Here is a 114,012-nt window from a genome sequence, read left to right on the forward strand (position 1 = left end):
GAGGGATTTGGGCAATAGCAAAACGGCGTCGCTGCGGGGGCCCGCCGAGGTTACGTAGGGACACGGCTTGCGCGCGTTTAAATTGTGTCCATACATATGCCATTGGGCGGCTAAATTCCGAAATGGCAACGACCGGCACTCAAGAACCGGGGTCAATTCTAAAAAGCCGACGAGGAACCAGGCACCAGGGAGGACCAAGTGGCGAAGGCAACAAGCAAACCAGCAGCAGCGGCAAAGGCGACCACCAAACCGGCAGCGGCGAAGACAGCCGCAAAACCAGCAACGGCAAAGCCGGCTGCGGCGAAGACGACAACAAAGCCCGCCGTAAAGACAACCGCCAAGCCTGCTGCGGCGAAAGCAGCGGCCAAGCCAGCGAAGTCCACAGCCCCCGCAGCCAAGGCGGCGGCGAAGACCGCTCCGGCCAAAGCAGCCAGGGCCACGCCAGCCGTGCCGCCGAAGAAAGTGGCAGCGCCGAAACCGGCGGCCTCCAAACCCGCCAAGCCGGCTCCGGCGAAGAAGGCAGCCGGGGCCAAGAGCGCGGCTGTGGAAAAGCCCAAGGCGGCCTCGCCCGTAAAAGCCAAAACCGCAGCGCCTGCAAAGACGGCGGCTCCCGCCAAGGCGACCAAACCCGCCAAGGCGACAAAGGCCGCGGCGCCCGCCAAGCCAGCGAAGCCTGCGGAAGCAGCAAAGCCGGCCGCGAGCGCAAAGCCCGCGGCCGCGGCTTCAACGGCGAAGAAGCAGGGCAAGCCGTGGCTCGCCAGCTATCCCGCGAACATGCCGACCGAGATCGCCGGACTGCCGGCGGACTCCATCGGCGACCTCCTGGTCACCGCCTGCAAGCAGTTTGCCGGACGCCCGGCATTCACCTGCATGGACAAGACGATGACCTATGCCGAGCTCGAAAGGCACTCGGCTGCGTTCGCCGCCTATCTGCAGTCCAAGGGCCTGGCGAAGGGCGCGCGCGTCGCCATCATGATGCCCAACGTCCTGCAATATCCGGTGGTGATGATGGCCGTGCTCAGGGCCGGCTATACGGTCGTCAACATCAACCCGCTCTACACGCCGCGCGAACTGGAGCACCAGCTCAAGGATTCCGGCGCGGAGGCGATCGTCATCCTGGAAAACTTCGCGGTGACGCTGCAGGCGGTGCTGGCGAAGACGCCGGTCAAGCATGTGGTTGTCGCCTCGATGGGCGACATGCTTGGGCTGAAGGGATTGATCGTCAACCTGGTCGTGCGGCGCGTGAAGAAGATGGTGCCGGCCTGGTCGCTGCCTGGCCACGTCAAATTTCCCGCCGCCATGAAGGAAGGTGCTGCCAGGAGCTTCAAGCCGGTGAAGGTGTCGCCAAGCGATATCGCCTTCCTGCAATATACCGGCGGCACGACGGGCGTTTCGAAGGGCGCGACGCTGCTGCACAGCAATGTGCTTGCCAACGTGGCGCAGAACGCGCTGTGGGTGGAAACCGCCTACATCAAGCGGCCGAAGCCGGCGGAACTGGTCTATGTCTGCCCGCTGCCGCTCTACCACATCTACGCGCTCACGGTGAACGCGCTGATGGGCATGTATCTCGGCTCTCACAACATCCTGATCCCCAACCCGCGCGACATCCCGGCCTTCGTGAAGGAGTTGCAGAAGTACCCGGTGAACGTGTTCCCCGGCCTCAACACGCTGTTCAACGCGCTGCTCAACAATGAGGATTTCCGCAAGCTCGACTTCAAGCCGCTGCTGCTCACCTTCGCCGGCGGCATGGCCGCGCAGCGGCCGGTGGCCGACCGCTGGAAGCAGGTGACCGGCTGCGTCATGTCGGAAGGGTTCGGCCTGTCGGAGACATCGCCGGTGGCCACCACCAACCGCTTCGACGCCGACGATTTCTCCGGCACGATCGGGTTGCCGATCCCGTCGACCGAGATCTCCATCCGCGACGACGACGGCAACGAAGTTGGGCTCGGCGAGGTCGGCGAGATCTGCATCAAGGGACCGCAGGTGATGGCCGGCTACTGGAACCGGCCGGACGAGACCGCCAAAGTGATGACCAAGGACGGCTTCTTCCGCTCCGGCGACATGGGCGTGATGGACGCGAAGGGCTTCACCAAGATCGTCGACCGCAAGAAGGACATGATCCTGGTCTCCGGCTTCAACGTCTATCCCAACGAACTGGAGGAAGTGGTGGCGCAGCACCCGGGCGTGCTGGAAGTGGCTGCCATCGGCGTGCCGGACGAGCATTCCGGCGAAGTGCCGAAACTCTTCGTCGTGAAGAAGGACCCCGAACTCACCGCCGAGACCCTGTTGACCTACTGCAAGCAGAACCTGACCGGCTATAAGCGGCCGAAATTCATCGAGTTCCGCACCGAACTGCCGAAGACCAATGTCGGCAAGATCCTGCGCAGGGAGTTGCGGGGGTAGCGCGATCGGAGGGTCACGCACCGGTCAAAATACTGACGGTTTGTGCTGCCCCTCACCTGCTACCGGCATCCTCTCCCCGTGAAAGACGGGGAGAGGAGACGCTCTTGCTACCGCTTTCACCAATCGCCAACGCTGCAGAACGAGCGCCGCCATTGCGGCCAGCCTCCTTCGCCCCGTTTACGGGGAGAGGGGGGACGGAGGCGTTGCTCTCATTTGAATTGACGTGTCAGACCTTGCCGGCATGTCGTTTCAGTTCAGCTCGGAACCACAGAGCCCTTCACGCCGTTATCACCTCGTAGTCGCCATTCACTCATGAGGGGAATCACAATGGCCGGAAGCATGCTGATCAGCGTCCTGATCACCTTTCTCGTAATCGTTCTGGTCCTATGGCTCGTCAATCGACTGCCGCTGGACGGACGGACCAAGCAGATCGCGCAGATCGTCGTGATCATCATCGGCATCATCTCGCTGTTGAAATATCTGGCGGTGTTCTAGCCGAACGCACGTAGCAGTCGTTCAGCTTCATCCCGAAAGGATCCGACTCATGGCCGATACACCGAGCGAACCCAAAAGCAGACTGCCCACCCAAAGCGACGTGGGGGACGGCCTTGAAAAACAGGTCGCCCAGTTGAAGCGTGAGATCGCCAAGATCAACAAATCGCTGGCGGCACGTGCCGGGGAAGCCGCCGACCAGGTCAACGGCTGGTACGACACCGCGTCGGACCGTACATCGAAAGCTGCGCAATCACTGCGCAGCCAGGCGCACTCGGTTTCCGAGGTGGTCAAGGACAACCCCGGCACCGTTTCGTCGGCCATGCTGCTTGGCGGACTTATCGGCTTCGCACTCGGCGTTGTCTTCGCGCAGTGGGAAGCCTCCGGCAGCCGCTACAAGCACTGGTACGATATCCGTTAACGGCTCTGGCCGGCGGTTTGCTCGGACGCGTTAGCGTTGCGGCCAGCCTCCTTCTCCCATTACGGGGAGAGGTCCGGCCCTTCGACAAGCTCGGGAGGGATGAGGGCGGATTTTCCTTGAATTGAAACGTGTCAGACCTGGTCGGTCAGGTAGGCCGGCAGGTCGGCGATGGAGTTGAGAACGACGTCGGCAAGCGGCATCAGGCTTTCGCGGGTGCCGGTGCCCGAGAGCACGCCGATGGCCAGCGCGCCGCCGGCCTTCGCCATTTCAAGATCGTGACGGTTGTCGCCAACCATGGCGATTTCGGACGGCTTCAGGCCGGTGAGGTCGGAGAAGGCGTAGATGGAATCCGGCGCCGGCTTGGGATTGGCGACGGCATCGTAGCCATAGGCAGCGTCGAACATCTGCGCGATGCCCAGCGCCAGCAGCGTCTTCTCGGCGCCGCCGGTGGAATCGTTGGTGGCAAGGCCGATGCGGAAACCCCGACTGTGCAGGCTGGCGACGGCTTCCTTGCTGCCCGGAAGCGCGACCGACTGGGCGGCGCCCTCCTCCGCCGTAAACGTGTCGAAGAAATTGACCTTGGCCTGGCGCTCGGCTGGCGACAGATCGGGATACCACAGCGCCACGATGTCGGCATTGGTGCCTGCGGCAAACACCGAATCCGCCCTGAAGCAGTGTTTTTCGTAGTCGTAGCCGGCGGCTTCCATCAGCGTGTTGGCGTTGGCGCGGTCGCCGCCCGCCGCCTGCAGCGCCATCAGATCGCCGATGGCGAACCAGGTCGCCTGAAAATCGACCAGCGTGCCGTCCTTGTCGAACAAAATGCCCTTGATGACCGGCACGCGCCTACTCCCCTGCCCTGGAGCGGAATGCATTCAAGTTGAACCGGGCATTCCGCTCTGCCTGTTTGTTTACCCGCATTTGTGCGACGCCAGGCGATTCCACCTGGCTGCAAAATGCTTTAGAGCCCAATCCATTCCGGTTGAATCGGTATGGGGCTCTATCTCTTTGTTGGAGCATGATCTTTTCCAAAAACCGGTTCCCACTTTTCGGGATCATGCTCTAAGCCCGTGGATGTGGTGCACCAGACCGGCGGTGGAGGCGTCGCTTTCGGCGGCATCGCCTGTGCCCTCAACGACAGGCAGGAGATTGGTCGCCAGTTCCTTGCCGAGTTCCACGCCCCATTGGTCGAAGGCGTTGATGCCGAACAGCTGCGCCTCGACGAAGACGCGGTGTTCGTAAAGCGCGATCAGGCGACCGAGCGTCTTGGGGTCGAGCTTGTTGTAGAGGATGGTGACCGACGGGCGGTTGCCGGGGAAGACGCGGTGCGGGGCAATCGCGTTGACGTCGGCCTCGCTCATGCCCTTGGTCAGCATCTGGCGGCGCGCTTCCTCCAGCGTGCGGCCCTTCATCAGGGCGGCCGACTGGGCCAGGCAGTTGGCTAGCAACAGGTCGTGGTGGTGCTTCAGCTCCGGTTCATGGCCTTGCGCCGCCGCCAGGAATTCGACCGGTATGACATCGGTGCCCTGGTGCAGCAGCTGGAAGAACGCATGCTGGCCGTTGGTGCCGGGTTCGCCCCAGACCAGCGGGCCGGTCGGCGTCGTCACCGGCATGCCGTCGATGGTGACGCGCTTGCCGTTCGATTCCATGTCGAGCTGCTGCAGATAGGCTGGCAGCCGCGACAGGCGCTGGTCGTAAGGAATGACGGCGCGCGCCGGATATTTGCAGACGACGCGGTGCCAGTAACCGACCAGGCCCATCACCATCGGGATGTTTTCGAGCATCGGGGCGGAAGCGAAATGCGTGTCCATCTCATGCGCGCCGGCGAGGAAGGCGCGGAAATTCTGAGGACCGACGGCGATCATCACCGGCAGGCCGATCGCCGACCACAGGGAATAGCGCCCGCCGACCCAATCCCAGAAGCCGAAGACGCGGTCAGGCGCGATGCCGAAGGCGGCGACCTTGTCGAGCGCCGTCGACACCGCCGCGAAATGCTTGCCCACCGCCGCCTTGCCGAGGGCCGCCTCGATCCACCGGGACGCGGTCTCAGCATTGGTCATCGTCTCGACGGTGGTGAAGGTTTTCGAGGCGATGATGAACAGCGTGGTCTCGGGGTCGAGGCCTTTCAGCGTGTCGTGAATGTGGGCGCCGTCGACATTGGACACGTAGTGGGCGCGCGGCCCGTCGTGATAGGGCGCCAGCGCCAGCGTCGCCATGGCAGGGCCGAGATCGGAACCGCCAATGCCGATGTTGACGATGTCGGTGATCTTCTTGCCCGTCGCGCCGGCGGCGGCGCCCGAGCGGACGGCATCGGCAAAAGCCGCCATCGCAGAGAGCACCGCATGCACCTCAGGCATCACATCGACGCCGTCGACGGAGACGCCCTTTGCCGCGGGATTGCGCAGCGCCGTGTGCAGAACGGCGCGGTGTTCGGTGGCGTTTATGGTGTCGCCGCGCAGCATGGCGTCGCGGCGGCCAACGACATTGGCCTTTTCGGCAAGGCCTGCGAGCAGCTTCATCGTCTCGCCGGTGACGGCGCATTTCGACCAGTCGAACAGGAGGTCGCCCAGCCTCAGCGAAAACGCGGCGAAGCGGTGGGGATCGGCGGCGAAGGCGGCGCGCATCTCCATCGGGGATGACTCACGGTGGTTGCGCAATGCGGAAAGCGCTGCGCTCAAGGGGTGTTCAGCCACGGTCAAAACTCCTTGCAGAATCCGAAATCGGCGCGACCATATCAGACCGGCCGCGCTTTGAAGCGCCATCAAACTTCTTCATTCGAAAATTTCGGCGGCACAGTGGCCCAAGGGCATGGTTCACTGGCATAAATCATACCGATTAGAAAAATTCATTGGTGCAAGGGTTTGGACCAGTAATACAAATTTGTGGGCCAGCGGGATTCCCCATCGCAGGCGAGGATGAGCATTATGCCACAGAGAAACGACACCGCGATCTGGTCGGGACTGTTCCGGATTTCCGCCGAGTCCGGACAAACGCTGCAGGCGCAGATCCGCCAGGCGATCGTCGCCGCCATCCTCGACCGCCAGATCGCCGCCTCGATGCCGCTGCCATCGTGCCGCATCCTGGCCGAGAAGCTAGGCGTGGCGCGCGGAACCGTGGTGCTGGCGTTCCAGCAGCTGGTCGACCAGGGCTTCCTGATCGCGCGTGAGCGGCGCGGGCATTTCGTCAACCCGGAAGTTCTGGCAACGCCCGCCAAGCCGGCGCAGAAGACGGCCGAACTGGGCGACCAGGTTGACTGGAAGGCGCGCCGGCGGATCGCCGCCACCGACATGCCGCGGCCGGTGAAGCAGGACAACTGGATCAAGTCGTCCTACCCGTTCGTCTACGGCCAGTTCGACCCGGGACTGTTTCCGACCGCCGAATGGCGCGAATGCAACCGCATGGCGCTGGCGGTGCTCGAAATCCGCAACTGGGCGGCCGACATGGTCGACCGCGACGACCCGCTTCTGATCGAGCAGATCCAGGCGCGGCTGTTGCCGCGGCGCGGCATCTTCGCCAATCCCGACGAGATCATCGTGACGCTGGGCGCGCAGAACGCGCTCTACATGTTGGCGACGCTTTTGATGAGCAAGGGTTCCAAGGTGGCGATGGAAGACCCCGGCTACCCCGACGCGCGCTCCATCTTCCGGCTCGCCGGCGCCGACATCCTTCCAACGCCGGTCGACAGCCAAGGCATTGAAACGGCTGCGATTCCGTCCGATGCTGGCTTCGTTTTCGTGACGCCCAGCCATCACTGCCCGACCATGGTGCCGCTGTCGGCGGAGCGCCGGCAGGACCTGCTTGCCCGCGCCAGCCGCAACAACCAGGTCATCATCGAGGACGGCTACGACAGCCAGCTCCTCGACGAGGCGCCGCAGCAGGCATTGAAGAGCCTCGACCGTTCCGGACGCGTCGTCTATGTCGGGTCGATGTCGAAGACGCTCGCTCCAGGCCTGCGGCTCGGCTACATCGTGGCCTCCGCCGACCTGATCGCCGAACTCAGGGCGCTGCGCCGCTTCATGCTGCGCCACCCGCCGGCCAACAACCAGCGCGCGGTCGCGCTGTTCCTGTCGCTCGGCCACCACGAAGCTCTGGTGCGCCGCATGTCGGCTGCCTTCGACGAACGCCGCAAGCGGCTGGTCCACGCGATCTCGGCCTTCCTGCCGGAATGGCGCTCGACTGATTCGGCCGGGGGAACCTCGCTCTGGCTGGAAGGCCCGCGCGGCACGGACTCGCGATCGCTGGCCGATGCGGCGGCGGCGCGCAGCGTCATCATCGAGCCGGGCGACCGCTTCTTCGACCACACGGAAAAGCCGTCGCGCTTCATGCGGCTCGGCATTTCCTCGATCGCGCTGCAGCATATCGAGCCCGGTATCCGCGAACTCGCGACGGCCGCGGGCCGCCGGCCCGCCGCAGCCTGACGCCCGACCAACCGCAACACTGCCAGAACGGCGCTCCATCGGGGCGCCGTTCTGGCATAATCGCTGGCCCATCTGACCGCACATCGTGGCACAAACCAGCAGGCTAACTCCGCTGCATATTTCCCGAAATGGGGAACAGGGAAATGTCAGCAACCGGTTCAAAACCGGTCAGGCATAACCCGCAAGAAAAATGTGGAGCTTGTGCATGTCGGTGGCACTGGAGCAGCCGGATTCAACCACGGATAGCCGTTCGCGCCGCTCCGGAGGCCGCGAAGCGCGGCGAGCCATGCGCGCCGCCCCACTGGCCGACGATATCCGCCCGGTACGAGCCGGCCTTGAAGGTGGCAGGTACAAGGCGTTGGACCAGAACGACCTCGAACGCATCCACGAGGCGGTTCTCACCCTTCTGGAGACAGTCGGTTTCGCCAACGCAATTCCAAGCTGCATCGAGGCGCTGACGCGCGTCGGCGCCAGCTATGGTGATGACGGGCGCATCCGCTTTCCGCGCGAACTGGTGCTGTCGACGATCAAGAACGCGGCGCGGCATTTCACCCTGCATGGCCAGGACCCCAAGCACGACATGAAGGTGCAGGGAAAGCGCGTGCACTACGGCACCGCGGGCGCCGCGGTCCATGTGGTGGACGTGGAGAAGCGCGAGTATCGCGAGTCGCTGCTGCAGGACATTTATGACGCCGCCCGGCTGGTCGAAGGGCTGGACAACATCCACTTCTTCCAGCGTCCCATGGTGCCGCGCGACATTCCCGATCCGCTCGATATGGATTTCAACACGCTTTATGCCTGCGTGATGGGGACGACCAAGCATGTCGGCACCTCGTTCACGGTGCGCGAGAACGTGGCGCCGGCGCTGGAACTGCTCTACGCGATCGCCGGCGGTGAGGAGAATTTCCGTGCGCGGCCGTTCGTCTCCAACTCCAACTGCTTCGTCGTGCCGCCGATGAAATTCGCCGAGGATGCCTGCGGCGTGCTCGAGGCCTGCGTCGCAGGCGGCATCCCGATCCTCCTGCTTTCGGCCGGCCAGGCGGGCGCGACCGCACCGGCCGCGATTGCCGGCGCAGTGGTGCAGGCGGTGGCCGAAGTGCTGGCCGGCCTGGTCTATGTCAACGCGCTGAAGCCCGGCCACCCGGCGATCTTCGGCACCTGGCCGTTCGTTTCGGATCTGAGGACGGGCGCCATGTCGGGCGGCTCGGCCGAACAGGCGCTGCTCACGTCGGCCTGCGCGCAGATGGCGCAATTCTACGACCTGCCGGGCGGTTCGGCCGCGGGCATGGCGGATTCCAAGCTGCCGGACATCCAGTCCGGCTACGAAAAGGGCATCACCACTGTGATGGCGGGGCTGTCGGGCCTCAATCTCATCTATGAATCGGCGGGCATGCACGCCTCGCTGCTGGGCTTCTGCCTGGAGAGCCTGATCATCGACAACGACATGCTGGGCCAATGCCTGCGCTGCGTGCGCGGCATCGAGGTGACCGACGAAGCGCTGTCGATCGACACCATCACCGAGGTCTGCATGAACGGCCCCGGCCACTATCTCGGCAACGAGCAGACGCTTCGGCTGATGCAGACGGAGTATTTTTACCCCGCCGTCGCAGACCGCTACAGCCCGAAGGAATGGGGCGAGAAGGGCAAGCCCGACCTTCTGCAAAAGGCGATCGAGGAAAAGAAAAAGGTGCTGGCGACGCGTTTTCCCCGCCATGTGCCGAGGCACCTCGACGACCAGTTGCGCCTGCGCTTCGGCAACCTGATCCAATTGCCAAGAAGCGGCATGGGCGGATGAGGTGGGGACGGCAGAATGCCGATCGTCAGAATCGCCGAACTCGAGATCGATCCCGACCAGCTTGAGCGCTACAAAACCTTGCTCGCGGAGGAGATCGAGGCGTCGGTGACGAAGGAGCCGGGAGTGCTGGCGCTTTATGCCGTCTCGCTTGCGGGCAGCCCCGCTCAGATCCGGATCGTCGAGATCTACACCGACCAGCAGGCTTACGAGGCGCATCTGCGCACGCCGCATTTCCTCGCATACAAGACGCAGACCGCCGCCATGGTGCGCTCGCTTCGCCTTGTCGAAACCGACCCGATCCTGCTGCGCGCCAAGGGTGGGTGAGTGGGCCGCAGGCCCTGCGTTCAGGGGTCGTCAGGCCGAATCGAGGAAAGAAAGGTGCTGGCGACGCGTTCCCCCGCGATGTGCCGAGGTACGTCGACGACTAGTTGCGCCTCGCTTCGGCAACCTGATCCAATTGCCACGGAGCGGCATGGGCGGGTAGACGGGGACTGACGGGCGGACCCTGCCTGACCTGCCCGCCGAGCGTGCTTGCCCCTGCCAGCGTTCAGATTTCTTCGAAACCGCCGCCGGCCGCAACGATGCCGCCGCTGACGTGCAGTGCTTCGATCGCGCCATGCTGCTCGATCGGGGAAACGCCGACCCCATTCGTCTTGATCCCACCGGAAATTTCGATCTCTCGCACCGATCCGCCCGGCTTGATGCTGAGCCCGATGGCCGAAAGCGCGATAACCTTGCCCTTGACCAGCGACGGACCGGTGCCTCCGAAAGTCTCGATGCCGCGGTGCACGACGAGCCTGCCCACCGGCTGGCTGATCTGGATGCCGACAGCGCCGTCGGCATGGGTGATGACACGATCGAAGTCGGCAAGGTTTACCGTGCCGGTGTAGACATTGAAGCCGCGAGCGCCCCGGCCGAAAGTTTCGATCGGCGCAGTCACCTTCAATTCTTGCAGGATGCCGAAATTGACGAAACCGATGCCGCTGGAGCCGAACGAAATGATCTTCGCCTCCGCCGTCCAGCGGTCGACAACACCCCAATTGTCGAGCACCATATCGTTGACGCCGTACGTCACCACCGGACCCCGGTTGCGGACGGCATCGACATGGGCGCCATAAACTGTGAAGACGCCGCCGGTGATCTGGTCGGGTGTACCGGGCGCTATCCCGCCATCACTGTAGACCGCATCGGTTTCCAGCCGCCGCACGGTTAGTCGGCCAGCCTTGTCTCCGCCGCCACCGACAAAAATGCCGCTGCCGCGCACCGGGGCGCCGTCGCGGCCCGCAGAAAGGCCGACAAGATCGGAACTGATGGTGACGCCGGTGTCCTGCTGCATGTTCCACAGAGTGAACGCGCCTTGCAGAACGTAGACGCCGTAACCGTGAGGCCGATCTTTCTCGCCCCGCGCGTCGGCCGCAACGATGTCGAGGCCATTCACGTCGACATGACCACTGCGCACCTTGTCGCGCGCGAGAATCTGCACGCGCCCGGTGGTCGTCACGCTATGTAATTCGAGCCGCCCGAGGCTCGCCACGGAAGTGTCATTAAAAATCGCGCGCTTTTCCGCCGAGGCGTCGAGGCGAATGTTGTGGACACGGTTATCGGAGGAAAGCCGAAGGCCGTCCTTGCCTTTGGCGAAGGTGATGGCGGCGCCGGCGCCGTCGCCTCTCAATGACTGCCCCGGCATAAGGTTGACGGACGGCGCGTTCATCAAATTGCCGTAAACGACAATGTGCTGGACGTTTTTGTCCCTGGTCGCCGCGATCAGCGTTTCGACTGTCGAGACTGCTTTTTCCTGCGCGTTCATATCATAAAGGCCTTTGCCGAAGAATCAGTCGCTTACATGAGGGTTCACAGTGCGTTCAGGTGGTCACGCCGGCCGCAACCAGGGGAGGCGATCGAGCTGATCGGCACGAACAGAATAAGCATCACCATCAGCGATTGCTCACCCCGCTTCATGAATAGCCCAAACGCCAGTATACACCAACTGGTTGAATATGTGAGTGCAACATATACCCGAGTTTGTGCTTGCCCGTGAAGCAGCAACGGCGTCCCCGGATGGTAAGGCGCGCCAGAGCATAGGTCCGAAAAGTGCGCGGTGATCAGCCGGCGTTGGCTGTCCGCAATTCAGCCTGCACCGAACCCGCCGCAACGTCGCCGACCAGGAAAACCGTCGTCGCCTCGCCGCGCCCGCGCAACCGGTGCTCGCCCGCCGGGATGGTTTCGAATGAGTCGTCGAGCCGCGACGCCGTCTCGCCGGAAATGGCGATCGCGGCCGTTGCCCCCGGTTCGAGCTGCTTGCCGAGGTCCTGCAGGCGCTGGCTGATATTCACGGTGTCGCCGACGATCGTGTAGTTGACGCGGTCGGATGCGCCGATGTTTCCGACAATGACGGCGCCGGTGTGGATGCCGATGCGGACGCGAAGCGGCGCCCGGCCGTTCTCGACCGCGTGCCGGTTGTCGGCGGCCAGTTCCTCGCGAATGGCGGCGGCGGCTCGCACTGCCGCGGCGGCATGCCCCCTCAAACGGTCGGGCGCGCCGAAGAAGGCCAGCATGCCGTCGCCCAGGAACTTGTCGACCGTGCCGCCATGCGCGTCGACCGCGCGACACAGGATCGCAAAGTGATGGTTGAGGAGCCTGGCCGCGGCCGCGGCGTCCATCTGCTCCGACAGCGTGGTGAAGCCGACGATGTCGGTGAACATGACGGTGACAATGGCTTCGCGCGGCTCCGCGATGCCGACCTCTCCGGTGCGCACCAGCTTGGCCACCAGCGAGCGGGGGATATAGGTCGAGAATGCGCGCAGGCCGATCAGCATGGCGTTGAAGGCGGAAGCCTGGTCGTCGAGTTCCAGCACCCGGCTGCGCGGCAGCGGCGTCACGCCGTCGAGGTCGAAATCGGCAACGCGGGTGGCCTGGCCGGCAATGGCCTGGATCGGGCGCGACAGCCGCTTGCCGAGCAGGATCGCGACGATGACCGCCAGCAACATCGCTCCGAGCCCGAGCAGGGCAGAGCCCATGACACGCTCGATCTCGTCGCCGATCTGGCTGCTTTCGAAGTACGCGCCGATCGTCCAGGGCTGGTCGCCATAGCCGGAGATCTTGCGGGTGATGGCGACATAGGTGTCTTCCCCGTCCCACGAGCTGGAAGCGTCTTGGCCGCCGAGCTTGATCTCGGCGACCTCGACGTCGCGGGCGCGTTTCGAGCCGAATTCCTCCTCGGCCTTGCGGTTGGCATAGCCGGCCAGAACGGGATCGCCGAACGTGGCGAGCGGCGTCAGTGGCAAGATGCCGTTCTTCAGCGCATCCGGGCCTGCCAGGCGCGGATCCGCCAGGATCTTTCCCTCGCCGTCCAGAATGAAGGCATGGGTGCCGAAGCGCGAAGACAGTTCCTGGGTGATTTCCGACAATTTCTCCAGTTTGACGGCGGCGATCACCCAGGCCTGCGTGACGCCAGCGCGCACGAGCGGCGCCGAAACATTGGCGAACAGGCCGTGCTCATTGGCGACAAATGCGCCCCACTGGCGTCCTTCGACCTGGCGCCTGTGTTCCAGGGCGGCGCGAACCTGCGATGATTTCTCGGGCTCGGCGGGAAGCCGCCGGATCGTTCCCGTGGGATCGTCGCGCGCGGCTCCCGAGCAGACAAAATCCGGCGTGCAGATCAGCATCGCGTTTGCTTCCGGCGCTGCCGAAAGAGCCCCGACAAGTGCTGCCGACGCGGCGGCGTCATCGATCTGGAACTCGCCCTGGTTATAGAGCTGCGCAAGGCCGTCGACCGCGCTCTCGGTGCGCCCCATCTCGGCGCGCAGCGAGTCTTCCATCGCGTCGACCAGAAGCGTCGACTGGGCGCCGAGCAGGTCGAACGTGTTGCGGAAATTCGCGCCGACAGACAATGCCAGCACGCCGCCGACAGACAGGAATACGAGCGTGCCGAAACTCAGCGCCAGGATAAGCGCAACCGGGATGCGGCGCCGCTTCCTCTCGGGGCGAACCAGGCGCACTGGCTTTGCAGGCATGCTCATTCAGCCAATGTCGTAATGCATCCGGAAATTGCAAGCCCCGCAGGAGTTTTGCGCGAGCGACGGCGTTATCAACTTCCATGCCGAAGGCACGGCAAATGGCTGTGCCGGGAACCGCGCCGCGACCTAAGTGACGGCCTCGGGAATCCCAGCTTGCGGACGCCGAAGATTAAGAACAGTATTCGGGCGCGGGAGGGGCTCTGCCAGGAGGCCCCAATGAGTACAAATCCAGACGAAAAGGGTGTTGCCGCTTCTCCAAAAGAACATATGAGCCCTCAGCAACTGACACGCCGCAGCCTGCTTGTCTCCGGAACGGCGCTCGCGGCGGCCTCGGCGTTTGCGACCGCCGGCACGGTACGCAAAGCCCAGGCGCAACAGGCGGCCGGGGGAGCCGGCAGCCAGCCGAACATCCTTGTCATCTTTGGCGATGATATCGGCGTTCCGCAGATAAGCGCCTACACAATGGGGCTGATGGGCTACCGCACGCCCAACATCGACAGGATCGCCAGCGAAGGCGCGATCTTCACCGATTCCTACGGCCAGCAGAGTTGCACCGCCGGCCGTGCCTCCTTCATCCTCGGGCAGGAACCCTTCCGCACCGGGCTTTTGACGATCGGCATGCCAGGCGACCCGCACGGCATCCAGGACTGGATGCCGACAATTGCCGATGTGATGAAAACCCAGGGCTATGCCACCGGCCAGTTCGGCAAGAACCATCTCGGCGACCATGACGAACACCTGCCGACCAATCACGGCTTCGACGAGTTCTTCGGTAACCTCTACCATCTGAACGCCGAAGAGGAACCCGAAGGCTACTTCTATCCGAAGGATCCCGAGTTCAAGAAGAAGTACGGTCCCCGCGGCGTGATCCACTCCTATGCCGACGGAAAGATCGAGGACACCGGGGCGCTCAACACCAAGCGCATGGAGACGGTCGACGAGGAATTCCTGGCGGCCGCCAAGGATTTCATCGACCGCCAGCACAAGGCGAACAAGCCGTTCTTTGTCTGGTTCAACGCGACGCGCATGCACATCTTCACCCACCTGAAGCCGGATTCGCTCGGCAAGACCGGCAAGGGCATCCATGCCGACGGCATGGTCGAGCATGATGGCCATGTTGGCCAGCTCCTGCAGCAGCTCGACGATCTCGGCATCGCGGAAAACACCATCGTTCTCTACACCACCGACAACGGCGCCGAGATTGCGCTGTGGCCGGATGGCGCCATGACGCCGTTCCACGGCGAGAAGGGCACGACCTGGGAAGGCGGCTTCCGCATTCCCATGATGGTGCGCTGGCCGGGCGTGGTGAAGCCGGGAACGCAGATCAACGAACCGGTGACGCTGATGGACTGGATGCCGACGTTTGCGACTGCGGCGGGCGTTGCGGACATCAAGGAAAAGATGAAACAGGGATTCCAGGCCGGCGCCAAGACCTTCAAGGTGCATCTCGACGGCTATGACCTGACAGCTCTGCTCAAGGGCGAGGCGAAGGACCCGCCGCGCGACACGGTCTACTATTTCGACCAGGGCGGAAATCTCAACGCCATTCGCTGGAACGACTGGAAGCTGAGCTTCGCGAACGCCAGCCACGGCAACATTGCGACTGCGACGCGCGAGGTGCCGAGCTGGGCGCTGATCTCCAATCTGCGCATGGACCCCTACGAGCGCGGCCTGGAGGAAGGTGGTGGCGCACTCGACTTCCTTGCCCGCAACATCTGGCTGCTCGTACCGATCCAGGGCAAGATCAAGGAGTTCTTCGCCGACTTCAACCAGTATCCGTTCCAGACGGGCAGCACGCTGAATGCAAGCGGCATCAACTATGGCTGGCTACAGCAGCAAGCTGCCCTCAAGCGACTGAACGACCTGGAAAGCCTGGCGCCACGATGAGGGCAGATATCTGAATTAGGCGGCGCTGAGGCCGTAACGGTCGACGACCTCCGGGTTGATCAGCCTGGCGTGCAGCGCCAGAAGCACGATCTGCGCGTCGAGGCTGTCGCCGGTGTCGAGCGCCCTGTCGAGGCGGCGCTCGGTGCTGGCGAGCAGCGTCGGCCCGTTGCCGCGCTCGAACGCCTCCGCGCCCGCGACACAGTATCCGAACAGCTCGGCCACCGGCGCATAGGCATGCGGCGGCGGTTCGTCGGGCCAATGGTCCTTCATCAGATTGACGATGGTGAGTTTCACCCCTTCCGGCACCAGGGCGGGATGGAGATCGACGGCGCGCAAGGCCTGGTCAAGCTGGCGCAGATCGCCGGAGCGCCCGAAGATACCGAGAAAACCGAGAGATGAACGCCGTCTGGCCATGATGTCTCCGCCGATACCTCTTCGATGTAGGAGACGCGCGACGGGAAGGCAAACGGGTGGATTATTTCAGCTGCGCCCCCTCACCTTACCCTCCCCCGCGAAGGACGGGGAGAGGGACGGAGGCGTTGGGCATAACGAACCGCTAGTGATTGTCGCGGGGAATGCCCTTGGTCTGGGCGACCCGCTGGTATTTCACCGCAGGCTTCAGCACCATGCCTTGCGCCAGCTGGTCGACCATGCCGCGCTGGATTTCCTGCCACGGCGTCTGGTTCTTCGGGAAATGATAGCCGCCATTGTTTTGCAGTTCGGCGCGGCGGCGGGTGATCTCGTCGTCGCTGACCAGGATGTCGGCAGTGCCCTTCTTCAGGTCGATGCGCACGCGGTCGCCGGATTTCAGCAGCGCCAAGCCGCCGCCGACGGCGGCTTCGGGCGAGGCATTGAGGATGGATGGCGAACCCGAGGTGCCAGACTGGCGGCCGTCGCCGACGCAAGGCAGCGAATGAATGCCTTTTTTGATGAGATAGGCGGGCGGCTGCATGTTGACCACCTCGGCGCCGCCGGGATAGCCGACCGCGCCGGCGCCGCGCATGAAGAGCACAGTGTTCTCGTCGATGCCGAGTGCTGGATCGTCGATGCGGGCGTGATAGTCCTCCGGCCCGTCGAACACCATCGCCTTGCCCTCGAAGGCTTCCGGGTCCTTCGGGTTGGACAGGTAGCGGTCGCGGAATTCCGGCGAGATGACGCTGGTCTTCATGATGGCCGAATCGAACAGGTTGCCCTTGAGGTTGATGAAGCCGGCATGTTCCTTGAGCGGGCTCGCCACCTTGCGGATGACTTCGGTGTTGAGGTTCTCGGCGTCGCGGCAATTGTCGCCCATCGTCTTGCCGTTGACGGTGAGTGCATCGGGGTGCGGCAGCAGCCCCGCCTGCATGAGTTCGGCGACCACCGCGGGCACGCCGCCGGCGTGATGGTAATCCTCGCCGAGATATTCGCCTGCCGGCTGCAGGTTGACCAGCAGCGGCACATGGTGGCCGACTTTCTGCCAGTCGTCATTGTCGAGCTGGATGTCGAGATGGCGGGCGATGGCGTTGAGGTGGATCGGCGCGTTGGTGGAGCCGCCGATCGCCGAGTTGACGACGATGGCGTTTTCGAAGGCCTCGCGGGTCATGATGTCGGAGGGTTTAAGGTCCTCGCGCACCATGTCGACGATGCGTTTGCCCGTCTCGTAGGCGACCTGGCCGCGCTCCCGGTATGGCGCGGGGATCGCCGCCGAACCCGGCAATTGCATGCCAAGCGCCTCGGCCAGCGAGTTCATCGTGGTGGCGGTGCCCATGGTGTTGCAGTAGCCAACCGACGGCGCCGAGGAGGCGACGATGTCCATGAACTCGTCGTAGCCGATCTCGCCGGCCGAAAGCCGCTCGCGCGACTTCCAGACGATGGTGCCCGAGCCGGTGCGCTCGCCCTTGTGCCAGCCGTTGAGCATCGGCCCGACCGACAGAGCGATCGCCGGGATGTTGACGGTGGCGGCGGCCATCAGCAACGCCGGCGTGGTCTTGTCGCAGCCGATGGTCAGCACGACGCCGTCCAAGGGATAGCCGTAAAGCACCTCGACCAGGCCGAGATAGGCAAGGTTGCGGTCGAGCGAGGCGGTCGGCCGCTTGCCGGTTTCCTGGATCGGATGGCAGGGGAACTCGAAGGGAACGCCGCCGGCCGCCTCGATGCCGGAGCGCACGCGCTTGGCGAGCTCGATGTGGTGGCGGTTGCAGGGAGACAGGTCGGAACCGGTCTGGGCGATGCCGATCAGCGGCTTGCCGGACTGCAATTCCTCGCGGGTGAGGCCGAAATTCAGGTAACGCTCGAGGTACAGCGCCGTCATGCCGGGATTGTCGGGATTGTCGAACCATTCCTGCGAACGAAATTTCTTCTTGTGTGAACCGGCGCCGGCCATCGGAGACTCCTATTTGTAGGACAAATCGATATGGCAACGCGCAGACACAGGCAAGAGCCGGAACCGGCAATTCTGCCGACAACAGCTGCTTATTGACCGAGGCGGCGCCGGACGGCCCCACAGGGCTGGCTTTCGGCTGGTCCGCCTGGAGGCAATTTCAGGCGCATGCGAGCGCCCTGCGCCGCCGCAACATTGCCACCTTGGGGCGACGCCTCTGGACGTTCACCGCGCGTGGCGCTATCGCCTAATCAATGACCGCGAAACACAGCCCACACACAGCGGAAACCAGCAGCCGCGGCGGGAGCATCCGCGAAACGCTGCGCCGGCTCTATCACGGGCGCACGCCAGGCGCGATCCGCTTCCAGCTTGCCGTCATCGTCATCGACATTGCCATCCTCGCCTTCTTCATTGCGACACCGTTGCTGCAGGAAACCGCATCCTTCCTGTGGCTCGATTATTCAGTCGCCGCACTGCTTGCCGCCGACATCGCCGCCAGGCTCTTCGCCTCGTCCGACATTGCCCGGCAACTCAAGCAGCCGACCGTCTGGGTCGATATCTTCATCCTGTTGACGCTGCTTTTCCCCGCGACGCTCGCCAACCTCGGCTTCCTGCGGATTCTGAGACTATGGTCGCTGTCGCGCACCGGCTTCCTGTGGCGGCCGCTCGGGCGCTACGGGCTCGGCGAATGGCGCGAGACGGTTCATGCCGTAATCAACCTCTTGACCTTCCTCTTCATCATCACCGGCTTCGTCTACACCTTCTTCTTCCGCTCGGCCGGCGGGCTCACCGCCTATATCGACGCGCTCTATTTCACCGTGGCGACGGTGACCACCACCGGCTTCGGCGACATCGTGCTGCCCGGCGTCTGGGGCAAGCTGACGGCGATCGTCACCATGATCATCGGCATTTCGCTGTTCGTGCGGCTGGCGCAATCGATCTTCCGGCCGGCCAAGGTTTTCTTCCCCTGCCCGCAATGCGCACTGCAACGCCACGATCCCGACGCGGTGCACTGCAAGGCCTGCGGGCATGTCCTCAAGATTCCCGACGAAGGCGTATGACGGCCTGATGCACTTTGGTGCGATGGACAAGGCAGGCCGGGTTCGCTACGCCTCACCGGACTGTATAGCCGGGAGGATGCTTACATGGCCCTGATCATCGAAGGCGAAGAGAAGATTTCAGCGCCGGTGCAGAAAGTCTGGGAAGCGCTGAACGACCCAGTGGTGCTGAAGGACTGCATCCCCGGCTGCCAGAACCTGGACATGAAATCGCCGACTGACATGGCGGCGACGGTGGTGCTGAAGATCGGCCCGATCAAGGCAACCTTTGCCGGCGAAGTGACGCTGAAGAACCTGAAGCCGCCGCATTCCTACACGATCGCGGGCGAAGGCAAGGGCGGCATCGCCGGCTTCGCCAAGGGTGGCGCCGACGTGACGCTGAGCGACGCGGGAGCCAACGAAACGCTGCTGAAATACGCCGCGAAGGCCGATGTCGGCGGCAAGATCGCGCAACTCGGCAGCCGGCTGATCACCTCGACCTCGAAAAAGCTCGCTGGCGAGTTTTTCTCGAGTTTCAACAAGAGAGTGAGCGGGTAGGGCAATAGGCAGTAGGCAGTAGGCAAACTAACGCCGATCTGCGCGGCAGTGGAAGTCTTCTATTCCCCTACTGCCTACTGCCTACTGCCTATTGCCTATTGCCTCTTCCCCTTGAACTCCGGCGCCCGCTTCTCCAGGAACGCCGCGACGCCTTCCTTGTAGTCGTCGGACCGGCCGGCCTCGCGCTGCAGTGCACGTTCGACCTGCAACTGCTCCTCCAGCGTGTTGGTTGAGGCGGCGTGGATCGCCTGTTTGGTCAACGCATAGGCATGCGTCGGCCCCCTGGCGAAAGCTTCGGCGAGCGCGATGGCTTCCGCCATCAGCCTTTCATCCTCCACCGCACGCCAGATCAGCCCCCAATTGGCGGCGTCTTCGGCCGATAGCGGATGCGCCGTCAGCGCCAGCGCCTTGGCGCGAGCTTCGCCGAGATGACGGGTGAGCCACCACGTGCCCCCGGAATCGGGGACAAGCCCGATCTTCGAGAAGGCCTGGATGAACTTCGCCGATTTTGCCGCAAGCACGATGTCGCAGGCCAGCGCGATGTTTGCGCCCGCGCCCGCGGCAACCCCGTTGACCGCGCAGACGACCGGCTTTGCCAGATTGCGCAGTTGCAGCACCAGCGGGTTGTAGAAGGTTTCGAGCGTGATGCCGAGATCGGGTGCGGCCCCCAGCATTGCCGGATCGCGGTCTGACAGGTCCTGCCCGGCGCAGAAGCCCCGCCCTGCCCCGGTCAGCACCACGGCGCGGCAAGCGTCATCCCCGGCGCACTCGTCCAGTGCGGCGCGCAACGCCAGATGCTGCGCCTCGTTGAAGGCGTTCAGCCGGTCGGGCCGGTTGAGGGTGACGACGGCGTAGCCATCGCGGCGCTCGTGGAGGACGGTGTCGGACATTAGGCCCCCTCTGGTGAATGGTGAATGGTGAATGGTGAATGGTCCACGTCGCCTGAGGACCACAGGAAATCAACACACTACCTTGCTATTCACTATTCACTATTCACTATTCACCATTCACTCAAAAACGATCGAAGGGACAGCGGCCGCCGCAGCGCCGCGCTCCTCGTTGAGGCGCTCCCACACCCTGGCGGCGATGTCGCGGTAGATCTTCGCTTCCGCGCCATCCGGCCTGGAGGCGACGACCGGGGCGCCGGCGTCCGAGGTTTCGCGGATGGCCATAACCAGCGGCACTTCGCCGAGGAAGGTGACGCCGAGGCGCTCGGCTTCCTTGCGGGCGCCGCCATGGCCGAAGATGTCGTAACGCTTGCCGGTGTCGGGGGCGAGGAAATAGCTCATATTCTCGACGATGCCGAGCAGCGGCACGTCGACTTTCTTGAACATGTTGAGGCCCTTGCGGGCATCGATCAGGGCAAGATCCTGTGGCGTCGAGACGATGACCGCTCCCGCCAACGGAACCTGTTGCGCCATGGTGAGCTGCGCATCGCCAGTGCCGGGCGGCATGTCGACGACCAGCACGTCGAGTGGGCCCCATTCGACCTCGCGCAGCATCTGGGTGAGCGCCGACATCACCATCGGCCCGCGCCAGATCATCGGCGTCTCCTCGTCGACAAGGAAGCCCATCGACATGACCTTCAGGCCGAAATTCTGCATGGGCTTCAAGATCTTGCCGTCGACCGTCTCGGGGCGGCCGTGGATATTCAAAAGCCGCGGCATCGACGGGCCGTAGATGTCGGCGTCGAGCACACCGACCTTCAGGCCGTTCGCGGCGAGGCCGAGCGCGATGTTGACGGCGGTGGTCGACTTGCCGACCCCGCCCTTGCCGGACGCCACCGCGATGATCGCCTCGATGCCGGGCACCCCGCGTTTGCCGGCTTGCGCGCCGGCGGGTGCATGCTGTGCTGGCCGGGGAGCCGCGGGAGCTGCCGGCCGGGGCGGCGCGGGGCGCGGCGGAGGCGGCGCTTCCATGCCGCCGCCCTTCTTCTCGGCGGTGAGCGCCACCATGGCGCCGGCAACGCCCGGCATGGCGGTGACCACGCGCTCGGCCGCGGCGCGCAACGCGTCGAGTTCCTTGGCCCGCTCGGCGGGCACGGTGATGGAGAAGAAAACCTTGGAGTCGGCGATGAAGATATCGGAAACCAGGCCGAGGCTGACGATGTCGCCCTCGAAATCCGGGCCTTTGATCGTCTTCAGCCGTTCAAGCACGGCTTCCTTGGTAACGGACATGTCTTCGCTTCGCACTCCCTGTTGCGCATCAGATAGTGCAGATCGCCGGGCGCGCCAAGCGCAAGCCACGACCAACGCTGTCGGCGCAGCGGCTTGTCTCAGCCGAAAATGCCGACTGCCGCGTAGGTGAGTGCTGCGATCAGCGCCGTGGCGGGCAGCGTTATGATCCAGGCCCAGACGATGTTGCCGGCAAGGCCCCAGCGCACGGCGGAAACGCGCCGCGCCGCCCCGACGCCGATGATGGCGCCGGTGATGGTGTGGGTCGTCGAGACAGGGATGCCGAGCCAGGTCGCCATGAACAGGGTTATGGCGCCGCCGGTTTCGGCGCAGAAACCCTGCATGGGATTGAGCTTGGTGATCTTGGAGCCCATCGTGTGGACGATGCGCCAGCCGCCGAACAGGGTGCCCAGCGCAAGGGCTGCCTGGCAGGTGATGACCACCCAGAACGGCACGTAGAAAGTGTCGCCGAGATAGCCTTGCGAAAAGAGCAGCACGGCGATGATGCCCATCGTCTTCTGCGCGTCGTTGCCGCCGTGGCCCAGCGAATAAAGCGACGCCGAGACGAACTGCAGCACCCGGAACGTGCTGTCGACGGCGAATGGCGAATAACGCACGAACGTCCACGACACCGCCAGCACCAGCGACAGCGCCAGGATGAAGCCGGTGAGCGGCGACAGCACGATGGCCGCGGAGGTTTTCAATAGCCCGGTGACGACGATGGCGCCGCCGCCCGCCTTGGCGACGCCGGCGCCCACCATACCGCCGATCAGCGCATGCGAGCTCGACGACGGAATGCCGTACAGCCAGGTGACGACATTCCAGACGATGGCCCCGACAAGAGCCGAAAAGATGACGCGCGGATCGACGATGCTGGCGTCGATGATGCCGGTGCCCAGCGTTTCGGCGACATGCAGGCCGAAGAACATGAAGGCGATGAAATTGAAGAACGCCGCCCAGAACACCGCATATTGCGGCCGCAGAACGCGCGTCGACACGATGGTGGCGATCGAATTGGCGGCGTCGTGCAGGCCGTTGAGGAAATCGAACAGCAGAGCGACGCCGATCAGGCCGATCAGGATCGGAAAGGCGAGAGAGGCGTCCATCAGACGTTTTCGATCACGATGCCGCTGATTTCGTTGGCGACGTCCTCGAAGCGGTCGCACACCTTTTCCAGTTCGCCATAAATCTCGCTGCCGATCATGTAGGCCATCGGATCGGACTTGCCGTGGCGATGGTAGAGATCCTTGAGGCCCGCTTCATGCAGTTCGTCGGCGCGGCCCTCGACGCGCATCACTTCCTCGGCCAGCGCCTGCAGTCGCGCCGCGTGGGTGCCTACCTTGTTGAGCAGCGGGATCGCCTCGGCGTTGAGCCGCGCCGCCTGTACGATCAGCGCGCCCATTTCCTGCATTTTCGGGTCGAAGCTCTTCTGCTCGAAAAGGGTCACCGTCTTGACGGTCTTGCGCATCATGTCGATGGCATCGTCCATCGACTGGATGAGGTCCTTGATGTCGCCGCGGTCGAACGGCGTGATGAAGCTCTTGTGGACGGCGGTCAGCACCTTGGCGGTGATGGCGTCGGCCTGGTTTTCCAGTTCTATGATCTCGCGGCAGTAGCGTTCGACGCCTTCGCCGCCGGCGAGCAGCTTCTGCAGGGCTTCGGCGCCTGCGACCACGGTGCGTGAATGCTCCGCGAAAAGATCGAAGAACTTGTCTTCGCGCGGCATCAAAGCCTGGAACCAGCCGAGCATACCGATCTCCCGAATCATCAAGAATACGTGCTGCGGGGCCGATACTATTCGAGCCGGAGATTTGCACACCCATAGCCGGCAAAAAACTGGGGAAGATTCGGCTAAGTGTCGGCGAATGCGGCCACCGACGCCCCTTTGCCACCCCGCTCGAGGTCAGCGGCGGCGGGAAACCGGCGCACGCTGGCGTATCGGCGGATTGCCGGATAGCTTCGTCGCATGATCGACAAACTCGAATTCTTCATTGCGCTAGCCAAGGAGCAGCATTTCGGGCGGGCGGCCGATACGCTGGGCATCACCCAGCCGACGCTTTCGGCGGCGATCAAGCAGCTGGAGGACCAACTCGGCGTCATGCTGGTGAAGCGCGGCTCGCGCTTCCAGGGACTGACGCCTGAAGGCGAGCAGGTGCTGATCTGGGCGCGCCGCATCGCCAGCGACACCCGCACCATGCGCGAGGAGATGCGCGCCGCGCGGCACGGCCTTTCCGGCCGCATCCGCATCGCGGCGATCCCGACGGCGCTCGCCATGGTGCCGCGGCTCACCACGCCGTTTCGCGAAAAACACCCGGGCGTCACCTTCTCGGTGCTGTCGCGCACCTCGATCGAGGTGCTGTCGCTGCTCGGCAATTTCGACATCGACGCCGGCATCACCTATCTCGACAACGAGCCGCTGGGGCGGGTGACCAGCGTGCCGCTCTATTCCGAGCGTTACCAGCTGATCATCGCGACAGGCAGCAATCTGTCGGAACGCAGCCGCGTGACATGGGCGGAGGTGAGCCAGCTGCCGCTCTGCCTGCTGACGCCCGACATGCAGAACCGCCGCATCATCGACCAGCACCTGGCCGAAGCCGGCACTGTGGCGCGCCCGACGCTGGAATCGAACTCGATGATCGTGCTTTTCTCGCACATCCGCACCGGCAAATGGGCGTCGATCATGCCGCTCAACCTTGCCGAGACCTTCGGCTTCGCGGAGCCGATCCGCGCCATCCCCATCGTCGAGCCGGACGCCAGCCACCTGGTCGGGCTGGTGGCGGCCAAGCGCGAGCCGCACACGCCACTGGTTGCGGCGCTGCTGGACGAAGCGATGGCGCTGGCGGACGATTTCAAGGCCGGACGCTAGTTTAATCCTCTCCCTACTGGCGGCTTGATAGAAGATTTCTATCAAGCAACGAAACAGCTTTATTGATTCCGGACGTTTCGTTCGATTTCATAAAGGCTTAGCGGATAACCGCTTGTTAGGGAGGGCGCTGCGTGACCATGCAGCCTGCAGGTACCGAGGTCGCATCGCGAACGATGTCGATCATTGACGATCTCAAGGGTCTCGAAGGCCCACTGCTGCCTATTCTGCACGAAATCCAGGAAGAGTTCGGCTTCGTGCCGAAGGAAGCGCTGCCGGTGATCGCCGAGGCGCTGAACATTTCCAACGCCGAGGTGCACGGCGTCGTCACCTTCTATCACGACTATCGCAACCATCCCGCCGGGCGGCATGTGCTGAAGGTCTGCCGCGCCGAAGCCTGCCAGTCGATGGGCGGCGATGCGATCGCCGCGCAGATCCAGCAACGGCTGGGCATCGGTTTTCACGAAACGGCCAAGGATAATTCGGTGACGCTGGAACCGGTCTATTGCCTCGGCCTCTGCGCCTGCTCGCCATCGGCCATGCTGGACGGCGAAGTGATCGGCCGGCTGGACGCTGACAAGATAGACGAGATCGTCGAGGAGATCCGGCGATGACGGTGACCATCTACATCCCGCGCGATTCCGGCGCGCTGGCGCTCGGCGCCGAAAAGGTGGCCAAGGCGGTCGCCCACGAAGTATCCGAGCGTGGCCTCGATGCGCGGATCGTGCGCAACGGCTCGCGCGGCCTCTACTGGCTGGAGCCGATGGTCGAAGTGGAGACGGCTGCGGGCCGAGTCGCCTACGGACCGATGAAAGCCAGGGACGTGCCTGCCCTCTTCGACGCCGGGCTCGGGATTACCGCACACAGCACGCATCCGCTGTTCCTCGGCGATCCCGAGAAGATACCGTTTCTCGAAAAACAGACCCGCCTCACCTTCGCGCGCTGCGGCATCACCGATCCGCTGTCGCTCGATGATTACCGGGCGCATGGCGGCCTGAAGGGCCTCGAAAACGCGGTCGCGATGGCGCCGGCCGATATCGTCAAACAGGTGACCGAATCGGGCCTGCGCGGGCGCGGCGGCGCCGGCTTCCCGACCGGCATCAAATGGAAGACGGTGCTCGACCAGACCGACGACCGCAAATACATCGTCTGCAACGCCGACGAAGGCGACAGCGCCACCTTCGCCGACCGCATGATCATGGAGGGCGACCCCTTCGTTTTGATCGAGGGCATGGCTATCGCCGGCGTCGCCACCGGCGCGACCAAGGGTTACATCTACATCCGCTCGGAATATCCGCACGCCGTCGCCACGATGAACGCCGCGATCGGCATCGCGCGGCAGGCCGGCGTGCTGGGCGTCAACGTGCTCGGCTCCCCCAACGCCTTCGACATGGAAGTGCGGGTTGGCGCCGGCGCCTATGTCTGTGGCGAGGAAACCTCCCTGCTGAACAGCCTGGAAGGCAAGCGCGGCGTGGTGCGGGCAAAGCCGCCGCTGCCGGCGATCCAGGGCCTGTTCGGCAAGCCCACCGTCATCAACAACGTCATCAGCCTCGCCTCGGTGCCAATCATCATGGACAAGGGCGCCGATCACTACAAGGATTTCGGCATGGGCCGCTCGCGCGGCACCATCCCCATCCAGATCGCTGGCAACGTGAAGCATGGCGGCCTGTTCGAGGCGGCGTTCGGCCTGTCGCTCGGCGAGATCATCGATGATATCGGCGGCGGCACAGCCACCGGCCGGCCGGTGAAGGCGGCGCAGGTGGGCGGGCCGCTTGGCGCCTACTTCCCGCGCGCGCTGTTCGACACGCCGTTCGACTACGAAGCCTTCGCCGCCAAGGACGGTCTGATCGGCCATGCCGGCATCACGGTGTTCGACGACAGCGCCGATATGCTGAAACAGGCGCGTTTCGCCATGGAATTCTGCGCCGTCGAAAGCTGCGGCAAGTGCACGCCCTGCCGCATCGGCTCGGTCCGGGGCGTCGAGACGCTGGACAAGGTGGCGCAAGGGGTCGAGCGCGACAAGAATCTCGCACTGGTCACCGATCTCTGCAACACGATGAAATTCGGTTCGCTGTGCGCGCTTGGCGGCTTCACACCCTATCCGGTGATGAGCGCGATCAATCATTTCCCGGAGGATTTCCGCCCGCATCCGGTGAAGGAGGCGGCGGAGTGATGACGTCTCTGACCGACTTTCCTTTTTCCGCCGCGTTCGCGCGCTATAATTGCACGCTAGGAGCCTGATCATGGGTCTCGTTCACGAAATCGACTTCGGCACCCCCGCTTCCACCTCCGAGAAACAGGTGACGCTCACCGTCGACGGCAAGACGATCACCGTTCCCGAGGGCACGTCGATCATGAGGGCCTCGATGGAGGCAGGCGTCGAGATTCCGAAGCTGTGCGCCACCGACATGGTGGACGCCTTCGGCTCGTGCCGGATATGCCTGGTCGAGATCGACGGTCGCGGCGGCACGCCGGCGTCCTGCACGACGCCGGTCGGCGAGGGCATGGTGGTGCACACGCAGTCGGAGCGGCTGAATGCGATCCGGCGCGGGGTGATGGAACTTTATGTTTCCGATCACCCGAGCGGCTGGAACGAGACGGCCGGCACGGGCGCCAGCGAGTTCGACAAGGTTGCAGCCGAGATCGGGCTCACCGAAGTCCGCTACGGCGTCGAGGGGCGCAACCACGTCGCCCCCGGCAACGGCTCGCTGAACATCGACTATATCGCCCGGGACGCGTCGAACCCCTATTTCACCTACGATGCGGCCCAATGTATCGTCTGCTCGCGCTGCGTGCGGGCCTGCGAGGAGGTGCAGGGCACGTTCGCGCTGACCATCGAGGGCCGTGGCTTCGAGAGCCGCGTCTCGGCCGGCATGCACCAGTCCTTCCTCGAGAGCGAATGCGTTTCCTGCGGCGCCTGCGTACAGGCCTGCCCGACCGACGCGCTGCGGGAAAAATCAGTCCTTCAGAAGGGCATGCCGGAAAGTTCGACCGTCACCACCTGCGCCTATTGCGGCGTCGGCTGCTCGTTCAAGGCCGAGATGATCGGCGAAGAGGTCATCCGCATGGTGCCGTGGAAGGACGGCAAGGCCAACCGCGGCCATAGCTGCGTGAAAGGCCGCTTCGCCTATGGCTATGCGACGCACAAGGAGCGCATCCTCAACCCGATGATCCGCGAGAAGATTTCCGACCCGTGGCGCGAAGTGACCTGGGAAGAAGCGCTCGCGCATACGGCGAAGGAATTCCGCCGGCTGCAATATCAGTACGGACGCGGCGCCATCGGCGGTATCACCTCGTCGCGCTGCACCAACGAAGAGACCTATCTTGTGCAGAAGCTGGTGCGGCAGGGCTTCGCCAACAACAATGTCGACACCTGCGCGCGCGTCTGCCATTCGCCGACCGGCTACGGCCTCGGCCAGACCTACGGCACCTCGGCCGGCACGCAGGACTTCGACTCGGTCGAGCATACGGACGTCGCCATGATCATCGGCGCCAACCCGGCCTCGGCGCACCCGGTGTTCGCCTCGCGACTGAAGAAGCGGCTGCGCAAGGGCGCCAAGCTGATCGTCATCGACCCGCGCCGCACCGAGATGGTTAAGTCGGCGCATATCGAGGCGTCGCACCACCTGGCGCTGAAGCCCGGCACCAATGTCGCCATCGTCACGTCGCTGGCGCATGTCGTCGTCACGGAAGGCCTGTTCGACGAAAAGTTCATCCGCGAGCGCTGCGACTGGTCGGAATTCCAGGACTATGCCGAGTTCGTCTCTGACCCGCGCCACAGCCCCGAAGAGGTGGAAAAGCTGTCGGGCGTGCCGGCCGAGACGATCCGCGGTGCGGCGCGCCTCTATGCCACCGGCGGCAACGGCGCCATCTACTACGGCCTCGGCGTCACCGAACACAGCCAGGGCTCGACCACCGTCATCGCGATCGCCAACCTCGCCATGCTGACCGGCAATATCGGCCGCAAGGGCGTCGGCGTGAACCCGCTGCGCGGCCAGAACAACGTGCAGGGCGCCTGCGACATGGGTTCCTTCCCGCACGAACTGCCGGGCTACCGGCACATCTCGGGCGACACGGTGCGCGACATCTATGACAGCCTGTGGGGCGTGAAGCTGGACGACGAGCCCGGCCTGCGCATTCCCAACATGCTGGACGCCGCCGTCGACGGCACCTTCAAGGGCATCTACATCCAGGGCGAGGACATCCTGCAGTCCGACCCGGACACCAAGCATGTGTCGGCCGGCCTCGAGGCGATGGAATGCGTCGTCGTGCACGACCTCTTCCTCAACGAGACGGCCAATTACGCGCATGTGTTCCTGCCCGGCTCGACCTTCCTCGAGAAGGACGGCACCTTCACCAACGCCGAGCGCCGCATCAACCGGGTGCGCAAGGTGATGGCGCCGAAGAACGGCCTGGCCGACTGGGAAGTGACGCAGAAACTCGCGCAGGCGATGGGCCTGAAGTGGAACTACCAGCACCCGTCCGAGATTATGGACGAGGTGGCCAGGACGACGCCGAGCTTCGCCAACGTTTCCTACGATTTCCTGGACAAGATGGGCTCGGTGCAGTGGCCCTGCAACGACAAGGCGCCCGAAGGCACCCCGATCATGCATATCGGCGGCTTCGTGCGCGGCAAGGGCAAGTTCATCCGCACCGAATATGTGGCGACGGACGAAAAGACCGGCCCGCGCTTCCCGCTGCTTCTGACCACCGGCCGCATCCTCTCGCAGTATAATGTCGGTGCGCAGACCAGGCGTACCGAAAACGTGGTTTGGCATGACGAAGACCGGCTGGAAATCCACCCGCACGACGCCGAAAACCGTGGCTTGCGCGACGGCGACTGGGTGCGGCTCGTCAGCCGTGCCGGCGAGACGACCTTGCGCGCGCTGGTCACCGACCGGGTGTCGCCGGGCGTCGTCTACACGACCTTCCACCACCCCGATACGCAGGCCAACGTCATCACCACCGATTTCTCGGACTGGGCGACCAACTGCCCGGAATACAAGGTGACGGCGGTGCAGGTCGGCGCCTCCAACGGGCCGAGCGAATGGCAGGAAGACTACGAGGCGCTGGCGAAGCGCTCGCGGCGCATCGAAGGCAAAATGATCGCAGCCGAATAAAAAGAGATGTCGCGTTCCTTAGCGCCCCCCTCTGTCCTGCCGGACATCTCTCCCACAAGGGGGGAGATTGCGCCAACCGCTTGGCTCTCCCCAATCGTCAACGCTGCAGAAGAGGCGCTGATTATGAAGCTGCCAATCTCCCCCCTTGTGGGAGAGATGTCCGGCAGGACAAAGGGGGGCAACGTAGAGCTCCACTCTGTGCAGGTCGCGCGCGGGAGCCGCCACTTATTATGACCCGCCCCGCCATCACCTCCACCACCCGCATCGCGCGCCGCGCAAGCGGCACGTCGTCGGCCGCCCGCATGGTGCCGGAAGAAACGCCGGTGGCGTTTTCCTATGCCGGCACCACCCATGCGGTGATGATGGCGTCACCCGCCGATTTCGAGGATTTCGCGCTCGGCTTCTCGCTGACCGAAGGCATCATCGCGTCGCCGGACGAGATCGAGGCGATCGAGGTCGAGGACCTCGGCGCCGGTATCGACATCCAGATCCGGCTGAAGGACAAGGCCAACACACGCTTCGAGGCACGGCGCCGGCGGCTCGCCGGGCCGGTCGGCTGCGGCCTCTGCGGCATTGAATCCATCGAGGAGGCGATGCGCTCGGTCGACGATGTGCGTCAGTCACCGCTTACGCTTTCGCCGGCCGACATCGTTCAGTCGGTGAAACTCCTGTCGAAGCAGCAGCCGCTGCATGCCGAGACGGGCGCTGTGCATGCGGCGGGGTTCTACGTGCCCGGCAAGGGCGTTGTGGCCGCTCGAGAGGATGTCGGCCGCCACAACGCGCTGGACAAGTTGGCAGGCGCGCTCGCCCGCGCCGGCGTCGATGGAGCCACCGGCGCGGTCGTGGTGACGTCCAGGGTTTCGGTCGAGATGGTGCAAAAGACGGCGGCAATCGGCGCGTCGTTCATCATCGCGGTCTCGGCGCCAACAGCACTCGCCATCCGCACCGCCGACGAGAGCGGCATGACGCTGGTGGCGCTGGTGCGCGGCGAGGATTTCGACATTTTCACCGGTCCCGACCGGGTGACCAGCGGAGCAGACAGACATGTCGCATGACGAGATGCACAAATCGGGCACACGGGAAAAACTCGTGCGCATGGCCAACCAGATCGCCACCTTCTTTTCCTCGAAGCCGCATGAGGAAGGCGTGGCCGGCACCGCCGATCACATCAACAAGTTCTGGGACCCTCGCATGCGCCGGCAGTTCTTCGAGATCGTCGAGGCCGGCGGCGAAGGCCTTTCGCCGCTGGTGATGGAGGCGTCGGCGAAGATCAGGCGGCCGACGGAACACGTGACGGCAGCGCAGGCCGCCGAAGCGGCGACCGATGTAAGCGGCTAACTTTAAGCCCGTATCGTCTGCAACGACGATGGCCGGTAACGCGGCCAGGCGCGCCCGAAAACGGAAGCTGGGAACAGGTGGTCCGTGTCGTCGGGCACGATGCGGAATATTGCCTGCCATGCCCAAGCTTCGCCGGTTAGAGCATTTGCAGCCAAATGGAATCGTCCGCATAAATGCGGCAAAACAAACAGTTAGAGCGTGTTACCGGTTCTGAAAGAACCGGAACCGCTCCAGCCGGTCAGCCGGTCTTACCCGCCTTCTTCCAGCCGTTCCTGATATGTTTGTAGCCGTCGCGGTAGACGGCCTCGGGGCTCTCGGCGAAGTCGCGCCAGACCTTTGTGGCGGCGGCGAGGTCCCTGAGGCCGCGGCCAAAGGATTCAATGGTGAGCCAGCCGTCGTAACCGCTCTTCCTGATCGCGGAAAAGGTTTCCGGCCAGGGGATGTTGCCGCGCCCTGGCACGCCGCGGTCGTTTTCCGAGATGTGGATGTGGACGATGTTTTTCCTGTGCTTCGTATAAGCCCGGATCGGGTCGGCCTCCTCGATATTGGCGTGGAAGGTGTCGTACATGGCCTTGATGTTGGGATGGCCGATCTCATCAATATGGGCAGACAGGTCGGCCATGGTGTTGAGGAGATAGCATTCGAAGCGGTTCAGCGCCTCAAGGCCGATGGTGACGCCGTGCTTGCCGGCATGGTCGCCGATGGCGCGCTGCGAGGAGACCGAGCGTTTTTTCTCGGCACTGGTCGGACCAGTGCCGGAAAACTGGCCGAGCGTCGAATGCAGCGGGCCCGACAGGAATTTGGCGCCCAGCGCTTCCGAGCAGTCGATCGCCCATTTCATGTATTCGATGCCGGCATGCCGCGTCGCCGCGTCCGGCGAGATCAGGTTCATCTTGGGATCGCCCATCGCCGAAACCGCGGTGCGCTCCAGCCCGATCCTGTCCAGCATGGCGCCGAGCTTCTTGTAATCGTCGGGCGTGCCTTCGAAGACCGGGATTTCGACGCCGTCATAGCCGGTCGCCTTGATATCCCTGAGCAGCGCCTCGTGCTTTTTCGAGACGCTGGTGGTCCACAGGAACATGCAGAAGCCGATTTTCATTTTTCCGGAGCCCTCCCCTTTGTCGGCAGGACCCTAGCGCGGAAAATCTGGTAGGACCAGATGGGGTTCCAAACTTTTCCTTCTCCCCGTGCGGGGGAAGGTCGGATGAGGGGGCGTTCCAGTTGGCGATGGTTGCCCCCTCACCCGAATTGCCAACCTCGCCGCTGCACGGCTCGGGGCAATCCAAACCTCTCCCGCAAAGGCAGAGGCAAAGGCTACCCGTGCGCCACCATCACATGCCGCACGGCGGTGTAATCCTCCAGCGCGTAGACCGACATGTCCTTGCCATAGCCGGACTGCTTCAGCCCGCCATGCGGCATCTCGTTGGTCAGCATGAAGTGGGTGTTGATCCAGGTGCAGCCATATTGCAGCCGGGCGGCGGTCGCCATGGCGCGCGAAATATCCTTGGTCCAGACCGACGAAGCAAGGCCGTAATCGGAATCGTTGGCCCAGGCCACCGCCTCGTCGACATCCGAGAAACGGGTAACGGAGACGACCGGACCGAACACTTCCTTGCGCACGATCTCGTCTTCCTGCAACGCGCCGGCCACCACCGTCGGCTGGTAGAAGAAGCCGTTGCCGTCGCCCGGCTTGCCGCCGGTGGTGATTTCGATGTGCTTCAGTTCCGAGGCGCGCTCGACGAAGGAAGCGACGCGGTCGCGCTGGCGCTTCGAGATGAGCGGACCGATCTCGTTTTCGGTGTCGTCCGGCCGGTTGAACTTGATGGTCGAAACCGCGGACGAAAGGTCGGCGACGAGCTTGTCGTAGATTTTCTTGCCGGCATAGATACGACAGGCGGCGGTGCAATCCTGGCCGGCATTGTAATAGCCGAAGGCGCGCAAGCCGTTGACCACCGCATCGAGGTCGGCGTCGTCGAAGACGACGACCGGCGCCTTGCCGCCGAGTTCAAGATGCGTGCGCTTCACCGACCTTGCCGCCGCCTGCAGAACCTTCTTGCCGGTGGCGACGTCGCCGGTGATCGAGATCATGCTGACCTTGGGGTGGTTGATCAGCGGGCTGCCTACGCTTTCGCCGCGGCCGAGCACGACGTTGACAACGCCTTCGGGCAGCACGTCGGCAAGGATGCTGGCGAGCTTCAACGCCGTCAGGGGCGTCTGCTCGGACGGCTTGAATACCACCGTGTTGCCGCCGCCGATGGCCGGGGCCAGTTTCCACGCCATCATCATCAGCGGATAGTTCCAGGGCGCGATGGAGGCGACGACACCGACCGGGTCGCGGCGGATCATCGACGTGTGGCCAGGCAGATATTCCCCTGCGACGATGCCGGGCATGGAGCGCACCGCACCGGCGAAGAACCGGTAGCAATCGACGATGGCCGGGATCTCGTCGTTCAGCACCGCGTTGATCGGCTTGCCGCAATTCAGCGCCTCGAGCCTGGCAAACTCCTCAGCCTCGGCCTCGATGCGGTCAGCGATCTTCAGGAGATAGCCGGAACGCTGCGCCGGCGTGGTGCGCGACCAGGTGGCGAAGGCGCTTTCGGCGGCGGCGACCGCCGCTTCGATCTGTGCGGAGGAGGCTTCGGGAAGCGACAGGATCGTCTCGCCGGTCTTCGGGTTGAGGATCGCCTCCTCGGCTTCGCCGCCCTTTTCGAACTTCGAACCGATCAGCATCTTGGTGTCCATGTGGGCTCTCCCTTGGGTATCGGTGAATGGTGAATGGAAAAATGGTGAATGGAAGAACCTTCTGGGGTTCTCGATCAAAAGAGAGCCTCCGCTAACTCATTGATCCATTTACAATTTTACCATTCATTATTCACCCTCGTTCATTTCCCCGCCCCGGCGATCTGGTCGCCGTCGCGGGTGAGATAGTAGGCCGCAAGGATCGGCAGCAGCGTCACCAGCACCACCACCATGGCCACCACATTGGTGACTGGACGCTGGCGCGGCCGCACCAGTTCCTCCAGCATCCAGATCGGCAGCGTCTGCTGCTGGCCGGCGGTGAAGGTGGTGACGATGACCTCGTCGAACGACAATGCGAAGGCGAGCATGCCGCCGGCCAGAAGTGCTGTCCCGATGTTGGGCAGGATCACATGGCGGAAGGTCTGGAAACCGTCGGCGCCCAGGTCCATCGAGGCCTCGATCAGCGAGCCGGAGGTGCGGCGGAAGCGGGCGACGGCGTTGTTGTAGACGACGACCACGCAGAAGGTGGCGTGGCCGAGCACGATCGTCCAGAAGGAGAATGGGATTTCGGCCAGGTTGAAGGCGGCGCGCAGCGCAATGCCGGTGATGATGCCGGGCAAGGCGATAGGCAGGATGACCAGCAGCGAAATCGTCTCACGGCCGAAAAACCGCGTCTGGCTGACGGCTGCGGCGCACAAGGTGCCGAGCACCAGCGCGATCGCCGTCGAGATCGCCGCCACTTGCACGGAGAGGCTAAGCGCCTGCCAGACATCGGGACGGTTCCATGTCGCGGCAAACCACTGCGTGGTCAGTCCCGGCGGCGGCCACTGGTAGGACTTCTCCTCCGTTGTGAAGGCATAGACGAAGATGAGGAGCAACGGCAGGTGCAGGAAGAGCAGGCCGCAGGCGGCTGCGATCTTCAGGCCGAGCGGCGCGGATTGGGAGCGGTCAGAGCGCATGGAAGGCTCCTTGCGAGGGGAGTATCGACCCCCACTCCGCCTCGCTTTGCTCGGCACCTCTCCCCCGGTCGACGGGGGAGAGGAAGGTCGCCAACGTCTCCGCTTTTCCTCTCCCCCAGGCAGGGGGAGAGGTGTCGCGCATAGCGCGACGGAGTGGGGGTGCTTCCACCTCGTGCGCAACAGGTCGAAAGTCTCGGATCATCCCGAATTCACAGCGCATCGAAAGCTCCCATGCGCCGCGCCATCCAGAGGTAGAAACCCATCACCACGATGGGCACAACGGTGAAGGCGGCGGCGAGCGGAATGTTGCCGGCGGTTCCCTGGTGCGCGTAGACGGCCTGGCCGATGAACAGCCGCGACGTGCCGATGATCTGCGGGATGATGTAGTCGCCCAGCGTCAGCGAGAAGGTGAAGATCGAGCCGGCGACGACACCGGGCAGCGCCAGCGGCAGCAAGACGTTGCGGAAGGTCTGGCCGGGTGAGGCGCCGAGGTCGGACGAGGCTTCGACGAGGTTGCCCGGCACGCGCTCGAGTGCCGCCTGGATGGGCAGGATCATGAACGGCAGCCAGACATAGACGAAGACGATAAAGGTGCCGGTGAAGGAGACCGAGAGCGAGTTGCCGCCGACGACCGGCAGCGACAGCCAGGCATCGAGCAACCCGAGAAGATGCAGCTTGGCGAGCAGCCAGGTGAGGATGCCTTCCTTGGCGAGGATGAGCTTCCAGGCGTAGATCTTGACGAGGTAGCTAGACCACAAGGGCAGCATGACGCCGAGATAGAAGAGCACCTTCCATTTGCCCCTGGCGTAACGCGCCGCGAAATAGGCGATGGGGAAGGCGACGACGGCAGAGGCGACCGTGACGGCTGCCGCCATCGTCACGGTGCGCACGATGATGTCGACATTCGCGGCCTGCAGCAGTTCGCCATAGGTCTTCAGCGTGAAGCGGCAGTCGATGAGGCCGGAGTACTCGTCGATCGAGAAGAAGCTCTGCAGGAGAAGCGCAAACAGCGCACCGAGATAAACAACGCCGAGCCACAGCAGCGGCGGCGTCAGCATCAGGAACAGAAGCAGTTTGGGATTGCGCCACAAGGTGTCGGACAGGCTGCCGAACAAGCCGCCGCGCGGCGGCAGGATGGCGGGAACTGCGGGATGGGTCGCGGTGAGGGTCAACGGGGCGCCCTCGCTATGCGCGAAGCTTGCGCTCTACGCGGGGCGAAGCCCTTGCAAAAGCTAGGCGCCACCATCATCCTTCCCCGTCCATCAGATGCAGTTGGTCGCGGTTGAAGGTGAGGATGACCTCGTCGCCCTCGGCGGGCAGCATGGCGCCGGTGGGCACCGTGGCGTGGAGCCGCTGGCCGTCGGCGTCGAGCGCGACGCGGGTGGCGGCACCCACATAGTGCATGGCAAGCACCCGGGCGCGCACGCCGTCGCCGCTGGCTGCGCGGTGGATGCGGATGCGTTCGGGGCGCAGGCTGCCCCAGCGCCGCTGCCCGGCGTAGCGCTGTACGAAATCCGGCGGCAGGACGTTGGACGAGCCGACGAAATCGGCGACGAAGCGCGACTGCGGCTTTTCGTAGATCTCTTCCGGCGTGCCGACCTGCATGATCTTGCCGTCGTTGAAGACGGCGACGCGGTCGGCCATCGACAACGCCTCGCCCTGGTCGTGGGTGACGAAGACGAAGGTGATGCCGAGCCGGCGCTGCAGCGCTTTCAGTTCTTCCTGCATCTGTTCGCGCAGCTTCAGATCGAGTGCGCCCAGCGGCTCGTCGAGCAGCAGGACTTTCGGCTTGTTGACCAGCGCGCGGGCGAGCGCGACGCGCTGGCGCTGGCCGCCCGAAAGCTGGCCCGGGCGGCGCGCGCCGTATCCCGGCAGCGCGACAAGCTTCAGCGCGTCCTCGGCCGCCTGGCGCCGCTCGGCCTTGCCGACGCCCTTGACCATCAGGCCGTAAGCGACATTGTCGAGCACGTTGAGATGCGGAAACAGGGCATAGTCCTGGAACACGGTGTTGACGTTGCGCCGGTACGGCGGCACGCCGTCTGCCTTTTCGCCGAAAATGCGTATCTCGCCGGCGGTCGGCTGCTCGAACCCCGCGATGAGGCGCAGGCAGGTGGTCTTGCCCGAACCCGAAGGGCCGAGCATGGCGAAGAATTCGCCCGGCACGATGTCGAGATCAACCGCATCGACGGCGCGCACGCTGCCGAAATGGCGAGAGGTCTTTCTGAAGGAAACGGCGGAGGTCATCGGTACTTTCTAGCGTTCGCGGCCCGCGCGAGCCGCATTGTTCGGCACCCCTCATCCGTCCCGGCGCTTCGCGCCGGTCCACCTTCTGCCCCTGTGTGAGAGGCGAGCGGTCAAAGCGAGGTCGGATGAGGGGTGAGGACGGAGCGTGGCGGGCCGCGCTCCGCCCGTCGGGTCACCGTCCCCCGATGACGCCTATGTAATCCGACACCCAGCGGTAGTACGGCACGCATTTGTCGCCCTGCGTGGCGCACTTCGAGGTCGGTGTCGTCCAGAACTTCACCTTCTCGAAATCGTCCATGCCGTTGGTGGTGCAGCCTTCCTTGGTCTGCATGCCGCGGCCGTCGGTGCAGGCGGCCGGCACGGCGGGGTTGGCGCCGAACCACACCGACAGATCGCTCTGCAGGTTGGAGGCGAGGCTGTGCTCCATCCACATGTAGGCACAGTTCGGGTTGGCGCTGTCGACATGCATCATGGTGGTGTCCGCCCAGCCCGTCACCCCTTCTTCCGGGATAACCGAAGCGATCGGCTGCTTGTCGCGCTGCAGGAGATTGACCTGGAACGGCCACGAGCCGGAAGCGACGACGCCCTCATTCTTGAAATCGTCGATCTGGATCATCGCGTCGTGCCAGTAGCGGCCGACCAGAGTGCGCTGCGCGCGCAACAGGTCGAGCGCTGCCTTGTACTGGTCCTCGTTCAGCTCGTAGGGGTTCTTGATGCCGAGGTCTGGCTTGTGCGCCATCAGGTAGTTGGCGGCATCGGCGACGTGGATGGGTCCATCATAGGCCTGGACGCGCCCCTTGTTGGATTTGCCGTCCGGCAGGTTCGTCTCCTCGAAGACGACGCTCCAGCTCTTCGGCGCTTCCTTGAAGACGTTGGTGTTGTACATCAGGACGTTCGGCCCCCACATGTAGGGCACCCCATAATGGACGCCGTCGACCGTGTGCCAGGGCGCGTCCTTCAGGCGATCGTCGATCGTCGACCAGCTCTTGACGAGATCGATGTTGATCGGCTGCACCCGCTTACCGGCGATGAGGCGCAGCGACGCGTCACCGGACGCGGTGACGAGGTCGAAGCCGCCTTCGTTCATCAGCGCCACCATCTCGTCGGAGGTGTTGGCGGTCTTGACGTTGACCTTGCAGCCGCTGGCCTCTTCGAACTTGGTGATCCAGTCGAACTTCGGGTCCGTCTCGCCGCGTTCCAGATAGCCGGCCCAGGCGACGATGTTCACCTGCCCCTCGCCAGCGCCGATTTCTTTCACCTGGGCGATCGCCTGGCCGGAAAAGCTCAATGCAAGCGCCATGGCGGTAAAGGATTTCAGAAACGACTTCATTCCGACTCTCTCCCATTCAGAGGGGCCGCATTGATCAGCGACTTTGGTTCCCTTCCCGCAAGGTGATCCGAAAAAAGAGCATTCGCAAATTCATTTATCAGAAGGTCGGTATCGGTTTTTCCGATAGATATTTCGATCATTTGTATGCATACGATCGCGATCGTATGCGCAAGCGGTTCAGCGCTGCCTGACCGTTCGTTGAGACTGGGCGATGCCGATGAAATCGCGCGCCGCCTGCGGCAGGCCGGAACCGCGCCGCCACACCATGCCGACCTGCACCACCGGCAGGGAGCCGGAGACATCGCGCGATTCGATGCGGTCGCCTTCCAGCGACCAGGGGCGATAGACGAGGTCGGGCAGAAGCGCGATGCCGGCGCCGGTGGCGACAAGGCTGCGCACCGCCTCCACCGAGCGGGTGCGGAAGGCGACATGCGGCTTGGCGCCGATCGCCGAGAGCAGCTTGCCGGTATTCTCCTCGATCTCGTCGACGGTGAGCATGATCAGCGGCTGGCCGGCAAGGTCGCCGATGCCGATGATCTCGGCCGCCGCCAGCGGGTGGCCGAGCGGCAGCCACAGGCGGTAAGACGAGACTTCGAGGATTTCGGACTGCAGCGCCATGCGGTCGCGCAGGTTGGACGTGACCATGACGGCGACATCGAGCTTGCCGCCGACCAGAAGGTGCTCGAGGTAGTCGCCATTGTCCTCGATCGCGGAAATCTCCACGGCGGGATGGGCGCGGCGGTAACGGGCGAGAAGATCCGAGAGCACGTAACCCGCCACCATGGAGGTGACCCCGAGCTGCAGCCGGCCGGTCGTTGCCGGCTGTTCGCCGAAAAAGGTGCGCCGCGCATCCGAAACGTCGGCGAGGATTTTCGTCGCGTGGCGCAGGAACTGGTGGCCCTTGTGAGTAATCGAGAGACCGCGCGGATGGCGCTCGAACAATTCGACGCCGAGATCGGTTTCGAGTTCCTTGATCGCCTCGGTGACGGAGGATTGCGAGATCGACAGGTTCTGGGCGGCGCGCGACACCGTGCCCTGCTCGGCCACGGCGACGAAATATTGCAGCTGCCTGATGGTGAACGCCATGGGCTGGACTAAACACACTCGACCGGAGGTTGGGAAGGGCGGGCCGACCCGATCTTGACGCGTCGCCTATTCGTAACTAATTAAGTTACATGAAACGCAACAGCCGGCTCTCTTCCGCCCTCCACATACTCACCCACATGGCCGAGGCGGACGCCCGCTCGCTTACCTCGCAGCACCTCGCCTCCTTTATCCATACCAACCCGGTGGTCGTGCGCCGTACCATCGCGGGGCTGCGCGAGGCGGGCATCGTCTCCTCGACGCGCGGTCCTGGCGGAGGTTGGCAGCTGTCGCGGCCGCCGGAAGAAATCACGCTGGCCGAAGTGAGCGCCGCGCTCGGGGAATCGCTGCTGCCGTTCAGCACCGAGCCTGAGAGTCCGGGCTGCCTGGTCGAGGAAGCGGTGATCGCCATGCTCGAAGAATTCCGCAGCGAGGCCGAGAGGCTGCTTGCCGAAAAACTCGGACGCTACACGCTGGCCGACCTCGCCACCGATTACCGCAAACGTTTCGACAGGATTGGAGTTACCCGTCATGCAGTATGACATCGCCGTCGTCGGCGGCAGCTTTGCCGGGCTTTCCGCTGCCCTTCAGGCGGTACGGGCGCGCCGCAAGGTGCTGGTCATCGACGGAGCACAGCCGCGCAACCGTTTTTCCGATCATTCGCACGGCTTCCTCGGCCAGGATGGCAGAACGCCGCGCGCGATCCTCGACGATGCGCGCGAGCAATTCCTTGCCTATCCCACCGCAACCCTCACCGAAGCGCTGGCAAGCGAAGCCAGGGCGACGGATGGCGGTTTCAAGATAACCTTGGAAGGCCGCGACGCCGTCACCGCAAGCCGGGTGGTTCTTGCCACAGGCATCAGCGACACGCTGCCGGATATTCCCGGCCTCAAGGAGCAATGGGGCAAGACCGTGCTGCACTGCCCCTACTGCCACGGCTACGAAACCGGCGGCGGCAGGCTCGGCGTTCTGGCGCGCAACGCGCTGTCTGTGCACCAGGCGCTGCTGGTCGCCGACTGGGGCGATGTCACGCTGTTCGGCAACGGCATCTTCGTGCCTGATGACGAGCAGATGGCGGCGTTGCGAAAGCGCGGCATCGGCTTCGAGCCGGCCGCCGTGGCGGGTGTCGAAGGCGGTCCCGCCGGACTTGCCGTCACCCTGGCCGGCGGCGCCGCACACGCGCTGAAGGCGATGTTCACCGCACCGAAGACGGCGATGACCAGCCCGCTTGCCGAGCAACTCGGCTGCAGTTTCGAGGACGGCATGCTCGGCCCCGTGGTCAAGGTGGACGAGCGCCAGCAGACCAGCATCAAGGGCGTCTACGCCGCCGGCGACATGGCGCGGGCCATGCACAGTGTCGCGCTGGCGGTGGCGGCCGGCGCCATGGCCGGCATCGGCGCGCATCAATCGCTCGTCTTCGGCTAGACCGGTTGTTGCCCGAGGGCTAAGCCACACCCGTAACGGTGAGCCGCACGCCGGCATCGGCCAGCGCGTTGGCGATATCGCGCGGCGGAGCGCTGTCGGTCACCAGCTCGCCGAAACCCGAAAAGCCGCAGACCTGCACCAGCCCCTGCCGGCCGAATTTCGTGTGGTCGGTGATGACCAGGGAGCGGGCGCCGCGCGCCAGCACCATCCTGGCGAATTCCGCCTCCTCGAGGTTGTAGTCCATGATGCCGCCGATGAGATCGACGGCGCCGGCCGAGATGATGGCGTGGGCAACGCTGAACTTCGAGACGAAGTCGATCGCCGACACGCCAAACGCCGCCCCTGAATCGCTGCGCAGTTCGCCCCCCGCCATATAGACCCTGTTGCCGTTGACGGTGGCCAGCGTGCGGGCGATGTCGGAGGAATTGGTGATGACGGTGAGCCGGCGATGCCCCAGCAGTTCGCGCGCCAGGAAGCTGGTGGTGGCGCCAGCATCCATCATGACGGAATCGCCATCCTGGATGCTGGCTGCGACATGGCCGGCGATCGCCCGCTTGGCCTCGCTGTTCTCGCGCATGCGCTTTTCGAACGGCGCTTCGCCCGAATAGCTCGGCAGGCCGATGGCGCCGTGCATTTTCAGCACCGAGCCGTCGCCCGTGAGCGGCTTCACGTCGCGCCGGATGGTTTCCAGCGAAACGCCCAGCCTGTCGGCCAGGCTGGCGATGGTTATGGTGCCTTCTTCCTGCACCAGCCGCAGGATGTCGCTATGGCGCTTCGAATGGTTCATGACACTACTGTGTCAGCCTCTTGGCCTGGACTCAACATTTCCGGGCCGTCCGGTATCAAATTTTTCGAGTATCGAACAAAAAACCGTCACCAACCGGTCAAAAAGGCACAAGAAGCCACAAGTGGGCATTGACAGCATGTTGGCGCGAGGGTCTTCTTCGACTGCTTGGGGGGAATGCCGGCTAAGTGCATGACAAAGGCTGAGGACCGCATTCGGGCGCTGCCTTGCTGGAACGGCAGCATCGCGATCGAACCGCTGAAGGGCGGGCTATCGAACGAGAGCTGGGTCGTCAGCGATACCGCCGGCAAGCATGTCGTGCGCTTCGGCAGCGACTTCCCGTTTCACCACGTCTTCCGCGCGCGCGAGATCATGGTGGCGAAGGCCGCCCACGCCGCGGGTTTCGCGCCGGAAGTGCGCTACGCGCAACCCGGCGTGATGGTGACGCAGTTTCTCGGCGCCAAGACCTACGCCGCGGATGATGTGCGCCAGAACCGGTCGCGCATCGCCGAACTTGCGCGCAACTTCCACCAGACCATGCCGATGCATGTTTCGGGCGCCGGCTTCATGTTCTGGGTCTTCCATGTGATCCGCGACTATGCGCGCACGCTGGAGGACGGCGGCAGCCGCATGAAGGGCGAACTGCCGCGCTATCTCGCGCTCGCCGACGAGCTGGAGCGCGTGCAGATGCCGCTGCCGGTGATCTTTGGCCACAACGATCTCCTGCCGGCGAATTTTCTCGACGACGGCGACAGGCTCTGGCTGATCGATTTCGAATATGCCGGCTTCAACACGGCGATGTTCGACCTCGCCGGCATCGCCTCCAATGCCGGCATGACGGCTGCCGAATCCGGCGAATTGCTCACCGCCTACTTCGGTCGCGAGCCGGACCGGCAAACCCAACGCTCGCATCTCGCCATGCAATGCGCCTCGCTGTTGCGCGAGACGATGTGGAGCCTGGTTTCGGAACTGCACCTGACGGCGCCCGGAGCCGACTACGTCGCCTACACCAGGGAAAACCTGTCGCGGCTTGAAGCAGCACTCGACAGCTACCGAACGCAATACGGAACCGACCACCCATGACATTGCCCACGCATGCTGAGATCGTCGTCATAGGCGGTGGCATCATCGGCTGCTCGACGGCCTACCATCTGGCGCGCGACCACAAGGCAGATGTCGTGCTGCTTGAGCAGGGCAAGCTGACCTCCGGCTCGACCTGGCATGCGGCGGGGCTGGTCGGGCAGTTGCGCTCGTCGGCGTCGATCACGCGCGTGCTCAAATATTCGGTCGATCTCTACAAGGGGCTGGAGGCTGAGACCGGGCTTGCCACCGGCTGGAAGATGACGGGATGTCTCAGGCTTGCCACAACCCGCGATCGCTGGACCGAATTCAAGCGGCTGGCGACGACGGCGAAAAGCTTCGGCATGGAGATGCAGCTGATCTCGCCGGCCGAGGCGAAGGCGATGTGGCCGCTGATGGAGATTTCCGACCTTGTCGGCGCCTCGTGGCTGCCGACCGACGGCCAGGCAAGCCCTTCCGACATCACCCAGTCGCTGGCCAAGGGCGCGCGCATGCATGGTGCGAAGCTCTACGAGGACGTGCGCGTCACCGGCTTCGACATGAAGGACGGCCGCATCGTCGCGGTGAAGACCAGCCAGGGCTCGATCGCCTGCGAGAAGGTGGTGAACTGCGCCGGCCAATGGGCGCGGCAGGTGGGTGCGGCGGCAGGCATCAACGTGCCTTTGCAGCCGGTGAAGCACCAGTACATCATCACCGAAAAGATCGCCGGGCTGGCGGCCGACGCGCCGACCATCCGCGATCCCGACCGCCGCACCTATTTCAAGGAGGAGGTGGGCGGGCTGGTGATGGGCGGCTACGAACCCAACCCACAGCCATGGCGGACCGGACTTGCCGGCGGCGACGTGCCCGCCGACTGGGAGTTCCGGCTTTTCGACGACGATTTCGATCATTTCGAACAGCATATGAGCCAGGCGATCGCGCGCGTGCCGGCGCTGGAGACGGCCGGTGTCAAGCAGATGATCAACGGGCCGGAAAGCTTCACGCCGGACGGCAATTTCATCCTCGGCACTGCTCCCGAATGCCCCAACATGTTCGTCGGCGCCGGCTTCAATGCGTTCGGCATCGCGTCGGGCGGCGGCGCCGGCTGGGTGCTGGCGCAATGGGTGGTCGACGGCGAAGCGCCGCTCGACCTGTGGGTGGTCGACATCCGCCGCTTCTCCGGCCTGCACCGCGACCGGCAATGGGTCTGCGACCGAACGCTCGAAGCCTATGGCAAGCACTACGCGATCGGCTTTCCGCACGAGGAATATCAATCCGGCCGGCCAGCGCTGGTGTCGCCGCTCTACGAACGCCTGCAAAAACATCGTGCAGTGTTCGGGCAAAAACTCGGCTGGGAACGGCCGAACTGGTTCGCGCCCGAAGGCAGAGAGGCCGAGGACGTCTATTCGATGGGACGGCAGAACTGGTTTTCTCCCGTCGGCGACGAGCACCGTCATGTCCGCGAAAAGGTCGGCATCTTCGACCAGTCGTCCTTCGCCAAATATGAGCTGACCGGACCCGACGCGCTGCGGGCGCTGGACTTCATCTGCGCCAACGATGTCGACAAGCCCGCGGGGCGGATCACCTACACGCAGCTCCTCAATACGCGCGGCGGCATCGAGGCCGACCTGACGGTGGCGCGGCTGGCTCGGGATAAATTCTACATCGTCATCGGCACCGGCTTCCGCACCCACGATTCCTCCTGGATACGCGATCACATTCCGGCCGGGTTGGACGCCACACTTACCGACGTGACCGAGGATTTCGCCACGCTGTCGTTGATGGGGCCGAAAGCGCGGGATGTGCTGGCGGCGGTCGCCAATCCGGACGTTTCCAACGGCGGCTTCCCGTTCGGCCATGTTCGCGAGATCGAGATCGCCGGCCACCCGATCCGGGCATTGCGCGTCACCTATGTCGGCGAACTCGGCTGGGAATTGCACACGCCCACCGACGCCGCCGGCGCGGTGTTCGACGCACTGATGGCGGCGGGCGAACCGCACGGCATCCGCCCGGTCGGCTACCGCGCCATGGAATCGCTCAGGCTGGAGAAGGGTTACCGCGCCTGGGGTTCGGACATCACGCCCAACGACACGCCGTTCGAGGCGGGGCTCGGCTGGGCGGTGAAGCTGCGCAAGGACAAGGATTTCCTCGGTCGCCAGGCGTTGGAAAAGGTGCACAACGAACCGCTGAAAAAACGCCTCGTCGGCTTCACCACGAACGATCCGGATATCGTGCTTCTCGGCCGCGAGACGATTCTGCGCAATGGCGAGCCGGTCGGCTATCTCACCAGCGGCGGCTACGGCTATACCGTCGGCAAACCCATCGGCTACGGGTATGTGCGCCACACCGGCGGCGTCGACGACGATTTCCTGACGGCGGGCGACTACGAACTGGTGGTGGCGATGGAGAAGACGCCGGCGACAATCCATCTCGGGCCGCTCTACGACCCGAAGAGCGACCGGGTAAAGGCATAACAGCTTCGGTCGAGATTTCCTCGCGGCCAGATTCCGGAGCGACCAGTCGTTCGCTCAACGATCGCCTGCATCGCGGCGGTCGAACGATGCCTACCTGAGCTTTCGGGCAGCCGTTTGACTTTGTTTTCCTCCGCAGCGTGATAATCTCGGCGCAGGCAAGCGAAGGAGGGCTGACCCATGGCACGACGTTTTGTCGAAGGCGAAAAGATAGACATCGGCTTTGACGGCGAGCGCTGCATCCATTCGCGCAACTGCGTGCTCGGCAATCCGGATGTCTTCGTGCCCAACGCGCCCGGCGAATGGATCCATCCTGAAGCGGGTTCGGTCGAGGCTGTTGTGTTGATCGCGCATGCCTGCCCGTCCGGCGCCATCACTTACCACCGCAAGGACGGCGGCGCCGACGAAAAGCCGCCGGTGGTCAATACCGTCAGGCTGCGCGAGAACGGACCGCTCGCCTTCAGCGCCGAACTCGACATCAATGGTGAGGTGTCGTTCCGCGCCACGCTGTGCCGCTGCGGCGCCTCGGAGAACAAACCCTATTGCGACGGTAGCCACACCAAGGCCGGCTTCATCGCAAGCGGCGAGCCGGCTTCGAAAGACTCGGTTGCGCTGGCGGTGCGCAACGGACCGGTGAAGGCTGCGCCGCAGCCCAATGGCCCGCTTAAAGTGGAAGGCAACATCGAGGTTGTTTCGGGCACCGGACGCACGATCGAGCGCACAACCCGGACATTCCTGTGCCGCTGTGGACACTCCAACAACAAGCCGTTCTGCGACGGCAGCCACAAGGCAGTGGGCTTCGTCGGGTAGTTTCAGAAGCTCATTCTTCCGATTAGTTGATAGTGCTTGCGACATTCTCCGGCGGCACAGTGTCGACCACCTTCTGACGGTGGAAGATAAACAGGCCGGCAAGCACGATGATGCCCGAACCGATGAGGATGCGGGAGCTCGGCACGTCGTTGAAGAACACCAGGCCGAAGACGACAGCCCACAGAAGCAGCGTGTAGTGTAGAGGCGCCAGCGTCGAGGCCGGCGCCAGCTTGAGCGCCCGCGTGATCATCAGATGCGCGCCGCAGGAAACCACGCCCAGAAGCAGCATCGCTCCGAAATCGAGCGCGCCCGGGGTCTTCCAGTCGCCGATGGCCAGCGCCCCGCCGACGACCAATGCGCCGACCGTCTGCCAGGTCACCAACGTGGTGTCGCTGGTACCGCGCAGGAGCCGGCTGAGGATGATGACAAAGGCGAAGGAAATGCTGCCGATGAGCGCGAAGATCGAGGGCAGCGAAAACGCCGCCGAAGACGGGTTCAGCATGATCAGCACGCCGCAGAAACCGATCAGAACGGCGGCCCAGCGACGCCAGCCGACCTTTTCGCCGAGCAGCAAATGCGAGAGTGCTGCGACGTAGATCGGCCCCGCCATGTAAAAGCTCATCACGTCGGCAAGCGGCAGATAGACCACCGCCGCATAAAAAAGCGCGGTGTCGAGCGTGGCCGTGATGACGCGCAGCAGCTGAAGGCCGGGGCGTTCCATGCGCCAGAGCTTTTCCGGGCCCTGGCGGGCGATCATCGGGCCGAGGATGAGGAACGCTCCGATCGAGCGGATCAGCACCACCTGGCCGACCGAGAAGCTGGCGACCAGCCACTTGCCCATGGCGTCGTTGAGGGCGAACAGGAAATCGCCGCCCAGCATGAGCAGCACGCCGGCCAGGATGAAATTTTTCGACGTCCGCAATTCCGACAGTGTCATGGTGTTGCCCTCGAATGGCAGGTCCATATCAAGGGGCAGGCGAAATAACTATGCCTATTCGGGTGTGCACGTGTTTGAAGACGACTATCTGAACCATCCTCGCTTCGACAACGGTCACGGCATGGATTCCCGACACTCTCCGCTCGTTCCTCGCTCACGAGGTCGGGAATGACGGGCTTCATGGGGGACAACGAAAACATTCAGCGTAGAGCGCGGCATCGCAAGATTTGACGACGAGGCAAAAAACATCCGTCATTCCCGACCTCGTGAGCGAGGAACGAGCGGAGAGTGTCGGGAATCCATGCCGTGACCGGGCCAACAATCAGAGCTGGCAGGACGTGCCGACGCGACACATCAAACCAGATGCCAGGTAATGTCGCGCCAATCCGGATTGTGCTCTTCGATGAGTTTGATCTTCCATTGCCGCGGCCACTTCTTGATCGCCTTTTCACGGGCGATCGCATCGGTGATCAGCTCATATTCGTCGAACCATACGAGGCGCATCACGCCATATCGCGCTGCAAATTTCGAACCCGTGCCCGTTCGATGCTGGTGCAGCCGGCCGGCGAGGTCGGAAGTCACCCCGACATAGAGTGTGCCGTTCTTCTGCGACGCCAGAAGATACACGTATCCCCGCCGAGACATGGCAAATCCTACCCCGCCTCATGTCTCCGGTTCACCGATGCGGGCCGTCCGGCAAGCGACAATTTCGTCTCCCGGCGCTCCCGCTCGGCCACCACCTTGCCGCGCGCGACGACGCAGAGCCGCTCGGGCCTCAGCCGCACTGCCTCGATCGCGCTGCCGGCGTCGAGCACGACGAGGCTGGCGCGCTTGCCGACTTCAAGCCCGAGATGGTCGAGCCCCATGATCGCGGCGTTGACTGATGTGACCATGTCGAAACACCTCGCCATATCGGCGGGGCTCGACATCTGCGCCACATGCAGGCCCATGAAGGCGACGTCCAGCATGTCGGCGGTGCCCAGCGAATACCATGGGTCGAGCACGCAATCCTGGCCGAAGCCGACGCGGATGCCCATTGCCTGCATTTCCTTGACCCGGGTCATGCCGCGGCGCTTCGGGAACGTATCGTGGCGGCCCTGCAGCATGATGTTGATCAGCGGGTTGGGGATCGCGGAAACCTCGGCCTCGGCGATCAGCGGCAGCAGCTTGGAGACGTAATAATTGTCCATCGAGTGCATGGAGGTGAGGTGCGAGCCGGCCACCCTGCCCTGCAGGCCGAGCCGCTGGGTCTCGTAGGCCAGTTGCTCGATGTGGCGCGACAAGGGATCGTCGGTCTCGTCGCAATGCATGTCGACCATCAGTCCGCGCTTTTCGGCGATCTCGCAAAGCTCGGTCACCGAGCGCGTGCCATCGGCCATGGTGCGCTCGAAATGCGGAATGCCGCCGACGATATCGACGCCCATATCGAGCGCTCTGAGGGTGTTTTCGCGCGCGCTCGGCGAACGGTAGAGGCCGTCCTGGGGGAAGGCGACCAGTTGCAGGTCGATATACCCGGCGATTTCCTTCTTCACTTCAAGCAGCGCTTCCACCGCCAGCAGCCGGTCGTCGCAGACATCGACATGGGTGCGGATGGCGAGCAGCCCCATCGATACCGCCCAGTCGCAATATCTGAGCGCCCGTTCCTTCACCGCCTCGTGGGTGAGCAGCGGCTTCAACTCGCCCCACAGCGCAATGCCTTCCAGCAGCGTGCCCGAAGCGTTGATGCGCGGGATGCCGTAGGACAGCGTCGCGTCCATGTGGAAATGCGGGTCGACGAAGGGTGGCGAGACGAGATTGCCGGTGGCGTCGACAACCCTGGCCGGCCCGGCCGGCAGCGATGCCTCGATTGCCGCGATCTGCTCGCCCTTGATGCCGATATCGGCGACGCGTCCGTCGGGAAACCGGCCGCCCTTGACGATCAGGTCAAAACTCATCTCTCGCCTTTCTGGTAGGGTATCATCAGCGCCTTCGGATAGGTGGCGCGGCGCGCCACCAGGACCAGCGCCAGGATGGACAGGACATAAGGCATCATCAGGAACACCTGATAGGGCACGACGCCGCCGGAAAGCTGCTGCAGGCGTATCTGGTAGGCGTCGAAGGCGGCAAACAGGATGGCGCCGAGCAGCGCCTTGCCGGGCCGCCAGGAGCCGAACACGACCAGCGCGATGCAGATCCAGCCGCGGCCGTTGATCATCTCGAAGAAGAACGAGTTGAAGGCCGACATGGTGAGGAAGGCGCCGCCTACCGCCATCAGCGCGCTGCCGGCCATCACCGCGCCCATGCGGATGCCGGTGACGCTGATGCCTTGCGCCTCGACGGCGGACGGGTTCTCGCCGGCGGCGCGCATGGCAAGCCCCAGCGGCGTGCGATAGAGCACCCAGGCAACGACGGCGACGGTGGCGAAGGCGAGATAGGTGAGCGGTGTCTGCGCAAACAGCGCCTCGCCGACGACCGGGATTTGCGACAGGCCGGGGATTGGCAGCGGCTGGAACGGCTCGATCTTGGGCGGCGAAGTGACTTCTGGCAGCGCCAGGCGATAGGTGAAATAGGTGAGGCTGGTGGCGAGAAGCGTGATGCCGATGCCGACCACATGCTGCGACAGGCCGAGCGGCACCGTCAGCGTGGCGTGCAGCAGGCCGAACATCGCGCCGGCAAGGGCAGCGATCGCGACGCCCGTCCACAGGTCGCCGCCGGAATAGACGGTGAACCAGCCGGCGAAGGCACCCACCGTCATGATGCCTTCGATGCCGAGATTGAGCACGCCGGCGCGCTCGCAGATCAGCTCGCCCATGGTGGCGAAGATCAGCGGCGAGGCGATGCGGATCGCGGCGACCCAGAACGACGCGGTGAAGAGGATTTCGAGGGCTTGTTCCATTATTTGGCCCTCCATGTGGAATGGAGCGACACCATCACCTCCACCTCACTCTGTACCTTGAAAACAGGATCGCCGTGACCATCGACAACAGTGCGGTTGCGACCATGACATCGGCGATGTAGCTCGGCACGCCGGCCGCACGGCTCATGGCGTCGGCGCCGACAAAGATGCCGGCGACGAAGATCGCCGAGGCGACGACGCCGAGCGGGTTGAGCATGGCGAGCATCGCCACCACGATGCCGGAATAACCGAAGCCCGGCGACAGATCGAGGGTGAGGTTGCCTTTCAGGCCGGCGACTTCCGAGAAGCCGGCAAGCGCTGCCAGCCCGCCAGAGAGAAGCGCGGTCTTCATCAACACGCGGTTGACCGGGATGCCGGCGAAGCGTGCAGCCTCGGGATTGTGGCCGACGGCGCGCATCTCATAGCCCAGCACCGTTTTCTTCATCACCACCCACATTGCGAACGCCGCGACCAGCGCTAGCACGAAGCCGTAATGCAGACGCTTGCCCTGGATGATGCGCGGCAGTTGCGCCTCGGCGATGACTTTCGATGATTGCGGCCAGCCGAGCCCCATCGGGTCCTTCAGCGGGCCTTCGAGCAGCATCGACACGAACAAGAGCACGATGAAGTTGAGGAGCAGCGTGGTGACCACTTCGTCCACGCCGAACCGCGTCTTCAGAACCGCCGGCCCGGCGAGCAGCAGCGCGCCCGCCGCCATCGCGGCGACGATGATTATTGGGATGAGCAGGCCGGAAGGCAGCGGCAGCGCCCCTGTGCCAAGCACCACGGTCACCACCGCGCCGATATAGAGCTGCGCCTCGGCGCCGATGTTCCACAGCCTGGCGCGGAAGGCGACCGCAACGGCAAGGCCGGTGAAGATCAGCGGCGTGGCGCGCGTCAGCGTTTCCAGCAGCGCGAATTGCGAGCCGGCCGCACCTTTTGCGACGAGATAGAACACCGAGAAGGGCGACGCGCCTGCGGCTAGCACCAGCAGCGATGCGACGACCAGCGTAGCGGCGATTGCCGCCACGGGATAGGCCAGCGTTGCGGCAAGCGACGGCGCGGGTTTCGGCTCAAGCCGCATGATGTTGCCTTCCAGCGATTTGAGATGTTGGCGGGACAGCGCCCCCCTCTGTCCTGCCGGACATCTCCCCCACAAGGGGGGAGATCATGCGCTTCATCGAATTCGCCAATTCTTCTCCGCTTGAGATTGGTGAAGTCAAAGCGGCCGGCCGATCTCCCCCCTTGTGGGGGAGATGTCCGGCAGGACAGAGGGGGGCAACATAAAGCGCAGCCCCAGCAAAGGTGCACTCGTTGCTCACGCCGCTCTCTCCAAATGTCCCGCCATCAATTCGCCGATCTCCCCAATGGTTCGCTCTCCCCTCGCCGACGGCGCCGAGAGCCGGCCTTTGGAAATGACCAGAATGCGATCCGACAGCGCCATTATCTCGTCGAGATCCTCGGAGATCAGCAGCACCGCGGCACCTCGCGCCCGCGCTTCCAAGAGCTTGCCGTGCACATAGGCGACGGCGCCGACATCGAGCCCGCGCGCCGGCTGGTTGGCAAGCACGATCGCCGGGTCGGGGTCGAGCGCCCGGCCAAGGATCAGCTTCTGCATGTTGCCGCCCGACAGAAGCCGGATCCGGGCTTCCGGCGACGGGCATTTGACGTCGTAGTCGCGGATCAGCCCTTCGGCGAAATTTCGCGCCGCCTTCCAGTCGAGGAAGCCGTGGCGGCTGAAGCGCGCAGAGCGGTAGCGCTCGGAAATGACGTTCTCCGTCACGCTCATGTCGCCGATGGTGCCGACCGCGTGGCGATCCTCCGGGATGCGAGCGATACCGTGATCGAGGGCTGCCCGCGTCGACCAGTTGGCGACCGCCCTGCCCGCGATCAGCATCTCGCCCGAAACCGGCCTTTCAGCGCCGGCAATCAGCCCGGCGAGGGCGGCCTGGCCGTTGCCCGATACGCCGGCGAGGCCGACGATCTCGCCGGCAAAAAGCGTCAGCGAAACTTGGTCGAGAGCAGCCCCCGCGCCACGCGCGGACGTCGAGACATCGTTCATCACGAACAGCGCTTCGCCGCGCGTCACCGGGGCGACAGCCGGCTGCTTCACCTCCTGGCCGACCATCAAGGCAGCGAGCTCCTGGCGCGTGGTTCTGGCGGTCGCGCGCTCACCGGCGAGCCGGCCCGAACGCAGCACCAGCACCCGGTCGCTCACCGCCATCACCTCGCCGAGCTTGTGCGAGATGAAGATGATGGAAAGGCCGTTGGCGACCAGCATCTTGAGGGTGCGGAACAGCGCCTCCGTCTCGGCAGGCGTCAGCACCGCCGTCGGTTCGTCGAGGATCAGCACGCGGGCGTCGCGGTAAAGCGCCTTCAGGATTTCGACACGCTGCCGCTCGCCGACCGAGAGCGCCCCGACCCGCGCGTCAGGGTTCACGGCGAGGCCGAAATCGGCGGCGAGTTTTGCGATGCGGGTGCGCGCCGAGGCGCGGTCGAGCCGCGGCCGCCACAGGCTCTCGGTGCCGAGCGCGATGTTTTCCAGCACAGTCATGTTGTCGGCCAGCGTGAAGTGCTGGTGCACCATGCCGATGCCGGCGGCGAGTGCCGCCTTCGGGTCGCCGGGCGGCAACGTCTGGCCGAACGCCTCGATCGATCCTTCGTCGGCGACATAATGGCCGAACAGGATGTTCATCAGCGTCGTCTTGCCGGCACCGTTCTCACCGAGCAGCGCGACCACCTCGCCCTTGTTCAGCTCGAAGGAGATGGCGTCGTTGGCGGTCAGCGCCCCGAAACGCTTGGTGATGCCGGACAGGCGAAGGACGGGAGGTTCGGCTGTTGGGGAGGTGTAAGACATTCGTCCGCAATCCGGGCGGGGCGATGACGAGACACCTTCTCCCCTTGTGGGAGAAGGTGGCCGAGCGAAGCGAGGTCGGATGAGGGGTGTCCTACTGGAGTGCCCCTCACCCGGATTGCCACCCTCGCCGCTTTGCGGCGACGGGCAATCCGACCTCTCCCACAAGGGGAGAGGTAAGAAGAGCTAGCTCGATTTCGGCTCGGCGTCGTTGATCTCCACCATGAACGAACCGTCCTTGATGGCCTTTTCCTTCTCGGCGACCTTGGCCATGACCTCGGCCGGCACCTTGCCCTCGAAGGTGCCGAGCGGCGCCAGCGAGCAGCCGCCTGCCTTCATGAAGGAAAACACGCCGTAGTCGTCGGCCTTGAAGGAACCGGCTTTCACCGCGCCGATGGCGTTGTCGAGCGTCGGCTCGAAATGCCACAGCGCCGAGGCGACGACGGTTTCGGGGTAATCCTTCTGCGTGTCGATGACATTGCCGACCGCCAGCACCTTGCGCTCCTTGGCAGCGTCGGAAACGCCGAAACGCTCGGCATAGAGAAGGTCGGCGCCGCCGTCGATCTGGGCGAAGGCGGTCTCCTTGGCCTTGGGCGGATCGAACCACGAGCCGATGAAGGCGACCTGGAACTTCGTGTCCGGGGCGCTCTCCTTCACGCCGGCCATGAAGGCGTTCATCAGCCGGTTCACCTCGGGAATGGGATAGCCGCCGACCATGCCGATGTTCTTCGACTTGGTCATGGCGCCGGCGATGATGCCGGACAGGTAGGAAGCATCCTGGATGTAGTTGTCGAACACCGAGAAGTTCGCCACCGCGGCATCCGGCTTGAAGCTCGATCCCATCAGGAAGGCGACCTCGGGATAATCCTTGGCGACGGTGCGGGCGGCCTCCTCGACGCCGAACACTTCGCCGACGATCAGCTTGTGGCCGGCCTCGCAATACTCGCGCATGACGCGCTCGTAGTCGTTGTTGGAGGTGTTTTCCGAATAGACATACTCGATGTCGCCGCGCTCCTTGGCGGCATTTGCCGCCTTGTGGATGCGGCTCACCCACTGCTGCTCGACAGGAACGGTATAGATCGCCGCGACCTTGATCGGGTCGGCAGCAAGAAGCCGCGACGGGAAACCCGCCGCCGCAAGGGCAACGCCGGCGCCGGCGGTCTTGAGTACGGCGCGGCGCGATAATGCGGGCAGACTGGAAATGGCTGGAGATCTGGACATATGACGACCCTCTGGCTGGTTGATTAACCCGACGTTTTTTATCGTTTGGTCAACGCTAGAGTATTTTGCGGCCGGGTCAATCGATGGCCTCCAGCGCCTGGCGCTGCTGGTGCATCTCCAGGAAGACGCGGTAGTCGCGGTCGAAGCGTGGGCGCGCCGCGGCGTTAGGCGTGCGCACCTTGCCCTGCTGCTGCATGGCCACGCAGGCGGCGGGAAGGTTTGCATAGAGGCCGGCGGCGGTGGCGGCGACCATCGCGGTGCCAAGCAGCACCGCCTCGTCGAGGACGGGCTCGACCACGGTACAGCCGGTGGCGTCGGCGTAAAGCTCCATCAGCAGCGGGTTCTTGGTATGGCCGCCGGTGACATGCAGCGTGTCGATGACATAACCGTTGGCGTTGAGCGTCTCCAGAATGTGGCGCACGCCAAGCGCTATGCCGACCGCCGTGCGCCAGTAGAGCCGGCAGAGGCTGTCGAAGGAGGCATCGAGCGTGAGCCCGCTGATGACGCCGACGGCATGCGGGTCGGCGAGCGGCGAGCGGTTGCCGTGGAAATCCGGCAGCACGTGCAGGCGCCCGGCGAGATCGAGGCCTTCGGCCTGGCGAAGCTCCATCACGCGGGCCGCGATCCTGCGGTGCATGGCGGCATTCGGCTCACCGCCGGCGCCATGCCAGCGGATGATATGGTCGAGCAGCGCGCCGGTCGCCGATTGGCCGCCTTCGATCAGCCAGCAATCGGGAAGCGCCGGACCGTAATAGGGTCCCCAGCCGCCGGGGAAAGGCCGCAGCGTGTCTGACAGCGCCATGACGCAGCTCGATGTGCCGGCGATCAGCGCCAGATGGCGGTCGAGGCTGGCGAGATCGCCGGCGAAGCCGCCAAGCACGCCGAGTGCCCCGGCATAGGCGTCGATGAGGCCGGTGCCGACGCGGCAGGCGACCGTCAGCCCGAGTAGCTCGGCAGCCTCGGGTGTCAGGGCGCCGAGGTCCGAACCGACCGGGTCGGCCTTATACGGCAGGCTGCCGCGTTCCAGCATGTCGGCAATGCCGACCGCTTCGAAGAAATCCGGCTGCCAGCCCTTTTCATGCGCGAGGTAGGTCCACTTCGCCGTCAGCGTGCATTGCGAGCGCGAAAGCGAACCGGTCGCCTTCCAGGTCAGGAAGTCGGCGAGATCGAAAAAGTGGCCGGCCTTGTCCCAACTGTCCGGCAGATGCCGTTTCAGCCACATCAGCTTGGGCGTCTCCATTTCCGGCGACATGACGCCGCCGAGATAATCGAGCACCCGGTGGCGGGTGGCGGTGCATTCATCGGCTTCGGCGAGCGCCCGATGGTCGAGCCAGACGATAGTGTCGTGGCTGGGATCGCCCGCCATCGACACGCTGAGCTGGCCGCCCCGGCGGTCGCGCACCACCAGCGAACAGGTGGCGTCGAAACCGATGCCGGCGATGGCCTCGGGTGCTGCGCCGGCCTTGTCGCGCGCCGCCCGCACCGCAGCCGCCACCGCCGCCCAGATTTCCTCCGAATCGTGCTCGGAGTGCCCGGGCGTCGTCTGATGGATTTTTATCGGGTGCTCGGCGCGGCCGAGCATGCGGCCATGACGGTCGAGGATGCCCGCGCGCGCGCTGCCGGTCCCGACATCGACGGCGCAGACCAAATCCGGCGTCAAGAGGCCTTCGCCTCCGCCCGCGCCACCCGTGGAGCGAATTTGACATTTGATTTCTGCCGGAAGGAAAACTCGATATCAAATGTCAAATTCAAAGCTCCACTGGTTTCAAATCGTTAGCTGGTGGTCTTTCGATTCCGACCTTTGCTCGGGCCACTTGCCCCAACGGGATGCAAATGTCGGAATCGGACCACCAGGTCAGGCAATTGCCGCATGTCGCCGAAGATCAGGTCCGGCTCGAGCGCGTCGATGGCCGACCGAAGCGCGCCCTCGCCCGCATGCGAGCCGCCGGTGAAGGCAAAGACGCGCATGCCGGCGTCCTTGGCGGCGATGATGCCGGCCGGGCTGTCCTCGATGACCACGCAGCGGCCGGGCTCGGCCCCCATGCCATCAGCGGCATGCAGGAACAGGTCCGGAAACGGCTTGCCTCTCTCCACCATGGTCGCACTATAGATATGCGGCTCGAAGAGTTCCAGCAGGCCGGTGACCTCCAGCGAAAGCCTTATCCGCTCCGGCTGGCTGGACGAGGCGACGCAACGCGGCACGGTCGAACCCTTGAGCATTTCGGCAATCCCCGGCATCGGTTTCAGGTCGCGGCGGAAGCGCAGCTGCATCTCGGCGCGTGCCCGGCGCAGATGATCGTCGGTGACGATCATGCCGTAGTCGGCGCGCAGGATATCGATGACGGTCGCCATGCTCTTGCCGAGGAAGCGCTCATAGGCCGTCTCCTCGCTCATCGAGACGCCGGCTTGCCTGATGATGCCGACCAGGATCGCGATGGAGATCGGCTCGCTGTCGACCAGCACGCCGTCGCAATCGAAGATCAGCAGATCGGGGGTCACGGGTTTGCCTGGGGTGTGTTGAGGTTCAGGTCAGGCCGAGCCGAAAGTGGTGGATTTCGAGAACCGGAGCGCAGCGTACATTGGGGTACGTGTGCACCGGAAGCGGAGAAAGCCGCCATTTGCAGGCCGGCCTCACCTGAAGACCAACACATCCTAGACCGTCCGCAGCCAGCCGCCATCGACATAATAGGTCGAGCCGACCGCATAGCTGGCGCGGTCCGATGAGAGGAAGACGAAGAAGTTGGCAAGCTCCTCGACACTGGCGAACCGCTTGATCGGCGTGTTCTCCTCCGCGATGCCTCTGAGATAGGCTTCCCAGTCGCCGCCGCTGTCGGCGGTCAGCTGCTTGGCCGTCTTGATCCAGTCGCCGGTGAGCACCAGCCCGGGATTTATGGTGTTGACGCGGATGTTGTCCTTGATCACCTCGTTGGCGAGGTTCTTGGAAAACATCATCAGCGCCGCCTTGGTGACGTTGTAGATCGGCTCGTACCAGAGCGGCTGGACCGCGCAGATCGAGGCGTTGTGCAGGATCGAGCCGCCGCCGCGCTCGCGCATCATCGGCACGAAGCCGCGCGCCAGCCGCACCGCCGCCATGACATGCAGGTTCCAGAAGTCGTTCCACTTCTCGTCGGACGCTTCCATGATGGTTTCGTTGGAACCGGTGCCGGCATTATTGACCAGGATATCGGCGCCGCCGAAGTCTCTTCGCACGGCTTCAGCGAGCGCGGCGCATCCTTCGGCGGTGGTGACATCGCAGGCCGCAGCCACTGCCTTGATGCCGTATTCGCGCGACAGCCGTTCGGCCTCAGTGGCGAGGATATCGCCGCGGCGCCCGGCGAGCACGAGATGCGCGCCCTCCCTGGCAAAACCCTCGGCGACGCCGAGCCCGATGCCCGAGCCGCCGCCGGTGATCGCAGCCACCTTGCCGGTCAATCCAAGATCCATCGGCATCACCCATTCCGATTTCAGCGCCTGCCGCTCTAGGCCGTCGCCCCGATATAGCGCGACAGTGTGTTGCGCGTACCGCCCGACCACAGGGCGGCAAGCGCCTTGACGAAGGCTTCGGCAAAAACCCTGGACTTGCCGACGTCGCCATAGATGTCTTCCATCGCAAGCCACGCCGCGGCGTCACCCTTTGCCGCTTTCGCCGTTGCCTGCAGCCGGTCCCAGTTCGGGTCGTTTGGCTCGATGACCGCGCCGGAATCCGTCGTGCCGAAGCAGTAGCGGCACCACAGCGCCGACTCAAGCGCAAGCCCGTCGATGCCCTTTCCGGCGCTCAGCCTGTCGGCGATCGTCGGGATGATGAATTTCGGCTGCCGGTTCGAACCGTCCAGGCAGAGCCGGCGCACGGTATCGCCGATCTTGGGATTGGAGAAGCGCTGGTCGATTAGCTTGAAATAGTCGCCGAGATCGGTTCCGGGCACCGGGGGAACCGTCGGGATGATTTCCTCGCGCTCCAGCTTCTCCAGGAAGCCGCGCACCAGCGGTTCCTGCATGGCTTCGTGGACGAAATGAATGTCCATCAGGCCTGCGGGATAGGCGATGGTCGCGTGGCCGCCATTGAGGATGCGGATCTTCATCAGCTCGAACGGCGCGACATCCCTGACGAACTGCACGCCGACCTTCTCCAGCGGCGGCCGACCGTCGGTGAAGCGGTCCTCCAGCACCCATTGCTTGAACGGCTCGCAGAATACGGGCCAGTTGTCCTCGACGCCGAAATCCTTAGCCAGCATGGCGCGTTCGCGGTCGGTGGTGGCAGGCGTGATGCGGTCGACCATGCCGTTTGGGAACGCGACATGTTCCTCCACCCAGTCGGCGATGTCCTCGTCGATCAGTCGGGCAAGGCCGACGACGCCGTCAGACGTGACGTGGCCGTTATGGGGAATGTTGTCGCACGACATGACCGTGAACGGCCCGATGCCGTCGTCGCGGCGGCGCAGCAGGCCGGCAAGGATCAGTCCAAACACGGTCTTGGGATCGCCGATGTCCTGCGCATCGGCGACGATCGCCGGATGCGTCGGGTTGAACTTTCCCGACGCGGGGTCGATGAAATAGCCGCCTTCTGTGATGGTGAGCGACACGATGCGGATCGCCGGGTCGGCGAGCTGCTCGACGATCGCCTCGCCGTCGCCTGGCATCAGGAAATCGGTCATGACCGAAGTGACGCGGGCGGCCATGCGGCCTGAATCCTGCTCCACGACGGTGGTCAGCCAATCCTGCTCTTCCAGCCTCTCGCGCCCGACCTTCTCGCCGTCGAACACGCCGGCGCCGACGATCGCCCAGTCATGGCCAAGGCCGGCGTTGAACAAATCGTCGAGATAGACGGCCTGATGCGAGCGATGGAAATTGCCGACCCCGAAATGCACGATGCCGGGCTTGAGCGCGGCCCGGTCGTAGGAAGGGCGGCCGACCTTTTCCGGCAGCTTGTCGAGATTGGCGCGGGAGAGTTTCACGGTCATTTCTTGGCGCTTTCTGTTTTGACGCAGGCGCGGCATCTCCGCTCCCCTTCGCCCCGTTTACGGGGAGAAGGTGGCCCGAAGGGCCGGATGAGGGGCGGCCTTAGATGTCACCGCAGCCCCTCACCTGCCTGCCGGCATCCTCTCCCCGTGAACGGGGAGAGGAGCGCTGTCGTCCTCAACTCATCCACTGGCCGCCATCGACATTGTAGGTCTGGGCGACGATGTATTCGCTCTCGGCGCTGGCGAGGAAAACCGCCATGCCGGTCAGGTCCTCCGCCTTGCCCATGCGGCCAAAGGGAACGCTTTCGCCGACCAGCTTTTTCTTCTCGCCTTTCGGGCGGTTCTCGTATTTGGCGAACAGCGAATCCACATGCTCCCAGTGCTCGCCCTCGACGACGCCCGGCGCGATCGCATTGACGTTGATGCCATGCTTGATCAGGTCGAGCCCCGCCGACTGGGTGAGGCTGATGACCGCCGCCTTGGTGGCGCAATAGACGGCCACCAGCGCCTCGCCACGCCTTCCTGCCTGGCTAGCCATGTTGATGATCCTGCCGCCCTTGCCCCGCGCGATCATCGAGCGTGCCGCCGCCTGCATCATGAACAGCGTTCCGGCGACGTTGACAGCGAAAAGCTTGTCGTAGCTCGCCTTCGGTATCTCGACGATGGGCGCCATGTCGAACAGGGCGGCATTGTTGATCAGGATGTCGAGCCCGCCCTGCTTTTCTTCCACCGCCTTTACCGCCGCCTCGATGGAAGCGAGGTCGGTGACGTCGAGCTGTACGGCGTAGGCGGCGGGGCCGATCTCTGCGGCCGTCGTCTTCGCCGCGTCGAGATTGATGTCGGCAATCGCAACGGTCGCGCCCTCGCGCACGTAAGTTTCGGCGAAGGTGCGGCCGATGCCGCGCGCCGAACCGGTGATGAGAGCCGATTTGCCCTTAAGCCGCATCCTCACATCGCCCTTCCGTCGGCGCCGAAACGATGCAGTTTCTTCGGGTCCGGGGTAAGGTGGATGGTGTCGCCGTGAGCGACCGCCAGCTCGCCGTCGGCGCGCACCGTGAGCGGCCCGACACCGTCGGCCTGGACATGCAGGAAGGTGTCCGAGCCCAGATGTTCGGCAACCCCGACCTTGGCCTTCCATTCGCCGGCGGTGGTCGAAATGTTGAGATGCTCGGGGCGGATGCCGATGGTGGTGGCGCCATGCTTGGCCGCCGGCGCACCGTCGATCAGGTTCATGCGGGGCGAACCGATGAAGCCGGCGACGAACAGGCTGTTCGGCGTCTTGTAGAGTTCCATCGGAGAGCCGACCTGCTCAATGTTGCCGGCATTCAGCACCACGATCTTGTCGGCCATGGTCATCGCCTCGACCTGGTCGTGGGTGACGTAGATCATCGTGGTCTTGAGCTGCTGGTGCAGTTCGCTGATTTCCAGCCGCATGGTGCCGCGCAGTGCTGCGTCCAGGTTGGACAGCGGCTCGTCGAACAGGAATGCCGAGGGCTGGCGCACGATGGCGCGGCCGATGGCGACGCGCTGGCGCTGGCCGCCGGAGAGCTGGCCCGGCCGGCGTTCGAGGTAGTTGGTGAGGTTGAGAACCCGCGCCGCGTCGGCCACCTTCCTGTCGATCGCCGCCTTGTCCTCGCCGGCCATCTTCAGCGGGAAGGCGATGTTCTTGGCCACCGTCATGTGCGGATAGAGCGCGTAGGACTGGAACACCATGGCAAGCTTGCGCTTGCCGGGCGCCTCGCCGGTCACGTCGCGGCCATCGATGCTGATGGTGCCGCTGCTGGTGTCTTCCAGGCCGGCGATCAGCCTCAGCAGCGTGGACTTGCCGCAGCCCGACGGACCGACGAACACGACGAACTCGCCGTCCTCGATGGTAAGGTCGATGTTGGGAATGATGGTCGTCGCCCCGAAGGACTTCGACACATTCCTGAGCGTGATGTTTCCCATGGTTTCCTCCGGCATTCGATCTTTGCAGATGACTCGCTGTGTTCACCGGCTTTTGAAAAGCCCCCACTCCGTCTCGCCCTTCGGGCTCGCCACCTCTCCCCCACATCGTGGGGGGAGGAAGGGTGCTTGCGGCCGGCACTTCCTCTCCCCCAGCGTTCGGGGGAGAGGTGGTTTGCGTAGCAAACCGGAGTGGGGGTCGAACTAAGTCATCGGCATGCTACTCTGTTCATTTCACCGCACCGAACGTCAGCCCGCGCACCAGCTGCTTCTGGCTGAACCAGCCCATGATCAGGATCGGCGCGATGGCGAGCGTCGATGCCGCCGAGAGCTTCGCCCAGAACAGACCTTGCGGACTGGAGAAGGAGCTGATGAAGGCGGTCAGAGGTGCGGCCTCCGTCGTCGTCAGCCGGATCGTCCAGAACGCCTCGTTCCAGGCCAGGATGATGTTGAGCAGCATGGTCGAGGCGATGCCGGGCACCGCGATCGGCGTCAGCACGTGCCAGATCTCGCCCCACAGCGAGGCGCCATCCATGCGCGCCGCCTCGAGTATCTCGCCGGGGATCTCGCGGAAGTAGGTGTAGAGCATCCACACCACGATCGGCAGGTTGATCAGCATCAGCATGATCATCAGGCCGATGCGGCTGTCCAGGAGGCCGGAGTCGCGGAAGATCAGGTAGATCGGAAACAGCACCGCCACCGCCGGCATCATCTTGGTGGAGAGCATCCACATCAGGATGTCCTTGGTGCGCTTGGTCGGCGAGAACGCCATCGACCAGGCCGCCGGGATGGCGATGATCAGCGCCAGGATGGTCGAGCCGACCGACAGGATCACCGAGTTCAGGAAGAAGTGGAAGTAGCCGCTCTGCGCCTGCACCTCGGCATAGCTCTCGGTTGTGCCGGAGGGGATCAGGCTGAAGCCCTGGATCGCCTCCTGCTCCGATTTGAACGAGGTGATGATGGTGTAGAGGATCGGAAAGAAGATCAAAAGGGCGACGATCCAGGCCGCGGTCGTGGCGATCGTCTTGTGCCTTGTGGTCACTGCGCGTGCCATGGTTGCTTCCTCCTACTTGTCGAGATTCTTGCCGACGGCGCGCATGGCGAAGAAGGCAACGATGTTGGCGAGGATGACGGCGATGATGCCGCCGGCGGATGCCTGGCCGATTTTGAACTCAAGCAGCGCCTTCTGGTAGACGAGGAAGGGCAGGTTGGTGGAGGCGTAGCCGGGCCCGCCATTGGTAGTGACCAGGATTTCCGCATAGACCGACAGAAGGAAGATGGTCTGGATGAGCACGACCACGGTGATGGCGCGCGACAGGTGCGGCAGCGTCAGGTATATGAAGCGGCTGACGAAGCCGGCGCCATCCATCTCGGCGGCTTCCTTCTGCTCCCCATCCAGCGACTGCAGCGACGTCAGAAGGATCAGCGTCGCGAACGGCAGCCACTGCCAGGCGACGATCAGGATCACCGAAAACAGCGGGTACTGGGCGAACCAGTCCACCGGCTGGGCGCCGAAGAAGCGGGCGATATCGGCAAAGACGCCGTAGCCCGGATGCATGATCATGTTCTTCCACACCAGGGCTGCCACGGGCGGCATGACGAAGAAGGGCGAAATGACCAGGATGCGCACGATGCCCTGTCCCCACATCGGCTGGTCGAGCAGAAGCGCAAGCAGGATGCCGCCGATGATGGTGATCAGGAGCACGCAGACCACGATCAGCAGCGTGTTGATGATGGCGGCCGCGAAGGCCGGATTGTTGAAGAACAGCATGTAGTTGGAAAAGCCGATGAAGCCGTCGCGGATCGGATTCAGCGGGTTGTACTGCTGGAACGAGAACCACAGCGTGAAGGCGAGCGGCACGATCATCCAGACGAAGAGCAGGAGCACCGAGGGCGCCAGCATGAAGCGGGCGAGATTACCTGTCTGTTTGGTCGCCATGGTTTCCTCCTCCAACATTGCCTCGTTGCAATGCACCCCACCCGGCCCTCCGGGCCACCCTCCCCATCGAGGGGAGGGAGAACGTCCCGCATGTCACGGCCCTGGTGGTCTTCCGATCCCGCCGTTTGGCGAGGTGTATGCAGGGTTCGCACTCTCCCTCCCCTCGATGGGGAGGGTGGCCCGGAGGGCCGGATGGGGTGAATTGAATTGCCCCGCCCATCATTCCCGAAAGGGGCCGCCCGGTACTGGGAACCGGACGGCCAGGCACCGGGAGGATGCCTTACTGGATGTAGCCGCCCTCGGTCATCGTCGCGGTGGCCGCATCCTGGGCCTGCTTCAGCGCATCGTCGACCGACATCTGGCCGGCGAGCGCCGCCGAGAAAAGTTGCCCGACGGTGGTGCCGAGGCCCTGGAACTCGGGAATGGCGACGAACTGCACGCCGACATACGGCACCGGCTTGACGGTCGGCTTGGTCGGATCGGCGGCGTTGATCGAATCCAGCGTCATCTTGGCGAAGGGCGCGGCCTTCTGGTACTCGGCATTGTTGTAGAGCGAGGTGCGCGTTCCCGGCGGAACGTTGGCCCAGCCTTCCTTCGAGGCGACCAGGTCGAGATAGCCCTTCGAGGTTGCCCAGGAGACGAATTTCTGAGCTGCTTCGGCCTTCTGCGTGCCGGCCGGAACCGCGAGCGACCATGCCCACAGCCAGTTGCCGCGCTTGCCGAGGCCGGTGTCGGGCGCCAGCGCATAACCCACCTTGTCGGCGACCGTCGAGTTCTTCGGGTCGGAGACGAAGGAGGCGGCGACCGTGGCGTCGATCCACATGCCGCACTTGCCCTGCTGGAACAGAGCGAGGTTTTCGTTGAAGCCATTGGACGAGGCACCCTGCGGGCCTGCGTCATTCATCAGCTTCACATAGGTGTCGAGCGTCGTCTTCCATTCCGGCTGGTCGAATTGCGGCTTCCAGTTCTCGTCGAACCAGCGGGCGCCGAAGGAATTCGACATCGCCGTCAGGAACGCCATGTTCTCGCCCCAGCCGGCCTTGCCGCGCAGGCACACGCCGTTGATGCCGGCGGCGCGGTCGGTCATCTTGCGGGCCGCATCGCCGATGAACTCCCAGGTCGGCGCGTCGGGCATGGTCAGCCCCGCCTTCTCCATCAGGTCCTTGCGGTACATGACGAATGAGCTCTCGCCGTAGAACGGCGCTGCGTAAAGCTTGTTGTCGACCGAAAGGCCGCCGGCGATCGCCGGGATGATGTCGGCCGCGTCATAGTCGGCGCCGAGATTGTCGAGCGGCAGCAGCCAGCTCTGCTTGGCCCAGATCGGCACCTCGTAGGTGCCAATGGTCATGACGTCGTACTGGCCGCCCTTGGTGGCGATGTCGGTCGTGACGCGCTCGCGAAGCACGTTCTCCTCGAGCGTGACCCACTCGAGCTGGATATCCGGGTTCTTGGCGGTGAAGTCGTCCGTCAGCTTCTGCATGCGGACCATGTCGCCATTGTTGACGGTGGCGATGGTGATGGTTTCGGCATGTGCAGCGAACGCAAAGGCGCTGGCTGAACAGAGGCCCAGGATGAGCGTGCGCAGTTTCATCAAAATCCTCCCTAACCAAAGTGGGCATTTGTCTTTGGTATGAGCAATTACTCACCACCAGAGCGTTACGTCAAGCCAAAATCGTTGCTGCGCTGCACAAGGCAGCCCGCCCCCGCGCAGATTGGCGCTGGATGCCGGTTCAAATTATTGTGTGGGGACATTCTTTCCCGGCAAACGGACAGGCCCGGGGAATCCTGTGCCCATAAAGCAACCGGAGGCCAAAAACTTTTATTTCGGTCTTGAGATCGACAGAGTGAAAACACCATCTGCAACAACTCGAATCGCCGATACGGAAAGGCTCAGCATGGCGGTGACATTTTCGGACCAGGGCACAGAAGCGGCGCGGTCGCTCATTCCGAGCGGCCTCGAGCTCAGGCGCAGAAAACGGCTCGGCGCCATGCTGGCGCGGGCGGAGCGCGACGGCGCGCGGCTGCAATTCTGGGCGCGCTCGTCCGCCATGGCGGCAATCGCCCTGTTTTTCCTGGCTTTCGCCAAGTGGGATGCCGCACTCGCCTTTACAATCGGCATGCTGGCTGTCTTTTTCCTCCTCGGTCTCTTCTATTACCGGCTGGTGCAGCGTCGGCTCGCCCCGACCTGGCTTGGCACGGCCATCGGCACGCTCGACATCGTGCTTTTGACCTTCCTGATCGTCGGGACCAATCCGTTCTCCACCGCTGTCCTTCCTCCGGCGCTGCATCTGCGCGAAGGGGCGTTTGCCTATCTTCTGATCTTCGTCAGTCTCGGCGCGCTGACATTGTCGCCGCGACTGGTTTTATGGCTCGGGCTGGTCACCGCGATATCGTGGAGCGCGGCCGTCAGTTGGGTTGTCATGCAGCCGGGCATAATCGTCGCAAGCAAGCTTGCCGCCAATCTGTCGCTGGCCGACCGGATGCAGATGGAACAGAACCCGAATTTCGTCGACATCATCGCCCAGTCGGCCAATGTGGTGCTGATCCTGATCGTCACCGGCATCCTGGCCATGGTGGTTTCCCGCTCGCGCCGGCTGGCCGACGACTACATCGTCGCCGAGCGCGCGCGCATCAACCTGGCGCGGCATTTTTCGCCCAACATGGTGGACGAACTGGCGTCCGCCGACGAGCCGTTCGGGCCGGTGCGGCGCCAGGACATCGCCATCGTGTTCGCCGATATCGTCGGCTTCACCAAATATTCGGAAGACCACCCGGCCGAGGACGTCTTTGAACTTCTGCGGGAATTCCACCGGCGCATGGAACAGGTGGTGTTCGACCATGGCGGCACCGTCGACAACTACATCGGCGACTGCATCATGGCGACATTCGGCGTGCCGCAGGCGGCCGAAGACGACGCCGGACGGGCATTGCGCTGCGCGCAGGCCATGGCCGCCTCGGTGAAGCAGTGGAACGCCCGGCGGGTGGCGGCCGGCGAAGACCCGGTCAATGTCGGCGTCGGGGCCCAGTATGGCCCGGTCATCGTCGGCGCCGTCGGCAGCGAACGCAGCCTGTCCATCGCCGTGGTGGGCGACGCCTGCAATGTCGCCAGCCGGCTGCAGGCGCTGTGCCGCGACCTCGACGCCGACATCTGCCTGGGCGCCAACCTCATCGAAGCGGTGCGGCGCGAAGGCAGCGCCGACTTCCTCTCCGGCATCGTCGACCACGGCCCGGTCTCGCTGCGCGGCCGCGACGAACCGGTGCATGTGTTCACCGTGCCCAAAGCATGATCCCGGGCCGGTTGGATCTCGGAGCCTCCTACATGCCGACGGCCTCGCCCCTGCCCAGCGAAACGGCCACCTCAGCGAGCAGCCATTCACGGAAGGCGCGGATCTTGGGCACGTTGCGGCGCGTTTCGGGATAGACCAGCCAGAAGGCATGGCCATCGTCTCCGAAGAGGTCGAACGGCTGGATGAGCCGCCCGTCGGCAAGTTCGGCTGTAAAAAACGCAGGCGTCAGGATCGCCACGCCATGACCGGCCATGGCCGCGCTGCCGAGCGCGGCCTGCGAGCCCATGCTGCTGCCCGGCCGCCGCGCCAGTTCGTCCGCCGACAGGCCGGCCAGGCCAAACCATTGTTTCCACCAGACATCGTTCGGATCGAGGATCGGCAGGCGCAGAAAGTCGGCCGGGGTGTTCACGCCGCCGATGCTCTCGGCAAGCCTGGGACTCAGCATCGGCGAGAAATCGGCGCGGAACAGGAAATGCGTCGCCAGTCCTGGCCATTTGCCGCCGCCCGAGCGAATGCCGACATCGACGTCCTCGCGGGCGAAATCGACGAAATGGCTGGACGTGTCGAGCTTCACCGCCAGCGATGGATGCGCCATTTGAAACGAACCGAGATGGCGGGCCAGCCAATTGGACGCGAAAGTCTGCACCGTGCTGATGCATAACAGCCCGTCCGCCCCGCCGCGCGCCATCGCATAGGCCTCGGTGATGATGGCGAACGCATCGGTGATGGCCGGAGCCAGCCGCTGGCCGGTTTCGGTGAGCACCACCTGGCGCGGCTTGCGCAGGAAAAGCGGCGTGCCGATGCGCTCTTCCAGCACCTTGATCTGGTAGCTCACCGCCGCCTGCGTCATGCCCAGCTCATCGGCGGCCTTGGTGAAGCTGGCATGCCGCGCGGCTGCCTCGAAGACACGGATTGCCGCGAGAGGGGGAAGTTGCGAGCCCATTATACATCAATCCAGCTTATGCGTGGTGATCGACATTCGATTGGAAAACCTGCGCCGGCAGCCCCAGATTCAAGGTCTGCCGATAAACTGGCAATATATAGAGAAGGTAGACAATCATGGCTATGGCACAGGAAAGAACGGGCGCCAGTCATTGGGCCTGGAATCCGATGAACACCCTGCGGTCGTTCTGGGGCGAAAGCCGGCCATCGCGCCCGTATCTCGATGTCGCCGCGCTGCCCGAGCACCTGCAGCGCGACATGGGTTTTCTCGACGGCAACGATCCGTCCTGCAAGGGGCGGTGAGGAGCGACGCCCCCTCTCCCCGTTCTTACGAGAAGAGGGGTGAGGGGCGGCGCAGCATATCGAGCGCTAGGTGGGAAGACGCCCATTCTGAACCGTCCTCGGTACGATGACCATCACGGCATGGATTCCCGACACTCTCCGCTCGTTCCTCGCTCACGAGGTCGGGAATGACGGATGTGTTTTAGCCTCGTCGCCAAAATCTTGGGATGCCGCGCTCTACGCTGAAAGTTGTCGTCGCCCGACATGAAGTCCGTCATTCCCGACCTCGTGAGCGAGGAACGAGCGGAGAGTGTCGGGAATCCATGCCGTTACCGCTGAAGGCCACTCACGATGCAAGCCGCGACGCCACACTTCAAACCAGATGCCAGGTAATGTCGCGCCAATCCGGATTGTGCTCTTCGATGAGTTTGATCTTCCATTGCCGCGGCCACTTCTTGATCGCCTTTTCACGGGCGATCGCATCGGTGATCAGCTCATATTCGTCGAACCATACGAGGCGCATCACGCCATATCGCGCTGCAAATTTCGAACCCGTGCCCGTTCGATGCTGGTGTAGCCGGCCGGCGAGGTCGGAAGTCACCCCGACATAGAGTGTGCCGTTCTTCTGCGACGCCAGGAGATAAACATATCCACGCCGGGACATGGCAACCCTTCCCCCGCTCCAAAAACCTCACCCCGAAAGCAGCGCCGTCGCCGTCAGTTCGTCGGTGATCAGCCCGTTGACCAGCCGCCGCGAGACGGCGGCGAGGATGCCCGGCAGCTTGCGCTCGCCCATGGCGATCGCCACCACCAGCGAGCGCTCCCGCGACGGCAGCGGCGCGGATGAAACCCGGTCGTTGGTGATGCCGTCGATCAGGCGGCCGTCGCGGCCGAAAGCCCAGCCGACGATTTCGCCGACCGCGCCGGCCTTCTGCAAGGCCTTCAGTTCCGTTTCGGTGATGAACCCGTCCTCGTAGAGCGGCGCCTTCGGACCGAGGTCGCCGATGCCAACAAAGGTCACGTCGGCCTTGGCTGCGAGCGCCAGCGCCGGCTGGATCATCGGCTGCGCGAGAAGCATCTCGCGCTCCTCCTGCGAGGAGGCGATGACCGGCAGCGGCATCGGAAAGCTGCGCGCCTTGATCGTGTCGGCCATGGTGAAGATGACGTTGTAATAGGCGGCCGAGCCGTCCGGCGCGATGTTTCCGGTCAGCGACACCAGCTTGTGCTGCGGGCATTCCATCGGGGTCAGCTGTTCGATCGCCGCCTTCAGCGTGCGGCCCGTGCCGATGGCGAGAACGATGGGATCGGGCGACTTCAGCCGCCTTTCGATTTCGGCGGCGGCCGCTTCGGCAATGCCAAGCGTCGTCGAGGCCGAAGCCGGGTCGCTCGGCACAACCTCGCAGAGATCCAGCGCAAAACGCGCCTGGAGTTTCGCGGCAAGGTCGAGGCAGTTGGCTATCGGATGGTCGAGCCGAACCTTCACCAGCCCCTCGGAGACGGCCAGCGAAACCAGCCGCTGCGCGCTCTGCCGCGACACGCCGAGCTTGGCGGCGATCTGGTCCTGCGTGTTGCCGGCGACATAATACAGCCAGCCGGCGCGCGCCGCGTCGTCATGCCTGCCGCTATCCCCGCGCATACTCATCCGCCCACCCCGAGATATCGTACGGATTTTAAGTCTTGCGCTCTACGTTGCCCCCCTCTGTCCTGCCGGACATCTCCCCCACTAGGGGGGAGATTGGCAGCTTTGGCGTTGCCGCTCTTTCGGCAACGTTGAAGGTTGGCGACGGGAAAGTGGCCGGCCAATCTCCCCCCTTGTGGGGGAGATGTCCGGCAGGACAGAGGGGGGCAACGTAGGGCGCCTCCTGGCCGATTGCAGTCTTGCACGATCGCTCCCCGGCAACGCCGTTGCTCCAGCGCCCGGAAATTCGGACGCCGCCCATCTTGCCAAGAATCCAAGCGCCGGGCAATTGTCTTAGCTTCGGGCTTTCGCCCGAAGCTACTTCTCGGAAACACCGGCCTCGGCAAAACTCGCCATGCCGGCATGGCATTCGAGCGCGGAGCGGACCAGGTTGACCGCGAGACAGGCGCCGGAGCCTTCGCCGAGCCGCATGCCGAGATCGAGCAATGGCGCCAGGCCAAGCATGTCGAGCAGCCGGCGGTGCGGCGTCTCGGCCGAGACATGGGCGGCCAGCACATGCGCCAGGCCGGACGGGTTGAGCCGCGCCAGCGGGGCGACGGCGGCGGCGACCACAAACCCATCGAGCAGCACCGGGATGCCGTGATGGCGGGCGGCAAGCGTGGCGCCGAAAATGGCGGCGAGTTCGCGGCCGCCGAGCGCGGCGGCGATCTTCAGCGGATCGGCGAGGTCGGCATGGTGCCGGTCAAGCCCGGCATCCACGGCAGCGGCCTTGCGGGAAAGGCCCGCATCGTCGACGCCGGTACCACGGCCGACCCAATGTTCGCCCGCCTCGCCGAACAGGGCAGCCGCAATGGCGCTCGCCGTCGTGGTGTTGCCGATGCCCATCTCGCCGAAACAGATGAGGTCAGTGCCCTTTTTCACCGCGTTGTAGCCGGTCGAGACGGCGGCGAGGAACTCGGCCTCGCTCATGGCAGGCGCTTGCGTGAAATCGGCGGTCGGACGCTCGACCTCCAGCGCGATCACGTCGAGGCTGGCGCCGGCGGCGCGAGCAAGCTGGTTGATGGCGGCGCCGCCCGCCTGAAAGTTGGCGACCATCTGGACGGTGACCTCGGCCGGGAAGGCCGAGACGCCTTGCGCGGTGACGCCGTGGGAGCCGGCGAACACGATGACGGCGACACGGTCGAGCTTCGGGTTGGCGCGCCCCTGCCAGCGGGCGAGCCAGGCGACGATTTCTTCCAGCCGGCCGAGGCTGCCTTGCGGCTTGGTCAGGCTATCCTGTCGGCGCTGCGCCGCGGTCACCGCCGCGCCGTCACCTTCGGAAAGCGTCATGCAAGCGACGCGCAAGGCATCCATCGTGGCAAAGCGGGTCATTTCGAACTCCATGAAATCAAGCGGCCGGCCAATCTCCCCCCTTGAGGGGGAGATGCCCGGCAGGACAGAGGGGGGCAACGTAGGGCGCAACCAAAGACTTAGCCTAGATCAGGTGAGGATCGCGCAAGCGACCAGAAGGACGGTGATTTCGGACGCCTGTTCGACCGCGCCGAGCACGTCGCCGGTCTGGCCGCCGATCTGGCGCTCGCAGAGCCGGCGCATCAGGAAGAACACAAGGACGAGCGCGATGGCTGAAACCAGCGCGACGTTGAGGCCGAGCGTCAGCAGAACCACCGCAGCCGCGATCGCGCAGGCAAGCAGCGCGGTTGAATCGGGAACCGAACCCGCGCCTGCCGACAGCCCGTCGCTGCGGGCCGGGGCGACCGCGTTTAAAAACACCGGCATCATGGCGCGGCCGGCGGCATGGGAGGCAACGACGGCGCAAAACGCCAGCCATGGCGAGGCGAACGCGGCGATCGCGCTCCAGCGCAGCAGAATGGAAAACACCAGAGCCGTCGCGCCGAAGCTGCCGATGCGGCTGTCGCGCATGATCTCCAGCTTGCGCTCGCGTGTCTTGCCGCCCCCGAAACCATCGGCCATGTCCGACAGGCCGTCCTCGTGCAGCGCGCCGGTGACGAAGACGGTGGAAGCGACAGCCAGGGCCGCCGCGACGGTTTCGGGCAGGCCGAGGAAATCGGCGGCGAGGAGCACCAAACCGCCGATCAGTCCGACCGCCAGGCCCGCCACGGGTGCTGCCCATTGCGCCGCCGCGAAATCCCGTTCGCCGGCGACGGGGACCGGCAGCCGCGTGTAGAACGCCAGGCAAAGCGCGATGTCGGCAAAAATGTCCTGAGGGCGCGACGGAAACATGCCTCAGCCCCTCGCAATCGCGTGGAAGAAGGTGCCGGTGACATGGCCGCGCCGGCCGCCGAAGCTGCCCAACGCCCTGCCCTCGCCATCGGCGAGATCGGCAAGTTTTTCGTCCGTGCCGGCGTCGGTCAGGCGGGCATAGTGAAATTCGTGGCCGCGAATCTCTGTCCCCGCGCACCCGAGCGCGCAATCCGAAAGCAGGCGGGCGCGGCGGTAGCCGAGGTTCATCTTTCGCTCGGCGAAACTGGTGGAATGGCCGAGCAGGCCGAGCATGCGGTGCTTCTGGCCGGCAGCGTCCTCCAGCACCTCGCCCAGCGCCATGAAGCCGCCGCACTCGCCATGGACCGGCTGCGTTTGCGCAAACCGGTGCATGCCATCCCGGAAATTCCGCGCCTCGGCCAGCCGCGCCGCATGCAGTTCGGGATAGCCGCCGGGCAGCCAGCAGACATCGCAATCGTCCCCCGGGGCCTCGTCGGCCAGCGGCGAGAACGGCACGATCTCGGCGCCGGCGGCGCGCCAGTGCGCGGCGACATGCGGATAGAGGAAGGTGAAGGCGGCGTCGCTGGCGAGTGCGATGCGCTGGCCGGGCGGCGGCAGGGCGGCCGACGCATCGCTCGCTGCGGGTGCAAAGGGTGCGGCCAACGCCAGGATGCGGTCGAGGTCGAGCGAACGCTCGGCCATGTCGGCGAGGCGGTCGAGATGCGCCGTCAGGTCGGCGTGTTCGGTCGCCTGCACCAGGCCGAGATGGCGCTCCGGCAGGGTGAGGCTGGGGTCGCGCAGGATGGCGCCGACGACGGGAATGCCGAGCGCCTCGATGGCGTCGCCGGCCAGCCGCCTGTGGCGTTCGCTGCCCAGCCGGTTGAGGATGACGCCGGCGATCCTGACTGTGGGATCGTAGCTGGCAAAGCCCTTGGCGAGCGCGGCGGCGGTCTGCGACTGGCCGGAAACGTCGAGCACCAGGACCACCGGCAGGCCGTAGAGCCGGGCGAGGTCGGCGGCCGAGCCCGAGCGACCCTTTTCGCCGGGTATTCCGTCGAACAGGCCCATGGCGCTTTCCACCACCACGCAATCCGCGTCTGCGGCACTTTGCGCGGCGAGCGCGTTGAGCAGCGCCGGCGGCATCGCCCAGCTGTCCAGGTTGACGCCCGGCAGGCCGGTGGCGGCGGCATGAAAGCCGGGATCGATGTAATCCGGCCCCGATTTGGCGCCGCGCATCTTCAGCCCGCGGCGCGCCAGCGCCCGCAGCATGCCGATGGTGACGCTGGTCTTGCCGGAGCCGGAACGCGGCGCCCCGATGATCAGGCCGCGTGCCGTCATTTCAGCGCCCGGTCGGCGAGCGCGAGAAGCTCCGCCCGCATCGAGACTATTCTGCCGACCGCCGTCAGCACAGGCGATTCGAAGCCCAGCCGTTCGGCGTCGCCGGCAATCGCGCCAAGCGTTGCGGCGTGCACGCGCTGGCGCGGCGTCGTCGCCGCCATGACGATCGCCGCCGGCGTGTCGGCCGGCAGGCCGCCCGCCATCAACTCGCCGGTGATGTGGGCCAGGATTTTCAGGCCCATATAGATGACGATCGGCTGGCCGGTCGCCGCAAGCGCGCGCCAGTCCAGTTCGTCGCCGAGGTCGGCGGTCTGGCCGGTGGCCAGGATCACCGCCTTGTTGAGGCCGCGCATGGTGGGCGCAATACCGATGTTGCCAAGGGCGGCCAGCCCCGAGGTGATGCCCGGCAGATAGCGGAAGGGGATGCCTTCGCGCGCCAGCGCAATCGCCTCCTCGCCGCCGCGGCCGAACACATAGGGGTCGCCGCCCTTCAGCCGCAGCACCTTGCGCCCGGCCTTGGCAAGTTCGATCAGCCGCGCGGTGATCTCGGCCTGGGTGATCGAAAGCTTGCCGCCGCGTTTCCCCACGAAGAACAGCTCGGCGCCCTCGGCTATCGCCACCACGGCGGGGTCGACCAGCGCGTCGTACACCACCACGTCGGCCTGGGTCAGCGCCGAGACGACATCGAGCGTCAGGCAGCCGGGGTCGCCCGGACCGGCGCCCGCCAGCCAGACATGGCCGGGCTCAAGCCGCGCCATGCGGCTCTGCAAAAGGGACAGCGTGGTCTCAACGCTCATGCAATGACCTTTTCACGGTGACGCAGGGCACCGCTCTGAATATAGAAGACGCCATGAATTCCGAAGACCGCCAATTGCGCCGTGGCTGGACCACGGGAGCCTGCGCCGCCGCGGCGGCCAAGGCGGCGTGCGCAGCACTGCTTTGCGGCGACTTCCCGGACCCGGTCGAAATCACCTTGCCCGGCGGTACCCGGCCGGCCTTCGCACTGGCCACGCAGCGGCTCGGCGGCGGCGAGGCGATGGCGGGCATCGTCAAGGATGCCGGCGACGATCCCGACGTGACGCATGGCGCGCTGGTGATGGCGACGGTGCGGCCGGGTGCGCCCGGTTCGGGCATCACCTTCAAGGCGGGCGCCGGCGTCGGCACGGTGACCCGGCCCGGACTGCCCTTGCCGGTCGGCGAACCGGCGATCAACCCGGCGCCGCGCCGGATGATCGCCCAAGCGGTCAGTGAAGTGGCCGGCCAAGCCGCCGACTTCGAGGTCGAGATTTCCGTCGCCAATGGCGAGAAGCTGGCCCTGAAGACGCTGAACGGCCGGCTCGGCATCGTCGGCGGGCTGTCGATCCTCGGCACGACGGGCATCGTCATCCCCTACTCCTGCTCGGCCTGGATTCACGGGATCAACCAGGGAATAGACGTCGCCCGCGCCGCTGGGCTCGACCATGTCGCCGGCGCCACCGGCGCCACTTCCGAAGCGGCAGTGCAGAAATTCCACAACCTGTCCGAGATCGCGCTGATCGACATGGGCGATTTCATCGGCGGCATGCTGAAATACATCCGCAAGCACCCGGTCGCCAAGGTCACCGTCGCCGGCGGCGTCGCCAAGATGACCAAGCTCGCGCAAGGCATGCTCGACGTGCATTCCAAGCGCGGACTGGCCGACATGGAGGCGCTGGCGGCGATTGCCGCCGGGACCGGCGGCAGTGCTGCGCTGGTGGAGAGGATCAGGACGGCGAACACCGTTTCGGAGGCGTTCCAACACGCTGCCGCCGAGGGCCTGCCGCTCGGCGACACCATCGCCGCCCGGGCCTGGCCGGCAGCGGCCGCCGTGCTTGGCGACCCCGGCATCGCGCTCGAAATCCTGGTCTTCGACCGCGAGGGCCGGCTTATGGGGCGTCAGCCGTTCAGGGCGAGCAGCCTTGCCATACCGCGCGACTGAGCTTTTCAGCCTCTCCCCCTGCCATTGAAAACCCCCTCTCCGCCGAGCTTCGCTCGTCACCTCTCCCCCGCTTCGCAGGGGCGAGGAACCACCGCCGCGACGCCAGCGCTTCTCCAGCCTGGGTTCCTCGCCCCCATGAAATGGGGGAGAGGTGGCGAGCCCGAAGGGCGAGACGGAGAGGGGGGCACCCTCTTCATACGAAATCGTCCTGTCCGTTACGGGTACGATGCCTGTCCGCAGCCTCATCCCTCCCGCCCCCGGAACCGCCTCTGGTAATAGGCGTCGTAGAGCGAGCTTTCGCGGAAATCCTGCGCCCCCAGCGAGCTGCCGACAAGGATCAGCGCGGTGCGCTCGGCTGGGTCGGCGGCGAGTTTTCCGGCAATGTCGGCGAGCGTGCCGCGGATGATCTTCTCGTCCGGCCAGGAGGCGCGCACCACCACCGCCACCGGGCAATCGGCGCCGTAAAACGGCGTCAATTCCTCCACCACCTGGTCCAGCGCGTGAATGGCGAGGTGGATGGCGAGCGTCGCGCCGGTGGCGCCGAAAGCGGAGAGCCGTTCGCGTTCCGGCATTTTCGAGGCGCGGCCCGATACCCGCGTCAACACCAGGCTTTGCGCCACTTCGGGAATGGTCAATTCGCGGCCGAGTGCGGCGGCAGCAGCGGCGAAGGATGGCACGCCCGGCGTCATCGTGTAGGGAATGCCGAGCTTTTCCAGCCGCCTTATCTGCTCGGCCACCGCGCTCCACACCGACAGATCGCCCGAATGCAGCCGCGCCACATCGTGGCCGGCGCGGTGCGCAGCCGCATATTCCAGCTCGATCTCGTCGAGCGACAGAGGCGCGGTGTCGACCAGCCGTGCGTCCGCCGGGCAATGGGCAAGCAATTCCTTCGGCACGATCGAGCCGGCATAGAGGCACACCGGACAGCTGGCGAGCAGCCTTGCGCCGCGCACGGTGATGAGGTCAGCCGCTCCGGGGCCGGCGCCGATGAAATGCACCGTCACTTGCCATCTCCGCTAATTGCTATGGCGCAGGTAACCGGCCCGACCGCAAGGCGCGGGCCAAGCAGCACCGCACGCGGCCCTGCCGCGGCAAGGGCTGCCGCCTCCGACACCGAGCCGACGCCGGTCAATTCGAGTGATTTTTCCGATGAGCTGACCGCACGGCTGTCCGCCAATTTCAGCTCCGCGATGGAAATGATTCGCAACGGCACGCCGAGCGTTGCACTCGCTTCGGCAATGCCGCCTTCATCCAGCTTGATCTCTCCCGTCGCCAGCCCGTCCAGATGCGGGCGCGGTACCGAAAAATGGTCGAGCGCTTGCGCGATCGCGGCCAGCACATCTTCAGCGCCCACACCCTTGCGGCAGCCGATCCCGGCGATCACCATGGCTTCACCCACGACCATTGCGTGACCGGCATCGCCGGCCGCCAGCCATTCATCGAACCGACGCTGGCTGCGCGCGACACCGCGATGCGGATGAGATCGCCGCCGCGTTCGCGGTACGCAGCCAGAAGCAGCGCCTCCATTTCCAGCGTCACCGCATTGGCAACCAGCCGCCCGCCGGGCTTCAGCGCATCGACCGCCGCTGCAAGCACGCCATCGTCGCTGCCGCCGCCGCCGATGAAAATGGCGTCGGGGCTGTCGAGGCCGGCCAGCGCTTCCGGCGCCCTGCCCTCGACGATTTCCAGACCGGGTACCCCGAATGCCCCCGCATTGCGGCCGATGCGGGCGGCGCGCTCGGAGTTCGCCTCAATGGCTACCGCACGCAGCGAAACGTCGGCCAGCATCCATTCGATCGCTACCGAGCCGGAGCCGGCGCCGATATCCCACAGCAATTCGCCCCGGCGCGGCGACAACGCCGACAATGTCGTGGCGCGGATCTCGCGCTTGGTGATCTGGCCGTCATGCTCGAACAGATCGTCGGCAAGGCCGGGCGTCAGCGGCAGGATGCGCGCATCGGCATCGGCGACCACTTCGATGGCGACGAGGTTGAGCGGGTTGATGCCGGCAAGCGAAAAGGCAAACGCCGTCTGCGCAGTGATCTTTTCGTCGGCACCGCCCAATGCCTCCAGAATTGTAAGCTTTGACTTACGGAATCCGTTACCCGAGAGCAGCTTTGCCAGCGCTGCGGGGCCGTCCGCATCCGAAGTCAAAGCCAGGATGCGCTGTCCCGCATGAAGCTGCGGGCGGATCAGGTCGATCGCCTTACCATGCAGCGAAACCGTCGCCGTCGATTGCAGCGGCCAGCCGAGGCGCGCGGCGGCAAGGCTGAAGGCCGACGGCGCCGGCAGCACGTCCATCTCCCCCGCCTCGACATGGCGGGCAAGGGTTGCGCCGACGCCGTGCAGGAACGGATCGCCGGAGGCAAGCACGCAAACAGGGCGGCCGCGCAAGGCGATCACGGCCTCGATGCCTTTTTCGAACGGGCTCGGCCAGGCGCGGGCTTCGCCCGCGATCAATTCCCCGGCAAGCGACAGATGCCGCTTGCCGCCGAAAACGAATTCGGCAGCGGCTATCTTCCGCTTCGCCGCGTCGCCCAGGCCGGCAATGCCATCCTCGCCGATGCCGACGACGGAGAGCCATTTTTGCGGTGGTGGACTTGTCGACATCACGTGGCCCCAGATCCACGGGGTGAAGGTTGCGCCCTACGTTGCCCCCCTCTGTCCTGCCGGACATCTCCCCCACAAGGGGGGAGATCATGCGCTTCATCGAATTCGTCAATTCTGCTTCGCTTGAGATTGGTGAAAGCAAAGCGGCTGGCCAATCTCCCCCCTTGTGGGGGAGATGTCCGGCAGGACAGAGGGGGGCAACGTAGGGCGCTACCAACCAAGGACTTAAAATCGGCAACTGTAATATTAGGGGTGGGGGTGCGTTGCCCAAAATCGATTCGGGGACGCCAATGCCCCCCTCTCCCCCTTGTTGCCGTCAGAGGATAAGGGTGAGGCCCAAACCCGTCCAACCCATGCAGGAAGCAATGACCAAAATCCTGATCCTCGGCGGCACCACCGAAGCCCGGCTTCTTGCCGGCAGGCTGGCGGCGCGGGGCGATCTCGACATTACCCTGTCGCTGGCCGGTCGCACCGTCGAGCCGGCGGAACAGCCGGTGCCGGTGCGCAGCGGCGGCTTCGGCGGCGCACCCGGCCTGGAACAGTATCTTGAAGACAAGAAAATCGACCTGCTGATCGACGCAACGCATCCCTATGCCGCTCAGATATCGCGAAACGCCGACACGGCCGCGCGGCTTGCCGGCTTGCCGGCGTTCGCCTTGCGCCGCGCGCCATGGCAGCCTGTCGCCGGTGACCGCTGGCGCTTCGTCGCCGACCCGCAAGAGGCCGTCACCGCACTTGGCAGCGAACCGCGCCGTGTCTTCCTGGCGCTTGGCCGGCAGGAGATCGGCGCCTTCGCCGAGGCGCCGCAGCACGCCTACGTCATCCGCAGCGTCGACCCCATCGACCCGCCGCTCGATGTGCCCGACGCGGAATACATCCTGGCGCGCGGGCCGTTCGCCGAAGTCGAAGAACGCCGGCTGCTTGCCGACCGGCGCATCCAGGTGATCGTCGCCAAGAACAGCGGCGGCAGCGCCACCTACGGCAAGATCGCCGCGGCGCGCGAACTCGGCATCAATGTCATCCTGTTCCAGCGGCCCGACGTACCCGACATGCCGGCGGTCGAAACGGTCGGGGAAGCGGTGGAGATGGCCGATCATCTCCTTGACTCTGCCGTCAGGAAACGCGGCGTATAGACCAGCGGAGCGCGCTCGCCGCGCTCGATGACGCGCGTCTCGGGCGAACCGATGATGACGCAGGTCGCCATGTCGGCCCGTGACGCATCGGCATCGGCGAGGTCCATCACCGCCATGCGCTCGTCGGGCCGGCCGGCGGCGCGACCGAAGATCACCGGGGTGGCGGCGGGCAGTACGCCGCGCAGCAGTTCGAACGCCTTGCCGAGCTGCCACGGGCGGGCGCGGCTGATCGGATTGTAGAGCGCGATCACGAAGCCGGCGCGGGCGACCGCCTCAAGCCTTGCCTCGATGACCTCCCACGGCTTCAGATTGTCGGAGAGCGAAATCGCACAGAAATCGTGGCCGAGCGGCGCGCCGATGCGCGCGGCGACCGCCAGCATGGCAGTGACGCCCGGCACGACGACGAGGTCGAGGTCGCGCCATTCGGCCGGACCGGCCTCGATCGCCTCGCAGACCGCCGCCGCCATCGCGAAGACGCCGGGGTCGCCGCCGGACACCACGCAGACTTTTTTTCCTTCGGCGGCGCGCTTCAAGGCGGCCGATGCTCGGTCGAGCTCCTCGCGATTGTCGGACGCGATGCGCAACTGGTCGGGCCTCAGATCCAGCCGGTCGAGATAGGGCGTGTAGCCGAAGAACTCCTCGCCTTCCGAAACGACCCGCGTCGCTTCCGGTGTGACCTGCTCCGGGCTGCCCGGCCCGAGCCCTATGACGGCGATGCGTCCGGTCTTCTGTCGGCCAGCACTCAAGGCTTTTGCCTCCAGCCGGGAACCAGCACGATGGCGAAATAGGGGGCGTCATCGTCGCCCTTGTCGGCGAGACGCATCGAGGTAGTGTTGGTCATGGTGGCGCGCTCAACATAGATCGCGTCTGCAAGCTTGCCGGCCGCATCCAACGCGCTGCGTATCTTCGGCAGGTTGCGGCCGACCTTCATGATGACCGCGGCGTCGGTGTCGGCCAGCCGGCGGGCCAGCTCGAATTCGCTCATCGTGCCGGGCAGCACCGACAGCACGTCGTCACCCTGCACGATCGGAATGCCCGTCTGCGACCAGCAGCCCGACATGGCCGTTATGCCCGGAATGACCTCGGTGTCGTAACGCTGCGACAGCCGGACATGCAGGTGCATGTAGGAACCGTAGAAAAGCGGGTCTCCTTCCGACAGAACCGCAACGGTTCGGCCATTTTCGAGGTGGTTCGCGATGGTTTGGACAGATTCCTCGTAGAAGGAAGTGATCTGTTCGCGGTAGTCGTTGTTTTCCCTGTCGATTTCCGTTGTGACGGGATAGAGCAGCGGTAATTCTATCCACGTCGGCCGAACATGTGTCTCGACGATCGCGCGTGCGTTGCTCTTGTTGCCGCGCTTGGCGAAATGCGCCACGACATCGGCTTCGCCCAGCGCCCGCACCGCCTTCAGCGTCAACAGCTCGGGGTCGCCGGGACCGGTGCCGACGCCGATCAGCCGTCCTTTCGCAAGCGATTTCAAAGGCCTGGCCTCGCCAGGGCGTTGAGGGCGGCGGCCGTCATGGCGCTGCCGCCCATGCGTCCGCGCACGATGGCGAAGGGAACGCCGAGGCCGCTTTCGGCGAGCGCGTCCTTCGATTCGGCAGCACCCACGAAGCCGACCGGCATGCCGACGATCGCGGCGGGTTTCGGCGCGCCCGCCTTGAGCATGTCCAGGAGGTAGAACAGCGCGGTCGGCGCGTTGCCGATGGCGACGACCGAGCCAGCCAGCCTCTCGCCCCACAATTCGAGTGCGGCGGCGGAGCGCGTGTTGCCGATTTTGCCAGCGATTTCAGCCGTTTGCGGATCGCGCAGCGTGCAGATCACCGCGTTGCCGGCCGGCAATCTGGCGCGGGTGACGCCCTGCGCCACCATTTCGGCGTCGCAGAAGATCGGCGCGCCCGCCTGCAATGCGGCCCTGGCAGATGAAACGAAATCTGGTGAAAAAACAAAGTGTTGCGCCGCCTCGACCTGACCGCAGGCATGGATCATGCGGATCGCGACATCGGCCTCGTCTTCAGAAAAGCGCGACAGGTCGGCCTCGGCGCGGATGATGGCGAAAGACTTTTCGTAGATCGCCATGCCATCGCGTATGTAGTTGTAACCGCTCATGAATTTCCCTGGAAAGCTGCCGCGACACGTTGCGCGCCGAGCCGGGAAAAGCATGTCCTGGCGCTTTCCCCCGGCCGTCGCGTTTCGCGGTATAGGCCGGCAAGGCGCTGAAAACCATGCCTGATTTCGGCATTCGGGAGTCGCACTTCGGCCACGTCCTGCGCCTTGCCGCCGATCACCAGCCCGATGCCGTCGGGCAGGCCAACAAAAGTCAGGTCGGCGGCAGCCGGATGCGCGCAGCCCTTGCCGCAGCCGGAGACGTGGAGGCTGAGCGAATTGTCGAAAAGCCCGGTGCCAAGTGCAGCAAGCTGTTCGGCGACGATGCGCGCCGCGATCTGCCCCGACCCGCAGGCCGGGCTGCCCGGGCAAGCGGCGATGCAGAGCCTGGTGTCGCCGGGATCGCCGATGAACCCATGGCGCGGCGCGATATCGCTGAGGTCGGTGCAAACGCCAGTGTTCGGGGCTATCGCCAGCAGCGCCCGGCCGGGCGCAAGGCGGAACTCCTCAACGCCGGCGGTTTCGGCCTCGCGGCAGAAACCGGTAAGGCGCGACGCCTCGATCTGGCCGAAGGGCAGGCCGACGCCCAGGGCGGCGCGGCCATCGGCAAGCGCGAAGACGCCGACCGGCAAGGCGCTCTGCGCGCCGCCGCGCGGATGCAGGACGACGATGTTGTCCTCACCAGAGGCCCCCTGTTCCCCCGCCAGATCCGGCCAGGCGGCGTCGGACACCGCGCGGGCGAGCTCAGCGCGCAAAATGGCCGGAGCCAGGTGGCGGCCACGGGCACGAACCCCCATCTCGGCGATTGCGTTGAGTGCTGTAATCGCCGCATCGCAGGCGTGCGCTTCGTCGAGCAAGGCGATCGGAGCGGCGGTGGCTGCATTGCCGCCGACGGAAAACTGCCAGGCGACGTGCTGACCGCTCCGCACCGCCGCCAGCCGCACGTCGGCCTGGATGCCCGCCATATTGAGGCGGCCGCCGCCATCGACGACAACGGAAACTTTCGGGCCCAGACGTTTCGCCAGATCGGTCGCAGCGATCGCCCGGCCTATGGCATCGACCAGCGGGCGCGGATCGGCGGTCTCGTATGGATCGAGCCCGGCGAGCGGTCCGGTTTCCACAGGCACGCCCTCGCGCACGACGATGCCCAGGGCATCGATGTCGGCGGCGAGCGACGCGACCGTTGCAGCTTCCAGCCCCCTGATCTGCAGGCTGCCGCGTCCGGTGACTTCGAGAATGCTGTTGCCGTGGCGGAACGCGGCCTCGGCCAAACCCATCAGTGCGGCCGGCGTGAAAAAGCCGGAGGCGGGGCTGAGGCGAACCAGCAGCCCGTCGCCGGTCTGCATCGGAGCGGAAAGCGCCGGGCAGGCGCCGCGCGGGAGCGGCAGGCTCATGCCGCCTCCCTGCCCCGCGCCTCTTCTATCAGCGCGGCGAGATCGTCGTCGATGGAGTTGCGGCGCGAATGCCAGAGGCCGCGCCGGCGGGCCGACATGAAACGCTCGGCGATGGCGCGGGCGGCGGCCGGATTTTCGCGCAGGATGAAATCGCGCACGCGCGCGTCGCCGAGATAGGCGTCGTGCACCGCCTCGATCAGGGCCGCGGGAATGGCCTCGGTGGTCTCGGCAAAGCCGATCAGCCGGTCGACCGTTTCGGCGAATTCGGCAGCACCACGCGGCCCATGCCGCAACTGGCCTTCGATGAAGCGCGCGTTGGTGGCGCGGGCGCGCACCACGCGGCCGACAGCCTCGGTGACGGAACGCGCGCGCGGCCTTGCAGGGTCTGTGGTGTCGAGTGCGATCACGTCGGCGCTGCTGCCCAGGGCTGCGACAGCGGCGGTGAAGCCGCCGATGAAGGCGACGTCGGCCGAACCTTCGAGAATATCGCGGCCCGGATCGTCGCCGGTGTGGATCAGCAATTCGGCCTGTGCGATGCGTCCTGCAAAGGCGCCGGGGGCCGCCTCGCCCTCGCCTTCGGCGCCGCCATAGGCATGCGAGCCCGCGTCGAGATAGGCCCGGCCGAGTTCAGCGCGCGATTGCCAGTCGCCGGAGGCGAGCCTGTCTTCAACACCGGAGCCGTAAGTGCCCGGCGACGAGCCGAAGACGCGCGGCGGCACATGGCCGAGCACCCGCGCATCCGCGGCAAGCGGGTTCTCCGAGGCCTCCTCGTTGCGCTCTCCGACAGCCTTCGCCGCGGCGTGGATCAACGCGATCTGCGCCGGGAACATGTCGCGGAACAGGCCGGAAATGCGCCAGGTGACGTCGACACGAGGACGTCCCATCGCCGCCGCCGGCAGCACTTCGATTGCCGTGACACGGCCGGTCGCGGCATCCCATTGCGGGCGGCACCCCATCAGCACCAGGCCTTGCGCGATCTCCTCGCCGCCGGTGCGCAGAGAAGCGCTGCCCCAGAGGTCCATGACCAGCGAGCGCGGCCAGTCGCCATGATCCTGCAGGTAGCGGCGCAACACCTCGTCGGCGGCAGCGCGGCCAAGCTCGAAGGCGGTCGGCGTCGGCATGGTGCGCGGGTCGGCGGTGAACAGGTTGCGGCCGGTCGGCAGCACGTCGCTGCGGCCGCGCGCCGGGGCGCCCGACGGGCCGGCTGTTATGTGGCGGCCGTCGAGTGCTGCAATCAGCGCCTCGCGCTCGCGGGCTGCACTTTTGCGGCGCAGCGGATCGGGTTCGTTATCAAGCGCGCGGCCGTAGATGTGCAGGCCGTCCTTGACCGCGAAATCCTTGAGATCGCAGAGCCAGGCGTCGATGCGCTGCAAGGCGGCGTCCGGCGCTTCGTCGCGCGCCACGCCGGCCTGCGCCGCGAGCCCGGTTTCTTCGGCCTTCGCGACGATCAGCTTCGCCAGCCGGTCGCGGCGGCGGCGGTCGAGCCCATCGGCCTGTACATACTCGTCGACCAGACGCTCGAGCATCTGCTGGTTCTCATCGAGCCCGGCCTCGGCGAGCGGCGGCGGCAGATGGCCGAGCGTGACGGCGGCGATGCGCCGCTTGGCTTGCGCAGCCTCGCCCGGATTGCTGACAATGAAGGGATAGACCACCGGCAGCGAGCCGGTGACGATTTCGGGGAAACAGTCGCCGGAGAGCGCCACGGTCTTGCCCGGCAGCCATTCCAGCGTGCCGTGGGCGCCGACATGCACGATGGCGTGGCAACCCAGCGATTTTTGCAGCCATAGGCCAAAGGCCACCAGCGCATGGCGCGGCGGGATCGTCGGGTCGTGATAGTCGGCGCGGCGGTCGGCGGAACGCCCCCGGTCTGGCGCCAGCGCCACCGTAACGCTGCCGAAGCGGGCGGCGCGGAAGGGGAAATTTTGCGGGGCAGCCGACGTGCGACGTTTGCGCTCTACGTTGCCCCCCTCTGTCCTGCCGGACATCTCCCCCTCAAGGGGGGAGATCACGCCTTCATCGCAGACTTCGCCAATCGGCAATGAAAGGGAAGAGCCGACGCAGGAGCTGCCAATCTCCCCCCTTGAGGGGGAGATGTCCGGCAGGACAGAGGGGGGCAACGTAGCGTGCTTTCCCTCAACACCATCGCCACAAGGTGACCCCCACGCCGCCTCGACCGCTTGCATCGCCTTTGCCGGCAACGATTTTGCGAATGAGCGATAATCGTCCAGGCTGAGCCCCTCGTCGCTTCGCTCCAGCCTTTCCAGCAATGCGCGCGGGCTCTTCGGGATATCGCCGACCGCGTAACCCTCGGCGGCGAGATCATGCAGCATCGCGAGCACGCTTGCGGGTACGTCCAGCCCGACGGCGTAGCCGGTGCGGCCGGCTGCGGCGGGATAATCCGGGATCAGGACAAGAAGCTTGCGTTCGGCGCGCGGCGTCTGCTGCAGCCGGACGAGTTTTTCCACACGCAGAGCCAGCTGTTCGATGCGGTCGGGCTCGGGCCGGTTGAGGAAGCCTCGGAAGCCAAGCTGGTCATCGCCCTCGCCCTCCGCCTTGAAGGCGATGGCGCCGGCGTGGATGCGGCCGTCGAGTTCCGGCAGCACGACATGCATGGCAAGGTCGGCCGGCGCCAGGCCGCGCTGGTTGCTGGCCCATGCCTCGCGCCGCGTGGTGGCGACGATGGCCTGCAGGACCGGCACGCCGGCGCGGTCGAACAGGGTCTCCTCGCCCGGCTCGGCGCCGCTGGCAAAAGCCGTGGTGGTGACGATCAGCGCCGGCGACAAATCGGCAAGGGCCGCCTCGACAAGACAAAGCGATTCCTTGTCCTTGAGGCTGGCGACAAAGATGGGCGCGACGGCGATGCCCTTGCCGGCGAGTGCGGCACAAAGCGCGTCGATCGGAGCGACATCGGCGGCAAGCAGCATGGAGCGGTAGAACAGGATCGGCACGATCGGGGCGCCGGGCGCATTTGCCTGCCTAACCGCTGTCAGATCGACGATGCCTTTGCCCGGCAGGTAGAAGCCGGCCTTGGGCACCACAGCCGGTTCGGGCGCCGGCATCTCATGCCCGGCAAGCGTCGCCAGCCTGCCGACAAGGCCGCGCATATTGGCCGGGCCGCCCTCGCGGAAATAGGCGAGCAGGCCGTCAAGCTCGCCGCGCGGCAGCGTCGAGGCCTCGATCAGACGTTCGTCGACATCACGGCATTCGCCGGGCAGCAGCGCGAGCTTGATGCCGCGTTCACGCGCCAGCGCCGCGAGCCGGTCGCAGCCATAGCGCCACCATTCGTAGCCGCCGAGAATGCGGACCAGAATGACCCTGGCGTGCATCGCGACGCTGTCGACCCAGAGATCGACGGACATAGGATGTCGCAGCTCGCGCAGCGGCGCCAGTCGCATCGACGGCAGGTTTTGCCGGTCGGCCTGCCACGCCGCGGCGAGGCCGGCCAGATCGCTGTCGGTGAAGGACAACGCCACGACATCCGCCGGCGACTGCCGGAGATCGACCGGTTCGGCCAGATCGTCCAGCGAGGCGGATGTGGTGGCGAGGATGTGCACCCCGGGATGCTCCCTGTCAGCTTGCGAGGATGCGTTCGATCGCCGGGCGGTTCAAGCCCTTCAGGCCGATGACGACGAGGCGGCTGCGGCGGTCTTCGCCCGGCGCCCAGGCGCGGTCGAAATGATGATTGACGCGCGGACCCACCGCCTGGACGAGAAGCCGCATCGGCTTGCCCTCAACGTCGACGAAACCCTTCACCCGCAGCACGTTCTCCGCCTCGGCGGCTTCGGCCACCTTGCGGGCGAGATCGGCAGGCTGGGCGATCGACGGCAGCTCGATGACAAAGCTGTCGAAATCGTCGTGCTCGTGGTCGAAGGCGCCGTCGTGATGGGTCTTGCGGTTCTCGATGTCGTCCTCGACGGCGAGACCGAGGCCGAGCAGCACCGACGCGTCCACCTTGCCCTGGCTGGTCGGCACGATCTTTACCGCGCGCGACAAATGTTCCGAGACGATGGCGTTGGCGCGTTCCCGGCCGGCCGCATCCATGAGGTCGCTCTTCGACAAGATGATGAGGTCGGCGCAGGCGACCTGGTCCTCGAAGACTTCCTCGACCGGATCGTCGTGGTCGAGCGAATCGTCGGCCGAGCGCTGCGCCTGAAGCCCGTCCATGTCTGCGGCGACGCGACCGTCGGCCAAAGCGGGACCATCGACCACGGCAATCACCCCGTCGACGGTGACGCGGCTCTTCACCGAAGGCCACTGGAAGGCCTGGACCAGCGGTTTCGGCAGCGCCAGGCCGGAGGTCTCGATGAGGATGTGGTCGACCCTCGGTTCGCGGGCGAGGATCTGGTCGAGCGCCGGCACGAAATCGTCGGCGACGGTGCAGCAGATGCAACCATTGGCCAGTTCGACGATGTTTTCCTCCGGGCAAGCGTCGACGCCGCAGCCTTTGAGGATGTCACCGTCGATGCCGACATCGCCGAACTCGTTGACGATGATGGCTAGGCGCTTGCCACCGGCATTTTCGATGACGTTGCGAATCAGCGTGGTCTTTCCGGCTCCCAGAAAGCCAGTGACGACGGTGCAGGGAACGCGTTCGGGCAGTGCGGTCATTTCGTTTCTTTCGTCAGGTCAAGGGGAGGGATACGGGCGATCAGCCCGCGTTTCAGACTGTCGGGACGGCCGCGCCACGGGATTAGCCCGTCTGCCGAGCCGGCAAATAGATTGGCGCCGGCGACAAGGTCGGCGCCACTGTCGATGGCGAGGTCGCCGAACACATAGCTCCACGCGCCCGGCTTGACGATGGCCGCGCTCAGCCGCCGCTTGCAGTTGCCGAGGCAGGAAACCGTGGCGACCTTGACGCCCGAGCCCGCGGCCGCGCGCAGCGTATCGGCGGCAAGGTTTTCGCCGGCGCGTGGATAGGCATCGGAGCCGGTCTCGTCGCGGCAGCTTTCGCAGACGACGACCGTCACCGCCGAGGCGTTTGCCAACGAGGCCGGGTCCTCGTGTTCAGGGTTGGTGCTGACGTCCACGCATTGCACTCCGCGGCCAGTGGCCAGACTAGCGGGGTGCACGCGCATGCGCTGGCGAACGAACGCCCATCGCACATCTGATTCCGACGCCAGGGCACCCCGCCCGGTCTCGGCATTGCAAGTTCGGCGGCAGGTCTCCTGGCTCGCGCGTCATCGCCTTCTCCCGCCTTCCCGGACACATCTCCAGTGGCATTCGGTCGAGGCTCGTCGCTTACAGTTGCGGGGACAGCTGCGGACTGGAAACCAGGGTTTCGCACCGCATTCCCTCTTCGCCCTTCGCGTTGCCGTGAAGGGACCGTCGACGCCGGCGAAATTACGCGCTGGCGAAGGGCGATGTCAACGCGGCTTGAATTGGGTAGCCTTAATTGGGCGGCTTGAACTGGGCGGGCAGAATGGGTTTGCCGCCCGCGCAACTTCGTTTATAGTCGTGCCGTCGTCGGTTTTCGATAAGAACCGAAAGAGGGAATGCGGTAAGGACGGAACGTTCGATGCCGCGGCTGCCCCCGCAACTGTGTGCGGTTAGCTCCTCCCCAAGTGCCACTGGAAAGCAATTTCCGGGAAGGCGGGGAAGGAGTAGCGATCCGCAAGCCAGGAGACCTGCCGGCGACGCAACGTAAATGCCAGGGACCCTCGGGTGGAGGGTGAGAGGACAACACAGTGACCACAGCAACCCATACGACCGGCGCCGCCACATCTTCGGCTTCGCGCGCTTTCCAGCTCAGCCTTTCGGCTCTGCTCGGCCTTTTCGTCGTCGGCTTCGTCGGCTTCTCCCATCTGGAAGTGGCCCACAATGCAGCGCATGACTATCGCCATTCGATGGCGTTTCCCTGCCACTGACGAAAGCCAGACATCATGACCCTTTTTCGTAACGTCGTGTTCGTCGCGGCGATCGCCGGACTGTTGGCCGGCATCGTGATGACGGCAATGCAAGCCTATGCCACCGTGCCGTTGATCTTGCAGGCGGAGACATTCGAGAACGCAGAAGCCGCACCCGCGCATGACCATGCCGAGGCCGCTCCGACGACCGACACTGCCGCCGCGACAGCCCCGGAAGCCGCGGCGCCTGCCGCGCATGACCATGGCGAAGAAGCCTGGGCGCCAGCCGACGGCTTCGAACGTTATGCCTATACGGCCGCCGCCAATGTCGTCACTGCAATCGGTTTCGCGCTGATCCTGGTGGCGGTTTCGGAGGCCTTCGGCGGCATCCTCAGCTGGCGCCAGGGCCTGTTCTGGGGCTTTGCCGGCTTTGCCGTGTTCACGCTGGCTCCCGGCCTCGGCCTGCCGCCGGAACTGCCGGCAATGCCGGCCGCAGATCTCGCGGCGCGGCAGGTCTGGTGGATCGGCACGGTTGCCGCCACCGCGATCGGACTGGCGCTGATCGCCTTCCGCCGCTCGGCGCCGCTTGCCATTCTCGGCCTCGCGCTGATCGTCACGCCGCACATCATCGGCGCGCCGCAGCCCGAAAGCCATGAATCGCCGATCCCGGCAAACCTGCACCACCAGTTCGTGGTGGCCGCGACCGTGACCAGCCTGATCTTCTGGGTGGTGCTCGGCGGTCTGGTCGGACTGATCCGTGGCCGTTTCATGGGATCGGAAACCGAACTGCAGCGCAGCTTTGCCTGACAATGGACGGCTGACACTGCTCATCGGCGGCGCCCGCTCCGGCAAGAGCGCGCACGCCGAGCAGCTGGTGACCGCACTTCCCGCGCCGTGGACCTACATCGCCACGGCGCAATCCTTCGACGCCGAGATGGATGATCGCATCGCGCTGCACCGGGCACGCCGCGCCGCTGGCTGGGAAACCGTCGAGGAACCGCACGACCTCGCCGGCACTCTTGCCAAACTCCCCGAGGGTCGGCCCGTGCTGGTCGACTGCCTGACCTTGTGGCTGACCAATCGCATGCTGGCGGACGCCGATCTCGAAACCGAATGCGCGCTGCTGGAGAACGTGCTCGCAGCGCCGCGCGGGCCCTGGTTCGTCGTCAGCAACGAGGTGGGCCTGGGCATCGTGCCGGACAACGCGCTGGCCCGGCGCTTCCGCGACGCCGCCGGGCGTTTGAACCAGCGCATCGCCGCCAAAGCGGACCGGGTGCTGTTCATGGTCGCCGGCCTTCCCATGCAGGTGAAATGAGATGAGCATCGAGGACAAGGACAGTGAACGCCACCGCGCCAAGATGGCCAAGCGCAAGGCGGTTCAGGACAAGGAAGTCGCCGAAAAGACCATCGAGAAGGGCCTTCTGATCGTCAACACTGGCCCGGGCAAGGGCAAGACCACCGCCGCCTTCGGGCTGGCATTGCGTATGCTCGGCTACGGCAAGAAGGTCGGCGTCGTGCAGTTCATCAAGGGCGCCTGGCACACCGGCGAGAAGGACGCCTTCGCCACCTTCGGCGAACGCATCGTCTGGCACACGATGGGCGAAGGTTTCACCTGGGAAACGCAGGATCTGGCGCGCGACATCGCCGCCGCCGAACGCGCCTGGTCCAAGGCGCTGGAGCTGATGGCCGATCCGTCGATCAGCCTGGTCGTGCTCGACGAACTCAACATCGCGCTGCGCTACGATTATCTCGACCTCGGCAAGGTGGTAGACGCGCTGAAGGCGCGGCGCGGCGACCTGCATGTCGTCGTCACCGGCCGCAACGCCAAGCCGGCGCTGGTCGAAGCCGCCGACCTGGTTACCGAAATGACGGCGGTGAAACATCATTTCGCGGCCGGCGTGAAGGCCCAGCAAGGCATCGAATTCTGATGTTCTGCTACGCCTCAGGCGAGCAGGAACAGCGCCAGAAAACCAAACAGCCCGATCAGCAGCCAGTCGGCGACGCGGAAGATTTTCAGCGCGGCGCGGATGTCAGCCGCCGTCGCCTCGCGCCTGCCGCCCGCGCCCATGGTGGCATCGTGAACCGTGACGCCGCCATAGACGCGCGGACCGGCGAGCGCCAGGCCAAGCGCGCCGGCCATTGCCGCTTCCGGCCAGCCGGCATTCGGCGAGCGATGCTTTCCCGCGTCGCGCCAGACGGCGCGCCAGGCATTTTCGGTCGAAGCGCCGCGAACGAAGAACGCCGCGCAGGCGATCAGCAGCGCCGTCAGGCGCGAGGCCGGCAGGTTGACCAGATCGTCGAATCGCGCCGACGCCCAGCCGAAATCCTCGTGTTTTTCGGTGCGGTGGCCGATCATGGAATCGGCGGTGTTGACCGCCTTGTAGGCGGCGCCTCCAGCCAGCCCGCCGACGCCCAGCCAGAAGGCCGGCGCCACGATGCCGTCGGAAAAATTCTCGGCCAGGCTTTCGATTGCGGCGCGGCTGACACCCGCTTCGTCCAGCCGGTCCGGATCGCGCCCGACGATCCGCGAAACGGCGACACGTCCGGCCTCAAGGCCGCCGGTCTCCAGCGCTTGCGCCACCGCCGCGACATGGCTTTCGAGGCTGTTCTGCGCCAGCAGGCTGGTCGCCACGACAGCCGCAAGGACGACACCGAACGGTACGAGGGACAAGACGCCGGAGACGATGCCGGCAATCGCGGCGGGAATCAGGACGATGACGGCAAGGGCGAGAGCGCCGTGCAGGCGGCGTCGCGACGGCTGGAAGGAGGGAAGGTTCAGCCTGGCGTCAAGCCAGGAAATCAGATTGCCGATCCACATTACCGGATGGCCGATTGCCTTCAGCAGCGGCTGGGGATAGCCGGTGAACCGTTCGATCAAGAGGGCAAGAAAGGCGAGCAGTACTGACATGGCTTCCGGAGGTGGCATTGCGGCGGTAACGGATCACGGCGGCAGCCTCGAGCGCGCAGGCGTGCTGTTTCCAGACGCGCCGCAGCCCTGGATCGACCTTTCGACCGGGATCAATCCGCACCCCTACCCGCTTTTCGAGCTGCCTGCCACCGCCTTTTCCCGGCTGCCGGAACCGGGACGCAACCGCGAACTCGCCGCAGTCGCGGCTTCAGCCTATGGCGCAGCCTCAAGCAGCAATGTGGTCCCCGCGCCGGGTACGCAGATCCTTTTGCCGCGCGTCGCATCGCTGGTCGCTGCCGGACGCGCGATGGTGCTTGGCCCGACCTATGCCGAGCACCGGCGCGCCGCAGCCATCGCCGGACACATGGTCGAGGAAACCGACGATTTCGACAGGCTGGCCGACGCCGACCTCGCCATCATCGTCAACCCCAACAATCCAGACGGGCGCGTGGTCGCCCGGGAGGATCTTCTCGCCCTTGCCGAAACGCTGAGATCGCGCGGCGGGCTGCTGATCGTCGACGAAGCCTTCATGGATGTCGGACCGCTCGCGGAAAGCCTCGCGGGCGATGTTGCGGGCGGCGGCATCGTGGTGCTCAAATCCTTCGGCAAATTCTTCGGGCTGGCAGGAATCAGGCTCGGTTTCGCCATCGCTTCGCCGGGGATAGCCGCGAGCCTGGACGACCAGCTCGGCCCGTGGGCGGTCGCCGGGCCGGCGCTGGAGATCGGAATTCACGCACTTACCGACAAGCACTGGCAGGAGACCATGCGTGCGAGGCTTGCCGGGGAGGCCCAGAGGCTTGACGCGCTGCTCGCCGGCCACGACATTCCGGTGATGGGCGGCACCAGCCTTTTTCGGTACGTACAGATGCCCGGCGCCGGCGCGCTGTTTTCCGTGCTTGGCGGCCACGGCATTCTGGCGCGGAACTTTGTGGAGCGGCCGGACCGCCTCCGGTTCGGACTGCCAGCGAACGAAAATGAATGGGACAGGCTTAGCGAGGCGCTCGCGGCTTGGCGCAGCGGAGCCCGGAAAAGAAGAATGCGCAAATGATGATCCATGTCTGTTCGCTGACCCGGCTTCATGCCACCGTCGCTGCCACTGGCGCCGGACGCGTCGTGTCGCTGCTCAGCGCCGGTACGATCGTGGAAAGGCCGGCCACGGTGGAGGAGGTCGACCACCTGCACCTTTCCATGCACGACATCGTCGATGCGCAGCCCGATCTGGTGCTGCCAGGCCAGGCGCATGTCGAAAGGCTGCTGGAATTCGCTTCCGGCTGGGATCGCTCGAAGCCGCTGGTCGTGCACTGCTTTGCCGGCATCAGCCGCTCGACGGCCGCCGCCTATATCATCGCGGCGGCGTTGTCGCCGCAGCGCGACGAAATCGAGCTGGCGCAGACACTGCGGAAACTGTCGCCGTCTGCGACGCCCAATGCGCGGCTTGTTGCAATCGCCGACGAGTTGCTGGGCCGCGACGGACGCATGGTAGCGGCCATCGCCGCCATCGGCCGCGGCGCCGATGCTTACGAAGGCGTGCCCTTCGCGCTGGAACTCACCGCCGCGCCATTGGTATAGGCTTGAACCTCACCCTGCCGGCTCAGAAACGTTCTCCAGCCAGATGGGCGACCTGCGCGCCGGCTTCGTAATACGCTTCCCTGAAGGGGCGGAAAGACGTTTCCCGCAATTCGGTCAACGGCAGCGGCATCTCGGCCTCGGTCTTTTCGCCAAGGATGAGTTGCGCGAGCTCGCGGCCAAACACGGTGCCCGGCGAGATGCCACGTCCGTTGTAGCCGGAGAAGCCGACCGCGTTCGGGCCGAATTTGTGGAAGCGCGGCAGCGCATCGTCCGTCATGCCGATCTGGCCATACCATTCATGTTCGAACGCGACGGCGCCAAGCTGCGGATAGAGCTTCGCCAACGCACGGCGGGCCCACGCTTTGTGAATGACTGTCCCGGTGTTGCGCAGCGCGCCGACGCTGCCGAAAACCAGCCTTCCCGCCTGGTCCAGCCTGAACGACGAAAGGATCGTCTTTGTATCCCACACCCCTTCGCGCCCGGGCAGGATGGATTTCAGAAGTTCGGCGCCAAGCGGCCTCGTGGCGAGATTGAAATAGGGCAAATGCACCTGTTCGGTGCGGACATTTCGCCAGGGACCAGTGCTGTATGCGTCGGTGGCGACCACCACCCAGGCGGCGTCGACCACGCCGGACGCGGTGCGGACCTTCCATCGCTCGCCCTTGCGGTCAGCGGCGATGACGGGACTGTCCGTGTGGAATGCCGCTCCCGCTGCGATTGCCGCGCGGGCGAGGCCGCGCGCATAGGCAAGCGGCTGCAACGTGCCGGCACGCAGATCGAGCAGCGATCCGGCATAGGCCGAAGTGCCCAGCCGTTGCGCCGTCTCTGCGGCGTCGAGGACGCGGACCGGTGCGCCGCGCCGTTGCCATTGCGCCTCGCGCTCGCTGATTTCCTTCAACCCTTCCGGACCGACGGCGCAGTGAAGCGTACCGTTGCGCTCCAGTTCGCATGCGATGCCGTGCCGGTCGATTAGCGCCATCACCAGCGATGGGCCGTCGCCGAGAAGCTGCAGCAGCCGCTCCCCAAGGACAGGACCGAGCGTTGCCGACAGATCGTCCGGCATCACCCAGAGGCCCGCATTGATCAGCCCGACATTGCGGCCGGCGCCGCCGAAGCCGATCTCGCGACCTTCAAGCAGCACAACGCGCCGGCCGGCTTCCGCCAGATGCAGCGCGCAGGACATGCCGGTGTAGCCGCCGCCGATAACGGCCACGTCGGCAGACACGTGTCCGTGAAGCGGATGGGTCGGCGGCGCGGCTGGCGCCGTCGCCTCCCAAAGCCCGTGCGAGCGCGGATCGCCGAGCATCAGCCGGCCCTCCAGGTCGGCACAGCCACCGAGATATTCATGCGGGCCTCACTCGATGTCGAAGGACACGCCCTGGGCAAGCGGCAGCGCCTTGGAGTAGTTCACCGTGTTGGTGGCGCGCCGCATATAGGCTTTCCACGCATCCGAGCCACTCTCGCGGCCACCGCCGGTCTCCTTCTCGCCGCCGAAGGCGCCGCCAATCTCGGCTCCCGAGGTGCCGATGTTGACATTGGCGATGCCGCAGTCGGAACCGTCGACAGACAGGAAGCGCTCGGCCTCCTGCAGGTCGAGCGTGAAGATCGACGACGACAGCCCGGCGCCTACCGCATTGTGGTCGGCGATCGCGGCGTCGAGGTCGGTGTATTTCATCACATAGAGGATCGGCGCGAAGGTCTCTTCAAGCACCGGCCCCTCCTGCTTCGGCATCTCCACCAGCGCCGGCTTGACGTAATAGGCATCGGCATGGCCGGCGTCGACGCGGCTGCCGCCGGTGATCTTTCCGCCATGCGTCCCGGCTTGCTTCAACGCTTTCTGCATGCCGTCGAATGCCGCCTTGTCGATCAGCGGGCCGACCAGCGCCGAAGTCTCCAGCGGGCTGCCGACGGAAACGCTCTCATAGGCCTTCTTCAGGCGGGGAACGAGCGTGTCGTAGACGCTGTCATGCACGAACAGCCGGCGCAGCGTGGTGCAGCGCTGACCAGCGGTGCCCATGGCGCCGAAGGCAATGGCGCGCAGCGCCATGTCGAGATCGGCCGATGGCGTGACGATGCCGGCATTGTTGCCGCCGAGTTCCAGGATGGCGCGGGCAAAACGTTTGGCCAGCCTTGGGCCGACATCGCGGCCCATGCGCGTCGAGCCGGTGGCCGAGACCAGCGGCACCTTCGGGTGGTCGACCAGCACCTCGCCGATGGCGCGGTCGCCGATCAGCACTTTCAGCAGGCCGTCCGGCGCATCGGACCCAAAGCGCTTTACCGCTCGCTCGAAGATCGCCTGGCAGGCAAGGGCGGTCAGCGTCGTCTTCTCCGACGGCTTCCATACCACCGAATTGCCGCAGACCAGCGCCAGGGCTGCGTTCCACGACCACACCGCGACCGGGAAGTTGAAGGCCGAGATGACGCCGATGACGCCGAGCGGATGCCAGGTTTCCATCATCCGATGGCCAGGGCGCTCGGTGGCGATGGTAAGGCCGTAGAGCTGGCGCGAAAGGCCGACGGCGAAATCACAGATGTCGATCATTTCCTGCACTTCGCCCAGGCCTTCGGACGGTATTTTTCCCGCCTCGATCGACACCAGGCGGCCGAGTTCGGCCTTGTGGGCGCGCAGTTCCTCGCCCAGGAGCCGCACCAGCTCGCCGCGCTTCGGAGCCGGCACCAGCCGCCACTTGCGGAACGCCGAATCGGCTTCCTCGATGGCGCGGGCCGCACCCGCAGCCGTCGTCGTCGCCACCTCGGCGATCTTCTCGCCCGTCACCGGGCTCATCGCCGCCATGCCGCCGGCGGCATAGGCGCTCTCGCCAACACCAAGCGCGGACAGAAGCCCACGCGCCTCGGCAACAATATCCAACCGCTTCGTCGATACGTTCATCTGGAATCTCCTGTTCTAATCTTATCCGAAACGGACGGCGCCGAGCCGTCCCGGCGAGGTCAGCCGTTTCAAGCCCACAGCAAGGTCCTTGTTCTTCTGCTGCGTGTAACGGTCGTAGTAGGACTGGTTCTTCCGGCCAATGCCATGTTCTGCGCTGAAGGAACCGTGGAACTTCTCTACCGCGACGGCAAAAACCCAGTCGCGCAGCCTATACTCGAAATCTTTATCGAGGGAGGCTGATTTGTCGACAACAAGATTGAAATGCACGCCGCCATCCCCGATGTGGCCGAAGTCGCAGATGGTAACGCCGGGAAACCGGGCCGGCATCTCGGCCTTCATATGGTCGCAGAAGGCCATGATGTCACCCCGGCGAAACGACAGATCGAAGGCGATCAGCCTGCCCAGGTGCTTGACACCCTCCGATAGCGCGTGCCTGAGGGCCCACATCTCATGCGCCGGCCCGACGAAGGCATCGGCGAGGGCGCCGTCCTGCCAGAGATCGGCAAGCACTGTTTCCAGCACCGCATCCAGCGGCTGTTCGCCGTCGCGTGGCGTCCAGCTGCGCGATATCTCGGCCAGGATCACATAATGCGGGATGTTGCCGCCCTGGAACGGGTTCTTCAACGACGGAACATGCGAGAGAGCGGCGGAAACGGCATTCTTCGACATGCCTTCGAAGGCAGAGAGGTAGGCGCCAAGACGTTCTTCCATCGCCCGCAGCAACGGCATGACATCACTGCCGTTTCGGGGCACCAGATAGGCGGTGGAAACCTGGCGTGGCAGCGGCTCCAGATTGAGCACGCATTCGGTGACGATGCCGAAGGCGCCGGAGGTGCCGATGAAGAGCTGCTTCCAGTCGACGCCGGTATTGTTCTTGCGTAGCCCGGACATCAGATCAAGCACGGTGCCCTGCTCGTCGGCCAGCACCACTTTGACGCCGAGCACATTGCGGCGCACGTCACCATATCGAAGGAAGCGCGAACCGCCGGTGTTTGTCGCCAGCATGCCGCCGACGCGCGGGTCGGCGCCGAGGTCGATGGGGAAGAAAAGCCCTTCCTGTTCCAGCCGCGCATTGACGTCCGAAAGCCGGAAACCGGCATCGAGGCGCAGCGACCGGTTGTCGATGTCGAGTTCGAAGCCCTGCGTCATCCGGTCGAGGCTGAGCACCGCCTGCGATCCATCGCCATCCGGCGTCGAGCCTGACACCAGTCCCGTGTTTCCCGACTGAGGCACCAGCGCGATGCCCTCGCGCACGCAATAGGCGACACATGCGGAGGCCTGCACGGTGTCGCGCGGACGCAGCACGAACGCGGCGCGGCCCTGGTCATAGCGCGCGCCATTTTCGTACACCGCCATATCGGCGGCATTGGCGACGATGCCGCTGTCGCCCAGGATTTCGCCCAGTGCCGCTTTGTGCCGCGCGTCGATCATTCCTGGCTTGCCTGCTCCGTGACGCGTTGTCCATTGAGATGGCGAATGCATTTGTCAATCGACGCTTTTTCGATCGCCGCATAGTGCGCGAACTCATCAAGGACGGCAGCACCCAGATCGGCTTCGAAACGCTGCTGGTTGGGGCTGGCGACAAAATCCTGGGCGGCTTCGTCGCCGAGATTGGACTGGAAGATGCCAGCAGCACTGACCGGCAGGAAATCCTCGTAGACGATCGGGTCGAAGCGCACGACACCCTCCGCGACCAGGCGGCCGAAATCGCTGACGCCGACCTTGCCGGGCAACTCCGCGCGCCTGGCGACGGAATAGGTGAAATAGCCGAGGCCGGCAGCGCGGATTCCTTCCCATGTGTCGGGGAAATGCTCGAATGTTTTCGACAACGCTGCCACATAGTCGGCCGCGTTCGAGCCGTCGGCCGTCGGCCGCACGATCTTGCGGGTTTCGTCCAGCAAGCGGTCGTAGAGCGCCCTGCCCTTTGGCGTCAGCGCGATGCCGCGCTCCTCGATCTCGCCGAAGCGGGCCGTGTGCGAGCCCGCCGACCAGCCGCCGTCCGCCGACTGGAACGACACCGGCTCGTCCAGCGCCTTGAACGAGGTCTGCCGCAACAGGATCGGGCAGCGGCGCGAGGGCGGGCCCTCGACAACCGCTTTGGGGGCGATGCCCCGCGCCGGCATGCCTGCCTGCACGGCGTCGATGTCCAGCGTGCGCGGCGTCAAATGGTTGATATGCGGTCCCTTGAAGGAAACCACGTCGGCGATCAGCCGGTGCGCCTGATGCAGCCGGTGGTACATTTCCGGGCTGACGCAGGCCCGGTCGTGCCAGCGGAACGTCTCCAGAATTTCCGCGACGAAACGGTCGGCGTCGGCACCGCCGAGACCGCCCTCGAGTTCGGCCTTCGCCGTCAGTTCGACAGCGGCATCTGAGAAGATGCGGCGAGCCGACAGGATGCGCTCAGCTTCGGCGCGCAGCATTTCATCGTCGATCAGGTCGATGCGCAGCAGCGAGGTGAAGACGCGGAACGGGTTGCGGCTGAGCGCCTCGGCGCCGACCGGGCGGAACGCCGTCGAGTGCACCGGCACGCCGGCCGTGCTCAAATCGTAATAGCCGACCGGAAACATGCCCATCACGGCGAATACCCGCCGCATCATGGAAAGCTCGGCCGGAGTGCCTAGCCGGATCGCGCCATGCCGCTCTTCGGAAATGCGGTCGAGCGAATCCGTCGCCTCCAGGCGCTGCCGCAGCACGGGATCGGCCCCGAGCGTCGCTGCATTCACGTCGGCGACCAGGTCCATCAGGGTGCCGTAGGCCGGAACTTCGGTCCGGTACATGGCCGACATCGCCGCCGAAAAGGCGGAACGGATGTCGTCGGGTGAAACGAAAACGGCGTCTTTCATGGTGCGCGGCCCTGCCGATAAAAATTGCAGATCATTCCGAAAAAAGATGATAGCGGATTGGATCCGATAGGGATCGTGATGTTTTCTTATGGGTTGATGCGAGTTTGGAATGACCCTCAGCAGGAAATTGATGCCCGACCTGGTTTCGGTGCAGGCATTCGAATGCGCGGCAAGGCATGGCAGCTTCACCCGCGCCGCCGGTGAGCTGAACCTGACGCAAAGCGCCGTCAGCCGCCAGGTCAAGGATCTGGAGGGGCATCTCGGCACGCTGCTCTTTGAACGCATAAGGCAGCGCGTGGTGCTGTCCGAGGCTGGCCGGCGGTTCCTGCCGGAGGCGCGCAAGCTCTTGCTGCAAACCGAAGAAACGATGCTGCGGGCGATGTCTTCGGCCGACACGCGGCTCAGTCTCAGCATCGCCACCTTGCCGACCTTCGGCAGTCGCTGGCTCAGCCCCCGGCTTCCAGATTTCCTGCGCCTCCATCCCGGCGCGATCCTCAATGTCGGTTCCCGCTCGGCGCCGTTCGACTTCGAGGAACAGAGTTTCGACCTTGCCATCCATTATGGCCAGCCGGTGTGGGCGCATGGCATCTGCACCTATCTGTGCGGCGAATCCATCCTGCCGGTGGCGAGCGGCGCGCTGGCCGGGGCTTCTGCGATCGAACCTGCAGATTTGCTGGAAAAACCCCTGCTCCACCTCGCAACGCGCCCGAAACTCTGGTCGCGCTGGTTCGAGCAAGCGGGACTGGCCAGCGACAGGGCTTACAGGGGCCACCGCTTCGACCAATTCTCGATGATCATCGAGGCGGCGGTGGCGGGCATGGGCCATGCGCTTTTGCCGCGCTACCTCATCGAGCAGGAACTTCGCTCCGGCGAGCTGCAGGTCGTGCTCGACCTGCCGATGCAGACGGAGAACAGCTATTATGTGGTCGTGCCGGAAGCGAAGAGCACAAATCCGCTGGGGCAGGATTTCACGGCGTGGATCCTCGGACAGGTGACAAATACAGCCTGACGGCTCGTTGCCGAAAATTTGACAGGCCGCCTCGCCTGCATCATTTTCCCCATGTCGGCGGTATGGCGTTCTGGCCAGCCTGCGGCGCGGATGGAGTTTCGGCATGAGCGAAGTGCACCGGACCCAGGCGAAAGCGGTGAAGCGGCAGATCGCGGCGCGCAAGGCGGTCAAATCCTCGCTGGAGCGCCACAAAATGGTCATCACCCACAAACGCCACTCCAGTGACGGCATGTCGGCGCGGGTGCTGTTCGACGGCGAATATTATGATGTGAATGCGCGGTCGCTCGCCATGCTGCAGGCGGGCAAGACGCCTGGCGAACTCGGTCTCGAACCTTATGCGGGCGACGGCGAGTAGCTCCACCGAGAGCGACGCGGCGACGATTCCCAGACAGCTCCCTTTGCCATATCCGACCTGAACGGTTCCTCGCTGCCAGATGCCGCCCGCCTCCAAACTCCACGCCTATCGCGCCAAGCGCGACTTCACCAAAACGCGCGAGCCCGCCGGCCGCGATAGCGCCGACAGCGGCAACCGCTTCGTCGTGCACAAGCACCACGCCACCGCAGACCACTACGATCTGAGGCTGGAGGTCGGCGGCGTCTTGAAAAGCTGGGCGGTGCCGCGCGGTCCCTCGCTCAATCCCGCCGACAAAAGGCTGGCGGTCGAGACCGAGGACCACCCGCTCGAATACATCGATTTCGAGGGTGTTATTCCCGCAGGCGAATATGGCGGTGGGCCGATGATCGTCTGGGACACCGGCGTCTGGGCGCCGATGGACAATGTCGAAAAAAGCCTGCGAACGGGATCGTTCAAGTTCCGGCTGGCGGGCGAAAAACTCAATGGCGGCTGGATGCTGGCCCGGCTGAAGCCGAAACCCGGTGAGGACAACAAGAAGAACTGGCTGCTGTTCAAGGAACGCGACCTCGCCGCCGACGAGACGGTCGACATCCTCGAAACCCGTCCCGAGAGCGTCAAATCGGGCCGGCGCATCGAAGAACTGGTCGAGAAGCCAAGGCCCGTGCCCAACCCGGCGGCGCTGAAACCCGGTGCGCTTCCCGGCGCGGTGCAGGCGCCACCACCGGCCCGAATCGAGCCGCAGCTTGCCACGCAGGTGGCTGAGCCGCCGCATGGCGACGACACCGGAGAGACATGGCTGCATGAGATCAAGTTCGACGGCTACCGCACAGCGGCGCATGTCTCGAACGGCGCGGTGCGGCTCGTCACACGCGCCGGTCTCGACTGGACAAAACGCTACGGCGACCTGCCGGAGACGTTCCGCCGCCTGCCCTGCAAGGAGTGCATCATCGACGGCGAGATCGTCGTGCTCGACGACAAGGGCATCAGCCGCTTCGCGCTTTTGCAGGATGCGCTGTCGGCGGGCGCCGGCGACAAGCTCATTTTCTACGCCTTCGACCTGCTCTACCTCGACGGCTGGAACCTGACCAGGGCGCCGCTGGACGAACGCAAGCGGTTGCTTGGCCAGTTGCTGATCGGGCATGTCACCGGGCGCTCGGCCATCCAGTTCAGCGATCATGTGGCCGGCGACGGGCGTCCGCTTTACGAGCGGGCGTCGGAGATGGGGCTCGAAGGCATCGTCTCGAAACGCGCCGCCGCGCTCTACCAGTCCGGGCGTTCGAAAACCTGGACCAAGACCAAGGCGCTGCAGGTCGGCGAATTCGTCATCGCCGGCTACACCGTTTCGCAGGCAGCCGAAGGACTTGCTGCCCTCGGGCTTGCCGAATGGGTGGACGGCGAACTGCAGTATCGCGGCAAGGTCGGAACCGGCTTCGACGCCGAGACCGCGCATCTCCTGCTCGAACGGCTGGAGCCGCTGCGGGGGGGCGCGATCAAGCTCGACGGCGCCCCAAAAGAGATGATCTGGGTGAAGCCGCTGCTTTCGGCGCGCATCCACTATGCCAACCGCACTGCCGACAATGCGCTGCGCCATGCCGTGTTCAAGGGCTTGCGCGACGTCGAACTGTCGGCGCCGGCCGCAGCGCCGCGAAAGCGGCTGATCTCGGAAGCCGACCTCGCCACCATCTGGGTCACCAACCCGGAGCGGCGGCTGTTTGGCAAATCCGGCCCGACGAAGCTGGACATTGCGCTCTACTACGCGCTGGTCGGTGATTTCATGCTTCCGCACATCCTCGACCGACCGGTCTCGCTGGTGCGCTGCCCGACCGGCAAGCCGCAGGACTGTTTCTACCAGCGCCACGCCTTCACCGGCATGCCGGCCTCCGTCGCCACCTTCACCATCGCCAACTCCGAAGGCGAGAACAAATCCTATCTCTCCGTCGAAGGCGCCAAGGGGTATCTCGCGCTCGCGCAGTTCGGCGTCGTTGAGTTCCACACCTGGGGGACGACGCGCAAACGGCTGGAAAAACCCGACCGCCTCGTCTTCGACCTCGACCCCGGCGAAGGCATCGCCTGGCGCGAGACCGTGGAGGCTGCCGTGCACATTCGCGGCGAGCTCGAAGGCATGGGCCTCGTGCCCTTCGTCAAGACGTCGGGCGGTAAAGGCATTCATGTCGTGGTGCCCGTTCTTGCGAAAACTGCCTGGAAGAAGGCGCACCAGGTGACCGGCGAAATCGCCACGCGGCTTGCCGCCAGCGCGCCGGACACGTTCACCACGACGATGGGCAAGGACAACCGCAAGCGGCGGATTTTCATCGACTTTCACCGCAACGCGCGCGGCCATACCTCGGCTGCCCCCTACTCGCTGCGCGCCCGCACCAACCTGCCGGCATCGACGCCGCTCGACTGGAGCGACCTGGAAACCATCGACGCTCCGGAAGATTTGAACTATTCTTCGCTACCGGGACTTTTGGCGGCGTCTGGCGACCCCTGGGCGGAAATTGATGATTTCGCAAGGGAATTGCCGGTATTGTTGCCATCAGGGAAGTAGTCGTGTTGCCGCGTAGGAGACTTTCATGGCGCCCAGGGCTAGCTGGAAGGGTTATCTGAAACTCAGTCTCGTGAGCTGTCCGGTCCGGCTATATCCGGCCACCAGCGCCAGCGAGCGCATCAGTTTCAACCAGCTTCACAAGAAGACCCACAACCGGATCAACATGAAGCCGGTCGATCCCGAACTCGGGCTTGTCGAGCGTTCGGACCTCGTCAAGGGTTACGAATACGAGGACAAGCAATACATCATCATCGACGATGCCGACCTCGAGGCGGTGCGGATCGAATCCAACCACACCATGAACATCGAGGCGTTCGTCGACGAACATTCCGTCGATGTTATCTATCAGGACGCGCCCTACTACCTGGCGCCCGACGGCGCCATGGCCGAGGAAACATTCGTGGTGCTGCGCGAGGCGATGCGCAAATCCGGCAAGCTGGCGATTGCGCGCCTGGTGCTGTCGAGCCGCGAGCGGGTGGTGACGATCGGCGCGCGCGAAACCGGCATGTTCGTCTGCACGCTGCGCAACCCCAACGAGGTTCGCGGCACCGCCGAATATTTCGGCAACATCCCGGTCGGCAATCCCGATCCCGAAATGCTGCAGCTCGCCGAGGCGCTGATCAAGCAGAAGGAAACCGATTTCGATCCGAAGGATTACGAGGATCGCTACGAGATCGCGCTGATGAGCATGATCCGCGAGAAGCTGAAGGGCCACAAGCCGATCATCGCGGCCGCTCCCGAGCGCGGCAATGTGATCAACCTGATGGATGCGCTGAAGGCCAGCCTTTCGCAGGCCAAGCCGCCGGCAAAGAGCAAGAGCAAGTCCGGCGAGGCCGAGAAACCCGCTGAAAAGGTCGCCGCCGCAGGTTCCGGCAAGACGTCCGGCAAGGCCAGGAAGTGACGCTGGCTGCCGGCAGGACTTTCGGTACGGTCGGCGCGCTGGCGGCATTCCCCAGGCGGCTGGCGGTACGGGAGGTCGAGCGCCAGCACGGGCATTTGATGCGCGGCGTGACCCGCCGCACGACGGATATCGTCTTCGGCCGCACCCTGCTTGCCAAGACAGGAGAGTCCACGATCGAGACTCGCGTCTTTGCCGAGCGCAAGGCCGGGCGGCAACTACACAGTGAAAACGGCTTTCTGCGCCTGCTTGGCCTGATCAAGACGCCGGACGCTTCGGCGATGACCCGGCAATCGCTGCTTGATCAATCGCGGCTGGCTGTCGATGCGTTCGACCTCCTGTCCCTGTTCGACGCCTTCGAGCACGACGCCGAGCCCTATTCCTTCCGCGACCTCATCCTCGCCAAAAAATATGCCGGCTTGGTCGCCAACGGCGCCACTTGGAGTGCGATCGCGCGCTCCGTTCATCGTTACGGACCTGTCGCGTCGCTTACCGCCAAGTCGCTGCATGTCGGTGGTTCGGACGCCATCTATGCCCGCCTCGACCATGGCCTGAGCGAGCTGGACGGCCAGATGCTGTTCGATCTCGGCGCCACCGGCGACGCCGAGCTCGAAGAGCGTTTCGCGGAAGCGGAGGCCGCCGAGGAGGAAGGCCGCCATGACGATGCGGCAGCTCTTTACCAGCGCTGCCTGGCAATGGATCCGGGCGATGCGGTCACCGCGTTCAACCGGGCCAACTGCCTGCGCGCCGCCGGCCGGCAGGTCGAGGCCGCACATGATTATGCGCGCGCCATCAAGCTCGATCCGGGCTTCGTCGAGGCCTGGTTCAACCTCGCCGGGCTGATGACCGATCGCGGCCGCACCGATTCGGCACGGCGGCATCTCCAGAAAGCGATCGCGCTCGACCCCAACTACGCCGACGCCATCTTCAACCTCGCCAAGCTGGAATTCGACGCCGGCGATCTTGTCAGCGCCCGGCGCTGGTGGGTGCGCTATCTCGAACTCGACGCCATTTCGGAGTGGGCGCGAACCGCCGTGCGCGGCATCCAGTTCGTCGACCTGCATTTCGCGCAGAAAACGGCAAGCTGATGGGCAAGGTTTTCTTTCTCTTCGATGGCCCGGAAGACGCTGCCATCACCATCCTTCTCGCGCACGGCGCCGGCGCGCCGATGGATTCGGCGTCGATGGTCGCGACCGCCAAGGCGCTTGCCGCGGCCGGCTTCCGCATCGCCCGTTTCGAGTTCGCCTATATGGCGGCGCGCCGCTATGGCCACCGCAAGCCGCCGCCGCGCGCCGAAACCGTCAACCCGGAGTATATCGCGGCGGTCGATGCGCTGGGCGTCAGGGGACCGCTGATCATCGGCGGCAAATCGATGGGCGGCCGCGTCGCCAGCATGGTGGCCGACGAGCTTCACGCCGCGGGAAAGATCGCCGGCCTGCTTTGCCTGGGTTACCCCTTCCATCCGCCGGCAAAACCCGAGCAATTGCGAACCAAACACTTGGCCGGCCTGAAGACGCCGACGCTGATCTGCCAGGGCACCCGTGACGAGTTCGGCACCCCTGAAGAAGTCGCCGGCTACACCCTCTCCGACAAGATCAGAGTATTCTGGCTGGAGGACGGCGACCACGACCTGAAACCGCGCAAGAGCGTGTCCGGCTTCTCCACCGCCGACTATCTGAAGACGCTCGCCGAGCAGGTGGCGGCGTGGGCCAGGTCCATCACGACTTGAGCGTGCAGTTGGCATGAAGATCGCCACCTTCAACATCAACAACATCAACAACCGGCTTGACATCCTGCTTGTCTGGCTGGCTGTCGCCAAACCGGACGTGGTGTGCCTGCAGGAGTTGAAGGCGGCGCACAAGATGTTTCCGCAAATGGCAATCGAGAAGGCTGGCTACGGCGCCATCTGGCTGGGGCAGCCGACATGGAACGGCGTGGCCATCCTTGCCCGTGGCGGCGAGCCTGTGATGACCCGCAACGAGCTGCCCGGCGACCCGTCCGACGCACAGAGCCGCTACATCGAGGCGGCGGTCAACGGCGTCATCGTCGCCTGCCTCTACGGTCCAAACGGCAACCCGCAACCCGGTCCGAAATTCACCTATAAACTGGCATGGCACGAGCGTTTCAACGGCCACGCGGCAGAGCTTTTCAAGACGGGTCTGCCGGTGGTGCTGGCCGGCGACTACAACATCGTTCCCGAACCGCGCGACATCTACGCCAGCCGCTCCTACGACGACAACGCGCTGGTGCAGCCGGAAAGCCGCGCCGCCTTCCGCCGCCTGCTCGACCAGGGTTGGGTCGACGCAATCCGCAAGGTGCACCCCAAGGACACCGTCTATACGTTCTGGGACTACCGGCGAAACCGCTGGCAGCGCGATGCCGGCCTGCGGCTCGACCACATCCTGCTCAGCAAGAAGATGGCGCGGCGGCTGGTCGATGCGGGCGTCGACAGGGATGTGCGCGGCCTCGAAGGCGCCAGCGACCATGCGCCAGTGTGGGCCGAAATCAAGGATTAATGCAAGTCGCCCGAAAGTGTCCTCGGTTTCGGGAGAAACGACATGCACAAACAAGAACTTGCGGTACGGCCGCCAAATCCCATTCGGCGCGACGCGCTGTAAGTCAGCCCCGACCGCCGGCGGAACTGCCCTGAAGCGCTGTTTTCCGGCCCGGCCAGCGAAGGTTACCCTTCACCATGCGGGCAATGGGTTTTTCGACGAGTTCGTATGCCGCAGCCCCCAGCGCGACGCCGAAAACCACCCCGGCAACCACCAGCTGCGGGCTCGGCACCGAAAGCAGATTGCCGAACTTGACGACCACCGAAATCGCCAGCGTATGCCAGAGATAGACTGAATAGGAACTGTCGCCGAGATAGCTCAATACGGCGCTGCGTCTGAGCATGCCGCCGCGCTCGAGGATCAGCACGCCGGCGACCAGCGCGCCAGCCAGCGGACCGCAGAGCCACTCGTCGAAATCCATGCCGGTGATGCCGATGAGCGCAAATCCGCCAAGCCCGGCGGCGATCGCCGCTGCGCCGAATGCAGGCGCCGGCAGCCTGCCCGTTAGCCACCATTTGCCGATGAAGGCGCCGAGCAGGAATTCCAGCACGATCGGCCTGGTATATGTGGCAAGCACCGGGTCTTGAGGCGCAAACAGAATGCCGGAAAGCGTCAGGCTCACGAAAACGGCAGCCATCGCTGGCAGACGCCATCTGCCTGGCAACAGCAGCGAAAGCGCGAAGACCGCGTAGAAAAGCATCTCGTAATTCAGCGTCCAGCCCTGGACGAGGACCGGCCAGACCTGGCCGTCGCTTGGCGAGCGCGACGGGATGAAGAACAGCGAACCCAGGACGTGTTGCCAGGTGAGGACGAGGTTGGGGAACAGCCCGGCCAGTCCGCCCATGACCATGATCAGGGTGACGATCCAGTAGGGCGGCGCGATGCGTTTCAGCCGATCGGCCATGAATTTCGCTGGGGTTAGCGCCTTGCCGTCGGCGATGACCCACATGATGAAGCCGCTGATGACGAAGAAGACGTCGACGCCCGCCGCACCGATGGTGAAGTGGTGGCCGGCGCGCTCCGCCGCGTGGAAGACGACAACCGCCAGCGCCGCGAAGCCGCGCAGATACTGGATGCCGTAGAGCTTGTTCATCGGCAATCCTGCTTTCAGGCTTTGCCGAAATCGGCTTCGAGGCGGCTGAACACCGGGACTGGAATCGGCTGCGGCTGTTTCGTCGCCAGAAGACCGGCGGAGTAATAAAGCAGGAACGACCCGACGACGTAGGGGTTCATGACGTCGACTTCGAAGAAGGAGCGGACCGCCAGCATCAGGACAATGCCGAGCAGCAGGAACGATTCCTCGTTGCGCCGCTCCGTCAGCAGGCGCTTCAGATGCCCGCCGATGGCGCCGACCATCGTCACGACCAGCAGCACCAGCCCGACATAACCGAGCTCGACCAGCGCCTCGATATAGGTGTTGTGGAAATGGAAGCCGCTGCGTGTCGGAATATAGAATTCTTCCCACAGCCGTTCGGCTTCGGAGAAGCCCTGCACCCAATAGGCCTGGTAGCCGACGCCGACGAACGGCGCGTTGCCGACGGCCCTCAATCCTTCCGACCACAGATACGTCCTGCCCGTCAGGGTGGCGTCCTTGCCGAAAGCGCCCAGCACCAGATCGATGACGCCGCCATTCAGCGCGCCGGCGACAACCAGCATCAGCAGGATCAACCCGACCAGAAAAAGCATTTTCCGGCTTCGCGGCGCCAGCATCAGCACAAATGCGATGCCGGCACTTGCGGCAAGCGTCACGGCAGTCGCGATGATCGAGGTGGCGGATTGCGAGGCAAACATCGCGTAGCCGGAAAGCCCGCCAACACCAAGCGCCAGCAACCGCCACTGGCCGCGCATATGCAGGATGAAAAGTGCCGCGAAAGCGAAATAGACGCCCAGCGAACCGTAGAAACCGAGCTGGTTTTTCGACGAGAAGGCGCCGACGAAACTATAGCTGCCGTCGATGGGATCGTAATGGTACACGCCGAACAGCAGCGAATAGACCACCACCAGCATGATGCCCACAAGCGCGCCGAGCGTCAGCGTGCGGACGTCGATGGTGCGGGCGACGATCAGCGCGCAGACGATGTGCGAGAAATATTGCACGCTGGCGCGTGCCGTCACGCCGGGCGCGGCCGACCAGAAGATCGACAGGCAGGCAAACAGGCCGAAGCCCAGGATCCACCAGTATTTGGCGTAGTTGCCGAGAACCTGTCGGTAATTGACCAGCACCAGCGGCAGCCAGAGCCCGTAGTAGGCAAGGATCGAGACCTGGCCGAAGCGCGCCGAATAGGCGAAGACGAAAATCGAGATCGCAACCGCGGCGATGCCGAACCAGAAGTTCTGGCCCGGTGTAACCAGCAGCGATTTTGCGATCCTCATAGCGACCTGGCTCGATGTCGGCGATCAGTTGACCGCAGGCAACCCGGCAATGGTGACCTTGACCACGTCGCCCGGCAGCACCGGGGTGCCTTCTTCCGCGCTGATTTCGCCGGACTTGCCATCCGTGGTCCGGACGATGGTGAAAGTAGCCTGCGGGACGCTGTTGGCGGCGGCACTGCGGGCGGCTGCTTCCGGCGCCTTGGACAGCGCTTCCGCCATCAGGCCCTGGTACATCTCGATCTTCAGCGTCAGCCCGGCGATGTCGGCCTCGGCCTGCTGGCGCTGGGCGGCCAGTTCGGCGGCGCGGTCGTTGCCGAGATTGGTGGCGTCCTGTCCAGCCTTGTTGATATCCTGCTTGGCGCGCAGGGCGGCCGTGTCGAGATCAAGGATCTTGCCTTCCAGGTCAGCGATCTTCTGCTCGGTGGTCAGCACGCGCGAATTCACCACCAGGCCGCGGTCGGCCAGATTGCCGATGCCCTTGAGTTCCTCGCGCGCCAGCTCGATCTGGCGCGTCTGCGTCGCCGACTTCTTCTCCAGCGAAGTGATCTCGTTCTGCAACAGCCTCTTGAGATCCTCGATCGCTGTCAGTTGCAGCCGCATGCGCTGGTCGCGCGTCTGCATGATCGACGCCTCTTCGGCCATCAGCGCCTGGGCATCCTGCACATCCTGCAATTCTTTCGGCGCTTCGATCCTGTCCTTGCCCTCCATCTCGGCCACAAGCCGCGCACGCTTGGCATAGAGCCGGTTGCGCTCGGCGACATAGACATCACGGTTGCCCTCTGCGGTGATGAAGTTGCGCTCGACACCCTGAGCGCCCTCCGGGGTTCGCCGCAGCCCGCCGGCAAGGCTGACTGCTTTCAGGACCGTCAGATCGGGCGAATAGGGATACTGGCCGGGGGTCTGCGCATCGCCGGCGATGAAGATCGGGCGGTATTCGGCGAGTTCGACCGAAGCATCGGGCCTGTCGAGAAGACCGAACTTCTGCTGCAGCTGGTCGCCGATGGTTTTGGCGATCTCGGCGGTCGTCCTGCCGGCGGCCTCCGTCTCACCGATGAACGGCAGCGACAGCTTGCCCGAGGCGCCGACCGCGTAGTCGCCATTGATCGCCGCCCAATCGCGGAACGCGCCTTCGGCGGTCCGCCACTCGACGACGCGGATGCGCAATTTGTCCATGACACCGAGCTGGTATTCGGCGGCGTCGGCACGAAGCGGCGAAAGCATCAGGAAGAAAGCTGCAATCAGGAAAAAGGCCGCCGAAAGGCGGCGGGGATCCTGCAGTGGCTGGCGAGTTCTCAGTTCTGTCATCGTTACCAATTCCGAATTGGCGGCGCGCCCGATAGCGGGCCGGCGATCCGCCTTGCAAAGCGCGCGCTCAGTAGCTGCCGCGCGACAGGCAGACCGCCGGGATGGTCTTCAGGATGATGAGGACATCCGCAGCAAGCGACCAGTTTTCGACGTAGTGGCGATCAAACGCCACACGCGCCTCATAAGACACATCATTGCGACCGCTGACCTGCCACAGACCGGTCAGGCCCGGCCGCGACTTCAGGTAGTAGTGCGCCGCGCCGCCATACATTTCCAGCTCGTCAACAACGACCGGCCGCGGGCCGACGATGCTCATCTCGCCACGCAGGATGTTGATGATCTGCGGCAGCTCGTCGAGGCTGAGTTTGCGCAGCACGGCACCGACGCGGGTCACCCGCGGATCGTTCTGCAGCTTGCGCGTGGCCGCCCATTCGGCGCGGGCTTCCGGGTTGCGGCTGAAATAGGCGGCCAGCACCTGGTCACCGTTGCGCATCATGGTGCGGAACTTCAGGCAGTGGAAAAACTCGCCGTTACGGCCGACCCGGCGGTGGCCGTAAAAAACGGAACCGCCGTCCGAGCATTTCACCAAAAGCGCGATCATCAGGAAGAGCGGGCTGAGCAGGACAAGCCCCGCTGCCGCGCCGACGATGTCGAAGCCGCGCTTCAGCGCTCCGCCGATCGGCGGATGCCGGCGTGCGTCCATTTTGTCAGAGAAGGCCAAATTGACCGATCTGGCGGCATTTTTCATGACGCGGCTCCAGTGGATGAAAGATTGACATAAGGGTACCAGAAAAATTGTGCGCTGCAACATCCCGTTGGATGCGGGCGCCATAACCGCTATATATTTGCGATCAAAGTTGGGCGGAAACAGGTATATGATTCATATTTTGTGACGAAGTGATACAAACCGTAACATTGATGTCTACTTTGTGACATATGCAATTCTACATGTTATATCGTTTCGTTCCCGATATTTATCAAATTGATCCCACCATCTGAAATATATACTATTAAGACCTAAAGAAAATTTCCGGATATATCAGAAAACGATTGAAACAACTGAGACGTTTTCCTCATAACCGGAGGCAGCGTAACCAAGAGTTCGGTCGCGTCCTTGTTGTTTTCGGTTGCGCTGCAATATGTGCATGAATTGGCTTGCGAGACCGGGCGGCAACCACAGGACCGTAAGATTTATGGATGTGTTGCGCCGTATGGCTGGGTCCAATATATTCATTTTTGCCGTGCATTATGTTTGATCTCAGGCCGCAAACGTTGCAATCAGTTCTTGCGGGCGTGGCCGATTGGGCAACAATGGCGCGTGCCTGAATGGGGAGGCATTCTGAGATGACGTCGCTGAAAAATATTTCGCGCGCGGACTAGCGCAGATGCCGCTTCCGCGTTTTCTGTTGGGCATGCTCGGCGTTCTCGTCGTCTTTGCGGCGGTGACATATGGTGCGACGCAATCCGTCTGGTCGACGTTCATCCAGACGCTGCTTTGCGCGGTGCTGATCCAGATCGGCTATTTCGGCGCGGTGCTTTTCATGGTCTGGCGCTCGAAGGACAGCAAACGGGACGAAGCGCAACGCGCGCCAAATCCGACCGACGAAAATCCCGCGGCGAAGGTGCCGCCACTGCCCGGCACGCAGCGTCCCCGCCACTTCTGATTGGTCCTCAAATCTGCCGATATGATTCGCATTCTGAGCACTCAGACAATGCGTTTCTTCTGACTGGACAGAAATCCGCCGCACTCTGGCGTTTGATGCTGGCGCTTCGAACCGCCGGCGCCTGGCCGGCATTCGTCAATGCTGGATGAGGCGTCGCGCTTCGGCGGACGGCAAAGGTGCGACTTGGTTGCTTCAGGGGAAAACGCGGTCTGCGTGATCATCGCTGCGATGAATGCTTCGGCGACAATCGGCGCGGCGGTGCGCTCCGCCTTGCGCGAACCGGAGGTTACGGAGGTGGTGGTCGTCGACGACGGATCGTCCGACGGCACCGCCGAGGCTGCAATGGCTGCTGGCGATGGCTCGGGTCGGCTAAAAATCATCAGGCTGGAGACGAACAAAGGCCCGTCCTTTGCCCGCAACCAGGCAATCGCGGCGTCCACAGCGCCCCTGATCGGCATTCTCGACGCCGACGACTTTTTCCTCGAAGGCCGCTTCCGCAACCTGCTGCAGGACAATGACTGGGATTTCATCGCCGACAACATCGTCTTCATTGAAGAAGGCCGGGCTGAACCGGCTGTGCAGGAAATCCAGCGCTTCGCGGCGGAGCCGTTCTTTCTCGACCTCGCCGGATTCGTCGACGGCAACATTTCAAGGCGCGGCGCCGAGCGCGGCGAGATCGGTTTCCTGAAGCCGGTGATGCGGCGATCGTTCCTTGCGGCGCACGCACTCAGCTACCGGGAGGAAATGCGGCTTGGTGAAGACTACGATCTTTATGCCCGCGCGCTTTCCAGAGGCGCCCGCTACAAGGTCGTCCATAATTGCGGATACGGCGCAACGGTGCGCCCCAATTCACTGAGCGGCCGCCACCGGACCGAGGATCTGAAACGCCTCTATGAGGCTGATCGGGCCATTCTCGGCGTCCCCAACCTGCCGCGAGACGCGGCAACCGCGCTGGCCAGCCACGAAAGCCACGTCCGCGCCAAATACGAGCTTCGCCGCTTCCTCGACATCAAGGCAAACGCCGGCCTTGCCGCGGCTGCCTTCCACGCGCTGGGAAATCCCGGCGCCATGCCGGCAATTGTCAGCGGCATCGCAGCCGACAAGTTTTCCGCCTCGCGCGCAACGCCGAAATCACCGACGCATGGCGGCGCAGGCGATTTCCGCTACCTGCTGCAGCCGGCGCAAGCCGTTCAGAGATAATCGCGCCGCACACCGGCGATGACTTCGAGGAACCGCTCCTTGCGGCGCGCCAGCACCGCGTCGTCGCTGAGCTGCGGCGCTGCCTTGCTTGCCTGCCAGAGCGCCAGCGCCGAGGGTGCCGCCAGCACCTGCTTGGCCATGGTGCGCACCGCCGACTGGCGCGGCTCCGCCCTGGTCATCACCAGGCTGTCGCCGCCGCGCTTGTTGGGATCCTCCTCGGCGCGCCATTTGTTTTCGAAGCGCACGCCCCAGAAACGCGCGCCCTTGTGCATCGCCTCGTTGCGCGACGACACCGGCACATGGCGCGGCCGGTAGGCCACTTCGACGGTTTCGGCCCAATCAGCCCACTTGAAGCCGTTGATTTCTTCGGAAGTCGTCACTGCCACCCATGGCACGCGGAACGCGTCGGCCAGGATCGCCGCGTGCATGGATTCGGCGATTACCAGCTGCGACTGCGCAATCGCCTTGATGACGGCCTTCGCCTCGCCGCGCGGATCGACATAGGTGACGCCGACGGTCTGGCAGACGGTCGGCCAGATGCTGCCGATGGTCGATTCCCAATGCGGCACGAAGATCGTCCTGCCGGTCTTCGGCAGATCGCGGAACTCCGGCATCTCGGCCACCATGACGGCGGGGTCGATGATGCCAAGCGCGGGGTCGATGCCGAGCTTTTCCGCCGTCCTTGGGCCGCGCACCGCACGGATGTCCCACACGCTGCGATCGCTCGTGTCCGGCAACGCGCCGTAGCCGAAGCCGCTGCCGATGACGAGTTTCTTGCCCTCCGCAGGCAGCAGCGCCCGGTTGAGCACGGTGCCGACGCCGACCAGCAGCACGTCGGGATGCACGTCGCGAAAACCCGGCAGCAGGAAATCCCAGAGCCAGAGGTTAAGGTCGTCGCCGAAATTGCCGTGATCGGATTCCCAGTAGAATGGGGTCATGAATGCCTCTTTCCGGGCTAGAGCGGGAATGGGAGCGGCCGCCTAGTCGGCAACCGGCCGTCATCCTCAGTAATTGTGTTTGCTGGCTTCCGAACCCGGCTTCGACCGGCCGGAGAGCTTGCCGGCGGCCAGTTCGAGAGCGTTGCGCAGGATGCGCGGATCCTTCCAGGCCCATTCGGCGAGCAGGCCGAATTGCGGCGCCTTGCGGCGGCGCACCAGCCGCATCTGGCTCCACAGGGCCTGGTCGCGCGCCGTCTTCTTGTAGTGCGCGATCGAGGCGATATCCTTCGGTCCATGCGCAAACCGCGATTCCAGCCGGTCGAGGGCCACCCAGGTGTTGAACTGCTGCTTCAGGAACAACGGCGAATCGCTGTCCATGCCGTGGAAGATGTTGATGCCCTCGCCGCGAACGGCGCCGACGCTGTCGCACAGGATCGAACGCTTGGCGGCACGCACGCAGTCGTAGAAAAACAGCACGTCTTCCGCCGCCAGCCTGAGCGCTGCCTCGAAGCGGACCTTTCGGAACAACGCCTCGCCGATCACCATGCAGGAGAGATGCATGAAGCTCCAGTTCTTCAGCATCACACCGGCAAGATCGGCGACTTCCATATAGGGCGGCGCCTCCGAAAGCCGTGTCACCGCCGCAGTTTCAGCGAGTTCAGCCATGCCGAAGTGGTAATAGAAGTCTTCGCCGCCGGTTATGGAGGCCCAGTAACAATCGGCATCAAAAAGTGACATGCCGCCCACCGCATTCTTCAGGTGGTCGGGTGTCCATTCGTCATCGGAGTCGAGAAACGCCGCATATCTTGTGCCCTCGGCTATGTGGTCGAGGCCGGTGTTGCGCGCCGCGCCTGGTCCGCCATTCGCCTGTTTTATAACGGTAATCGAGGCCCGTTCGTCGAGCGACAAAGCTGCAAGGTCAGCGTCCGCCGGCAGCGGCGAGGCGTCATCGACGACGACGATATGGAAGTCCCTATAGCTCTGCGCGAACACCGATTTCAGCGCGCGAAGCAGGATTCCCGGCTCTTTTTGATAGTACGGGATCACAACACAACAGTTTGCCATTTTTTCGCGCCTCGTGAATTTTAAGAGAGCGCCGAGGCTCTCTTTCTCGCTCCGATGGCGGCCGTCCTGGCCACCGATGATTGCAAAGCTCCGCCCGAAAAGACTAACGGTGCCTGCCCATGCCGCCTGCCAATAGCCCAAAAATCGTGACAAACAATGTCGCCCGGAGCGCGTCCTGCAAGACCAGCACATTCGGGCTGAAGTTTGTCGCCGTGTCGAATCAGGCGCGGACATGCCCACCGGATAGACTGGCGATCGCCTTGCCCCATCGCCCGATGCCGGCGTTTAGCCGATCGATGAAATTCCTGAAATCCGTACACTGAGAGGACAATTCATGACCAACATACTCGTTGTCGGAGGCGCCGGTTACATCGGCTCCCATACCTGCCTCGATCTCGCCAGCAAAGGGTTCACGCCCGTCGTCTACGACAATTTGAGCAACGGCCACGCGGAATTCGTGCAATGGGGACCGCTCGAACGCGGCGACATCCGCGACCGCGCAGGACTCGATGCAGTGTTCGAAAAATACCAGCCAGCCGCGGTCGTGCACTTTGCCGCACTGATCGAAGTCGGCGAATCGGTGCGCAATCCCACCGGCTTCTTCGAAAACAATGTGTCGGGAACGCTGACC

102 protein-coding genes and 2 riboswitches (1 of these 104 only partly in view) are annotated in these 114,012 nt (G+C 64.7%); of the genes, 40 read left to right on the top strand and 62 right to left on the bottom strand.

Features of this window, described 5'->3' with window-relative positions; genetic code table 11:
- Positions 1-198: 198 nt before the first annotated feature.
- The 3 genes from F3H98_RS03580 to F3H98_RS03590 all read left to right on the top strand — a co-directional run bounded on the left by F3H98_RS03580 (position 199) and on the right by F3H98_RS03590 (position 3,316).
- Positions 199-2,403 carry a long-chain fatty acid--CoA ligase gene (locus F3H98_RS03580; RefSeq protein WP_149758423.1) on the top strand — a complete coding sequence of 735 codons (2,205 nt, stop codon included), beginning with the start codon at positions 199-201 and terminating at the stop codon, positions 2,401-2,403.
- A gap of 327 nt (positions 2,404-2,730) precedes the next feature.
- A complete protein-coding gene (locus tag F3H98_RS03585) occupies positions 2,731-2,898 on the top strand; it encodes a Thivi_2564 family membrane protein (protein WP_149758425.1) in 168 nt (55 codons plus the stop codon).
- Positions 2,899-2,947: 49 nt separating this feature from the next.
- Positions 2,948-3,316 (top strand): hypothetical protein, encoded by a 369-nt coding sequence (locus tag F3H98_RS03590; RefSeq protein ID WP_149758427.1) that lies wholly within the window; start codon positions 2,948-2,950, stop codon positions 3,314-3,316.
- Positions 3,317-3,447: 131 nt separating this feature from the next.
- On the opposite strand, the gene F3H98_RS03595 is transcribed toward F3H98_RS03590, so the two are convergent.
- Positions 3,448-4,188, bottom strand: a complete 741-nt coding sequence (locus F3H98_RS03595; RefSeq protein ID WP_188130317.1) for an HAD family hydrolase — start codon at positions 4,186-4,188, stop codon at positions 3,448-3,450.
- A 180-nt stretch (positions 4,189-4,368) separates the two neighbouring features.
- A complete protein-coding gene (pgi, locus tag F3H98_RS03600) occupies positions 4,369-6,006 on the bottom strand; it encodes a glucose-6-phosphate isomerase (protein ID WP_280177963.1) in 1,638 nt (545 codons plus the stop codon).
- A gap of 231 nt (positions 6,007-6,237) precedes the next feature.
- Between pgi and pdxR the strand changes: the two genes are divergently transcribed.
- From pdxR to F3H98_RS03615, 3 genes are all read left to right on the top strand, one after another.
- Positions 6,238-7,731 (top strand): MocR-like pyridoxine biosynthesis transcription factor PdxR, encoded by a 1,494-nt coding sequence (gene pdxR, locus F3H98_RS03605; protein WP_149758433.1) that lies wholly within the window; start codon positions 6,238-6,240, stop codon positions 7,729-7,731.
- Positions 7,732-7,936: 205 nt separating this feature from the next.
- Positions 7,937-9,526 carry a trimethylamine methyltransferase family protein gene (locus F3H98_RS03610; protein WP_149758435.1) on the top strand — a complete coding sequence of 530 codons (1,590 nt, stop codon included), beginning with the start codon at positions 7,937-7,939 and terminating at the stop codon, positions 9,524-9,526.
- A gap of 15 nt (positions 9,527-9,541) precedes the next feature.
- On the top strand, positions 9,542-9,850 hold the full coding sequence (locus F3H98_RS03615) for a putative quinol monooxygenase (RefSeq protein WP_149758437.1): 309 nt from the start codon (positions 9,542-9,544) through the stop codon (positions 9,848-9,850).
- A 223-nt stretch (positions 9,851-10,073) separates the two neighbouring features.
- Here F3H98_RS03615 and F3H98_RS03620 read toward each other — a convergent pair whose 3' ends face one another.
- Entirely contained in the window at positions 10,074-11,333 is a 1,260-nt protein-coding gene (locus F3H98_RS03620; protein WP_149758439.1) for a hypothetical protein, read from the bottom strand.
- A 295-nt stretch (positions 11,334-11,628) separates the two neighbouring features.
- Positions 11,629-13,545 (bottom strand): adenylate/guanylate cyclase domain-containing protein, encoded by a 1,917-nt coding sequence (locus F3H98_RS03625; RefSeq protein WP_244621604.1) that lies wholly within the window; start codon positions 13,543-13,545, stop codon positions 11,629-11,631.
- Between the two features lie 264 nt (positions 13,546-13,809).
- Between F3H98_RS03625 and F3H98_RS03630 the strand changes: the two genes are divergently transcribed.
- Positions 13,810-15,429, top strand: a complete 1,620-nt coding sequence (locus F3H98_RS03630) for an arylsulfatase (protein WP_149759273.1) — start codon at positions 13,810-13,812, stop codon at positions 15,427-15,429.
- 15 nt (positions 15,430-15,444) lie between these two features.
- Here the strand turns inward: F3H98_RS03630 and F3H98_RS03635 are convergent, their stop codons facing one another.
- A complete protein-coding gene (locus F3H98_RS03635; protein ID WP_149758441.1) occupies positions 15,445-15,843 on the bottom strand; it encodes a hypothetical protein in 399 nt (132 codons plus the stop codon).
- A 142-nt stretch (positions 15,844-15,985) separates the two neighbouring features.
- Positions 15,986-17,791: an IlvD/Edd family dehydratase gene (locus F3H98_RS03640; RefSeq protein ID WP_149758443.1), complete on the bottom strand. Its 1,806-nt coding sequence runs from the start codon at positions 17,789-17,791 to the stop codon at positions 15,986-15,988.
- A gap of 251 nt (positions 17,792-18,042) precedes the next feature.
- Between F3H98_RS03640 and F3H98_RS03645 the strand changes: the two genes are divergently transcribed.
- Positions 18,043-18,849, top strand: a complete 807-nt coding sequence (locus tag F3H98_RS03645) for a potassium channel family protein (protein ID WP_149758445.1) — start codon at positions 18,043-18,045, stop codon at positions 18,847-18,849.
- A gap of 84 nt (positions 18,850-18,933) precedes the next feature.
- A complete protein-coding gene (locus F3H98_RS03650; protein WP_149758447.1) occupies positions 18,934-19,383 on the top strand; it encodes an SRPBCC family protein in 450 nt (149 codons plus the stop codon).
- Positions 19,384-19,478: 95 nt separating this feature from the next.
- On the opposite strand, the gene paaG is transcribed toward F3H98_RS03650, so the two are convergent.
- The 4 genes from paaG to F3H98_RS03670 form a co-directional block, all read right to left on the bottom strand.
- Positions 19,479-20,273, bottom strand: a complete 795-nt coding sequence (gene paaG, locus F3H98_RS03655) for a 2-(1,2-epoxy-1,2-dihydrophenyl)acetyl-CoA isomerase PaaG (RefSeq protein WP_149758449.1) — start codon at positions 20,271-20,273, stop codon at positions 19,479-19,481.
- A gap of 117 nt (positions 20,274-20,390) precedes the next feature.
- Positions 20,391-21,560: an Mrp/NBP35 family ATP-binding protein gene (locus F3H98_RS03660; RefSeq protein WP_149758452.1), complete on the bottom strand. Its 1,170-nt coding sequence runs from the start codon at positions 21,558-21,560 to the stop codon at positions 20,391-20,393.
- A gap of 98 nt (positions 21,561-21,658) precedes the next feature.
- Positions 21,659-22,663: an inorganic phosphate transporter gene (locus tag F3H98_RS03665; RefSeq protein ID WP_149758454.1), complete on the bottom strand. Its 1,005-nt coding sequence runs from the start codon at positions 22,661-22,663 to the stop codon at positions 21,659-21,661.
- The gene (locus F3H98_RS03670) at positions 22,663-23,307 is read right to left on the bottom strand and encodes a DUF47 domain-containing protein (protein WP_149758456.1); all 645 of its coding nucleotides are present in this window, start codon (positions 23,305-23,307) and stop codon (positions 22,663-22,665) included. Before F3H98_RS03670 ends, F3H98_RS03665 begins: the two co-directional genes overlap by 1 nt.
- A 216-nt stretch (positions 23,308-23,523) precedes the next feature.
- Here F3H98_RS03670 and F3H98_RS03675 point away from each other — a divergent pair, with 216 nt between their 5' ends.
- From F3H98_RS03675 to F3H98_RS03705, 6 genes are all read left to right on the top strand, one after another.
- Positions 23,524-24,423 (top strand): LysR family transcriptional regulator, encoded by a 900-nt coding sequence (locus tag F3H98_RS03675; protein WP_149758459.1) that lies wholly within the window; start codon positions 23,524-23,526, stop codon positions 24,421-24,423.
- Positions 24,424-24,554: 131 nt separating this feature from the next.
- Positions 24,555-25,034, top strand: coding sequence for a formate dehydrogenase subunit gamma (locus F3H98_RS03680; protein WP_149758461.1), 480 nt, complete (start codon positions 24,555-24,557; stop codon positions 25,032-25,034).
- A complete protein-coding gene (locus F3H98_RS03685; RefSeq protein WP_149758463.1) occupies positions 25,031-26,593 on the top strand; it encodes a formate dehydrogenase beta subunit in 1,563 nt (520 codons plus the stop codon). Before F3H98_RS03680 ends, F3H98_RS03685 begins: the two co-directional genes overlap by 4 nt.
- Positions 26,594-26,663: 70 nt before the next feature.
- Positions 26,664-29,540: a formate dehydrogenase subunit alpha gene (gene fdhF / locus F3H98_RS03690; RefSeq protein WP_149758465.1), complete on the top strand. Its 2,877-nt coding sequence runs from the start codon at positions 26,664-26,666 to the stop codon at positions 29,538-29,540.
- Between the two features lie 230 nt (positions 29,541-29,770).
- Complete coding sequence (fdhD, locus tag F3H98_RS03700; protein WP_149758470.1) at positions 29,771-30,595, top strand: formate dehydrogenase accessory sulfurtransferase FdhD; 825 nt, start codon at positions 29,771-29,773, stop codon at positions 30,593-30,595.
- Positions 30,585-30,878, top strand: coding sequence for a formate dehydrogenase subunit delta (locus F3H98_RS03705; protein ID WP_149758472.1), 294 nt, complete (start codon positions 30,585-30,587; stop codon positions 30,876-30,878). The genes fdhD and F3H98_RS03705 overlap by 11 nt, the downstream gene beginning before the upstream one ends.
- Positions 30,879-31,116: 238 nt before the next feature.
- Here the strand turns inward: F3H98_RS03705 and F3H98_RS03710 are convergent, their stop codons facing one another.
- The 7 genes from F3H98_RS03710 to F3H98_RS03740 form a co-directional block, all read right to left on the bottom strand.
- Positions 31,117-31,977 (bottom strand): sugar phosphate isomerase/epimerase family protein, encoded by an 861-nt coding sequence (locus tag F3H98_RS03710; RefSeq protein ID WP_149758474.1) that lies wholly within the window; start codon positions 31,975-31,977, stop codon positions 31,117-31,119.
- A 215-nt stretch (positions 31,978-32,192) separates the two neighbouring features.
- A complete protein-coding gene (locus tag F3H98_RS03715) occupies positions 32,193-33,620 on the bottom strand; it encodes a gamma-aminobutyraldehyde dehydrogenase (protein WP_149758476.1) in 1,428 nt (475 codons plus the stop codon).
- Between the two features lie 140 nt (positions 33,621-33,760).
- A complete protein-coding gene (locus tag F3H98_RS03720) occupies positions 33,761-34,576 on the bottom strand; it encodes an ABC transporter permease (RefSeq protein ID WP_149758478.1) in 816 nt (271 codons plus the stop codon).
- Positions 34,577-34,785: 209 nt separating this feature from the next.
- Positions 34,786-35,748 carry an ABC transporter permease gene (locus F3H98_RS03725; RefSeq protein WP_149758481.1) on the bottom strand — a complete coding sequence of 321 codons (963 nt, stop codon included), beginning with the start codon at positions 35,746-35,748 and terminating at the stop codon, positions 34,786-34,788.
- Between the two features lie 73 nt (positions 35,749-35,821).
- On the bottom strand, positions 35,822-36,820 hold the full coding sequence (locus F3H98_RS03730; RefSeq protein WP_149758483.1) for an ABC transporter ATP-binding protein: 999 nt from the start codon (positions 36,818-36,820) through the stop codon (positions 35,822-35,824).
- A gap of 172 nt (positions 36,821-36,992) precedes the next feature.
- Positions 36,993-38,150: an ABC transporter substrate-binding protein gene (locus F3H98_RS03735; RefSeq protein ID WP_149758485.1), complete on the bottom strand. Its 1,158-nt coding sequence runs from the start codon at positions 38,148-38,150 to the stop codon at positions 36,993-36,995.
- Between the two features lie 177 nt (positions 38,151-38,327).
- Entirely contained in the window at positions 38,328-39,236 is a 909-nt protein-coding gene (locus F3H98_RS03740) for a LysR family transcriptional regulator (RefSeq protein WP_149758487.1), read from the bottom strand.
- Positions 39,237-39,325: 89 nt separating this feature from the next.
- Here F3H98_RS03740 and F3H98_RS03745 point away from each other — a divergent pair, with 89 nt between their 5' ends.
- Together F3H98_RS03745 and F3H98_RS03750 are read left to right on the top strand one after the other, a co-directional pair.
- On the top strand, positions 39,326-39,775 hold the full coding sequence (locus F3H98_RS03745) for an RrF2 family transcriptional regulator (RefSeq protein ID WP_149758489.1): 450 nt from the start codon (positions 39,326-39,328) through the stop codon (positions 39,773-39,775).
- A complete protein-coding gene (locus F3H98_RS03750) occupies positions 39,765-40,658 on the top strand; it encodes an NAD(P)/FAD-dependent oxidoreductase (protein ID WP_149758492.1) in 894 nt (297 codons plus the stop codon). The genes F3H98_RS03745 and F3H98_RS03750 overlap by 11 nt, the downstream gene beginning before the upstream one ends.
- A gap of 19 nt (positions 40,659-40,677) precedes the next feature.
- On the opposite strand, the gene F3H98_RS03755 is transcribed toward F3H98_RS03750, so the two are convergent.
- Positions 40,678-41,445 carry a DeoR/GlpR family DNA-binding transcription regulator gene (locus tag F3H98_RS03755; protein ID WP_149758494.1) on the bottom strand — a complete coding sequence of 256 codons (768 nt, stop codon included), beginning with the start codon at positions 41,443-41,445 and terminating at the stop codon, positions 40,678-40,680.
- 189 nt (positions 41,446-41,634) lie between these two features.
- Between F3H98_RS03755 and F3H98_RS03760 the strand changes: the two genes are divergently transcribed.
- From F3H98_RS03760 to F3H98_RS03770, 3 genes are all read left to right on the top strand, one after another.
- On the top strand, positions 41,635-42,525 hold the full coding sequence (locus tag F3H98_RS03760) for a phosphotransferase family protein (protein ID WP_149758496.1): 891 nt from the start codon (positions 41,635-41,637) through the stop codon (positions 42,523-42,525).
- Positions 42,522-44,975: a GcvT family protein gene (locus tag F3H98_RS03765; protein ID WP_149758498.1), complete on the top strand. Its 2,454-nt coding sequence runs from the start codon at positions 42,522-42,524 to the stop codon at positions 44,973-44,975. The genes F3H98_RS03760 and F3H98_RS03765 overlap by 4 nt, the downstream gene beginning before the upstream one ends.
- 177 nt (positions 44,976-45,152) lie before the next feature.
- A complete protein-coding gene (locus tag F3H98_RS03770) occupies positions 45,153-45,782 on the top strand; it encodes a CDGSH iron-sulfur domain-containing protein (RefSeq protein WP_149758500.1) in 630 nt (209 codons plus the stop codon).
- 22 nt (positions 45,783-45,804) lie between these two features.
- Here F3H98_RS03770 and F3H98_RS03775 read toward each other — a convergent pair whose 3' ends face one another.
- The 16 genes from F3H98_RS03775 to F3H98_RS03855 all read right to left on the bottom strand — a co-directional run bounded on the left by F3H98_RS03775 (position 45,805) and on the right by F3H98_RS03855 (position 64,101).
- Positions 45,805-46,719: a DMT family transporter gene (locus F3H98_RS03775; RefSeq protein ID WP_149759274.1), complete on the bottom strand. Its 915-nt coding sequence runs from the start codon at positions 46,717-46,719 to the stop codon at positions 45,805-45,807.
- A gap of 354 nt (positions 46,720-47,073) precedes the next feature.
- Positions 47,074-47,364, bottom strand: coding sequence for a GIY-YIG nuclease family protein (locus tag F3H98_RS03780; protein ID WP_149758502.1), 291 nt, complete (start codon positions 47,362-47,364; stop codon positions 47,074-47,076).
- A gap of 8 nt (positions 47,365-47,372) precedes the next feature.
- Complete coding sequence (locus tag F3H98_RS03785; RefSeq protein WP_149758504.1) at positions 47,373-48,653, bottom strand: amidohydrolase family protein; 1,281 nt, start codon at positions 48,651-48,653, stop codon at positions 47,373-47,375.
- Positions 48,650-49,594: an ABC transporter permease gene (locus F3H98_RS03790; protein WP_149758506.1), complete on the bottom strand. Its 945-nt coding sequence runs from the start codon at positions 49,592-49,594 to the stop codon at positions 48,650-48,652. The genes F3H98_RS03785 and F3H98_RS03790 overlap by 4 nt, the downstream gene beginning before the upstream one ends.
- Before the next feature lie 34 nt (positions 49,595-49,628).
- On the bottom strand, positions 49,629-50,678 hold the full coding sequence (locus F3H98_RS03795) for an ABC transporter permease (protein WP_149758508.1): 1,050 nt from the start codon (positions 50,676-50,678) through the stop codon (positions 49,629-49,631).
- A gap of 234 nt (positions 50,679-50,912) precedes the next feature.
- Positions 50,913-52,451, bottom strand: a complete 1,539-nt coding sequence (locus F3H98_RS03805; RefSeq protein WP_149758512.1) for an ABC transporter ATP-binding protein — start codon at positions 52,449-52,451, stop codon at positions 50,913-50,915.
- 183 nt (positions 52,452-52,634) lie between these two features.
- Positions 52,635-53,669 carry a BMP family protein gene (locus tag F3H98_RS03810; RefSeq protein ID WP_149758514.1) on the bottom strand — a complete coding sequence of 345 codons (1,035 nt, stop codon included), beginning with the start codon at positions 53,667-53,669 and terminating at the stop codon, positions 52,635-52,637.
- Positions 53,670-53,745: 76 nt separating this feature from the next.
- On the bottom strand, positions 53,746-55,329 hold the full coding sequence (locus F3H98_RS03815; RefSeq protein ID WP_149758516.1) for an FGGY-family carbohydrate kinase: 1,584 nt from the start codon (positions 55,327-55,329) through the stop codon (positions 53,746-53,748).
- Positions 55,330-55,442: 113 nt separating this feature from the next.
- The gene (locus tag F3H98_RS03820; protein WP_149758518.1) at positions 55,443-56,168 is read right to left on the bottom strand and encodes an HAD family hydrolase; all 726 of its coding nucleotides are present in this window, start codon (positions 56,166-56,168) and stop codon (positions 55,443-55,445) included.
- A 153-nt stretch (positions 56,169-56,321) separates the two neighbouring features.
- Entirely contained in the window at positions 56,322-57,113 is a 792-nt protein-coding gene (locus F3H98_RS03825) for an SDR family NAD(P)-dependent oxidoreductase (RefSeq protein WP_149759275.1), read from the bottom strand.
- A 35-nt stretch (positions 57,114-57,148) separates the two neighbouring features.
- Entirely contained in the window at positions 57,149-58,627 is a 1,479-nt protein-coding gene (locus tag F3H98_RS03830) for a mannitol dehydrogenase family protein (RefSeq protein ID WP_149758520.1), read from the bottom strand.
- Between the two features lie 175 nt (positions 58,628-58,802).
- A complete protein-coding gene (locus F3H98_RS03835) occupies positions 58,803-59,573 on the bottom strand; it encodes an L-iditol 2-dehydrogenase (RefSeq protein ID WP_149759276.1) in 771 nt (256 codons plus the stop codon).
- A 2-nt stretch (positions 59,574-59,575) separates the two neighbouring features.
- Positions 59,576-60,574, bottom strand: coding sequence for an ABC transporter ATP-binding protein (locus F3H98_RS03840; protein ID WP_149758522.1), 999 nt, complete (start codon positions 60,572-60,574; stop codon positions 59,576-59,578).
- A gap of 226 nt (positions 60,575-60,800) precedes the next feature.
- Positions 60,801-61,625: a carbohydrate ABC transporter permease gene (locus tag F3H98_RS03845; RefSeq protein ID WP_149758524.1), complete on the bottom strand. Its 825-nt coding sequence runs from the start codon at positions 61,623-61,625 to the stop codon at positions 60,801-60,803.
- Positions 61,626-61,637: 12 nt separating this feature from the next.
- On the bottom strand, positions 61,638-62,510 hold the full coding sequence (locus tag F3H98_RS03850) for a carbohydrate ABC transporter permease (protein ID WP_149758526.1): 873 nt from the start codon (positions 62,508-62,510) through the stop codon (positions 61,638-61,640).
- Between the two features lie 280 nt (positions 62,511-62,790).
- Complete coding sequence (locus F3H98_RS03855) at positions 62,791-64,101, bottom strand: ABC transporter substrate-binding protein (RefSeq protein WP_149758528.1); 1,311 nt, start codon at positions 64,099-64,101, stop codon at positions 62,791-62,793.
- 304 nt (positions 64,102-64,405) lie between these two features.
- On the opposite strand from F3H98_RS03855, the gene F3H98_RS03860 reads away from it, so the two are divergent.
- On the top strand, positions 64,406-65,797 hold the full coding sequence (locus tag F3H98_RS03860; protein ID WP_149758530.1) for an adenylate/guanylate cyclase domain-containing protein: 1,392 nt from the start codon (positions 64,406-64,408) through the stop codon (positions 65,795-65,797).
- 28 nt (positions 65,798-65,825) lie between these two features.
- Here the strand turns inward: F3H98_RS03860 and F3H98_RS03865 are convergent, their stop codons facing one another.
- Positions 65,826-66,740, bottom strand: a complete 915-nt coding sequence (locus F3H98_RS03865; RefSeq protein WP_149758532.1) for a LysR substrate-binding domain-containing protein — start codon at positions 66,738-66,740, stop codon at positions 65,826-65,828.
- Between the two features lie 116 nt (positions 66,741-66,856).
- On the opposite strand from F3H98_RS03865, the gene F3H98_RS03870 reads away from it, so the two are divergent.
- Complete coding sequence (locus F3H98_RS03870; protein WP_149758534.1) at positions 66,857-67,042, top strand: hypothetical protein; 186 nt, start codon at positions 66,857-66,859, stop codon at positions 67,040-67,042.
- Between the two features lie 352 nt (positions 67,043-67,394).
- Here the strand turns inward: F3H98_RS03870 and F3H98_RS03875 are convergent, their stop codons facing one another.
- The 6 genes from F3H98_RS03875 to cobA form a co-directional block, all read right to left on the bottom strand.
- Positions 67,395-67,685, bottom strand: a complete 291-nt coding sequence (locus F3H98_RS03875) for a GIY-YIG nuclease family protein (protein WP_149758502.1) — start codon at positions 67,683-67,685, stop codon at positions 67,395-67,397.
- Positions 67,686-67,712: 27 nt separating this feature from the next.
- Positions 67,713-68,663, bottom strand: coding sequence for a sugar-binding transcriptional regulator (locus F3H98_RS03880; RefSeq protein WP_149758536.1), 951 nt, complete (start codon positions 68,661-68,663; stop codon positions 67,713-67,715).
- Positions 68,664-69,017: 354 nt separating this feature from the next.
- Complete coding sequence (cobT, locus tag F3H98_RS03890; RefSeq protein WP_149758538.1) at positions 69,018-70,031, bottom strand: nicotinate-nucleotide--dimethylbenzimidazole phosphoribosyltransferase; 1,014 nt, start codon at positions 70,029-70,031, stop codon at positions 69,018-69,020.
- Positions 70,032-70,139: 108 nt separating this feature from the next.
- On the bottom strand, positions 70,140-70,901 hold the full coding sequence (cobS, locus tag F3H98_RS03895) for an adenosylcobinamide-GDP ribazoletransferase (RefSeq protein ID WP_149758540.1): 762 nt from the start codon (positions 70,899-70,901) through the stop codon (positions 70,140-70,142).
- A gap of 3 nt (positions 70,902-70,904) precedes the next feature.
- Positions 70,905-72,218, bottom strand: a complete 1,314-nt coding sequence (locus F3H98_RS03900; RefSeq protein WP_149758542.1) for a cobyrinic acid a,c-diamide synthase CobB — start codon at positions 72,216-72,218, stop codon at positions 70,905-70,907.
- Positions 72,215-73,015 (bottom strand): uroporphyrinogen-III C-methyltransferase, encoded by an 801-nt coding sequence (gene cobA, locus F3H98_RS03905; protein WP_149758544.1) that lies wholly within the window; start codon positions 73,013-73,015, stop codon positions 72,215-72,217. The genes F3H98_RS03900 and cobA overlap by 4 nt, the downstream gene beginning before the upstream one ends.
- A gap of 53 nt (positions 73,016-73,068) precedes the next feature.
- Here cobA and F3H98_RS03910 point away from each other — a divergent pair, with 53 nt between their 5' ends.
- The gene (locus F3H98_RS03910) at positions 73,069-74,175 is read left to right on the top strand and encodes a cobalt-precorrin-5B (C(1))-methyltransferase (RefSeq protein ID WP_149758546.1); all 1,107 of its coding nucleotides are present in this window, start codon (positions 73,069-73,071) and stop codon (positions 74,173-74,175) included.
- Between the two features lie 242 nt (positions 74,176-74,417).
- Here the strand turns inward: F3H98_RS03910 and cobM are convergent, their stop codons facing one another.
- From cobM to cbiE, 3 genes are read right to left on the bottom strand one after another with little or no spacing between them, the layout of a single operon-like run.
- Positions 74,418-75,179 carry a precorrin-4 C(11)-methyltransferase gene (gene cobM, locus F3H98_RS03915; RefSeq protein ID WP_149758548.1) on the bottom strand — a complete coding sequence of 254 codons (762 nt, stop codon included), beginning with the start codon at positions 75,177-75,179 and terminating at the stop codon, positions 74,418-74,420.
- A complete protein-coding gene (locus tag F3H98_RS03920) occupies positions 75,176-75,580 on the bottom strand; it encodes a cobalamin biosynthesis protein (protein ID WP_244621605.1) in 405 nt (134 codons plus the stop codon). The genes cobM and F3H98_RS03920 overlap by 4 nt, the downstream gene beginning before the upstream one ends.
- Entirely contained in the window at positions 75,556-76,785 is a 1,230-nt protein-coding gene (gene cbiE / locus F3H98_RS03925) for a precorrin-6y C5,15-methyltransferase (decarboxylating) subunit CbiE (RefSeq protein WP_149758550.1), read from the bottom strand. The genes F3H98_RS03920 and cbiE overlap by 25 nt, the downstream gene beginning before the upstream one ends.
- A gap of 365 nt (positions 76,786-77,150) precedes the next feature.
- On the opposite strand from cbiE, the gene F3H98_RS03935 reads away from it, so the two are divergent.
- A complete protein-coding gene (locus F3H98_RS03935; protein WP_149758552.1) occupies positions 77,151-77,918 on the top strand; it encodes a cobalt-precorrin-6A reductase in 768 nt (255 codons plus the stop codon).
- On the opposite strand, the gene F3H98_RS03940 is transcribed toward F3H98_RS03935, so the two are convergent.
- The 7 genes from F3H98_RS03940 to F3H98_RS03970 are packed head-to-tail and all read right to left on the bottom strand — an operon-like array spanning position 77,879 to position 86,445.
- A complete protein-coding gene (locus tag F3H98_RS03940; protein ID WP_149758555.1) occupies positions 77,879-78,664 on the bottom strand; it encodes a precorrin-3B C(17)-methyltransferase in 786 nt (261 codons plus the stop codon). The two genes, F3H98_RS03935 and F3H98_RS03940, sit on opposite strands and share 40 nt — an antisense overlap.
- Positions 78,661-79,398 (bottom strand): precorrin-2 C(20)-methyltransferase, encoded by a 738-nt coding sequence (locus tag F3H98_RS03945; RefSeq protein ID WP_149758557.1) that lies wholly within the window; start codon positions 79,396-79,398, stop codon positions 78,661-78,663. The genes F3H98_RS03940 and F3H98_RS03945 overlap by 4 nt, the downstream gene beginning before the upstream one ends.
- Positions 79,395-80,027 carry a precorrin-8X methylmutase gene (locus tag F3H98_RS03950; protein WP_149758559.1) on the bottom strand — a complete coding sequence of 211 codons (633 nt, stop codon included), beginning with the start codon at positions 80,025-80,027 and terminating at the stop codon, positions 79,395-79,397. Before F3H98_RS03950 ends, F3H98_RS03945 begins: the two co-directional genes overlap by 4 nt.
- Complete coding sequence (cobG, locus tag F3H98_RS03955) at positions 80,024-81,418, bottom strand: precorrin-3B synthase (protein ID WP_149758561.1); 1,395 nt, start codon at positions 81,416-81,418, stop codon at positions 80,024-80,026. Before cobG ends, F3H98_RS03950 begins: the two co-directional genes overlap by 4 nt.
- Positions 81,415-84,972, bottom strand: coding sequence for a cobaltochelatase subunit CobN (locus F3H98_RS03960; protein ID WP_149758563.1), 3,558 nt, complete (start codon positions 84,970-84,972; stop codon positions 81,415-81,417). The genes cobG and F3H98_RS03960 overlap by 4 nt, the downstream gene beginning before the upstream one ends.
- A 16-nt stretch (positions 84,973-84,988) precedes the next feature.
- Complete coding sequence (cobW, locus tag F3H98_RS03965; RefSeq protein ID WP_149758565.1) at positions 84,989-86,026, bottom strand: cobalamin biosynthesis protein CobW; 1,038 nt, start codon at positions 86,024-86,026, stop codon at positions 84,989-84,991.
- Positions 86,023-86,445: a DUF1636 family protein gene (locus F3H98_RS03970; protein ID WP_244621606.1), complete on the bottom strand. Its 423-nt coding sequence runs from the start codon at positions 86,443-86,445 to the stop codon at positions 86,023-86,025. Before F3H98_RS03970 ends, cobW begins: the two co-directional genes overlap by 4 nt.
- Positions 86,446-86,556: 111 nt before the next feature.
- Positions 86,557-86,760: riboswitch (cobalamin riboswitch) on the bottom strand.
- Positions 86,761-86,865: 105 nt separating this feature from the next.
- Positions 86,866-87,064, top strand: a riboswitch (cobalamin riboswitch).
- Positions 87,065-87,102: 38 nt separating this feature from the next.
- Between F3H98_RS03970 and F3H98_RS03975 the strand changes: the two genes are divergently transcribed.
- Genes F3H98_RS03975 through cobO form a run of 4 tightly spaced genes read left to right on the top strand, consistent with a single transcriptional unit; the run spans position 87,103 to position 89,189 of the window.
- Entirely contained in the window at positions 87,103-87,282 is a 180-nt protein-coding gene (locus tag F3H98_RS03975; protein ID WP_149758567.1) for a CbtB domain-containing protein, read from the top strand.
- 15 nt (positions 87,283-87,297) lie between these two features.
- Positions 87,298-88,068: a CbtA family protein gene (locus tag F3H98_RS03980; RefSeq protein WP_149758569.1), complete on the top strand. Its 771-nt coding sequence runs from the start codon at positions 87,298-87,300 to the stop codon at positions 88,066-88,068.
- On the top strand, positions 88,061-88,576 hold the full coding sequence (cobU, locus tag F3H98_RS03985) for a bifunctional adenosylcobinamide kinase/adenosylcobinamide-phosphate guanylyltransferase (protein WP_149758571.1): 516 nt from the start codon (positions 88,061-88,063) through the stop codon (positions 88,574-88,576). Before F3H98_RS03980 ends, cobU begins: the two co-directional genes overlap by 8 nt.
- Position 88,577: 1 nt before the next feature.
- Entirely contained in the window at positions 88,578-89,189 is a 612-nt protein-coding gene (cobO, locus tag F3H98_RS03990) for a cob(I)yrinic acid a,c-diamide adenosyltransferase (RefSeq protein ID WP_149758573.1), read from the top strand.
- Positions 89,190-89,203: 14 nt separating this feature from the next.
- On the opposite strand, the gene cbiB is transcribed toward cobO, so the two are convergent.
- Positions 89,204-90,169, bottom strand: a complete 966-nt coding sequence (gene cbiB, locus F3H98_RS03995; RefSeq protein ID WP_149758575.1) for an adenosylcobinamide-phosphate synthase CbiB — start codon at positions 90,167-90,169, stop codon at positions 89,204-89,206.
- Between cbiB and cobD the strand changes: the two genes are divergently transcribed.
- Both cobD and F3H98_RS04005 read left to right on the top strand, forming a co-directional pair.
- Positions 90,168-91,217, top strand: coding sequence for a threonine-phosphate decarboxylase CobD (gene cobD / locus F3H98_RS04000; protein WP_149758577.1), 1,050 nt, complete (start codon positions 90,168-90,170; stop codon positions 91,215-91,217). The two genes, cbiB and cobD, sit on opposite strands and share 2 nt — an antisense overlap.
- Entirely contained in the window at positions 91,217-91,738 is a 522-nt protein-coding gene (locus tag F3H98_RS04005; protein ID WP_149759279.1) for a tyrosine phosphatase family protein, read from the top strand. Before cobD ends, F3H98_RS04005 begins: the two co-directional genes overlap by 1 nt.
- A 22-nt stretch (positions 91,739-91,760) precedes the next feature.
- Here F3H98_RS04005 and F3H98_RS04010 read toward each other — a convergent pair whose 3' ends face one another.
- From F3H98_RS04010 to hglS, 4 genes are read right to left on the bottom strand one after another with little or no spacing between them, the layout of a single operon-like run.
- A complete protein-coding gene (locus F3H98_RS04010) occupies positions 91,761-93,044 on the bottom strand; it encodes an NAD(P)/FAD-dependent oxidoreductase (RefSeq protein ID WP_149758579.1) in 1,284 nt (427 codons plus the stop codon).
- 48 nt (positions 93,045-93,092) lie between these two features.
- Positions 93,093-94,628: an L-piperidine-6-carboxylate dehydrogenase gene (gene amaB, locus F3H98_RS04015; RefSeq protein ID WP_149758581.1), complete on the bottom strand. Its 1,536-nt coding sequence runs from the start codon at positions 94,626-94,628 to the stop codon at positions 93,093-93,095.
- Between the two features lie 21 nt (positions 94,629-94,649).
- On the bottom strand, positions 94,650-96,059 hold the full coding sequence (locus F3H98_RS04020) for an FAD-binding oxidoreductase (RefSeq protein ID WP_149758583.1): 1,410 nt from the start codon (positions 96,057-96,059) through the stop codon (positions 94,650-94,652).
- Positions 96,056-97,471 carry a 2-oxoadipate dioxygenase/decarboxylase HglS gene (hglS, locus tag F3H98_RS04025; RefSeq protein ID WP_149758585.1) on the bottom strand — a complete coding sequence of 472 codons (1,416 nt, stop codon included), beginning with the start codon at positions 97,469-97,471 and terminating at the stop codon, positions 96,056-96,058. Before hglS ends, F3H98_RS04020 begins: the two co-directional genes overlap by 4 nt.
- Before the next feature lie 109 nt (positions 97,472-97,580).
- Between hglS and F3H98_RS04030 the strand changes: the two genes are divergently transcribed.
- The 7 genes from F3H98_RS04030 to F3H98_RS04060 all read left to right on the top strand — a co-directional run bounded on the left by F3H98_RS04030 (position 97,581) and on the right by F3H98_RS04060 (position 104,797).
- The gene (locus F3H98_RS04030; protein ID WP_149758587.1) at positions 97,581-98,480 is read left to right on the top strand and encodes a LysR family transcriptional regulator; all 900 of its coding nucleotides are present in this window, start codon (positions 97,581-97,583) and stop codon (positions 98,478-98,480) included.
- 103 nt (positions 98,481-98,583) lie between these two features.
- On the top strand, positions 98,584-98,835 hold the full coding sequence (locus F3H98_RS04035; RefSeq protein WP_149758589.1) for a hypothetical protein: 252 nt from the start codon (positions 98,584-98,586) through the stop codon (positions 98,833-98,835).
- A 79-nt stretch (positions 98,836-98,914) separates the two neighbouring features.
- A complete protein-coding gene (gene ligD, locus F3H98_RS04040; RefSeq protein WP_149758591.1) occupies positions 98,915-101,383 on the top strand; it encodes a DNA ligase D in 2,469 nt (822 codons plus the stop codon).
- A gap of 25 nt (positions 101,384-101,408) precedes the next feature.
- Positions 101,409-102,284: a non-homologous end joining protein Ku gene (gene ku, locus F3H98_RS04045; protein WP_149758593.1), complete on the top strand. Its 876-nt coding sequence runs from the start codon at positions 101,409-101,411 to the stop codon at positions 102,282-102,284.
- On the top strand, positions 102,281-103,369 hold the full coding sequence (locus F3H98_RS04050) for a tetratricopeptide repeat protein (RefSeq protein ID WP_149758595.1): 1,089 nt from the start codon (positions 102,281-102,283) through the stop codon (positions 103,367-103,369). Before ku ends, F3H98_RS04050 begins: the two co-directional genes overlap by 4 nt.
- On the top strand, positions 103,369-104,010 hold the full coding sequence (locus F3H98_RS04055) for an alpha/beta hydrolase family protein (protein WP_188130318.1): 642 nt from the start codon (positions 103,369-103,371) through the stop codon (positions 104,008-104,010). Before F3H98_RS04050 ends, F3H98_RS04055 begins: the two co-directional genes overlap by 1 nt.
- Before the next feature lie 13 nt (positions 104,011-104,023).
- Positions 104,024-104,797 carry an exodeoxyribonuclease III gene (locus tag F3H98_RS04060; protein ID WP_149758597.1) on the top strand — a complete coding sequence of 258 codons (774 nt, stop codon included), beginning with the start codon at positions 104,024-104,026 and terminating at the stop codon, positions 104,795-104,797.
- Between the two features lie 103 nt (positions 104,798-104,900).
- Here F3H98_RS04060 and F3H98_RS04065 read toward each other — a convergent pair whose 3' ends face one another.
- From F3H98_RS04065 to F3H98_RS04080, 4 genes are all read right to left on the bottom strand, one after another.
- A complete protein-coding gene (locus F3H98_RS04065) occupies positions 104,901-105,929 on the bottom strand; it encodes an acyltransferase family protein (protein ID WP_149758599.1) in 1,029 nt (342 codons plus the stop codon).
- Positions 105,930-105,943: 14 nt separating this feature from the next.
- On the bottom strand, positions 105,944-107,209 hold the full coding sequence (locus F3H98_RS04070) for an O-antigen ligase family protein (RefSeq protein WP_149758601.1): 1,266 nt from the start codon (positions 107,207-107,209) through the stop codon (positions 105,944-105,946).
- A gap of 24 nt (positions 107,210-107,233) precedes the next feature.
- Complete coding sequence (locus F3H98_RS04075; protein WP_244621607.1) at positions 107,234-108,514, bottom strand: polysaccharide biosynthesis/export family protein; 1,281 nt, start codon at positions 108,512-108,514, stop codon at positions 107,234-107,236.
- Between the two features lie 67 nt (positions 108,515-108,581).
- Positions 108,582-109,262, bottom strand: coding sequence for a sugar transferase (locus tag F3H98_RS04080; protein ID WP_149758603.1), 681 nt, complete (start codon positions 109,260-109,262; stop codon positions 108,582-108,584).
- 637 nt (positions 109,263-109,899) lie between these two features.
- Between F3H98_RS04080 and F3H98_RS32265 the strand changes: the two genes are divergently transcribed.
- Positions 109,900-110,178, top strand: coding sequence for an exopolysaccharide production repressor protein (locus F3H98_RS32265; protein ID WP_149758605.1), 279 nt, complete (start codon positions 109,900-109,902; stop codon positions 110,176-110,178).
- Between the two features lie 183 nt (positions 110,179-110,361).
- The gene (locus tag F3H98_RS04090) at positions 110,362-111,378 is read left to right on the top strand and encodes a glycosyltransferase family 2 protein (RefSeq protein ID WP_425294808.1); all 1,017 of its coding nucleotides are present in this window, start codon (positions 110,362-110,364) and stop codon (positions 111,376-111,378) included.
- Here the strand turns inward: F3H98_RS04090 and F3H98_RS04095 are convergent.
- Together F3H98_RS04095 and F3H98_RS04100 are read right to left on the bottom strand one after the other, a co-directional pair.
- Complete coding sequence (locus tag F3H98_RS04095; RefSeq protein WP_149758609.1) at positions 111,369-112,316, bottom strand: polysaccharide pyruvyl transferase family protein; 948 nt, start codon at positions 112,314-112,316, stop codon at positions 111,369-111,371. The genes F3H98_RS04090 and F3H98_RS04095 overlap by 10 nt on opposite strands.
- Positions 112,317-112,382: 66 nt before the next feature.
- Positions 112,383-113,381, bottom strand: coding sequence for a glycosyltransferase family 2 protein (locus F3H98_RS04100; RefSeq protein WP_149758611.1), 999 nt, complete (start codon positions 113,379-113,381; stop codon positions 112,383-112,385).
- A gap of 334 nt (positions 113,382-113,715) precedes the next feature.
- On the opposite strand from F3H98_RS04100, the gene galE reads away from it, so the two are divergent.
- Positions 113,716-114,012, top strand: partial view of a UDP-glucose 4-epimerase GalE gene (gene galE / locus F3H98_RS04105; protein WP_149758613.1) — the 5' end (the start) only. Its footprint extends 696 nt past the window's final position; only the first 297 of its 993 coding nucleotides appear in the window; its start codon is at positions 113,716-113,718; its stop codon lies beyond the right edge, outside the window.

Source organism: Neomesorhizobium albiziae (assembly GCF_900114255.1).
Classification (GTDB): Bacteria; Pseudomonadota; Alphaproteobacteria; order Rhizobiales; family Rhizobiaceae; genus Neomesorhizobium; species Neomesorhizobium albiziae.

Excerpts from the sequence above, each read along its gene's own strand:
- F3H98_RS03855 (WP_149758528.1), bottom strand. The coding sequence starts at position 64,101 with ATGAAACTGCGCACGCTCATCCTGGGCCTCTGTTCAGCCAGCGCCTTT.
- F3H98_RS03785 (WP_149758504.1), bottom strand. The coding sequence starts at position 48,653 with ATGAGTTTTGACCTGATCGTCAAGGGCGGCCGGTTTCCCGACGGACGC.
- pdxR (WP_149758433.1), top strand. The coding sequence starts at position 6,238 with ATGCCACAGAGAAACGACACCGCGATCTGGTCGGGACTGTTCCGGATT.
- hglS (WP_149758585.1), bottom strand. The coding sequence starts at position 97,471 with ATGAAAGACGCCGTTTTCGTTTCACCCGACGACATCCGTTCCGCCTTT.
- F3H98_RS03630 (WP_149759273.1), top strand. The coding sequence starts at position 13,810 with ATGAGCCCTCAGCAACTGACACGCCGCAGCCTGCTTGTCTCCGGAACG.
- fdhD (WP_149758470.1), top strand. The coding sequence starts at position 29,771 with ATGACCCGCCCCGCCATCACCTCCACCACCCGCATCGCGCGCCGCGCA.
- F3H98_RS03875 (WP_149758502.1), bottom strand. The coding sequence starts at position 67,685 with ATGTCCCGGCGTGGATATGTTTATCTCCTGGCGTCGCAGAAGAACGGC.
- F3H98_RS03950 (WP_149758559.1), bottom strand. The coding sequence starts at position 80,027 with ATGAGCGGTTACAACTACATACGCGATGGCATGGCGATCTACGAAAAG.
- F3H98_RS03735 (WP_149758485.1), bottom strand. The coding sequence starts at position 38,150 with ATGAAGTCGTTTCTGAAATCCTTTACCGCCATGGCGCTTGCATTGAGC.
- F3H98_RS03910 (WP_149758546.1), top strand. The coding sequence starts at position 73,069 with ATGAATTCCGAAGACCGCCAATTGCGCCGTGGCTGGACCACGGGAGCC.
- F3H98_RS03750 (WP_149758492.1), top strand. The coding sequence starts at position 39,765 with ATGCAGTATGACATCGCCGTCGTCGGCGGCAGCTTTGCCGGGCTTTCC.
- F3H98_RS03590 (WP_149758427.1), top strand. The coding sequence starts at position 2,948 with ATGGCCGATACACCGAGCGAACCCAAAAGCAGACTGCCCACCCAAAGC.
- F3H98_RS03870 (WP_149758534.1), top strand. The coding sequence starts at position 66,857 with ATGGCTATGGCACAGGAAAGAACGGGCGCCAGTCATTGGGCCTGGAAT.
- cbiE (WP_149758550.1), bottom strand. The coding sequence starts at position 76,785 with ATGTCGACAAGTCCACCACCGCAAAAATGGCTCTCCGTCGTCGGCATC.
- F3H98_RS03730 (WP_149758483.1), bottom strand. The coding sequence starts at position 36,820 with ATGACCTCCGCCGTTTCCTTCAGAAAGACCTCTCGCCATTTCGGCAGC.
- F3H98_RS04005 (WP_149759279.1), top strand. The coding sequence starts at position 91,217 with ATGATCCATGTCTGTTCGCTGACCCGGCTTCATGCCACCGTCGCTGCC.
- F3H98_RS03685 (WP_149758463.1), top strand. The coding sequence starts at position 25,031 with ATGACGGTGACCATCTACATCCCGCGCGATTCCGGCGCGCTGGCGCTC.
- F3H98_RS03765 (WP_149758498.1), top strand. The coding sequence starts at position 42,522 with ATGACATTGCCCACGCATGCTGAGATCGTCGTCATAGGCGGTGGCATC.
- F3H98_RS03635 (WP_149758441.1), bottom strand. The coding sequence starts at position 15,843 with ATGGCCAGACGGCGTTCATCTCTCGGTTTTCTCGGTATCTTCGGGCGC.
- F3H98_RS03830 (WP_149758520.1), bottom strand. The coding sequence starts at position 58,627 with ATGACCGTGAAACTCTCCCGCGCCAATCTCGACAAGCTGCCGGAAAAG.
- F3H98_RS04075 (WP_244621607.1), bottom strand. The coding sequence starts at position 108,514 with ATGACAGAACTGAGAACTCGCCAGCCACTGCAGGATCCCCGCCGCCTT.
- F3H98_RS03865 (WP_149758532.1), bottom strand. The coding sequence starts at position 66,740 with ATGGGCTCGCAACTTCCCCCTCTCGCGGCAATCCGTGTCTTCGAGGCA.
- F3H98_RS04055 (WP_188130318.1), top strand. The coding sequence starts at position 103,369 with ATGGGCAAGGTTTTCTTTCTCTTCGATGGCCCGGAAGACGCTGCCATC.
- F3H98_RS03900 (WP_149758542.1), bottom strand. The coding sequence starts at position 72,218 with ATGACGGCACGCGGCCTGATCATCGGGGCGCCGCGTTCCGGCTCCGGC.
- cobG (WP_149758561.1), bottom strand. The coding sequence starts at position 81,418 with ATGAGCCTGCCGCTCCCGCGCGGCGCCTGCCCGGCGCTTTCCGCTCCG.
- F3H98_RS03980 (WP_149758569.1), top strand. The coding sequence starts at position 87,298 with ATGACCCTTTTTCGTAACGTCGTGTTCGTCGCGGCGATCGCCGGACTG.
- F3H98_RS04080 (WP_149758603.1), bottom strand. The coding sequence starts at position 109,262 with ATGAAAAATGCCGCCAGATCGGTCAATTTGGCCTTCTCTGACAAAATG.
- ku (WP_149758593.1), top strand. The coding sequence starts at position 101,409 with ATGGCGCCCAGGGCTAGCTGGAAGGGTTATCTGAAACTCAGTCTCGTG.
- F3H98_RS04010 (WP_149758579.1), bottom strand. The coding sequence starts at position 93,044 with ATGCTCGGCGATCCGCGCTCGCACGGGCTTTGGGAGGCGACGGCGCCA.
- F3H98_RS03860 (WP_149758530.1), top strand. The coding sequence starts at position 64,406 with ATGGCGGTGACATTTTCGGACCAGGGCACAGAAGCGGCGCGGTCGCTC.
- F3H98_RS03840 (WP_149758522.1), bottom strand. The coding sequence starts at position 60,574 with ATGGGAAACATCACGCTCAGGAATGTGTCGAAGTCCTTCGGGGCGACG.
- F3H98_RS03770 (WP_149758500.1), top strand. The coding sequence starts at position 45,153 with ATGGCACGACGTTTTGTCGAAGGCGAAAAGATAGACATCGGCTTTGAC.
- F3H98_RS04070 (WP_149758601.1), bottom strand. The coding sequence starts at position 107,209 with ATGAGGATCGCAAAATCGCTGCTGGTTACACCGGGCCAGAACTTCTGG.
- F3H98_RS03715 (WP_149758476.1), bottom strand. The coding sequence starts at position 33,620 with ATGGACACCAAGATGCTGATCGGTTCGAAGTTCGAAAAGGGCGGCGAA.
- F3H98_RS03920 (WP_244621605.1), bottom strand. The coding sequence starts at position 75,580 with ATGGTCGTGGGTGAAGCCATGGTGATCGCCGGGATCGGCTGCCGCAAG.
- paaG (WP_149758449.1), bottom strand. The coding sequence starts at position 20,273 with ATGTCCGACACCGTCCTCCACGAGCGCCGCGATGGCTACGCCGTCGTC.
- F3H98_RS03595 (WP_188130317.1), bottom strand. The coding sequence starts at position 4,188 with ATGCATTCCGCTCCAGGGCAGGGGAGTAGGCGCGTGCCGGTCATCAAG.
- F3H98_RS32265 (WP_149758605.1), top strand. The coding sequence starts at position 109,900 with ATGCCGCTTCCGCGTTTTCTGTTGGGCATGCTCGGCGTTCTCGTCGTC.
- cobS (WP_149758540.1), bottom strand. The coding sequence starts at position 70,901 with ATGTTTCCGTCGCGCCCTCAGGACATTTTTGCCGACATCGCGCTTTGC.
- ligD (WP_149758591.1), top strand. The coding sequence starts at position 98,915 with ATGCCGCCCGCCTCCAAACTCCACGCCTATCGCGCCAAGCGCGACTTC.
- F3H98_RS03720 (WP_149758478.1), bottom strand. The coding sequence starts at position 34,576 with ATGCGCTCTGACCGCTCCCAATCCGCGCCGCTCGGCCTGAAGATCGCA.
- F3H98_RS03825 (WP_149759275.1), bottom strand. The coding sequence starts at position 57,113 with ATGGATCTTGGATTGACCGGCAAGGTGGCTGCGATCACCGGCGGCGGC.
- F3H98_RS03755 (WP_149758494.1), bottom strand. The coding sequence starts at position 41,445 with ATGAACCATTCGAAGCGCCATAGCGACATCCTGCGGCTGGTGCAGGAA.
- F3H98_RS03640 (WP_149758443.1), bottom strand. The coding sequence starts at position 17,791 with ATGGCCGGCGCCGGTTCACACAAGAAGAAATTTCGTTCGCAGGAATGG.
- F3H98_RS03775 (WP_149759274.1), bottom strand. The coding sequence starts at position 46,719 with ATGACACTGTCGGAATTGCGGACGTCGAAAAATTTCATCCTGGCCGGC.
- F3H98_RS03795 (WP_149758508.1), bottom strand. The coding sequence starts at position 50,678 with ATGCGGCTTGAGCCGAAACCCGCGCCGTCGCTTGCCGCAACGCTGGCC.
- F3H98_RS03610 (WP_149758435.1), top strand. The coding sequence starts at position 7,937 with ATGTCGGTGGCACTGGAGCAGCCGGATTCAACCACGGATAGCCGTTCG.
- F3H98_RS03660 (WP_149758452.1), bottom strand. The coding sequence starts at position 21,560 with ATGTCCGTTACCAAGGAAGCCGTGCTTGAACGGCTGAAGACGATCAAA.
- cobA (WP_149758544.1), bottom strand. The coding sequence starts at position 73,015 with ATGAGCGTTGAGACCACGCTGTCCCTTTTGCAGAGCCGCATGGCGCGG.
- F3H98_RS03935 (WP_149758552.1), top strand. The coding sequence starts at position 77,151 with ATGACCAAAATCCTGATCCTCGGCGGCACCACCGAAGCCCGGCTTCTT.
- F3H98_RS03615 (WP_149758437.1), top strand. The coding sequence starts at position 9,542 with ATGCCGATCGTCAGAATCGCCGAACTCGAGATCGATCCCGACCAGCTT.
- F3H98_RS03650 (WP_149758447.1), top strand. The coding sequence starts at position 18,934 with ATGGCCCTGATCATCGAAGGCGAAGAGAAGATTTCAGCGCCGGTGCAG.
- F3H98_RS04020 (WP_149758583.1), bottom strand. The coding sequence starts at position 96,059 with ATGATCGACGCGCGGCACAAAGCGGCACTGGGCGAAATCCTGGGCGAC.
- F3H98_RS04065 (WP_149758599.1), bottom strand. The coding sequence starts at position 105,929 with ATGAACAAGCTCTACGGCATCCAGTATCTGCGCGGCTTCGCGGCGCTG.
- F3H98_RS03760 (WP_149758496.1), top strand. The coding sequence starts at position 41,635 with ATGACAAAGGCTGAGGACCGCATTCGGGCGCTGCCTTGCTGGAACGGC.
- F3H98_RS03805 (WP_149758512.1), bottom strand. The coding sequence starts at position 52,451 with ATGTCTTACACCTCCCCAACAGCCGAACCTCCCGTCCTTCGCCTGTCC.
- F3H98_RS03585 (WP_149758425.1), top strand. The coding sequence starts at position 2,731 with ATGGCCGGAAGCATGCTGATCAGCGTCCTGATCACCTTTCTCGTAATC.
- F3H98_RS03740 (WP_149758487.1), bottom strand. The coding sequence starts at position 39,236 with ATGGCGTTCACCATCAGGCAGCTGCAATATTTCGTCGCCGTGGCCGAG.
- F3H98_RS03745 (WP_149758489.1), top strand. The coding sequence starts at position 39,326 with ATGAAACGCAACAGCCGGCTCTCTTCCGCCCTCCACATACTCACCCAC.
- cobW (WP_149758565.1), bottom strand. The coding sequence starts at position 86,026 with ATGACCGCACTGCCCGAACGCGTTCCCTGCACCGTCGTCACTGGCTTT.
- cobT (WP_149758538.1), bottom strand. The coding sequence starts at position 70,031 with ATGACCCGCTTTGCCACGATGGATGCCTTGCGCGTCGCTTGCATGACG.
- F3H98_RS03880 (WP_149758536.1), bottom strand. The coding sequence starts at position 68,663 with ATGAGTATGCGCGGGGATAGCGGCAGGCATGACGACGCGGCGCGCGCC.
- F3H98_RS03810 (WP_149758514.1), bottom strand. The coding sequence starts at position 53,669 with ATGTCCAGATCTCCAGCCATTTCCAGTCTGCCCGCATTATCGCGCCGC.
- cobO (WP_149758573.1), top strand. The coding sequence starts at position 88,578 with ATGAGCATCGAGGACAAGGACAGTGAACGCCACCGCGCCAAGATGGCC.
- F3H98_RS03835 (WP_149759276.1), bottom strand. The coding sequence starts at position 59,573 with ATGCGGCTTAAGGGCAAATCGGCTCTCATCACCGGTTCGGCGCGCGGC.
- F3H98_RS03780 (WP_149758502.1), bottom strand. The coding sequence starts at position 47,364 with ATGTCTCGGCGGGGATACGTGTATCTTCTGGCGTCGCAGAAGAACGGC.
- F3H98_RS04095 (WP_149758609.1), bottom strand. The coding sequence starts at position 112,316 with ATGACCCCATTCTACTGGGAATCCGATCACGGCAATTTCGGCGACGAC.
- cbiB (WP_149758575.1), bottom strand. The coding sequence starts at position 90,169 with ATGTCAGTACTGCTCGCCTTTCTTGCCCTCTTGATCGAACGGTTCACC.
- fdhF (WP_149758465.1), top strand. The coding sequence starts at position 26,664 with ATGGGTCTCGTTCACGAAATCGACTTCGGCACCCCCGCTTCCACCTCC.
- F3H98_RS03620 (WP_149758439.1), bottom strand. The coding sequence starts at position 11,333 with ATGAACGCGCAGGAAAAAGCAGTCTCGACAGTCGAAACGCTGATCGCG.
- F3H98_RS03645 (WP_149758445.1), top strand. The coding sequence starts at position 18,043 with ATGACCGCGAAACACAGCCCACACACAGCGGAAACCAGCAGCCGCGGC.
- F3H98_RS03845 (WP_149758524.1), bottom strand. The coding sequence starts at position 61,625 with ATGGCACGCGCAGTGACCACAAGGCACAAGACGATCGCCACGACCGCG.
- F3H98_RS03625 (WP_244621604.1), bottom strand. The coding sequence starts at position 13,545 with ATGAGCATGCCTGCAAAGCCAGTGCGCCTGGTTCGCCCCGAGAGGAAG.
- F3H98_RS04030 (WP_149758587.1), top strand. The coding sequence starts at position 97,581 with ATGACCCTCAGCAGGAAATTGATGCCCGACCTGGTTTCGGTGCAGGCA.
- F3H98_RS03670 (WP_149758456.1), bottom strand. The coding sequence starts at position 23,307 with ATGCTCGGCTGGTTCCAGGCTTTGATGCCGCGCGAAGACAAGTTCTTC.
- F3H98_RS03710 (WP_149758474.1), bottom strand. The coding sequence starts at position 31,977 with ATGAAAATCGGCTTCTGCATGTTCCTGTGGACCACCAGCGTCTCGAAA.
- F3H98_RS03665 (WP_149758454.1), bottom strand. The coding sequence starts at position 22,663 with ATGGACGCCTCTCTCGCCTTTCCGATCCTGATCGGCCTGATCGGCGTC.
- F3H98_RS03675 (WP_149758459.1), top strand. The coding sequence starts at position 23,524 with ATGATCGACAAACTCGAATTCTTCATTGCGCTAGCCAAGGAGCAGCAT.
- F3H98_RS03790 (WP_149758506.1), bottom strand. The coding sequence starts at position 49,594 with ATGGAACAAGCCCTCGAAATCCTCTTCACCGCGTCGTTCTGGGTCGCC.
- F3H98_RS04100 (WP_149758611.1), bottom strand. The coding sequence starts at position 113,381 with ATGGCAAACTGTTGTGTTGTGATCCCGTACTATCAAAAAGAGCCGGGA.
- cobD (WP_149758577.1), top strand. The coding sequence starts at position 90,168 with ATGGCTTCCGGAGGTGGCATTGCGGCGGTAACGGATCACGGCGGCAGC.
- amaB (WP_149758581.1), bottom strand. The coding sequence starts at position 94,628 with ATGAACGTATCGACGAAGCGGTTGGATATTGTTGCCGAGGCGCGTGGG.
- F3H98_RS04060 (WP_149758597.1), top strand. The coding sequence starts at position 104,024 with ATGAAGATCGCCACCTTCAACATCAACAACATCAACAACCGGCTTGAC.
- F3H98_RS03705 (WP_149758472.1), top strand. The coding sequence starts at position 30,585 with ATGTCGCATGACGAGATGCACAAATCGGGCACACGGGAAAAACTCGTG.
- F3H98_RS03850 (WP_149758526.1), bottom strand. The coding sequence starts at position 62,510 with ATGGCGACCAAACAGACAGGTAATCTCGCCCGCTTCATGCTGGCGCCC.
- F3H98_RS04035 (WP_149758589.1), top strand. The coding sequence starts at position 98,584 with ATGAGCGAAGTGCACCGGACCCAGGCGAAAGCGGTGAAGCGGCAGATC.